Origin of the sequence: Bacteroides sp. AM16-24 (assembly GCF_003471885.1) — a bacterium.
Taxonomy (GTDB): Bacteria; Bacteroidota; Bacteroidia; order Bacteroidales; family Bacteroidaceae; genus Bacteroides.
In genome coordinates, this window is record NZ_QRKI01000005.1 from 57,672 (window position 1) to 173,014 (window position 115,343).

General features: G+C 42.1%; 85 protein-coding genes, 2 tRNA genes and 2 pseudogenes (2 of these 89 cut by a window edge). 54 read left to right on the forward strand and 35 right to left on the reverse strand.

Going from position 1 to position 115,343, the window contains the following annotated elements:
- On the reverse strand, positions 1-1,685 hold the start of the coding sequence (locus tag DW182_RS07750) for a hypothetical protein (RefSeq protein ID WP_118295204.1). The gene continues 2,122 nt to the left of window position 1, outside the view; the window shows 1,685 of its 3,807 coding nt (coding positions 1-1,685); its start codon is at positions 1,683-1,685; its stop codon lies beyond the left edge, outside the window.
- A gap of 212 nt (positions 1,686-1,897) precedes the next feature.
- Between DW182_RS07750 and DW182_RS07755 the strand changes: the two genes are divergently transcribed.
- The 5 genes from DW182_RS07755 (at position 1,898) to DW182_RS07775 (ending at position 13,150) form a co-directional block, all read left to right on the forward strand.
- Positions 1,898-5,269 carry a family 43 glycosylhydrolase gene (locus tag DW182_RS07755; RefSeq protein ID WP_118295283.1) on the forward strand — a complete coding sequence of 1,124 codons (3,372 nt, stop codon included), beginning with the start codon at positions 1,898-1,900 and terminating at the stop codon, positions 5,267-5,269.
- An 11-nt stretch (positions 5,270-5,280) separates the two neighbouring features.
- Complete coding sequence (locus tag DW182_RS07760; protein WP_118295205.1) at positions 5,281-8,403, forward strand: glycoside hydrolase family 2 TIM barrel-domain containing protein; 3,123 nt, start codon at positions 5,281-5,283, stop codon at positions 8,401-8,403.
- A gap of 100 nt (positions 8,404-8,503) precedes the next feature.
- Positions 8,504-9,889 (forward strand): glycosyl hydrolase family 28 protein, encoded by a 1,386-nt coding sequence (locus tag DW182_RS07765; protein WP_118295206.1) that lies wholly within the window; start codon positions 8,504-8,506, stop codon positions 9,887-9,889.
- A gap of 93 nt (positions 9,890-9,982) precedes the next feature.
- Entirely contained in the window at positions 9,983-11,425 is a 1,443-nt protein-coding gene (locus DW182_RS07770; protein ID WP_118295207.1) for a TlpA family protein disulfide reductase, read from the forward strand.
- Between the two features lie 111 nt (positions 11,426-11,536).
- Positions 11,537-13,150, forward strand: a complete 1,614-nt coding sequence (locus DW182_RS07775; RefSeq protein WP_118295208.1) for a hypothetical protein — start codon at positions 11,537-11,539, stop codon at positions 13,148-13,150.
- Positions 13,151-13,200: 50 nt separating this feature from the next.
- Here DW182_RS07775 and DW182_RS07780 read toward each other — a convergent pair whose 3' ends face one another.
- Complete coding sequence (locus tag DW182_RS07780) at positions 13,201-15,132, reverse strand: glycoside hydrolase family 97 protein (protein ID WP_118295209.1); 1,932 nt, start codon at positions 15,130-15,132, stop codon at positions 13,201-13,203.
- Between the two features lie 351 nt (positions 15,133-15,483).
- Here DW182_RS07780 and DW182_RS07785 point away from each other — a divergent pair, with 351 nt between their 5' ends.
- The 6 genes and pseudogenes from DW182_RS07785 to DW182_RS07810 all read left to right on the forward strand — a co-directional run bounded on the left by DW182_RS07785 (position 15,484) and on the right by DW182_RS07810 (position 27,931).
- Complete coding sequence (locus tag DW182_RS07785) at positions 15,484-17,082, forward strand: alginate lyase family protein (RefSeq protein WP_118295210.1); 1,599 nt, start codon at positions 15,484-15,486, stop codon at positions 17,080-17,082.
- A 55-nt stretch (positions 17,083-17,137) separates the two neighbouring features.
- Positions 17,138-19,282 (forward strand): heparinase II/III family protein, encoded by a 2,145-nt coding sequence (locus DW182_RS07790; protein WP_118295211.1) that lies wholly within the window; start codon positions 17,138-17,140, stop codon positions 19,280-19,282.
- 651 nt (positions 19,283-19,933) lie between these two features.
- Positions 19,934-22,879 (forward strand): annotated as a pseudogene (locus DW182_RS22770) (beta-L-arabinofuranosidase domain-containing protein); the annotation flags it as partial.
- 76 nt (positions 22,880-22,955) lie between these two features.
- Positions 22,956-24,899, forward strand: a complete 1,944-nt coding sequence (locus DW182_RS07800) for a glycoside hydrolase family 97 protein (protein WP_118295213.1) — start codon at positions 22,956-22,958, stop codon at positions 24,897-24,899.
- Positions 24,900-25,044: 145 nt separating this feature from the next.
- Positions 25,045-26,694 carry a glycoside hydrolase 43 family protein gene (locus DW182_RS07805; RefSeq protein ID WP_118295214.1) on the forward strand — a complete coding sequence of 550 codons (1,650 nt, stop codon included), beginning with the start codon at positions 25,045-25,047 and terminating at the stop codon, positions 26,692-26,694.
- A 13-nt stretch (positions 26,695-26,707) separates the two neighbouring features.
- Positions 26,708-27,931 carry a glycoside hydrolase family 88 protein gene (locus tag DW182_RS07810; protein ID WP_118295215.1) on the forward strand — a complete coding sequence of 408 codons (1,224 nt, stop codon included), beginning with the start codon at positions 26,708-26,710 and terminating at the stop codon, positions 27,929-27,931.
- Positions 27,932-27,949: 18 nt separating this feature from the next.
- Here DW182_RS07810 and DW182_RS07815 read toward each other — a convergent pair whose 3' ends face one another.
- Positions 27,950-30,277 (reverse strand): HAMP domain-containing sensor histidine kinase, encoded by a 2,328-nt coding sequence (locus tag DW182_RS07815; RefSeq protein ID WP_118295216.1) that lies wholly within the window; start codon positions 30,275-30,277, stop codon positions 27,950-27,952.
- Between the two features lie 139 nt (positions 30,278-30,416).
- Here DW182_RS07815 and DW182_RS07820 point away from each other — a divergent pair, with 139 nt between their 5' ends.
- Positions 30,417-30,710: a hypothetical protein gene (locus tag DW182_RS07820; RefSeq protein WP_117707200.1), complete on the forward strand. Its 294-nt coding sequence runs from the start codon at positions 30,417-30,419 to the stop codon at positions 30,708-30,710.
- Between the two features lie 47 nt (positions 30,711-30,757).
- Here DW182_RS07820 and queF read toward each other — a convergent pair whose 3' ends face one another.
- From queF to DW182_RS07835, 3 genes are read right to left on the reverse strand one after another with little or no spacing between them, the layout of a single operon-like run.
- On the reverse strand, positions 30,758-31,213 hold the full coding sequence (gene queF / locus DW182_RS07825) for a preQ(1) synthase (protein WP_117707201.1): 456 nt from the start codon (positions 31,211-31,213) through the stop codon (positions 30,758-30,760).
- Between the two features lie 11 nt (positions 31,214-31,224).
- Positions 31,225-31,881, reverse strand: a complete 657-nt coding sequence (gene queC, locus DW182_RS07830) for a 7-cyano-7-deazaguanine synthase QueC (protein WP_117707184.1) — start codon at positions 31,879-31,881, stop codon at positions 31,225-31,227.
- Positions 31,882-31,887: 6 nt separating this feature from the next.
- Positions 31,888-32,568, reverse strand: coding sequence for a queuosine precursor transporter (locus DW182_RS07835; RefSeq protein ID WP_117707185.1), 681 nt, complete (start codon positions 32,566-32,568; stop codon positions 31,888-31,890).
- 752 nt (positions 32,569-33,320) lie between these two features.
- On the opposite strand from DW182_RS07835, the gene DW182_RS07840 reads away from it, so the two are divergent.
- From DW182_RS07840 to DW182_RS07870, 7 genes are all read left to right on the forward strand, one after another.
- The gene (locus tag DW182_RS07840; RefSeq protein ID WP_117707186.1) at positions 33,321-36,539 is read left to right on the forward strand and encodes a TonB-dependent receptor; all 3,219 of its coding nucleotides are present in this window, start codon (positions 33,321-33,323) and stop codon (positions 36,537-36,539) included.
- A 12-nt stretch (positions 36,540-36,551) separates the two neighbouring features.
- Positions 36,552-38,357, forward strand: coding sequence for a RagB/SusD family nutrient uptake outer membrane protein (locus DW182_RS07845; protein WP_117707187.1), 1,806 nt, complete (start codon positions 36,552-36,554; stop codon positions 38,355-38,357).
- Between the two features lie 22 nt (positions 38,358-38,379).
- Positions 38,380-39,285 carry a hypothetical protein gene (locus tag DW182_RS07850; RefSeq protein WP_118295217.1) on the forward strand — a complete coding sequence of 302 codons (906 nt, stop codon included), beginning with the start codon at positions 38,380-38,382 and terminating at the stop codon, positions 39,283-39,285.
- 6 nt (positions 39,286-39,291) lie between these two features.
- On the forward strand, positions 39,292-41,163 hold the full coding sequence (locus tag DW182_RS07855; protein ID WP_118295218.1) for a glycosyl hydrolase family 18 protein: 1,872 nt from the start codon (positions 39,292-39,294) through the stop codon (positions 41,161-41,163).
- A 131-nt stretch (positions 41,164-41,294) separates the two neighbouring features.
- The gene (locus tag DW182_RS07860) at positions 41,295-41,924 is read left to right on the forward strand and encodes a DUF4369 domain-containing protein (RefSeq protein ID WP_118295219.1); all 630 of its coding nucleotides are present in this window, start codon (positions 41,295-41,297) and stop codon (positions 41,922-41,924) included.
- Positions 41,921-43,651 (forward strand): DUF6057 family protein, encoded by a 1,731-nt coding sequence (locus DW182_RS07865; protein WP_118295220.1) that lies wholly within the window; start codon positions 41,921-41,923, stop codon positions 43,649-43,651. Before DW182_RS07860 ends, DW182_RS07865 begins: the two co-directional genes overlap by 4 nt.
- On the forward strand, positions 43,648-45,111 hold the full coding sequence (locus DW182_RS07870) for a hypothetical protein (protein ID WP_118295221.1): 1,464 nt from the start codon (positions 43,648-43,650) through the stop codon (positions 45,109-45,111). The genes DW182_RS07865 and DW182_RS07870 overlap by 4 nt, the downstream gene beginning before the upstream one ends.
- On the opposite strand, the gene DW182_RS07875 is transcribed toward DW182_RS07870, so the two are convergent.
- Complete coding sequence (locus tag DW182_RS07875; protein ID WP_118295222.1) at positions 45,101-46,246, reverse strand: Rid family hydrolase; 1,146 nt, start codon at positions 46,244-46,246, stop codon at positions 45,101-45,103. The genes DW182_RS07870 and DW182_RS07875 overlap by 11 nt on opposite strands.
- Before the next feature lie 176 nt (positions 46,247-46,422).
- Here DW182_RS07875 and DW182_RS07880 point away from each other — a divergent pair, with 176 nt between their 5' ends.
- Positions 46,423-47,703, forward strand: coding sequence for a DcaP family trimeric outer membrane transporter (locus DW182_RS07880; protein ID WP_118295223.1), 1,281 nt, complete (start codon positions 46,423-46,425; stop codon positions 47,701-47,703).
- Positions 47,704-47,782: 79 nt separating this feature from the next.
- Here DW182_RS07880 and DW182_RS07885 read toward each other — a convergent pair whose 3' ends face one another.
- Positions 47,783-49,114 (reverse strand): OmpP1/FadL family transporter, encoded by a 1,332-nt coding sequence (locus tag DW182_RS07885; RefSeq protein ID WP_118295224.1) that lies wholly within the window; start codon positions 49,112-49,114, stop codon positions 47,783-47,785.
- A gap of 488 nt (positions 49,115-49,602) precedes the next feature.
- Here DW182_RS07885 and DW182_RS07890 point away from each other — a divergent pair, with 488 nt between their 5' ends.
- From DW182_RS07890 to DW182_RS07910, 5 genes are all read left to right on the forward strand, one after another.
- Positions 49,603-50,610, forward strand: coding sequence for a 2-hydroxyacid dehydrogenase (locus tag DW182_RS07890; RefSeq protein WP_118216141.1), 1,008 nt, complete (start codon positions 49,603-49,605; stop codon positions 50,608-50,610).
- A 103-nt stretch (positions 50,611-50,713) separates the two neighbouring features.
- Positions 50,714-51,418, forward strand: coding sequence for a pirin family protein (locus DW182_RS07895; protein WP_115502878.1), 705 nt, complete (start codon positions 50,714-50,716; stop codon positions 51,416-51,418).
- Between the two features lie 81 nt (positions 51,419-51,499).
- Entirely contained in the window at positions 51,500-52,231 is a 732-nt protein-coding gene (locus tag DW182_RS07900) for an MBL fold metallo-hydrolase (protein WP_115502879.1), read from the forward strand.
- 12 nt (positions 52,232-52,243) lie between these two features.
- On the forward strand, positions 52,244-53,374 hold the full coding sequence (locus DW182_RS07905) for a DUF4468 domain-containing protein (protein ID WP_115502880.1): 1,131 nt from the start codon (positions 52,244-52,246) through the stop codon (positions 53,372-53,374).
- Positions 53,375-53,393: 19 nt separating this feature from the next.
- Positions 53,394-53,771: a VOC family protein gene (locus DW182_RS07910; RefSeq protein WP_117694197.1), complete on the forward strand. Its 378-nt coding sequence runs from the start codon at positions 53,394-53,396 to the stop codon at positions 53,769-53,771.
- Positions 53,772-53,872: 101 nt separating this feature from the next.
- Here the strand turns inward: DW182_RS07910 and DW182_RS07915 are convergent, their stop codons facing one another.
- Positions 53,873-54,055, reverse strand: coding sequence for a hypothetical protein (locus DW182_RS07915; protein ID WP_044155084.1), 183 nt, complete (start codon positions 54,053-54,055; stop codon positions 53,873-53,875).
- A 111-nt stretch (positions 54,056-54,166) separates the two neighbouring features.
- On the opposite strand from DW182_RS07915, the gene DW182_RS07920 reads away from it, so the two are divergent.
- A complete protein-coding gene (locus DW182_RS07920) occupies positions 54,167-54,898 on the forward strand; it encodes a bifunctional 2-polyprenyl-6-hydroxyphenol methylase/3-demethylubiquinol 3-O-methyltransferase UbiG (protein WP_118295225.1) in 732 nt (243 codons plus the stop codon).
- Between the two features lie 23 nt (positions 54,899-54,921).
- Here the strand turns inward: DW182_RS07920 and DW182_RS07925 are convergent, their stop codons facing one another.
- Both DW182_RS07925 and DW182_RS07930 read right to left on the reverse strand, forming a co-directional pair.
- Positions 54,922-55,461 carry a TlpA disulfide reductase family protein gene (locus DW182_RS07925; protein WP_118295226.1) on the reverse strand — a complete coding sequence of 180 codons (540 nt, stop codon included), beginning with the start codon at positions 55,459-55,461 and terminating at the stop codon, positions 54,922-54,924.
- Positions 55,462-55,485: 24 nt separating this feature from the next.
- Positions 55,486-57,351 (reverse strand): SLC13 family permease, encoded by a 1,866-nt coding sequence (locus tag DW182_RS07930; protein WP_118295227.1) that lies wholly within the window; start codon positions 57,349-57,351, stop codon positions 55,486-55,488.
- 241 nt (positions 57,352-57,592) lie between these two features.
- Here DW182_RS07930 and DW182_RS07935 point away from each other — a divergent pair, with 241 nt between their 5' ends.
- Entirely contained in the window at positions 57,593-63,385 is a 5,793-nt protein-coding gene (locus tag DW182_RS07935; protein ID WP_233564109.1) for a DUF3320 domain-containing protein, read from the forward strand.
- Between the two features lie 60 nt (positions 63,386-63,445).
- Here DW182_RS07935 and DW182_RS07940 read toward each other — a convergent pair.
- From DW182_RS07940 to DW182_RS07955, 4 genes and pseudogenes are all read right to left on the reverse strand, one after another.
- Positions 63,446-63,673: pseudogene (locus DW182_RS07940) on the reverse strand (hypothetical protein); the annotation flags it as partial.
- Positions 63,674-64,244: 571 nt separating this feature from the next.
- On the reverse strand, positions 64,245-65,006 hold the full coding sequence (locus DW182_RS07945) for a Fic family protein (protein WP_049702421.1): 762 nt from the start codon (positions 65,004-65,006) through the stop codon (positions 64,245-64,247).
- 2 nt (positions 65,007-65,008) lie between these two features.
- Positions 65,009-65,749 (reverse strand): Fic family protein, encoded by a 741-nt coding sequence (locus DW182_RS07950; protein WP_049702420.1) that lies wholly within the window; start codon positions 65,747-65,749, stop codon positions 65,009-65,011.
- A 9-nt stretch (positions 65,750-65,758) separates the two neighbouring features.
- Positions 65,759-66,421, reverse strand: coding sequence for a helix-turn-helix transcriptional regulator (locus tag DW182_RS07955; RefSeq protein WP_049702419.1), 663 nt, complete (start codon positions 66,419-66,421; stop codon positions 65,759-65,761).
- A 139-nt stretch (positions 66,422-66,560) separates the two neighbouring features.
- Between DW182_RS07955 and DW182_RS07960 the strand changes: the two genes are divergently transcribed.
- The 6 genes from DW182_RS07960 (at position 66,561) to DW182_RS07985 (ending at position 71,596) form a co-directional block, all read left to right on the forward strand.
- Positions 66,561-66,803: a hypothetical protein gene (locus DW182_RS07960; RefSeq protein ID WP_049702418.1), complete on the forward strand. Its 243-nt coding sequence runs from the start codon at positions 66,561-66,563 to the stop codon at positions 66,801-66,803.
- Between the two features lie 106 nt (positions 66,804-66,909).
- Entirely contained in the window at positions 66,910-68,265 is a 1,356-nt protein-coding gene (locus tag DW182_RS07965) for a DUF3987 domain-containing protein (RefSeq protein ID WP_049702417.1), read from the forward strand.
- 133 nt (positions 68,266-68,398) lie between these two features.
- Positions 68,399-69,439 carry a toprim domain-containing protein gene (locus DW182_RS07970; RefSeq protein WP_049703312.1) on the forward strand — a complete coding sequence of 347 codons (1,041 nt, stop codon included), beginning with the start codon at positions 68,399-68,401 and terminating at the stop codon, positions 69,437-69,439.
- A 157-nt stretch (positions 69,440-69,596) separates the two neighbouring features.
- Positions 69,597-69,980, forward strand: coding sequence for a MobC family plasmid mobilization relaxosome protein (locus DW182_RS07975; protein ID WP_049702416.1), 384 nt, complete (start codon positions 69,597-69,599; stop codon positions 69,978-69,980).
- The gene (locus tag DW182_RS07980) at positions 69,946-70,866 is read left to right on the forward strand and encodes a relaxase/mobilization nuclease domain-containing protein (RefSeq protein ID WP_049702415.1); all 921 of its coding nucleotides are present in this window, start codon (positions 69,946-69,948) and stop codon (positions 70,864-70,866) included. The genes DW182_RS07975 and DW182_RS07980 overlap by 35 nt, the downstream gene beginning before the upstream one ends.
- Before the next feature lie 4 nt (positions 70,867-70,870).
- Positions 70,871-71,596, forward strand: a complete 726-nt coding sequence (locus DW182_RS07985; protein ID WP_049702414.1) for a hypothetical protein — start codon at positions 70,871-70,873, stop codon at positions 71,594-71,596.
- Positions 71,597-71,645: 49 nt separating this feature from the next.
- Here the strand turns inward: DW182_RS07985 and DW182_RS07990 are convergent, their stop codons facing one another.
- The 7 genes from DW182_RS07990 to DW182_RS08025 form a co-directional block, all read right to left on the reverse strand.
- Positions 71,646-71,972: a helix-turn-helix domain-containing protein gene (locus DW182_RS07990; protein WP_049702413.1), complete on the reverse strand. Its 327-nt coding sequence runs from the start codon at positions 71,970-71,972 to the stop codon at positions 71,646-71,648.
- Positions 71,973-72,102: 130 nt separating this feature from the next.
- On the reverse strand, positions 72,103-72,522 hold the full coding sequence (locus DW182_RS07995) for an RteC domain-containing protein (protein WP_049702412.1): 420 nt from the start codon (positions 72,520-72,522) through the stop codon (positions 72,103-72,105).
- Positions 72,476-72,715 carry a hypothetical protein gene (locus tag DW182_RS22455; protein ID WP_083444191.1) on the reverse strand — a complete coding sequence of 80 codons (240 nt, stop codon included), beginning with the start codon at positions 72,713-72,715 and terminating at the stop codon, positions 72,476-72,478. The genes DW182_RS07995 and DW182_RS22455 overlap by 47 nt, the downstream gene beginning before the upstream one ends.
- Before the next feature lie 344 nt (positions 72,716-73,059).
- A complete protein-coding gene (locus tag DW182_RS08010; RefSeq protein WP_118295228.1) occupies positions 73,060-73,782 on the reverse strand; it encodes an SDR family oxidoreductase in 723 nt (240 codons plus the stop codon).
- A gap of 76 nt (positions 73,783-73,858) precedes the next feature.
- Complete coding sequence (locus tag DW182_RS08015; protein WP_049703311.1) at positions 73,859-74,281, reverse strand: DUF4377 domain-containing protein; 423 nt, start codon at positions 74,279-74,281, stop codon at positions 73,859-73,861.
- 95 nt (positions 74,282-74,376) lie between these two features.
- Entirely contained in the window at positions 74,377-74,961 is a 585-nt protein-coding gene (locus DW182_RS08020; RefSeq protein WP_049702409.1) for a Crp/Fnr family transcriptional regulator, read from the reverse strand.
- Positions 74,962-75,222: 261 nt separating this feature from the next.
- Positions 75,223-75,627, reverse strand: a complete 405-nt coding sequence (locus DW182_RS08025) for a tyrosine-type recombinase/integrase (protein WP_199678564.1) — start codon at positions 75,625-75,627, stop codon at positions 75,223-75,225.
- Between the two features lie 53 nt (positions 75,628-75,680).
- Between DW182_RS08025 and DW182_RS08030 the strand changes: the two genes are divergently transcribed.
- The 4 genes from DW182_RS08030 to DW182_RS08045 are packed head-to-tail and all read left to right on the forward strand — an operon-like array spanning position 75,681 to position 78,977.
- On the forward strand, positions 75,681-76,910 hold the full coding sequence (locus DW182_RS08030; RefSeq protein WP_118295229.1) for a site-specific integrase: 1,230 nt from the start codon (positions 75,681-75,683) through the stop codon (positions 76,908-76,910).
- 21 nt (positions 76,911-76,931) lie between these two features.
- A complete protein-coding gene (locus DW182_RS08035; protein ID WP_118295230.1) occupies positions 76,932-78,170 on the forward strand; it encodes a site-specific integrase in 1,239 nt (412 codons plus the stop codon).
- Position 78,171: 1 nt separating this feature from the next.
- Entirely contained in the window at positions 78,172-78,546 is a 375-nt protein-coding gene (locus tag DW182_RS08040; RefSeq protein ID WP_118295231.1) for a hypothetical protein, read from the forward strand.
- Positions 78,543-78,977, forward strand: coding sequence for a hypothetical protein (locus DW182_RS08045; RefSeq protein ID WP_118295232.1), 435 nt, complete (start codon positions 78,543-78,545; stop codon positions 78,975-78,977). Before DW182_RS08040 ends, DW182_RS08045 begins: the two co-directional genes overlap by 4 nt.
- On the opposite strand, the gene DW182_RS08050 is transcribed toward DW182_RS08045, so the two are convergent.
- Both DW182_RS08050 and DW182_RS08055 read right to left on the reverse strand, forming a co-directional pair.
- On the reverse strand, positions 78,888-79,193 hold the full coding sequence (locus DW182_RS08050; protein ID WP_118295233.1) for a helix-turn-helix domain-containing protein: 306 nt from the start codon (positions 79,191-79,193) through the stop codon (positions 78,888-78,890). The genes DW182_RS08045 and DW182_RS08050 overlap by 90 nt on opposite strands.
- A gap of 52 nt (positions 79,194-79,245) precedes the next feature.
- Positions 79,246-79,557 (reverse strand): helix-turn-helix domain-containing protein, encoded by a 312-nt coding sequence (locus DW182_RS08055; protein WP_118295286.1) that lies wholly within the window; start codon positions 79,555-79,557, stop codon positions 79,246-79,248.
- 477 nt (positions 79,558-80,034) lie between these two features.
- On the opposite strand from DW182_RS08055, the gene DW182_RS08060 reads away from it, so the two are divergent.
- The 8 genes from DW182_RS08060 to DW182_RS08095 all read left to right on the forward strand — a co-directional run bounded on the left by DW182_RS08060 (position 80,035) and on the right by DW182_RS08095 (position 89,268).
- A complete protein-coding gene (locus DW182_RS08060; RefSeq protein WP_118295234.1) occupies positions 80,035-80,544 on the forward strand; it encodes a DUF3408 domain-containing protein in 510 nt (169 codons plus the stop codon).
- Positions 80,529-80,780, forward strand: coding sequence for a hypothetical protein (locus DW182_RS08065; protein WP_118295235.1), 252 nt, complete (start codon positions 80,529-80,531; stop codon positions 80,778-80,780). The genes DW182_RS08060 and DW182_RS08065 overlap by 16 nt, the downstream gene beginning before the upstream one ends.
- 18 nt (positions 80,781-80,798) lie before the next feature.
- Positions 80,799-81,188, forward strand: a complete 390-nt coding sequence (mobC, locus tag DW182_RS08070) for a plasmid mobilization relaxosome protein MobC (protein ID WP_118295236.1) — start codon at positions 80,799-80,801, stop codon at positions 81,186-81,188.
- On the forward strand, positions 81,185-82,108 hold the full coding sequence (locus DW182_RS08075; protein WP_118295237.1) for a relaxase/mobilization nuclease domain-containing protein: 924 nt from the start codon (positions 81,185-81,187) through the stop codon (positions 82,106-82,108). The genes mobC and DW182_RS08075 overlap by 4 nt, the downstream gene beginning before the upstream one ends.
- Before the next feature lie 2 nt (positions 82,109-82,110).
- Positions 82,111-82,755: a hypothetical protein gene (locus tag DW182_RS08080; protein ID WP_118295238.1), complete on the forward strand. Its 645-nt coding sequence runs from the start codon at positions 82,111-82,113 to the stop codon at positions 82,753-82,755.
- 1 nt (position 82,756) lies between these two features.
- A complete protein-coding gene (locus tag DW182_RS08085; protein ID WP_118295239.1) occupies positions 82,757-83,965 on the forward strand; it encodes a site-specific integrase in 1,209 nt (402 codons plus the stop codon).
- A gap of 281 nt (positions 83,966-84,246) precedes the next feature.
- Positions 84,247-85,263 (forward strand): restriction endonuclease subunit M, encoded by a 1,017-nt coding sequence (locus DW182_RS08090; protein WP_118295240.1) that lies wholly within the window; start codon positions 84,247-84,249, stop codon positions 85,261-85,263.
- Between the two features lie 6 nt (positions 85,264-85,269).
- The gene (locus DW182_RS08095; protein ID WP_118295241.1) at positions 85,270-89,268 is read left to right on the forward strand and encodes an Eco57I restriction-modification methylase domain-containing protein; all 3,999 of its coding nucleotides are present in this window, start codon (positions 85,270-85,272) and stop codon (positions 89,266-89,268) included.
- 95 nt (positions 89,269-89,363) lie between these two features.
- Here the strand turns inward: DW182_RS08095 and DW182_RS08100 are convergent, their stop codons facing one another.
- The 7 genes from DW182_RS08100 to feoB form a co-directional block, all read right to left on the reverse strand.
- Entirely contained in the window at positions 89,364-90,929 is a 1,566-nt protein-coding gene (locus DW182_RS08100; protein ID WP_118295242.1) for an AAA family ATPase, read from the reverse strand.
- Positions 90,926-91,786 (reverse strand): DNA adenine methylase, encoded by an 861-nt coding sequence (locus DW182_RS08105; RefSeq protein WP_118295243.1) that lies wholly within the window; start codon positions 91,784-91,786, stop codon positions 90,926-90,928. Before DW182_RS08105 ends, DW182_RS08100 begins: the two co-directional genes overlap by 4 nt.
- A 4-nt stretch (positions 91,787-91,790) precedes the next feature.
- Positions 91,791-93,179 (reverse strand): hypothetical protein, encoded by a 1,389-nt coding sequence (locus DW182_RS08110; RefSeq protein ID WP_032952316.1) that lies wholly within the window; start codon positions 93,177-93,179, stop codon positions 91,791-91,793.
- Between the two features lie 228 nt (positions 93,180-93,407).
- Positions 93,408-94,481: a site-specific integrase gene (locus DW182_RS22130; RefSeq protein ID WP_158580794.1), complete on the reverse strand. Its 1,074-nt coding sequence runs from the start codon at positions 94,479-94,481 to the stop codon at positions 93,408-93,410.
- A 149-nt stretch (positions 94,482-94,630) separates the two neighbouring features.
- Positions 94,631-94,705: transfer RNA gene (locus tag DW182_RS08120), tRNA-Cys, on the reverse strand.
- A gap of 52 nt (positions 94,706-94,757) precedes the next feature.
- Positions 94,758-94,973, reverse strand: a complete 216-nt coding sequence (locus DW182_RS08125) for a hypothetical protein (RefSeq protein WP_118295244.1) — start codon at positions 94,971-94,973, stop codon at positions 94,758-94,760.
- Complete coding sequence (gene feoB, locus DW182_RS08130) at positions 94,970-97,441, reverse strand: ferrous iron transport protein B (RefSeq protein ID WP_118295245.1); 2,472 nt, start codon at positions 97,439-97,441, stop codon at positions 94,970-94,972. Before feoB ends, DW182_RS08125 begins: the two co-directional genes overlap by 4 nt.
- 155 nt (positions 97,442-97,596) lie before the next feature.
- Here feoB and tilS point away from each other — a divergent pair, with 155 nt between their 5' ends.
- Positions 97,597-98,907: a tRNA lysidine(34) synthetase TilS gene (gene tilS, locus DW182_RS08135; RefSeq protein WP_118295246.1), complete on the forward strand. Its 1,311-nt coding sequence runs from the start codon at positions 97,597-97,599 to the stop codon at positions 98,905-98,907.
- A gap of 866 nt (positions 98,908-99,773) precedes the next feature.
- Here the strand turns inward: tilS and DW182_RS08140 are convergent.
- Complete coding sequence (locus DW182_RS08140) at positions 99,774-100,604, reverse strand: 4Fe-4S binding protein (protein ID WP_118295247.1); 831 nt, start codon at positions 100,602-100,604, stop codon at positions 99,774-99,776.
- A gap of 290 nt (positions 100,605-100,894) precedes the next feature.
- Between DW182_RS08140 and rho the strand changes: the two genes are divergently transcribed.
- The 8 genes from rho to DW182_RS08180 all read left to right on the forward strand — a co-directional run bounded on the left by rho (position 100,895) and on the right by DW182_RS08180 (position 112,243).
- Positions 100,895-102,958, forward strand: a complete 2,064-nt coding sequence (gene rho / locus DW182_RS08145; protein ID WP_118295248.1) for a transcription termination factor Rho — start codon at positions 100,895-100,897, stop codon at positions 102,956-102,958.
- Between the two features lie 177 nt (positions 102,959-103,135).
- On the forward strand, positions 103,136-104,947 hold the full coding sequence (locus tag DW182_RS08150; protein ID WP_118295249.1) for an ATP-binding protein: 1,812 nt from the start codon (positions 103,136-103,138) through the stop codon (positions 104,945-104,947).
- Positions 104,944-106,908: a histidine kinase dimerization/phospho-acceptor domain-containing protein gene (locus DW182_RS08155; RefSeq protein ID WP_118295250.1), complete on the forward strand. Its 1,965-nt coding sequence runs from the start codon at positions 104,944-104,946 to the stop codon at positions 106,906-106,908. The genes DW182_RS08150 and DW182_RS08155 overlap by 4 nt, the downstream gene beginning before the upstream one ends.
- A 96-nt stretch (positions 106,909-107,004) precedes the next feature.
- Positions 107,005-108,324 (forward strand): signal recognition particle protein, encoded by a 1,320-nt coding sequence (gene ffh, locus DW182_RS08160; protein WP_118221036.1) that lies wholly within the window; start codon positions 107,005-107,007, stop codon positions 108,322-108,324.
- A gap of 13 nt (positions 108,325-108,337) precedes the next feature.
- Entirely contained in the window at positions 108,338-109,219 is an 882-nt protein-coding gene (folD, locus tag DW182_RS08165; RefSeq protein ID WP_118295251.1) for a bifunctional methylenetetrahydrofolate dehydrogenase/methenyltetrahydrofolate cyclohydrolase FolD, read from the forward strand.
- A gap of 71 nt (positions 109,220-109,290) precedes the next feature.
- Positions 109,291-110,934, forward strand: a complete 1,644-nt coding sequence (locus DW182_RS08170) for a TlpA disulfide reductase family protein (protein ID WP_118295252.1) — start codon at positions 109,291-109,293, stop codon at positions 110,932-110,934.
- Positions 110,935-110,940: 6 nt separating this feature from the next.
- Positions 110,941-112,077: a CapA family protein gene (locus DW182_RS08175; RefSeq protein ID WP_118295253.1), complete on the forward strand. Its 1,137-nt coding sequence runs from the start codon at positions 110,941-110,943 to the stop codon at positions 112,075-112,077.
- A 92-nt stretch (positions 112,078-112,169) separates the two neighbouring features.
- Positions 112,170-112,243, forward strand: a tRNA-His gene (locus DW182_RS08180).
- A 73-nt stretch (positions 112,244-112,316) separates the two neighbouring features.
- On the opposite strand, the gene DW182_RS08185 is transcribed toward DW182_RS08180, so the two are convergent.
- The 3 genes in view from DW182_RS08185 to DW182_RS08195 are tightly spaced (at most 29 nt apart) and all read right to left on the reverse strand, a layout consistent with a single transcriptional unit that may run on beyond the window.
- Entirely contained in the window at positions 112,317-113,183 is an 867-nt protein-coding gene (locus DW182_RS08185) for an AraC family transcriptional regulator (protein ID WP_118295254.1), read from the reverse strand.
- A gap of 29 nt (positions 113,184-113,212) precedes the next feature.
- A complete protein-coding gene (locus DW182_RS08190) occupies positions 113,213-114,853 on the reverse strand; it encodes an MFS transporter (RefSeq protein ID WP_118295255.1) in 1,641 nt (546 codons plus the stop codon).
- A gap of 4 nt (positions 114,854-114,857) precedes the next feature.
- A protein-coding gene (locus DW182_RS08195) for an HlyD family secretion protein (protein WP_118295256.1) crosses the window boundary here: on the reverse strand, positions 114,858-115,343 show its end. 606 nt of this gene lie beyond the right edge of the window; 486 of the gene's 1,092 nt are visible here — the last part of the coding sequence; its start codon lies beyond the right edge, outside the window — the gene reads right to left on this strand; the stop codon is at positions 114,858-114,860.

Consider the following 115,343-nt stretch of genomic DNA (forward strand, 5'->3'; position numbering starts at 1 on the left):
AGCTGGAAGTCCTGAATGGCGAGGGCGCAGAAGAAAACACCCGTCAGTTGGGACACAGCCCAGTTGGCGCCCCCGGTACTTTTATAGCGGAGAAACAAGTCTATATAGAGCCGGAACGTATATTCAATTTGCGTACATTCCGCATCAGTCAGTATTCCGGCATCCTGAATCAAATCGTATGCCTGCGCCAAATGCTGGAAAAAGTGCCCCTCTTGAACAGACGACTGGTGGGAAGCTTTCCGAGTAAGCGGAAAACCGTTCTGATAATCGCTTATCATCAACAAGAACTGCTTCACTTTGCGGGCATATTCCGGACTACGGGTCAGTTGCCAGGCTATGGCGTTATTCATCAAACCATGTTCGTGGGTGGTGGCACAAAGATAAGGAATACCGTCTCCATTAGCCACATAAGGAGGACGCAGGGGGACAATCCATGCTTTGGCATCCTGTACATAACGCTCTTTGCGGTCTTTCGCCCAGTCGTAATTTTCAGCTTTCCTTCGCACTTCATCCCATCCTTCAGCCGTATGGATGGTAAACGGATGCGGCATGCTACGCAGGGTGGTAAACGTTAATGTTTGGACTGCGGCCGGATTGGCAGAAGGAAGAATCTGCAAAGTTTGTTTTTCCCTCCCTCCGGCAGGGATACCCGGTGGAACTATCACGCATACATTCACTTTCCGGGTTTCACCGGAGGCTAATTCCAACTGTGCAGGTTCAACGGTGGCAGGAAAAGCCTCCCAACCATATTTCTGAATGGAAAAGTAAACAGACTGCGATGTCGGTTCGCAATTGGTGACGGTCACCGGATAAATAATGGTATCGCCGGGTTCACCGGGTCTTGAATAACAGTCGGCTGTTGTTTTCACAGAATTTCCTTCCAGCAATCGGGTGGAAAGTACTTTAACTTTGCCCCCACCTTCACCGGACAGGCGGAAGGCGATGGACTTTATACGCCGGATGGTGTTCTGTGACGCTTTGGGAGTATCAAAAACGGAAAAAGGAATAAGTAACCTGCACTCTCCATTCTTCTGCCTTTGCAGAGTGAAACGGGCACGCCGGGTATCGTATCTATTTTCCTTGTCCAGGTCCGTTCCTGCTTTCAGATTCTTGGCGGAAGCAAAAACTTCCACAGGAATATTGTCCACACCAGTCAGTTTCAGATTAACTTCCAGAGCGTAATAAGACATCAGATCAATGACGGACTGATTGACATAAGGATGTTGAGGCCCATCCGGTTCCGTATAAATAAAAGTGCCATCAGAAGAACACGTCCAGTCTTTAGCCAAGCCCTGCCAGTTCTTTCTGTCGGTAAAGATTCCGGTTTCCAACTTTTGACGAACTATGGAAACATCATAAATCTTGCCCACGGATGCCGTCTCGTCATATGCTTCAAAACGAACAAGTGCGGAAGACTTGCCCTGCAAAACAGAATCCGGAATGGGATATACTACCTCAAACAGTCCGTGACGGTTTCGGTTTAATCCTTCCGTATAAAGAAGAGTACCGTTTACGGAAATATTAAATAAGAACTTCTTTCCTTTTTCGGGTTTGTCCTCACCGGAATATTGAACCACCAATAATTGCGGATCTGTGCCCGAAGTCTTCAACTGAAAGGTATTTTGGGCGGACGCACATAAAGCAACAAAGGTACATACCAACGTTAATAATGTCTTTTTCATCATGAAGTATCTATTGATTATTTCAATAAACTACGAATGAAAGCGATTTGCCACTCATTCCAATTGCTATCAAAGATACATTTTCCACTGGAAAAACAAATGATAACCATATTATTTTGATTGGCAGTAAGTGCAATTCATTCTCAATTCGTATTAACAAAAGGAACCGAAAACAGATAATAACTTTAAATATAATTTTAGTACAGATGTATATCATGAAACAACTCTTACTACTTATTTTACTTGCCTTAACGGCAATGCCGACAGATGCACAGGAATATCCGAAAGTGATTTTGCCGGGTGATTATCCCGACCCTTCCATCATGCGCGAGGGGGAAGATTATTACATGACTCACTCCCCTTTCTTCTATGCACCGGGATTTTTAATCTGGCATTCAAAAGACCTGGTGAACTGGAAACCTGTGTGTCGTGCATGCCCCGAATACGAAGGTTCGGCCATGGCTCCCGATTTGCTGAAATATAAAGATAAGTATTACATCTACTACCCTACTTCCAAAGGCGAAAATTACGTCATTTATGCCGACAACATCCGCGGTCCGTGGAGTAAGCCTGTAAAGCTGGATGTCAGGGGAATTGACCCGGGACATGTAGTGGGTGAAGACGGACACCGTTATCTTTTTACCAATAATGGTTGGGTGGCACCACTGAGCGATGACGGGCTGAAAATAACAGGTGAAAACAAGAAGGTTTATGACGGATGGGTATATCCCAAAAACTGGGAAACAGAAGGAGATGATATGTATCTGGAATCTCCCAAACTTCTATTCAAGAATGGCTATTATTATATGACTTCCGCCGAAGGAGGTACAGCCGGACCTGCCACCAGCCACATGTGTGTAATGGCGCGTTCCAAAAGCATCTTCGGTCCTTGGGAGAATTCTCCTTACAATCCGGTGGTACATACGTACAGTACCGCCGACAACTGGTGGTCGAAAGGTCATGGCACACTGATAGATGACATTAACGGTAATTGGTGGATGGTGTATCATGCTTATGCGAAAGGCTATCACACACTGGGACGGCAAACTTTGATTGAGCCTATGGAATATAGTTCGGATGGATGGTTTCGACCCACCAAGACTGCCACTTCCCTACCTGCCAATCCGGACATCAAACACGGACTAAACCTGAATGATGATTTTACGAAAACAAGTCTAGGCATGCAGTGGACTTTCTGGAAAGAGTATGCTCCCGGTCAGCTCTCTTTCAAGAATAACACACTCCGAATGAACGCTAAGGGCAGTTCTCCGGCTGACGGGCGTTTGTTGCTCATTACACCCGAAGATAAATGCTATGAAACCCAGGTCGACGTACAGGTTGGCAAAGGCAATAAAGCCGGATTAGTGCTTTTCTACAATGAAAAGGCTTTTGCAGGCGTGGTATCTGACGGAAAAAACTTCACAGTATATAAAAACGCTGAACAGACAGAAACCATTCCCAATAAGATAGGACGAAACTTTAAGGTAAAATTGAAGAACCAAGGGAATAAAGTGAAAATGATGGTCAGCAAAGACGGCAATGCTTGGACTGTATTGGCAGAAGATGTAGACGTCTCGTATATGCATCATAATAACTACAAAGGGTTCTTTGCTTTGCGTGTCGGTTTACTTTCCTGCGGAAAAGGAGATGCCGGGTTCAGCCAATTCCGTTACCGGAATGCTGTTCCGCAGGAGAAAAACATGAGTGCGTATCTGATGGTTTTCCATAAAGATGAAACTCACGGCCTGTACATGGCTGTCAGTCATGACGGATATACTTTTACAGCCTTGAACGACGGCGAACCGGTGATTGCCGGAGATACGATTGCTTATCAACGAGGAATACGCGACCCGCATATTTATCGCGGACCGGACGGAGCTTTCTATCTTGCAATGACAGATTTACACGTCTTTGCACAAAGAGACGGCTACCGGACCACCCAATGGGAACGGGACAGCAAATATGGTTGGGGAAATAACCGCGGACTGGTACTAATGAAATCCTGGGATCTGATAAACTGGAAACGCACAAACATCCGTTTCGATAAGATGTCGGCAGGCATGAGTGAAATAGGTTGTGCCTGGGCACCCGAAGTGACTTACGATGCACAAAAAGGCAAACTGATGATTTACTTCACCATGCGTTTCCGTAATGAGGCAAACAAACTATACTATGTTTATGTGAATGACGAATTCGATACCATCGAAACACTGCCCCAGATTCTATTCGAATATCCAAACGAAAAGACTTCGGCCATTGACGGAGACATAACAAAAGCAGGTGACAAATATCATCTGTTCTATGTTGCCCATGATGGTCCGGCGGGTATCAAACATGCTGTTTCGGACAGGGCGAACGGAAATTATGAGTTCGACCCGCGATGGTATGATTTTGAGCCCAAAGCATGTGAAGCCCCCAACGTATGGAAACGTATCGGTGAAGACAAATGGGTATTGATGTATGACGTATATAGTGTTACTCCACATAATTTCGCTTTCATTGAAACGCCCGATTTCGTAAACTTTAAAAACCTGGGACGCTTTAACGAAGGAGTGATGAAAACCACCAACTTTACAGCTCCCAAGCATGGAGCAGTCATCCACCTGACAATGGAAGAAGCAGAAAGGTTGGAAAGCTACTGGCAGAAGAATAAAAGAAAGTATGTATCTACGGCTTCTATCCGAAAGAATCCGATACTCCCGGGATTCTACGCCGATCCGGAAGTGATGTATTCTGAAAAAACAGGAAGGTATTATATTTATCCTACAACTGACGGAATACCGAACTGGGGAAGTACAGCTTTCAAGGCGTTCTCCTCGGACGACCTTATGAACTGGAAAGAAGAAGGGATTATCCTGGATTTAAAGGATGTATCCTGGGCTAAGAAGAATGCATGGGCTCCCTGCATCATTGAGAAGAAACAGGCGGATGGCAGTTATAAGTATTATTACTATTATACGGCAGAACAACAAATCGGAGTAGCCGTTGCCGATAGCCCGACAGGTCCTTTCATTGATTCGGGCAAACCCTTGATCGACAAGACACGTCCCGGAGGTATGAGTAAAGGACAGAACATTGACCCGGATGTCTTTACGGACCCTATAAGCGGTAAGACGTATTTGTACTGGGGAAACTATTATATGGCTGTATGTGAACTGAATGAGGATATGGTGTCCATCAAACCGAATACGACACGGATTTTGATAGACAATGATACTTACTACAGCGAAGCGGCCCATGTGTTTTACAGAAACGGTTACTATTACTTTACCTGGTCTAAAAATGACACCCGCAGTCCCGAATATCAGGTACGCTGTGTACGTACCAAGTCTCCGGTTGGTCCTATTGAAGCCTCCAAAAGTGAAGTTATTCTATGCAAAAAACCTGAACAGGGGATCTTCGGCACAGGGCATCATTCTATTCTGTCACTTCCAGATAAGGATGAATGGCGCATAATCTACCACCGTTTCAAATTTCCGGATGCTGTGACCATGGGAAGAAACGCCGGATTCCATAGGGAAGTATGCATTGACAAACTGGAATTTGATGAAAACGATTCTATTATAGAAGTAATACCGACATTGTAAATTATAACAAAATGAAAAAACATCTTTTATCAGGACTTTTATGTGTATGTATGCTTTCGGGAAATGCACAGACTTTCCGCGAATGGCAAGACCCGGAAATCAATGCAGTGAACCGTGCCCCAATGCACACCCACTTCTTTGCTTACGAAAACACAGAAGCAGCCACCGAGGCTGTGAAAGAAAAATCAGTCAATTATATGACTTTGAATGGTATTTGGAAATTCCGTTGGACGAAAGATTCGGATGCCCGCCCCACGGACTTCTGGAAAACTGATTTCAACGACAAAGGGTGGGATAATCTGGCAGTTCCCGCGATGTGGGAACTGAATGGATATGACGTTCCTCTCTATTCCGGTGTAGGGTTCGACTGGAAACTGCGGAAAGGCTGGTGCAAGAACAATCCGCCGGAACTTCCTGTTGAAGATAATCACGTCGGCTCATATCGCCGGGAAATAACGGTTCCTGCCAACTGGAAAGGTAAAGATATCGTCGCCCACTTCGGCTCCGTCTATTCGAATATCTATTTATGGGTAAATGGAAAGTTTGTCGGCTATAGTGAAGACAGCAAACTGGAAGCAGAGTTTGATCTGACTCCCTACTTGAAAGCGGGACAAAAAAATCTCATCGCATTCCAGGTGTTCCGTTGGTGCGACGGCAGCTATTTGGAAGACCAGGACTTCTTACGCTATCATGGAGTTGCACGTGATTGCTATCTCTACACCCGCAACAAAAAACGCATTGAGGATATCCGCGTAACTCCCGATTTGGACAGTCAGTACCAAAACGGTTCTTTAGCAATCAACCTGAATCTGAAAGGCAATAATCAGGTTACACTGGAATTGCTCGATGCTCAGAACCGGACGGTCGTAACCACGGAGCTCAGAGGTTCCGGTAATGTATCTACCTCCATAGAAGTGGAAAATCCGCATAAATGGAGTGCGGAGACTCCTTATTTATACACCCTCCGTGCCACAGTAAAAGAAGGTGGCAAGGTTAGTGAAGTGATTCCTTTGAAAGTAGGTTTCCGTAAAATAGAAATGAAAAATGCACAACTCCTCGTAAACGGTCAGCCGATACTAATTAAGGGAGCCAATCGCCACGAAATGGACCCGGACGGTGGTTATGTCATTTCACGCGAACGTATGATTCAGGACATTCAATTGATGAAGATGTTCAATATCAATGCCGTTCGCACCTGCCATTATCCGGATGACAGTTTCTGGTATGAACTTTGTGACAAATATGGCCTCTATGTAGTAGCAGAAGCTAATCTGGAATCTCATGGAATGGGATTCAAAGAAACGACTCTGGCTAAGGTTGACGCTTATAAGAAAGCCCACTTAGAACGTAATCAACGGAATGTACAACGTAACTTCAACCACCCCAGCATCATCCTCTGGTCAATGGGAAATGAGTGCGGCAACGGGGCAAACTTTGAGGCTTGCTACCAATGGATAAAGTTGGAAGATCCAAGCCGTTTCATACACTTTGAGCAAGCCTATGATACGGGTTCCACTACGGATGTTTATTGCCCGATGTACCCGGTTTACTCCAAATGTATCAGTTATAATGAAGACGACAGTAAACAGAAACCGATGATTATGTGTGAGTACGCACATGCCATGGGCAATGCTCTGGGAGACTTTAAGATATATTGGGATCTCATTCGTAAATATCCCAAATTCCAGGGAGGATTCATTTGGGACCTGATAGACCAATCTCCCCGCTGGACCGGCAAAGATGGCAAGATGATTTATGGATATGATGGCGATTTCGATAACTTCAGAACCGGAGACCTTAATTACAGTGACAATGGTCTGTTGAATCCGGACCGCATCCCCAATCCTCACATTTATGAAGTAAGTTATTTCTATCAGAATATCCGAACCACTGCGGGCGATCTTTCCAAAGGCGAAATTAAAATTTATAATGAGAATTTCTTCCGTAATCTTTCAGCTTATTATCTGGAATGGGAACTATTAAAGAATGGCACTCCTGTGCGTGGCGGTCGTATAGAAAACCTGAATGTGCCACCCACACAAACCGCTTCACTAAAACTCGACTGGGACAGAACGGATGAAAACAATGAATGGTTACTGAATGTCCGCTATATCCAGAAAAATCGTGAGGGTTTGATCCCTATGGGGCATGTGGTTGCCAAAGACCAGTTGGTGGTGAATGCATATAAAGTTCCTACAATGAACTTAGAAAATGTCGTTGATAATTATACACCGGCAGTTGTCCCGCAAGTCAATGACCAAAATATCAGTAACCTTTTTGTGGAAGGAGAAAATTTTCTTATCCGGTTCAGCAGATCTACCGGATATATGGATCGCTACATCGTTAACGGCATGAATCTGATTAAAAAAGGTGGCGCACTGACTCCAAACTTCTGGCGTGCTCCAACTGACAATGATTATGGTGCAAAATTACAGCAAAAGTATATAGCCTGGAAGAATCCGGATATCCGACTTGTCTCTCTGAAGAACGAAACGATAGACGAACAGGTAATTATTTCCGCTGAATATGACATGAAGAATGTTTCTGCCAAATTGTATCTCACTTATACTATCAATAATAAAGGTAGCATAAAAGTGAATCAGAAAATGGTAGCCGATAAGAATGCGAAAGTATCTAATATGTTCCGTTTCGGTATGCAACTGGTTATGCCGAAATCTTATGAGAACATCTCTTATTACGGCCGCGGTCCCATAGAAAATTACAGTAACCGCAATCATTGCACTGACCTGGGAATCTACAATCAAACAGTAGATGAACAGTTCTACCCTTACATTCGTCCACAGGAAAACGGTACTAAAACAGATATCCGCTGGTGGAAACAATTGAACATCAGTGGTAATGGTCTGCAATTTATAGCCGAGGCTCCGTTCTCAGCTTCTGCCCTGCATTATACTATCGAGTCACTGGATGAAGGTTGGGAGAAACAACAAGGACATTCGCATGAGATTGAAAAAGCTGATTTAACGAATGTACTGATTGATAAAGCACAAATGGGATTAGCATGCATCGATAGTTGGAGCGCACTGCCGGAACCGGAATTCATGTTGCCTTACGGAGATTATGAATTTACGTTTATCATGACTCCTGTAAAAAACAGCATATTGACTAAATAAACAGTTCACTAAGAAGATGGTAGAAAAGAATAGAGATTATATTGAGTAATATCTCACCTTAATTCGTATTTTTACGTATAAACCTAAAAATACTTATATCATGAGGTATATATCAATACTTTTCTCTATTCTTTTCTGCTTGTCCATACAGGCACAGTTAGTGACATATCCCGAAAGTTTAAATCCGGGCATGCCTCATAATGATGATTACACGGTACGTGTACGTATCCCCGGTGGTGAATGGAAAGACTTGTTCGAATACAAAGTGCAAGTGGACATGGACAATGTACAGGATGCTTCCATGGTACAATTTGATATGGGCAGTCCTGTAGAAATCATGGTGAAAAAGAATAATGGCACAGTGCATGACGTAGCAATCCGCCCTTCGAATAAAGGTATTGAATACAAGCAGATACAAAACACCATTCTCTTCACTTTACGGCAACCTCAATATCTCTCCATCGAATTTAATGGTGACCGACTGCATAATCTGCATCTCTTTGCCAATCCTTTGGAAACAGAAAAATATGATAAAGAAGAAAAAGGCATTATGTACTTCGGTCCGGGAATACACCGCCCCAAAGACTTACCTAATAATCAAATCCGTATTTCCGGTAATACAACCGTATATCTGGCACCAGGAGCAGTAGTAAAAGCAAAACTTCTGGTAGATAAAGCAGAAAATGTTCGGATCATCGGACGAGGTATCTTAGATCATCCGATACGGGGTATAGAGATAACCGACTCAAAAAATGTACTGATAGACGGAATTACTGTAGTGAACCCTGACCATTATACGGTATTCGGCGGCGGGTCTACAGGAATCACTATCAAAAACCTGAAATCATTCAGTTGCAAAGGTTGGAGCGATGGCATAGATATGATGTGTTGCCGCCAGGTACTTATTGACAATGTCTTTATGCGCAATTCGGACGATTGCATTGCTTTGTACAATCACCGTTGGAACTGGTGGGGAGGTTCATCGGATATCACAGTGCAGAACTCTATTCTTTGGGCAGATGTGGCACATCCCATTAATATAGGTGGTCATGGCGATCCGGACTCACCGACAGGAGAAGTAATAGAGAATCTGACTTTCCGTAACATCGACATTCTGGAACATGACGAGGATGATCCGATTTATCAGGGTTGCATGACAGTGGATTGTGGTGATAAGAATCAGGTTCGTAATGTTCTTTTCGAAGATATCCGGGTAGAGAATATTCAGGAAGGACGGCTGTTTTATGTAAAAGTACGTTTCAACGAGAAATATGATAAACAGCCGGGAAGCGGTATTGAAGGCATTACTTTCAGGAATATTACATATACAGGTGTGGGAGAAAATACATCGTTAATTCAAGGATTGGACAAAGAACGAACCGTGCAAAACGTGACGTTTGAAAATGTAGTAATCAATGAAGAACGGATGAAGGACTTGAAAGGGGTAGTAACCAATAACTTTATAAAAGGCATTAAGATAAAATAAGTAATCATCGAGAAATAACAGAAAATAATTGTCCTGGTGTAACCTTATTACTATTTTAGCGTCTCAGATTATGAACTAAATGAAAAACAAATAATGGAATTCATCAAATCTTTATGCCTTGGCGGCATAGCAACCACTATGCTCCTAAGCGGATGTACCCAGAAGAGTATTACTTTAGAAGGCAAAGTAACGAATACATCCGGCACTCCCATTGTATATAACATCACTACAGATGGCATTTACTTACCGAACAAGATTGATACTTTACGCTTAAATGCCGACAGCACGTATCAGATTACCTTACCTGTAAATGGTAACGAAAAGCTGACTCTTCTTCTATATGGTGAGCGAAACTTAGGCAGTATCTATCTTACTCCGGGAAAACAGACGCTTGATATCGACGCTTCTAAATCTAATGAACTAAACCCGGTTGACGGCTTGACGAAAGAAAATGAAATACTCAAGAAGTTGGCTGATCTGAATGAAAATGTCTTTAATCTGCGTGCACGCAAGGGAGATGTCTTTAACGTCAGTAAGGACACGATTGCCTCATCCGTATATCAAAAGCTGACAGACTACGCTACTACATTAGAAAAAGAAGTGGCAGGAGTGGACGATCAGTTCAGGCAGAGAGCCGTACAAGATATACGTATACAGGCTTTGATGGCATATATGAATCAATATTTCGGTAACTACCGGAGAGGTTCCGAAACGGTCAGGAAGGAATGGGACGACACTTACGCCCAGATGTTGGATTTTGCAAACGTCGGTCAGGCTGAAAGTGCATTCTCACCCGCATTTGCAGATGTCATATCGAATATGGCAGGCATAGATATTTTTATGAAACATGAAAGGCGCACGAATGATGACAATGAACGCAATCAGCTGTTATTCGATTGGTATAAAGCAAATCTACAAGGCCGGGTACAAGAAGCTGCAATGGGACTTCTCATTCTAGAAGATGAAAGCCGCGAATATTTTGCAAACGGTATTCCTGCACTGTATGAGGAGTTCAAGACATTATATCCCCAAAGCGTACTGATGCCGAAATTAGAAACAGCGATACAGAAGAACAAAGCGTTCAATGAAACCGAACTTCCGAAAGACATTCATATATTGAATACGGACAGTGTACGCACCTTTAAGGAAATTACTGACTTATACCCGGGTAAAGTGATCTTCATCGACGTATGGGCTACCTGGTGCGGTCCTTGCCGTGCTTCGTTTGCACACATCAAACCTTTGCAGAAATATGCTGCTGAAAATGATATCGTGTTATTGTATGTTTCCATCGATACTCCCCAGAAAGCTGAACTCTGGAAAAAGATGACAGGGCACTATAACTTAAAAGGAGAGCATGTCATCATCAATGAGGCTTTCAAAATGGAAATTTATGAGAAGTTCGGGCGGAACGGCATACTGTCAATCCCGCATTATGCCATTGTCAATAAAGAAGGGGAATTGCAATTCCCATCGGCAGCCAGCCCGGAAAATATGGATAAGCTAACGGAACAACTGAAAGAAGCCTCTAAATAAACAATTGTTAACGAGTACCAAAACACACCAAAATACAGTAAAAACAGGTTCCTTTATCTTTGAGTGAAGCTTATTCTTCGTTCGTATTATATAACATAAAAACAAAGAACAATGAATAGATATAGACTGCTTTTTTCAATGATCCTTTTGCTTTTCCTCTCTCCCTGTTTGCGAGCAGGGGAATGGCAATGGTCTGTGACTCTTGACGGATTTATTTCCAACGAAACGAACCGGAATCCTACAGCTTTCTTGTGGATACCCGCTGACTGTATGCAGGTAAAAGCAATTATTGTAGGACAACACAATATGAGCGAAGAAACTCTTTTTGATAATCCACTTTTCCGCGAAAAGATGCAGAAGCTGGGAATCGGCTTTGTATGGATAACTCCCGGTATCGATCAGCAATGGGATGTATCGAAAGGCACACAACAGATATTTGAGAAAATGATGGTCGACCTGGCAGACGTCAGCGGATATAGCGAACTGAAAAATGTCCCCATCGTTCCCATAGGCCATTCGGCTATGGCTACTTATCCCTGGAATTTCGCAGCATGGAATCCGGAACGTACCTTGGCTATCATTTCCTTGCATGGCGATGCTCCGCGCACAAATCTTACCGGCTACGGGCGTGAGAACTTGGAATGGGGACGTACCCGTAATATCGATGGAATACCCGGACTGATGATTGAAGGAGAATATGAATGGTGGGAAGCCCGGGTAAATCCGGCACTAGCTTTCCGCATGATGTATCCTGAAAGTTGCATCTCGTTTCTGTGTGACGCAGGACGGGGACATTTCGATGTAGCAGATGAAACAGCCGCATACATTGCTCTATTTCTGGAAAAAGCTATCAATCAACGACTGACTGATGAAGTAACGAAAGACGGTAAAGTAAAACTGAATCCGGTAAACCCAACCAAAGGCTGGCTGGCAGAACGCTGGCATCCCGATCAAAAGAAGCGAGTCAAAGCCGCCCCCTATTCACAATATAAAGGTGATCCTCATGATGCTTTCTGGTATTTTGACCGTGAAATAGCGGAAGCGACTGAAGCACGGTATACGCAAAGCCGCGGAAAGAAAGAACAGTATCTGGGTTTTGAGCAAAACGGCAGTTTACTGACATACGACAAGAAGCAGCATGTACGTGTACAGCCCCGCTTCAATCCGGAAGCCGATGGAATCACTTTCCATCTGAAAGCCGTATGTACGGATTCCCTGAGAACCAAACTATCTGATGAGCATACAGATGCAACACCGGTAATCAGCCGCATCTGTGGACCAGTAGAAAAGGTAAATGACACCACATTCATGGTATCTTTCTATCGGATGGGTATGAATAATCCGCGCCGTACCGGTGATATATGTCTGTTGGCAAGCCAGGCAGGAGACCGGAAGTATAAAAGTACTGTTCAGGAAGTCAGTATCCGCATCCCTTACCGGAATACGGAAGGACAAAGGCAATACATATTATTTCCAGGATTACCCGATGTGAAAGCGGGAAGCAGTCCTTTATCTTTAAAAGCCACAAGTGATTGTGGACTGCCCGTCTCTTACTACATCAAAGAAGGTCCGGCTGAAATAGAAGGAGACCAAATTGTATTCACTCCTATCCCACCCCGCAGTAAATTCCCGGTAAAAGTAACGGTAGTTGCCTGGCAATACGGTATTGCAGGCAAAGTACAAACGGCCGAGCCGGTGGAACGCAGTTTTTATATCCTGAAATAACTGCAACTACCAAGTAACTTTTATTCTATCTGTCACTTTTACATATTTCATCACAACTTCTGTTGTTTATAGGTTTTCAAAGATTTATCCTTAGTCAGCTCAGGTACTAAACGAATGGCAGAACCTCCCGAAGCCCTCAAATTAAAATGCAACACAGTCTTGGCATTGACACGGAATTTTGAGACTCTGACTTTCGTTCGTGTAGGAATAGATTTGTCGCCATCCGTATAGATTTCAGCCACATAATCTTTTCCGGCAGGCAGAAAACTCAAATCAACCGGTAACGTCCGTGCATCATTATTTGTAATTGAACCTATGAACCATTCCTCTCCTTTCCGGCGAGCCACAGTAATAAACTCACCGACTTCACCTTGTAAAACCTTCGTATCATCCCAGGTGGTGTACACATCATCAAAGAACTTTAATTCCGGTTCGTCCTGCGAATCCGAAGGCTTATCATACCAATACATATATTGCAGGGGACTGTAATAGACAGCTGCTAATGCCAGTTGATGCGCCGGTGTAGTCTGGATGGACTTAGAACGAGGAACACCATAATTATCTTTTTCAACGTTCAGCCTGCCAAAGTCCTGGCGATAGTAACATATTGTATAATCGGCTGCTCCGGCTACAAAGCGGGTAAAAGGCAACGTAACATTGTGAGTGGCATCCGGAAATTCTTCATTGCCGCGAATACCTTCCTGAGTCATCAGATTAGGATAAGTACGACTAAAGCCTGTCGGACGGTATTCATCATGAATGTCCACCATCAGTCCATAATCAGCACACTTCTTTACGGCTTCGTGCATCCACTTAGTCCACACCTGCGAACCCACCTGTACGAACCCAAACTTAATCCCCGAAATTCCCCATGATTTATACAAAGGGAGTATCTCATCCAACTGTTGCTGCAAAGCCCGTTGATTGACATAGAGTATAACTCCGATACCATGCTGCTTTGCATAAGCAACCACTTCTTTCAGATTCAGGGCATCTATTTTCGGATTTCTACGCGGATCGAGTGTTACGGTAGTAGCGTCAGAAGCCTTATCATACTCAAAACCATACCACCCGGCATCAAAATGAATATATTGCAGATTCCGTTTTACAGCAAAGTCTACCAAAGCTTTTCCACCTTCTGTGGTCAAGGTTACTTCACGCATCACCTTTCCCGGTTTAATCCAGGAAGTATCCTTAATCCGACATGGCGGATTAAGATTTAACAGAATATCGTTGTGTTCCAAAATCTCACCCGGCTTGTCAGCACACATGATTACACGCCACGGAGTAGAATAAGGAGCAATATCTTCTACCGGACCATACATAGCCGATATAACCGTATTCTTTTTAGTCGGTGACACATTGAACTTCGTACGTACATAATCCACCACTTGCGCTTCAGCCAGGCAGACATATCCTCCATCTGCCAGTGTCAGCAGCAACGGACGGTCCGATTCGCCCGGCCAGTTTTCAAGAGGCAGATAAGAATACGGGGTCTGGGCTTTGGGAGTAAAATAGGCTTTAGTACCTTCGGGCATGGTATATTCTGTATACTCATCTGTAATCTTCAGATATTGTCCACCCGGAAAATGGTAACGGAAGGCAATTCCCTCATCATAGGCTCGGACATCAAGAATAAGCTTATCACGTCCGTTCTGACGGTTGACAACTATTTTCCATGCATGATAGCAGTCTTTAATTTCACTTCTTTCACCATAAACCGGATGCCAGATCGTATCTTTCTGACTACTATCCACAGTCCCTATTTCAAGTCCATCCCGCCATTCTACATTTGCATTGATTCCCAATAAGGAAGGTTTTACTGTCTGTTTTCCGTTCCAGGTCAAAGAATAATGTAACTGTCCACCGCTATCACTCAACGTAAACTGGTATTTTCCATCCGGTGATGTCATATTCACCTCTTTGCCCTGTACACTCAAAGACAAAACTACACATAATACTCCTACAAATAATTTTTTCATTTCAGAATTCTACTTTATATTATTACTTTACATATCAATAAACCGCCTTAAAAATGCTTTCATACCATAATTCATAATTCATAATTCAAAGTTATTAAATTATAGTTCTTCCAGACCAGCATTTAAAATAAAAACGAATAGGCAAGCTCTTTTACTCAATATGGATCGTAACTAAATTCAGCTATTCCCGTCTGAAAACACATTTTAGTTTCATAATACATTATTCATAGAATGATTTTTCATAATTAAACTAAAAAGTATAATACTGCTTTAGGTAAATTCGCACATAATAGACTATATAATATATATTGACTTCTATCTAATATGTATTAACCTTATTATTTTAAGAATATGATGAAAAAGAAATTTATTCCATTATTTATTCTTCTCTTTTATATGCTGAATATAAACAGTCAAGAGTTTATTCATCCGGGCTTACTTCATTCTGAATCTTCATTAAAAAGAATCCGGGAACTTGTCAGAAATGAGATCCAACCGGCTTACGGTTCATTCAACATCATGAGAGGAATGCCTGAGGGAAAAGCTGATTATTGCATAAAAGGACCTTTCGAAACTATCAGTCGTGCCGGCAGATATGGTTATACCAAAGATCCTTGTGAACGAGATTTTAATGCAGCTTACTACAATGCCATTCTTTGGATAGTCACAGGAAAAGAGCCTCATGCAGACAAAGCAATGGAGATTATCAGAGCGTATGCAAGTACCCTAAAGAAAATAGAAGGTCCGGACGATCCGCTTTGTGCCGGCCTTCAAGGATTTATGCTGGTAAATGCAGCAGAAATCATGAGATATACATATACAGCAGATAAACATACTAACGGATGGGATGCAAAAGATACACCCAAAGTAGAAAATATGTTCCGAAATGTATTCCAGCCGATACTTACTACTTTCTACAATACCAAACCTTACACCAACGGTAACTGGGGAATTGCGGTAACTAAGGCACAAATGGCATTCGGAGTATTTCTGAACGATAAAAAGTTGTATGAAGACGCTATAGAGTTTTTTCTGAAAGGCCATGACAATGGAACTCTTCCCAACTACGTAGCAGAATCCGGCCAGATACAGGAAAGTGGACGTGACCAGCAACATGCCATGTTAGGGTTAGGATGCCTCTCAGAAATTGCCGAAATAGCCTGGACACAAGGCAGAGACCTGTATGGCGCTTTGGATAATCGCCTTATGAAAGGTTATGAATACCTGGCCAAATCTAATCTGGGCTATGAAGTACCTTTCTTTACCTGGAAAGATATAACCGGAAAATATTCAAACTGGACTACGTTAGGGGAAGAAGGGATGGGACGTTTCCGCTCATTATTTGAAATTGCCTACAATCACTATGTTGAACGCAAAGGGTTAGAAATGCCATATACCCAAATTGTATTAGGCATGATACGTCCTGAAGGACCGGGATTTACTTGTGATAACCCGGGCTTCGGCAGCCTGCTGTTCTATTTGGGAAAGGACTTAAATGAAAGAAAAGTCCCCGGACAAATAAATGAAGATCTTTCCCAACTGGAAGGATGGGCTTTCGCCAATTGCTCTTATAAACAGGTGGATAATCTAATGTCATTTGTATCATCCGGAGTAAATATGCAAAAGAAAAGGATTTCCTACCAGGCAGGAAACTATCCGTATATTGCCGTAAAGGCACCCAAGATTCCAGCATCCGCAAATAAAGACTGGTTACAATTAAGCTATAGCGTTGCCAGTGCTCCGGAATTTTGGAAGTTAGATTCGGATAAGGCAAAGAAGATAGGAAAAGATATCTATGTATTCAAGATTACAGACTATCTGTCAAATAATGGAACGCACTTCACAGAAAGACCAGCAAACATTACTCTTATTCTCAATTTTGGGAATATCGGTAATGAACCGGTAATTGTGGAATGGATTCGCTCATTTGAAAAGCTGGAAGATATTTGAGTAATATATTTCTCTCCTTCGTATATATACTAAAGAAAGAATTAACAAAGAAATTATGAGAAATAAAAGAAAACATGTACTGACGCTCATTCTGTTTTGTTCCCTGGTTTTCTCAATCCGGGCGCAGCAACAACACCCCTATCTGTTCTTTACCCCCGATCGGATAGCGACACTGAAAGAACAACTCAAATCGGATAAAGAAGTCAAAGCCAATTATACCCAGGTAGAACAAGTAGCCAGGGAAGCCTTGAAAGAAAACAATCCTTACCGCAAGTTGGAATATCTGGCATTGGCATACCAGGTGACAGGCGAAAAAAGATATGCGGATAAGATCAAAGAATCAATCCGGCAGACAGGTGGAAAAGAAACCCTCGAAGCAAAGGATATGCTGAATCGGGAACCTGCCTGGACTTCATTGCTAAGCACCGCCCATGCCAATCATCAAATGGCTATCGGTTTCGATGCTATCTATAACGAACTCTCAGATGAAGAACGGAAAGAACTGGCACAAGCCATTTACAAAATAGGAATCCGTCCGACGCTGCACGATTGGCTATCACCGGCAACACGCTTCCATGCAATCAATTCCATGGGGCACAACTATTGGGCATCCTGTATTGCCATGACCGGAATCGCTGCCATGGCCGTCAGCAACGAAATTCCCGAGGCTGCCGAATGGATTGATATGGTAAGTAGGGCAACAACAGACTGGGCTAATTTCCAAGGAGATATTTTACAAAACAAACCTGCTAACTTCGATAATGGAGCTTATTACGAAAGTGTGAGTTACGCCAATTACGGGCTCACCCAATACCTGACCTTCCGCCTTGCCATGCAGAATTTCAATCCCCGGGCAGAATGGCCGGAAAGGAAGCTATTTGAACGTTCAGCAGATTATTTTATGTATACCTGTTATCCTGCCGACGGTGATTATCTTCCTTCCCTTTATTTTGGCGACAGCAACATTGCTGCCAATGGTGAAGGAGTCTTGAAATTACTTTGGGCGTTAGGTTTTCAGAAAACGGATATGTTATGGTATCTCACACAGGTACGGAAAAACCAGGCCAAAGAAAGTATGCCGACTGATACACCCATGGGACTATTGTACACTCCAGATTTATCCGCTGCTCCGCTGCAACCTTCCCTGTCGCTATCTGCGGTATATGAAAGAATGGGTTGGAGTGTGATGCGTACTTCTTGGGAGAAAAACACAACCCTGTTAGGAGTGAAATGCGGGCATACATGGAATCACTCTCATGCAGACGCAGGTTCATTTATCCTTTTTCATAATGGACAGCAAGTAATTAAGGATGGCGGAAACTGTTGGTATCCCAATCCGTGGTATCGTGAATATTTCTTCCACAGCCAGGCCCATAATGTACTGTTGTTTAATGGACAGGCCCAGCCTCAAGAGCAACAGTACAAAGGTTCGATGCTCGATGGTTCTTTGCATCATCTTACAGACGAAGGAAATATCAAATACATCCTGGCCAACGTGACCGGGCCTACTTCCCGCTACTTTTCTAAAAACCACCGTAGTTTTTTGTGGATAGATGATGTAATACTGGTTATTGATGATGTCTGTTCGCATGAAGACGGTACATTCAGTCTGCTTTTTCACCCGGATGGAGTAAGCAGGAAAAATGGTATTGATTTGAGTGTCGTCAACCAACAGGCTGCTGTGGATATACGCCCTTTATGGCCGGACTATCTGACAGAAAGCGACTTCGAACATGATTTCCCTTATAATCTGAAACTGAAAGCTCACCAGGGTCCCAAAGCTAAGAAGACCGACGAAATGGAAACGTATTATTCGGTAACCTATCCGATAAAGGCACAAAGTGTCAAGTTTATAACGGCAATCATCTTGAAAGATTCTCCTGCAAGTAAAAATATTCCTCAGGTAACCCGCCTGAAAGGAGACGATCTGCAAGGTGTCCGTATTGCTAAAGGTGACAAAATAACAGATGTTTATTTAAACACACGGGCAGATGGGCATATTATGCACCGGAATTCCTGCACAAATGTGAACGGTTGGGATACAGATGCATATTTACTTGCCTTTTCTTATAAGAAAGGAACTGACCCCGCAGTTTCCAAAAACATATTGGAATGGTTCATCGGATATGGAAGTTATGTGCGCAATGCTAATGAATCCATTTTCGATTCTTACACTAAAAAATATAAAGTAATCCGTTGACGAGACTAGTTCATTTCTGCTGAGTTATGAATTAGTTCACCACAGAGGACACAGAGTCTCACAGAGTTTAATCTGTTTGAAATCAAAAAAAAATAGAACTCCGTGATACTCTGTGTTACTCTGTGGTGAAAACTCATTACTGCACGGTTGTGAACAAAACACAAATTACGCGAATTACACAAATAAAGGTCTGCACTGCAATCAGCTATTACTAAGTTATTTTTCTCCGGTTGGGAAAATAAATAAGAGAAAAATAGTTACACATAATACATCCGTCCCACCCTTTGCTAAAAGGGCTTCGGATTTTTACTAAATTCACGACTGAAAATTAGTAAAAATCTACCGGAAAATTAGTAAAAATCCGATAAGGTTTTAGTAAAAAACAGTCACCCCGTCCAGAAAGGCTTCTGACGGCACTTTTAGTTATGTAATCATTAAAAAACAACTTGATACATAATCTTCCTTAGGGTTATGAATTATTTCACCACAGAGTAACACAGAGTCTCGTAGAGTTTAATCGATTTGAAACCAAAAGAATAGAACTCCGTGATACTCTGTGTTACTCTGTGGTGAAATAATTCCTTTCTTTTCGGTTTTGAGTAATATATCCCTCTACTTCGTATATATAAAGAAAGAACTAACAAAAGAATTATGAGAAATAAGAGTTTGATCCTAATGACAATCTGTGCGGTTCTATCAACCGATCTTTCCGCTCAATCCATTTATCCCGGACAGCATGCCGGAAAAATGAAAAAAGTGACAACAGCGCCGATACAGGTAGAGAGTTTCGACTTAAAAGACGTGCGTTTATTACCAAGCCGCTTTCGCGACAATATGACACGTGATTCTGTTTGGATGACTTCTATAGCAACCAATCGTTTGCTACACAGTTTCCGCAACAACGCCGGAGTATTTGCCGGACGTGAAGGCGGATATATGACCGTAAAGAAACTGGGCGGCTGGGAATCACTGGACTGCGAACTGCGCGGACATACAACAGGGCATTTACTATCAGCCTATGCACTCATGTACGCATCTACCGGAAGCGAAATATTCAAGCTGAAAGGTGACAGTCTTGTTACAGGTCTGGCAGAAGTACAGGCAGCTTTGGGAAACGGGTATCTCAGTGCATATCCGGAAGAATTGATCAACCGGAACATACGTGGGACAAGTGTATGGGCACCCTGGTATACATTGCACAAACTCTTCTCCGGATTGATCGACCAATACCTCTATGCAGATAACAAACAGGCATTGGAAGTCGTTACCCGCATGGGTGACTGGGCTTATAATAAACTTAAACCGCTGGATGAATCCACCCGGAAAAGAATGATACGGAATGAATTCGGTGGTGTGAACGAATCTTTCTATAATCTCTACGCCATCACCGGTGACGAACGTTATCAATGGCTCGCAGAGTTCTTCTATCACAATGACGTTATCGATCCGCTGAAAGAACAACGCGATGATTTAGGAACCAAGCACACGAATACCTTTATCCCAAAAGTTCTTGCCGAAGCACGCAACTACGAGCTGACGCAGGATAATGACAGTCGGAAACTGACTGATTTTTTCTGGCATACCATGATAGACCATCATACCTTTGCACCGGGATGCAGCAGTGATAAAGAGCATTATTTCGATCCACAACAATTATCCAAACATCTGACCGGATATACCGGTGAGACTTGTTGTACATACAATATGCTGAAACTCAGTCGCCACCTGTTTTGCTGGACAGGAGATGCCAAAGTTGCCGACTACTACGAACGTGCACTCTATAATCATATCCTCGGGCAACAAGACCCTGAAACGGGAATGGTATCCTATTTCTTGCCTTTGCTCTCCGGCTCGCACAAAGTTTATAGTACCCGGGAGAATTCCTTCTGGTGCTGCGTAGGCAGCGGCTTCGAAAACCATGCTAAATATGGAGAAGCTATCTATTATCACAATGACCAGGGAATCTACGTAAACCTCTTTATCCCGTCAGAGGTAAACTGGAAAGCGAAAGGAATAACTCTGCGCCAGGAAACAGCTTTCCCCGCAGAAGAGAACACTGCATTGACCATCCAAACGGACAAACCTGTCACCACTACGATTTATCTGCGCTATCCATCATGGAGTAAAAATGTGAAAGTAAACGTCAACGGGAAAAAAGTATCGGTAAAACAGAAACCGGGATCATACATTCCCGTAACCCGCCAATGGAAAGACGGTGATCGCATTGAAGCCAATTATCCGATGAGCCTGCAACTGGAAACAACGCCGGACAATCCACAAAAGGGAGCCCTGCTATACGGACCGCTGGTATTGGCCGGTGAATCGGGAACAGAAGGTATGCAATCTCCGGCACCATTCTCTGATCCGGCATTATATAATGATTACTATACTTACAATTATCATATTCCGGCTGAGCTGAATACCACCTTACAAATAGACCGGAAACACCCCGGACACAGTTTACAGCGTACAGGCGAGGAACTGATATTTAAGACATCACAGGGCAATGTTTTAAGGCCACTGTATGACTTACATCACCAACGTTACGTTGTATACTGGGATCTGTCATTCACATCATGCCGTCCTGCTGATAACCGGCAGGCGGCTTATGATTTTACGCCACTTGACTCCATTGTCACCTCATGGATGAATAAAGGATACTATCCGGGAGCCTCAATCTGTGTAGTCAGAGACGATAGCGTTATCTTTCAGAAAAACTACAAAAACTTTACCCCTGACACCAAAGTCTATGTAGCCTCTGCCGGAAAATGGGTAGCCGCCGCAGTAATCGGAGCAGTGGTAGACTGCACCGAACTGGACTGGAATGACAGTGTAAAGAAATGGATTCCTGAATTTAAAAACGACATAAAAGGAATGATTACTTTACGTCAGTTGCTTTCGCACACATCGGGCGTCCGCCCTTATCTGCCGGAACCACGCGTAGACAATTACAATCATCTGGATTCTGCAGTCATGGAGATTCTTCCGCTTGACACGGTTTTCACTCCCGGTACCCGCTTTGAATATGGTGGACTTGCCATGCAGATAGCCGGCCGGATGGCAGAAAAAGCAATGAATAAAGAATTCGAGGAATTATTCCAGGAATTAATAGCCCGACCTTTAAGAATGAAAAACTCCCACTTCACGCCCGTGAATACAGATGGCGGACACGCTCCCATGTTGGGTGGAGGTCTCTGTACCACTTTGCACGACTACATGCGTTTTCTTGATATGATCTACCACAATGGCGTATTTGAAGAAAAGCAAATACTGAAACCCGAAACCATACATGAAATGCAAGCAGACCAAGTGGGAAATGCAGAAGTTCACCCGGGTGAATATGTGGAACGTGCGCTGAAAAAACATCATACTGGCATATATGGTTTGGGAGAATGGCGGGAACTTATTGATAAAGCAACAGGAGAAGCCTATCAGATCAGTTCACCGGGTTGGGCCGGCGCCTATCCATGGATCAATAAACAGGACCGGGTATATGGATTCTTCATAGCCCATGTACAGGGAAGTTCACAAAAGGAAGATGGCTTCTCGTCATTTTTTGGAAGTCCTGTCATTTCACAAACTGTCTCGAACATTATTTCCCTAAAAAGATAGAACACATTGAGTATCCTCATATCTCAAATCGTATTTATATAAAAACAATAAATACGAAGATATGAAGACTATCGGCTCAACAATTATTATGTTAGCTCTCGTTCCTTCCCTCTTTGCGGACAATAGCAGAGAACTGAAGCTGGCATCTCCTGACGGAACACATGAAATAGCATTTTACCAGAAGCAGGTTTCACCTGCGGTAAACGAACTTTGTTATCGGGTAGATTACAAATCACAACCTGTAGTCAATGAATCGCGTGCCGGACTGGAACTGGACAACCGGATATGGGAAATGGCTCTGGGAGCACGAAACCTGAAACAACCTGCCTGCTGGATGGACAATCTGGAAGTGGACTCTGTGACCTACCAACCCGAAACAGACATCACCTGGCAGCCGCTTTACGGTGAACGTAGCAGTGTACGCGATCATTACCGGGCTGGCACCCTTTATCTCTCCAAGAAAGATAACTCCGGCTACCGGCTCAACATTGAGGTGCGTGCCTATAATGAAGGAGTAGCTTTCCGCTATTTCTTCCCGGAACACCCAAAGGCTATCTTTCATAAAGTAGTAGGTGATCTCACAGAATACGCCTTACCGGCAGGTACAAAAGCATGGACCGAACAATGGGCACAGGCTTTCTTTGAGTACCTGAACATTGATGATATCAAACATCCGGTAGAACGTGCCCTTACGCTGGAACTCCCGAATGGCAAATGGGCCGCACTGGCAGATGCTGATGTAGACGACTGGTGTCTGACCAAATACCTTGCCTCCACAGACAAGAAGAATACACTTACTTCTGTAATGTATAGCCCCGTGGATGTAGTGACTTATTATGCCACTCCCTGGAAGATAGTCATGGCAGCCGACAAACCGGGTGAATTGCTTGAACACAATGATATCATCCAGAATCTGAATCCGCCATGTGAAATTGCCGATGCCGCCGCATGGGTAAAACCAGGCAAGATTATGCGCGAAACAACTATCACCACCGAAGGAGCTATTGCAACCATCGACTTCTGTGCAGCACATAATATCCCGTATATGCTTTTCGACTGGCAATGGTATATGCCCTGTACTTCACATGACGGGGATGCCACAAAAGTGGTTGCCAAACTGGATATGCCCCGTGTTATAGCTTATGGTAAGGAAAAAGGAGTTGGTATCTGGGTGTACGTAAACCAGCATGCACTCATGAAGCAAATGCGTGAACTTTTCCCATTGCTCCGCGAATGGGGAATTGTCGGAGTGAAATCCGGTTTCGTACAATACGCCAGCCATCGCTGGGCAACTTGGATGCACGACATGGTTCGCTTGGCGGCAGAGAATCATCTGCTGATGAATATCCATGATGAATATCGCCCTTCAGGCTTCAGCCGTACTTATCCGAATTTATTAACTCAGGAAGGCATTTGTGGAAACGAAGAATTTCCCGATGCAACTCATAATGTCACGCTCCCCTTCACTCGTATGATAAACGGTGCAGCCGACTATACGATCTGTTATTTCGACAAACGGCTGAAAACGACTCATGCTCACCAACTGGCAGCATCACTCGTGTTCTACAGCCCTCTGCAAACTATCTTCTGGTATGACAAACCATCGTTCTATCACGGAGAACCGGAAATGGAATGGTTTGAGAACTTGCAAACTGTATTCGACGATACGAAAGTATTGGATGGCGCTCCCGGCAAAAACATAACAATGGCACGCCGGAAAGGTCAGGAATGGTTTGTTGCAGCAATGACCAACAATGAAGGTTCTGAAGAAGAAATACCTCTCACGTTCCTCGATAAAGAAAAGAATTACCTCGCCTGCATCTATACGGATGGGGGAGAAAAGATAAAAACAAGTACACAGGTGAAATGTACTTATCTGCTTGTCAACGCTTCACAAACTATGAAGTTCCAGCTGAAACCCAGTGGTGGAGCTGCCATAAGACTGGTACCTATAGACAGGCAGGAAATGAAGAAATATAAAAAGTACAAAGGAGAAAGATTATAAAATATGATATGCCATTGAGTGAATAAACAGATTCGCTCGTATTAATAGGCAAATAACACATTAAGGTTATTTTCAGTAGATAAAGGTAAGAGTTTGTTTAGGTAAAATCTTTGTTTTCAGGATATTTTTAAAGGTAAATAAAAAGATGAAAAAGATATTTCTGCTTACTACATTGCTATGCACTGCCTGTTGGCAGGCGGAAGCCCAATATGTATCCAAAGCCTGGGTATCTGACCAGAAGGATGGCACATACATCAATCCGGTGCTGCATGCCGATTATTCCGATCCGGATGTCTGTGCGGTAGGAGAAGATTTTTATATGACGGCTTCCAGCTTCGGATGTGCTCCCGGTTTGCCCATTCTCCATTCCAAAGATCTGGTTAACTGGAAATATGCAGGCTATGCGCTGAAGCAAATAGAACCCATCGAGTTCTTCAATGCTCCCCAGCATGGAAAAGGTGTCTGGGCACCATCCATCCGCCATCATAATGGAGAGTTTTATATCTATTGGGGAGATCCGGATCATGGCATCTTCATGGTAAAGACCAAAGACCCGGCCGGAGAATGGGAGAAACCGATATTGGTAAAAGCCGGCCGTGGTATGATAGACCCAGCTCCACTATGGGATGAAGATGGAAAAGTATACCTGGTACACGCATGGGCAGGAAGTCGTGCCGCACTGAACAGTGTTATCACAATTTGTGAGATGAATGCAGAAGGAACAAAAGTGATCAGTGATCCGGTACTGGTCTTTGATGGTAATGATGGAATCAACCATACGGTTGAAGGCCCCAAACTCTATAAGCGGAACGGCTACTACTACATTTTTGCCCCGGCAGGAGGAGTAGTAACCGGATGGCAGTTAGTATTGCGTTCACGGAATATATACGGCCCTTATGAAAAGAAGATTGTCATGGCACAAGGTTCTACCGACATCAATGGTCCCCACCAAGGCGCATGGGTTGATACGCAGACAGGGGAATCCTGGTTCGTTCACTTTCAGGATAAAGCCATATATGGGCGTGTCGTTCACCTGAACCCGATGAAGTGGGTAAACAACTGGCCTGTAATTGGAGAAGATAAGGACGGCGATGGTTGTGGCGAACCAGTAACCCGTTATAAAAAGCCCAATGTAGGCAAGAATTACCCGGTAGAAACACCTGCGGACAGTGACGAGTTCAATACCCGTCAATTGGGAATGCAATGGGAATGGCATGCCAATTATCAGGATACATTCGGATATACTTCTGACTTGGGATTCATCCGTATTTACGGACATATTCTCTCCGAGAACTTTGTGAATTTCTGGGAAGTTCCTAACCTTTTATTGCAGAAGTTCATGGCAGAAGAGTTCACAGCAACTACCAAACTAAAAGTTTCCGCCAAAATGGACGGACAGCAATCCGGATTGATTGTGATGGGCTGGGACTATTGCTACCTGGGAGTAGAGAAAGAAGGTGATAAATTTATATTGAAACAAGTGACCTGCAAGGATGCAGAGCAAAAGACACCCGAAACAGTCAATCGCCTGGCAGAATTACCTGCCAGCAGAAAGTACGAAGCAGGTTTGTTTCCCAACTACGAAAGAGATATCTATCTACAGGTAAAAATAGAGAAAGGCGGTATCTGCCACTTCTATTACAGCCTGGATGGTAAGAAATATAAAGCAATAGGTATGCCTTTCACAGCTCGTCAGGGAAAATGGATAGGTGCCAAAGTAGGGCTATTCAGTACCACTCCTTATGGTAAGGAACGGGGATGGGTAGATGCCGACTGGTTTCGCATAGATAAATAAAAAGACTGATTATATGAAAACAAAAGAACTACTGTTCGGTGCATGCTTGTGCATGTTTACAGCTTGCAACATGCCCGAGAAAGGAATGGATGTAGATGTATATGAGGCGCTGGATTACTGTGACGCCCAGGTACAACGCACTTTAACAGAACTAAAAGCGGCAGAAGGTACTATCGATTACTCGATGATGCCGCGTAATATCATGGACAGCCTCAACACCTGGCATTGCCGAAAAGCAACAAAGGATGAATGGTGCAGTGGTTTCTGGCCAGGAGTTTTATGGTATGATTACGAATATACCGGTAAAGCAACCATAAAGGAAGAAGCTGAGAAATTCACCGAACCGTTGAAGTTCCTGTCACAAATTCCGGCATACGACCATGACTTGGGTTTTCTGATCTTTTGTAGCTATGGCAACGGATATCGGTTAACACATAACCCGGAATACAAACAAGTGATTCTGGATACAGCAGATTCACTGGCAACTTTGTTCAGACCTCGTGTAGGCACCATACTTTCATGGCCACGCAATGTAGAAATGTTCGGTGGACACAATACGATCATGGATAATATGATAAACCTGGAAATGCTTTTCTGGGCTGCCAAGAACGGAGGAAACCCATATCTGGCAGATATAGCCGTGTCGCACGCCGATAAGACTATGAAATATCAGTTCCGTCCCGACTACACTTCCTATCACGTAGCGGTTTATGATACTTTGACGGGCGACTTCATAAAAGGAGTTACACATCAGGGATATGCAGACAATACCATGTGGGCACGCGGACAGGCGTGGGCTATCTATGGATATACAGTAGTCTACAGGGAAACATTAGATCCACGATATCTGGATTTTGTACAGAAAGTAACAGATGTATATTTGGAAAGATTGCCGGAAGACTATGTGCCTTACTGGGATTTTGATGACCCCAATATCCCGAATGTCCCACGTGATGCCTCCGCTGCAAGTGTAACCGCATCGGCTTTACTGGAACTCTCCACTTACCTGCCCGGCAAAAAAGGAGAAGAATATAAGAATGCAGCTATAAAAATGTTGGCAAGCCTGAGTTCGGATAAGTATCAATGCGGCAAAAGCAAGCCGGCATTCCTCCTCCACTCCACCGGACACTTGCCGAATAATTCAGAAATAGATGCCGCCATCATTTATGCAGACTATTATTATATCGAAGCCTTGGTTCGATTGAAGAACTTAATTGAAAATAAAGCTGTCATATAGAAGCAACGCTATCCCCTCTTACTGTTTTGGTTTGAGGGGAAGCGTAAACCAAAACGTAGAACCGTCTCCCAATTTAGAATTCACTCCGATTTCTCCTCCCATATTCTGAATAATAAGCTGACAAATAGGCAAACCTAAACCGGTGCCTTGCTTGAAACTATCCAACTTGATGAAACGTTCGAATATGAGATGAAGCTTATCTTCCGGAATGCCAGTTCCCGTATCAGTTACATAATAATAGATGGCTTTTTCACGTACTTCATAGCCATAACGAATGCTGCCGGTTGATGTGAATTTACAGGCATTAGTCAGAAAATTCAAGACCAATTGCTGAAGCCTGTTTTTCTCTGAATAAACAACGTAATCATCCGGCATCCCCGGCTCAAAAATAAACTCAACACTACTCTGTAAACGTGGCTCAACAACTCCTTTCAAAGTTGTTAGCACCCCATTTAGGGCAAATTCCGAGTAATACAAATCAAGAACTCCGGCTTCTATCTTAGACAAGTCCAGAACATCATTGATAAGTTGCAGCAAAATGCCATTATTCTTCTCTATGATGCTGACATACTCCTTCTTCTCTTTTTCATCTTCAGTCATAGCCAATATACTGGAGAAGCCAATAATTGCATTCAACGGAGTGCGGATTTCATGACTGATATTAGCAAGGAAGGCGGATTTAAGACGATTAGATTCTTCTGCACGTTCTTTAGCAGCAATCAGTTCACGTTCCACCGCTTTACGTTCTGTTATAAATAATGATGAGCCCACCACTACCAAAGGTTTTCCCTCTTCATCATATTGTTCTACAAAGGCACGCACTTCCATCCAGTCCTCTGAGCCATCTGATTTATCAGGCCGATGAACACGGTACTCTTCTTTTATTTTATCAATTTTATTAGTATGCACATCCTCAAAAGCCTGCTGGATACGCTCTCTATCCTCTTCACAAACAAAGGTAAGATAGTCGTCTATATTGGTGGTATAAGTCATTTCTGAAACTTCTTCTTTACCCGGCTCTATCGGCTTATAAGAGCTATATGTAATTTCATCTGTCCGTAAATCCCATTGCCACGGCAACAAATCAACTACCTCTAATGCCATAGCCATCTTAGAATGGGTAAAACGCTGATTCTGTTCTACCTGCCGAAGCCGTTCCAGAATTTTATTCCTACGAAGCTGGAAAAAGAGAACAACCAACAATAAAACAATGCTTCCTACTACCAAAGCAGACTGATATTTTCCAAAGAAAGTAGGAGGTGCATTCAAATAAACAGTTCCCGGAGGGCAATTTTTAGGAGACAGGCCAAAATCCACTATATAAGGATAGTTAAAAAGAACTATAGGCTCCGGATCATAAGACGGTATATCCCGTGCCTGTTTTCCATCGGCTACGGCATTAATTATCTTCACAATAGCCTCACAGTACAGGTTCATATCATATACACACCCTCCTATTATAGTTCCATCCTCTTCAATACTTGAAATAGACGAAGATAATGCAAAAAACGGACAAGGCAATGTAGAGTTGGCAATCACCTTATAAGAGTTCGCCATCATAAGCGTATTACCGGCAAACATACGTTTGTGAAACCATGAAGCGAATAAAATACCGGTTTCCTCTGGAACCACCCTCCGCAATGTATCCAGTAACTGATCTGGACTCCATGTACCAGCTGACAGAAACTTGTAATCAAGATCCGGGTGCTCTATCTTAATCAGTTCAGAGAGTTGCTGGTCATAATCAATATCCCGGTCAGTCTGGTCGCCAATTAACAGTAAACTCTTCATCTCCGGGATCATACGACGCATCAGCTGAACACTTTCGGGGATAAAAGCACGTGCACTCAGAAAAGTCATATTGTACTCGTCACGCAATTTATTCAAGTAAATACGATCCTCTTGTGGAACAACCTGATTATACATATAGGTGGAATCAGGTCCTATATAGCTACTCTCAGCACATACGATCAAAGGTATATCCCCCCAATGTTTACGCATTTCATCCCGTAATATCAGAGGAGCATTACCCAACATCAGCACTGCTTTAGGCGGATTATTACCACATGTTGAAAAAAGATTATCTTTATATAGATTCAGTATTTCAGGAGTCTCTATCGTCAGAATATTCATATATTCTACTTTCATGCTCACATCTTTCCGTTCATATTCCTTCTGCATGATATGCGAAATAATTGTCTGACTCCATGGAGCACCTGATACATAACTGCTGATAATCAACAAATCCGTACCGGAATTTTCTTTCCTGTCTTCAGCCGATACCGGAGAAGAAAAATATAATAAGAAGAAACACAAAAGACACTTTGTATACAGAAGTATTCTCATGATTGCATAATTAGTCTTTTAGACTAACAAGTCAAGCCCCACCTTTGTTCAGAAATGGCATTTTTTTCCTTAGGAAATCAATTTTATGTAAGAAAAACATTTATATTTGTATTCTATAACAATCACAAAATTATATATTATGAAAAGGTTAACCTACTTAATTGTTTGCTCACTTGCAATAGGAAGCATTGCCGCCTGTAAACAAGAATCTAAATTCCAAGTTATCAACGGAATAGTATATGACGCTACTATGAATAACATTACCTTGATAACCTGCAAAGGAGATACAGTCAATATTAGTACAATGGATGCCAATAGAGATAAAGTATGCGGAGTATTGTTGGAAGACAGTGTAGAAGTGGTTTGTATTAAAGAAAAGATTGAAGGAAAAGAAATCTTAAAAGTTGCTGAACTGACAATCATCAAAAAATAATCCAATAAACAGCAATGGGAGTGTTTCTTATCACTCCCATTGCTGTTTTATTCTCTATTCATCAACCGATGTTCCGCCATGTTTTCATACTTTGTATCCGGACGCCCGTAGTTAGCATAAGGGTAAATAGAAATACCACCGCGTGGAGTAAAAATACCTGTAACCTCAATATATTTAGGATTCGTCAGGCGAATCAAGTCTTTCATTATAATATTCACACAATCTTCGTGAAAAGCACCATGATTACGAAAACTGAAAAGGTATAGTTTCAGGCTCTTGCTTTCCACCATTTTAATATCAGGAATATAACTGATACGGATTTCTGCAAAATCCGGCTGCCCTGTTATAGGACACAAACTGGTGAACTCCGGACAATTGAAACGTACCCAGTAATCATTTTCCGGATGCTTATTATCAAAAGCCTCCAGTACTTCAGGAGCATAATCCTGTTTATATTCAGTCTTTCTTCCCAAAAGGGATAGTTGGTCCTTTAATTCACTCATAATATAAAGTTTTAGCATTTACGACTTAAATACTTCTCCAATCCTTCACGGCGTAATTTACATGCCGGACAATGCCCGCAGCCATCCCCCGGAATACCATTATAACAAGTCAGGGTCTTATTGCGTATCAAATCAAGTACTCCCAATTTATCTGCCAGCGCCCAGGTTTCAGCTTTATCAATCCACATCAGCGGAGTATGAATGACAAACTGTTCATCCATAGCCAGGTTCAAGGTTACGTTGAGCGATTTGATAAAGGCATCCCGGCAATCGGGATATCCACTGAAGTCTGTTTGTGACACTCCTGTCACAATATGATTGATACCATGCTCACGAGCATACACGGCGGCAATACTCAAGAAGAATAAATTACGTCCCGGCACAAAAGTATTAGGATAACTGTCTGCCGGTTTTTCCTGATCCATTACCATGGCAGTATCTGTCAATGAATTATGCCCTAATTTACCAATGAACGACACATCCATTACTTCAAACTGCACATCGGCCTCACGAGCTATCTTTCGTGCCAACTCCACTTCTTTCCTATGTTTCTGCCCATATAAAAAACTCAGGGCAACCACTTTTTTGAACTTACGTTTCGCCCAAAACAGACAAGTGGTAGAATCTTGTCCACCACTAAAAACAACTAATGCAACTCCTTTATTCACGTTATCTTAAATATCTTTGATTTTCAATATATTATAAGAAATATCCTGATCGTACACATCACTGCCGTCTATACGTTTAATGGCTGCTACTACACGGATAGTGACCGGAAGAATCAGAACTTCATACAAGGATTTCAATACGATTTGAATACACATCATCACAAGCAATTCACGCCAAGCAATAATACCGCCAAAAGCTACTGGGAAAAATATAAGAGAATCCGCCGTCTCTCCTACTATTGTCGACCAAATGGCACGGACAGAAAAGTTTCGTCCACCACTTGCCACTTTCATACGACTCATGACATAAGCGTTGAGAAATGAACCTACCAAAAACGCAGTCAGGCTTGCTACAACAATACGCGGTGCCATCCCAAAAACAAAATTAAAATGGGCTTCTCCTTCCCAAAACGGTGCAGCCGGCAGTGCCACAGCTATCAAGCCAAGCATTACCACGAAGAAATTCATGGCAAAACCACTCCAGATAATGAGACGCGCTTTACGAAAGCCCCACACCTCAGCAATACAATCGTTTATAATATAAGAAATAGGGAAAACTAGCAACCCGGCTGTAACGGTTACACCAAAAACTTGAATAACCTTAGTTTCAAGAAGATTAGCCGCAATCAGGCAAACATTAAATAAAATACCCAGCAGCATAAAAGGTACAGATACTTTTTGCTTCATAATTCCTGTTTTTTACGTGGTGTTCTAGAATACACGACCGCTATTCACGGTATCCTACATTTTTAATTCGGGTGCAAAGATACAATAAGTTTCTAAAACAGACAAACATTCCCCATTTCCGGAATAAATACGTTCACTTTAGTATCCATTATATTCGGATAGGACTGTAACACCCAAAAGAATTAAGCTAAGAAAATCACTGATCCGCCAATTCCACCAATGAGTAAACATTATACTTTTTAACTAAAAGTAGAGAAAAGCATAACCCATTCATCTCATCATTCACTTCTATTTGAAGAGCCAAAACAGTTAACGAACTTTAAATACAAAGCTAAAACAAAGAAATATACGAACATAAAATCGCAAAACAAACAATACAATAGACTAATTACCAGATATATAACATTAAAATAACACATTTTTCAAATATGCAAGCAAGTTGTATCTAAATCAATATTTTATTCACACAAGTTTCTTAAGCAAATAAAACGACATATAACAGTTATTAATATAGTTCACCGTTTATTTTAAATAATGAAAATACGAATTATATTTGGAGTAGCAAGATCAGATAAGACATAAAATAACTTCTGATTCAAAATGCTGCAACACCTTAATTTATAATATCAACCTAAGAAAAACAAATGCTTATGAAAAAGAAAACAATGCACTCAGACATTCTATTGTCCATCTCATTTTCTATCTAGTTTATTTTATATTCCAATTTAGCTTTAAACAAAAATCATCAAATCATGAATGAAAATCGCGAACGAGGAACACTACATTACAAATTCCTCACCACTATTGCCATTGTAGCTTTACTAATAGGAAGCAATACCGCCCTGGCAATCGGTACTAATTCAGAAGGCTTATCTGAAGTTGCAGAACAGCTACAATCACAAGTCGTCAATGGCACGGTAACAGATCAGACAGGCGAGCCTGTTATCGGAGCAAGTGTTCTGGAAAAAGGAACAAACAATGGTATTATTACCAATATAGATGGTAAATTCTCTCTTACCGTAAAAAGAGGTGCTACTTTGATAATCTCTTTCGTCGGATATAAGACACTGGAAGTAAAAGCAACACCCAAAATGGAGATCACGCTAGCAGAAGATTCCGAATTACTGGAAGAGGTAGTAGTAGTTGGCTATGGAGTTCAAAAAAAGAAACTAGTAACCGGAGCTACAGTGCAAGTGAAAGGTACTGATATCGCAAAGCTAAATACAACGGATGTTCTGGGCGGTCTGCAAAGCCAGGCACCTGGTATAAATATCACATCAAACGGTGGTTTCCTCGGACAGGGATTTAAAGTCAATATTCGTGGCCTCGGAACCAATGGTAATTTTTCTCCTTTATATGTAGTAGACGGAGTGGTCAACGGCAGTATAGATGGGCTAAGCCCTGCTGACGTGGAATCCATCGATGTACTTAAAGATGCTGCATCTGCCGCTATCTATGGTTCACGTGCCGCCAATGGCGTTATTCTCATCACTACCAAGCAAGGCAAAACAGGTAACTTTGAAGTTACTTACGATGGTTACTATGGTATTCAAAATCTTCCTAAAATCGCCACCCTATTGAATGCTAAGGAATATATGATGATAGAAGATGAAATGCACATGATGGATGGTACTTCACTTCTAAACTGGGAAAAATGGTTACCGGCAGCTGATTATAAAGCTATTCAGGAAGGAACATGGAATGGTACCAACTGGATAAAAGAGATCTTAAATAATGATGCGCCCATCCAAAGCCATTCATTGAACTTCACTGGAGGTACAGAACGTTCCAACTTCTCCGTCGGTTTTACCTACTTCAATCAAGAAGCTACCATGGGAGCTCCTGGTCGCATTGCCAGTATGGACAGATACAATGCACGCATCAACTCCAATCACATTGTCAAAAAGATAGGAAATCTCGATGTCCTCAAAATTGGTCAGACTCTTAATTATAAGTATCAGCAGACTGCAGGTTCTTTTGCTACCAGCGACATTTATTGGAATGGTACTCGTGATATGTTAACCACTCCCCCATTGATGCATGCCTATAACAGTAAAGGAGAGTACTATTTATATGACGATGCACAAGAAGAAGGATATGGGGAAAATACCACAAATCCAATAGCGTATATGGATTACTACACAAGTCATGCCTTAAGCAAAAGCCATTACTTACAATCCAGTTTTTATGCAGAGCTGCAACCCATCAAGAATTTACGAATCAAATCACAATTCGGATACATCTTGTCAGCTTCAAGTTATCGTTCTTATATCCCCAGCTATCGTCAACTAAGTCAAAGCCTGACGACACAAGAAGACAGGGTAACTCAGTCCATGTCACTCAACCACCGCTGGTCCTGGGAAAACACAGCCAGTTATAATTTCACCATAAAAGACCATCATTTTGACGCAGTAATCGGGCAGAGTCTTGAAAAATACGGAATGGGGGACTCCATGAGTGCCAATGCAGAAGGTTCTGAATTCTCAGACTTTAAACATGCATATCTGAGTAACATAAAGTACGATGATAAAAATAAAATTAAAACTTTAACAGGAGCTCCCGGTGCAGCAGGGCAAATGGCTTCCTTCTTTGGTCGTATAAACTACAACTATAAAGAAAAGTACATGGCAACTGCCATTATGCGTGCGGATGGTTCCTCTATTTTTGCCCGTGGTCATCGATGGGGATATTTCCCGTCTTTCTCGGCAGGCTGGGTCATTACAAACGAAAGTTTCATGCCAGATCTCAATTGGCTGGATTTCTTAAAACTACGTGCATCCTGGGGACAGAATGGTAATAACGCCGTGAACACCTTCGAATATATATCACGTATCACTGCCAACAACGGCAATGGAGGTTATTCATTCGGAGACTCCATGGATCAGGTCTCGATTGGTTCCTACGCATATAAGCTGACAAATCCGGACCTTTCATGGGAAACTCAAGAACAACTCAATATAGGTCTTGATGCACGATTCTTCAATGGACGTCTGGCGCTCGAATTCGACTGGTATAGAAGGTTAACCAAAGACTGGCTTATTACCCCACCCGTACTCTATTCATTCGGTTCAAGTCCGGCTGCCATCAATGGCGGAGTTATTCGGAATACCGGATTTGAAATCGGCCTCCACTGGAACGACAACATAGGTAAAGACTGGAATTATGGTATCAATCTGGCTCCTGCATTCAATAAAAATAGAATTACCGAACTTCCCAATGAAGATGGTATTCTCCATGGGCCGTCGGGTAATTTATGGAATGCATCCGATGAATGTGCACGCGGAGAAATTGGAAAACCTTTAGGATATTTCTATGGCTACAAGAGTCTCGGTATTTTCCAGAACCAAAAACAGATAGACGAATACAAAGGTGCCAAAGAAAATGGTGCTCAAACACAACCGGGAGATGTAATCTGGGCAGATGTCGATAAGAATGGAGTCATTGACTCGAATGACCGTACAGAAATTGGTAATCCCCACCCAGATATGACACTTGGATTCTCTTTCAATGTCAGCTGGAAAATGATTGACCTATCAGTTACTACTTATGGAGCCTTCGGCCAGCAAATACTTAAATGCTACAGAGATTATGCTAGTTCTCCATTACAGAACTTTACCACAGACATCCTAGAACGTTGGCACGGAGAAGGAACTTCCAACAAGTTACCACGCCTGGCAAGCACTGGTGGAAGCAACTGGTCTAAAGTTTCCGATATTTATGTAGAGAATGGAGATTATCTCAAAATCAAGAATATTACTATTGGAGTTGATATCAAGAAGATTTTCAAGAAAATCCCTCTGCAGCAGCTCAGACTTTATGCTACAGTCCAGAACTTATACACCTTTACCGGATATTCAGGTATGGACCCCGAAATCGGTTATGGTAGTGATTTTGGCTGGGTACAAGGCATAGATTTAGGATACTATCCGGAAGCCCGCACATGTATGCTTGGTTTAAATGTCAAATTCTAATTATATGAAAATATGAAAAAACTAATATATATACTATCTGCACTTTTCATACTCACGTCATGTGAAAGTTTCCTTGACACTGAGTTGCTTACAGATAAAACAACAGAGAACTTTCCGGAAACGGAGAAAGATGCCAACCAAATGTTGACGTCTATCTATGCAAAGTTATTGTTTGAAGATCCTGAAACATCTTCAGAATACTATACAGCCCAATTAGCCAGTGATGATTGCTTAGGCGGCAACCTCTCTTATTCCGGCAATTGCGCCACGAACTTCTTGCTTTATCAAGGAAACTTGAACAGCAGACTTGGCATCTGGGATCGTTGTTATCAACTCATAAATCGTGCCAACAATACGATTAACACGCTCGATAACGTAAAAAGCTGGTCAAGTGAATCTGAACGTTTACGTCACTTCGGCGAAGCTTATTTCCTCCGGGCATGGACCTACTATGAATTAGTAAAGATATTCGGCGGCGTTCCCCTTCGTACCACGATTGAAGCTGTAAACCTCCCGCGGGCATCCGTTGATGAAGTATATGCCTTGATTGCCTCTGATATAAAGAATGCAATTGAGATGATGCCTAACCAGATATATCCGGCCGGAAATGCCATGGCAGGCCATGCTACCAAGTATGCAGCCGAAGCACTTGCAGCACGAGTATTTCTATTCTATACCGGACGTTATGACAAGAAGACTTTACCTCTGACACCTGAAGGCGAAATTACAAAAGAACAAGTCATCAGTTGGCTGGAAGACTGTATAGATCATTCCGGACACAACCTCATTTCTGACCAACGTAACCTATGGGGATACACGAACTCTGCCACTAACAGCACCAGTTCCAAGAAGCAATATGCATACGCAGTGAAACATAAACTCGCCTGGGATGGCAATTCTTCCATTGAAACACTCTTTGCCAATAAGCACAATCTGACCTCTACATGGACCTACACATGGTTTGCCAATACTTGTGCAATGTTCTACTCCCCTTCCGGTGATGATGCCGACTGGAAAGAAGAAAGTTATCCGTTCAACTTTGGCTGGGGCGCAGGCCCGGTATCTCCCAGTATGGTTCAAGACTGGAAAGAGTGGTCTAAACAACAAACATTCCTAGATGGGTACACTGAAGACCCGCGTATTTCCGGTTCTATTTGGTCATACAAGGCTATGGACCCCAACAATGAAGGAAATGTTTTGGGAGACTTCCGTTTAGATGATTCGGAACCCGCATATACCGTTTCTTACCGCTATTACGAGCAGACCGGATATTTCAACAAGAAATACATCAATATCAATGCATATAATAGTAACGGAGTACTTGAAGCTTTTGGAAAAACATTACATCCGGGCATATCCAGCCAAACCTCCCCACAGTTACTGAATATTACCGACCTTATTCATATCCGCTTTGCCGATGTACTGCTGATGCATTCCGAACTAAAAGGAGATGCAACCGGTTTGAACAGAGTACGCCAACGTTCCCACTTAGCCCCTATCTCATACACATTGGATGCACTTAAACAGGAACGCCGTTGGGAGTTTGCTTTCGAATCCATCCGTTGGTGGGATCTGCTCCGCTGGTCTGGCCCAAGTCTGGAAGAGGCAGGAAATGCACTAAACCGCCAGACAGGCTTTGAAGTTATCAATGCCGCTGCTCTTACGCCTATGGTCAAGTACGATTATAAAAAACGTCTACAGCAAACCCAGGGTTACTGGCCTATACCTCAAATAGAAATAGACCGTTCCAATGGTGTACTCGAGCAAAATCCGGGTTGGGGACCTGATGCACAATTCAGTGATTGGACAAAAATGTAATGCCATTTAAAATCTCAATGATATGAAAACATTAAAAGCAATACTATTATTATTCGCGGCAATGGCTATAGTCACAGCCTGCGACCCTATGGAAGATGAATCCTTACGCGATAAATACATTACTAATGCCGGAGACCCTATCAGCAAGGAAGAACTGAACAACATGTTATCCGTTACCCAGCCTATTCCCAACCAGGATGACGCTGTAGAAGGAGATCAATATGTAGTACTCAAAAACAACCGTCCTGAATTAGGAGGTATCTGGCACTATGGAGTCGGCACAAAGATTACCGGCAGCGATAATGATACGATCATATATGGTGCCAACGGAACTTATGAGATATATTATGAAGCTATTTCTAATGGTAAAATTGTAACCAGTGATATCTTTACCGTGACAGTCACCAATGTGTTTGATGAATGGATGGGGCTATTTACCGGAGCCAAAGACAAAGCTGATGCCGATGCAACCAAAGCATGGGGATTCCGCGAAGTAAAATGGGGATCGGTCTGCAACATGGGAGCACATGGTGGATGGAAATATACCAGTTCAGGATATACTCCGGAATCTAATTTTGCATGGTGGGGATCAGTAAACCTTGCACAGGCAGGAGATCAGAAGATAGTATTCGAAATTCAGGGAACCAAAGTGAAGACTTATGACAAGAGCGGCAATCTGATGAATGAAGGAACTTTCGGATTCGACCGTGACCAACCGGAAGACTTGGTTCAGGGCAGACTGACTACCAATATTCCTGTTATCGGCAGCAATTATGATGACCTCGGCCAGAGCAAAGGAAAAGACAATGTTTTCTGGATACTTACATTGACTGATGAATATATCACTCTGTATCACCCACAAAAATACACAGGTGGGGGCGACTGGGACGACTATGGTTGGTATGTATATTATGAATCCAAAGAATAATGCCTTATGAAAAAGATTATATTTATTGTAATAGCTATTATATTAGGACTGAGTTCCTGTCACGATGACGACTACATCACCGGTGTACCCAGTTTCGGGCCTCCGGAAGTGAACAACATGGCAGAGAGAGTTAACGGACGCGTCGCATTAGGTTATGTGACCTACTATGGCAAAATGCTTCCCGACCCCACTTACATGACGCATATCAATTATGCTTTCGCCGAACTTTATGTTAAGAACAATGTCTATCAGAAGTTTGACTTGCAAGGTGACAAGGAACGTTTCAATCAAGTGAAGAAGTTAAAAGAAAGAAATAGCAATTTAAAGATATTACTCTCTTTTACAAATAGTGTCTCTAATACCGGTAATTCCCAAGACGGTGGTTTCTCCGCCCTGGCAAAAAGTCCCGAGATGCGTAAACAGTTCGCACAAGATTGCAAAAAGTTCGTTCAGCAGGAAGGCATAGACGGCATTGATATCGACTGGGAATTTCCCGGCATGACTTTCGGCAGTAACGCCTACGACCCGTTGGTTGACGTAGAGAATTTTACTCTGTTAATGAAAGATTTACGCGAAACACTATCAAGTTCCACTTTACTGACCTACGCCGGATATTGCAAGAACAAGCAACCGCAAGGAGCAGGATGGAAGTATATCGATGTGAAAGCTGTAGACCCCTATGTGGATTTCGTCAACATTATGACGTACGACTTGGTGGGTGCCCCCGGCCACCAATCACCATTAAGCAAACCAAGTGCCACCTGGGATTGCCAGCGTTCTGTCAACGAATATCTGAGTGCCGGTGTACCTGCCAATAAATTAGTCCTAGGTATTCCATTCTATGGAAGAGCACATTTCAACTCCGGTGGTTCTATCAATTACAGAGACATTGTCGACTTAAGCGCAGGCGAAGGCTATGTCATTGATAATTGGGATGAAGAGGGCAGCGTTCCGTACGTTACCAAGAACGGAGTATTCTATTGTGGTTATGACAATCCCCGAAGCATTGCCGCAAAAGGTACATGGCTTTTAGGATTAGGCATGAAAGGTATGATGTTCTGGGATTACGATGGTGATGATAACCAGGGAACACTACGCAATGCACTCTGGAATGCCGTAATGCAGGAAGACAAAGACGCCCAATTACATGACTTCATAAACAATTCGGATGGTTACAAAGCACTCGTCACCAGTTGCGACAAGATAATCAGCACCGGTCAATACATGGCGGGAACACTGATAGAGGAAACGACCACCTATCCTAATTATGAAGGATACCCGGTTAAGCTTTACGAATATTCAACCGGCAAGGACGTGCAAACCGGCGTTCAGAAAAAAGGCAAGGTATACATGCTCAATCCTACAGCCGAAAAACTTGCAACCTGGATTGCAACTGCCGTATGGAAAGCAAAAGGTGATACCGATACGGATGCGATGGCAGCTGTATTGAAGCATATACAATTGCAATCGGGAGCTCAGTTCCCGGTATGCGGCATTGTATATGAAGACATGGATAACTCAGGATATTATCCTTATCTCTTCAAGGACGGAGTCACCGTGTATGCAGCAGACCGTTCCAAGTGGGCTACCGAAGATTCTGCCCATCCGGGAAATTACAGTTGCACGGACGATCAACTCAACTACGATGTTAAGATAACCAACAATGACCTGAACACATATACCGGGACCTATGCCCGCATTTGCGGTACCCTGCGTGAAGATTATAAAGCATACGGCGGCACCATTGATGTAGGAACAAGTGATTCTAAAGAGACCCGCAGCATTAAGTGGCTCGATGTAGTACGCGACCTTTATAAGGAAGCTTGGAACTCCAATGAAAACAAACTGATTACAGCATGGGCCAAAGCAAACTTGTAATACTCTAACTTAACACGGATACAGGAGGTTGTTCCACCCACCGGATGATTTTGCGATCTTCATTCATGAGTGAAAAATATATAAATGGAGCAACCTCCTTTTTCTAAAGATAACAGAAAAGGCAAACCGATATGAATAAACATTTCTTTTATCTTATCTTACTATTTTGCATCAGCAGTTGTCAGCCGATAACGAAGAAAATGATGAATATCGAAGGAGTGGTATCTTCGGAATACAACGGGCAAATCATATATTTGGTCCCACGTCCCCATCCCACTCCGGAAACTGTAGATTCTGCCTATATTGTAAACGGAACTTTCTCCTTTTCCATTCCGGCAGATTCCGCTATTTACGATATTGTTATCAGCAGGCGGGCAAATGCACCTATACAACGTCTACTCATTGTGGCAGAAGAAGGAACGCTGCATACCACCATAGGGATGAATAGTTCCAGCACCGGCACCCCACTCAATAACCAACTGCAACACTGGAAAGAACAAATGGAATCTGCTGGTGAGAAAGCAGCCTTACTATCGCAGAAAATCAATAAAAATAAGAAAGATAATACCATTACAGCAATCCTGAGAAGACAAAGAGACAGCATCTACGAAAGTTTTGGTGACTCTACGTTCTGTTTCATTAAACAGAATTTGAATCCATTAGGAGGATACTTATTCATGACGCTTGAGCACATGTTCAATGAGCAGCAAGCCAATGATTTAAAAAGACTTGGAATAGAAAAATGGAAACCCGAACCATGAGAAAACAAATAGACAGTATCTTCGTCTCCCTGTTCTTTATAGCCTGTTGGATATTCTTCTTTTACTTCTATCCATATCATCTGCACTATAAAGAACAGATAACACTATGCGTACTCCAACCGGACTTTCTACAAACGTACTTACAGAAACCGGCATTCCTGACCGAAATCTGTGGCGATTATCTTACTCAGTTTTTCCTGTGGACAGGTGGTGGAAGCAGTATATTAACCCTCACTTTTATGCTCACCTGGCTGGGGTTTCGGATAGCATTACTTAAGACCGGTATCAGCAGCCATACATCCCTCTGGGCATTACTGCCCATAGTTGCCGAATGGGCATTATCCTGCCATTTGGAATATCCCCTGTCCATGTCACTTGGACTAATGTGCAGCGTCTGGGCATTCTTACTGTCGATATTGAGCACATCAACACGGATGAGGGAAATACTCCACGTAATTATGCTTACCATTCTCTATTGCGCCATAGGAGCACACTTCTTTGCATATGTCATTTTAGTCGTAGTTTATGAGTACAAGCACTTCAACAATTACAAGTTATCCTTCTTTTTGCTACTCATCTCCCTCCTCATACCTATTGGAGGCAGTTATTTCTATTTTTTAACTCCTCGCCAATCATACTTCTATCCATTGATAAGCGGATACATGCTGCGTCAGCCTTTTGTCTTTCTCCTGACAGAAGGTTTTCTGCTACTCTCCCTCCTGCCGGCCCTTATTTTCCGGCAGTGTAAGCAATGGATTGCATTATTTGCAGTCCTTGCCCTGGGTACAATTACCATAACCAAAGCATACAACGCCCCCGAAGAAAAGACACTCGCCTTTTCATCCGAAGCCTACTTCGGACACTGGAATAAGGTGATCCGGCTCAACGAGGATAATCCCTACCCGACCTATCTCAGTGCCTATTATACCAATCTCGCCTATGCCCGTCAAGACAAACTTTGCGATGAACTCATGCTACATTATCAGCCGGCTTTTCATGGGCTTTTACTACAAATCAACGAATCAACAGGCTATATATACGCCATGGCAAGCCCCGATGCCCTTATGGAATGCGGTGATATGGCACAAGCCCAGCACTCTGCCATGCTTGCTATGACATTTACCCCGCATCAGCGCTCTTCTCGCATGGTACGGAAACTGGCGGAAATTGCCATAATCAACGAAGATTATTCAGTTGCCCAAAAGTATCTGCGCATATTGTCCCATACTTCCTTGCACCGGAGCTGGGCAAAGGAACGATTGGAACTTATTAAATCCAGCCAATGTGATTCCATCCCTTACTGGAGCCATAAACGCCGGATGCTTCCACAACAAGATACGTTGTTCTCCGCCAATCAATGGCGTACCTCACTGGCTAATTTAATCGAAAGCAATCCTCAAAATAAGATGGCTGCCGACTACCTCTTATGCTTCCACCTATTGAATAAAGATCTGCAGCTTTTCAAGAAGGATTATGACCGTTACTATTATCCGACATTCGGTTCGTTTCCATCCCGTCTCTATCAGGAAGCATTGATACCATGTATGAATGAGAAAGAAAACCCGCAGAAACAACTGAAGCATTATCGCATCTCTGCTAAAGTTTACAAAGATTGCCTGCAATACCTCTCCATATACGAAGATGCCAAAGGAGACGGGCGGGCTTTGGAAAAGTTATTCGGAAAAACATATTGGTTCTATTACTATTATGCACAACTGAAACCATGAAAAGAACTATCATCCTGTTCATTACAACCCTGACGCTTTTCTCCTGTGGAAAACGTTCACTTCAGGATTACACCGACTGTCCTGAACAGCCGCTCCTGTTTCCTGACTATACAGATATCACCGTACCCTGCAACATCGCCCCGCTGAACTTCCAACTGGAAGGCGCGGCAAACCTCTCCGTTATTATCCGGGGAAAGAAAGAGTATCAATTCGACAGCCAGTCCTACAGGCTCCAGTTCCCCATAAAGAAATGGAAAAAGATGCTTGCGGATGAAAAAGGGGATACACTGTCTGTGTCTGTCTATGCCCATATCTCGCAGCAAAAGATACATTACAAAGACTTCCACTGGTACATCTCACCTGACAGCATAGACCGATACCTCAGCTACCGCTTGATAGAACCAGCTTATGAGATATGGAACATGCTGCAAATTTGCGAACGTAACCTTGAGAATTTCGATACCCGCCTTCTGGCCGATAACAATATTACAGATCATAGCTGTATCAATTGCCATACATCCAATCGTGCAGCCAATCCCACTACATTTATGCATGTGCGTGGCAGTAAGGGAGGTACAATTTATAGTCGTGACGAGCAATTACGAAAAATCAACACCAAAACAGATCATACAGCCGGTGCTGTCTATGGGGAGATTTCCCAAGACGGGCGTTTCGGTATATTCACCACAGCCGAAATTATCCCCATTCTGCATAGCTATCGCACCGAACGTCTGGAGGTTTTCGATAAATGCAGTGATCTTATCCTAATAGATTTTGAACAGGGAACGGTTACCGATAACCCCGATATCAGCGGAACGGAATATCAGGAAACCTTCCCTTGTTTCTCTGCGGATAACTATACCATCTATTTCTGTCGGGCACCCTATATCCCTCAGCCGGACAGTACCCGTCGTATGCGCTATGATCTCTACTCCATCTCCTTTAATCCTCAAACTGGACAATTGGGTGATAGTATTCACGAAGTCTTCAGAGCTTCATCCGAAGAGAAATCCGTAAGTTTTCCTAAATGCTCACCGGACGGTAAATACCTGCTGTTCTCCGTATCCGATTATGGTACTTTCCCCATCTGGCATCCGGAAACGGATCTCTGGATGCTGGAGCTTTCTACCGGAAAGATTGATAAAATGGAAGAAACAAACGGACGGTACTCTGATTCCTATCATTCCTGGAACAGTAATTCCCAATGGATAGCTTTCGCCTCCAAACGAGACGACCGGGTATATGGGCGTCCTTACTTTGCCCATGTATCCCAAGATGGAAGCGTTAGTAAAGCGTTTCTTCTTCCACAAGAAAATCCGGAAACTTATTTGAATACGTTCAAGTCTTATAATATACCAGAACTTTACAATACAGCCGAAACGTATGATGCCCATGAATTGCAAAAAGCCTATTTCGGTAAAGAAGCGGAGAACCTCCGCTACAAGTCAATCAAAAAATAGCATATCCGTCATTCTCCTGCGTCTTCACTGCTATACATTCCATTTCCACCAACCAGTGGGGACGGCATACCGATCCATGTACAATGACCTTTGGTATATCGGGAAACTGTTGGTCATGCATTTCCCTGACCACTGCATAGTCAGCCGTATCACGCAGGTAAATAATCATTTGACCTACCTCTTCAAAACCACATCCAGCTTCCTCTAACAGAGTTTCTACATTCTCCCACATTCGTTCGGTCTGTTTTCTGACATCTCCGCAATGAACGATTTCCCCTTTATTGTTGATACTTGCAGTACCCGAGATAAAGACATGCCGGCGGTCACCATAATCAATAGAAGTACCTCGTTCGAAGCTAACGCCATATTCGTAAGTAGGATTCAAATGGGTAGGTGCATAAAGATGATGAATCTGCCCGGGTGTTAACCCTTCTACTGCATATGTATCCATTTGTACCAATACTTTCGGATCGGCATGGCGTCCTTCTATCCCCGTACTTGCAATATAGTGAGTTTGAGGAGTCAGACTCTGCTCTGTAAAAACTTCGTTCCGAGCCTTTACCAGTCCGGCATAATTGACATCTACATTTTGCACGAAGAACCAGGTACGGATACAGTCATCCGCCAGCTTGCAACCTTGTTCCACAAGTTGCCGGATATACTCATCCAGTAATTGTCTCGTTTGAGATTCGGAATCAGCGGAGCGCTTGAACGCTCCCCCGCCCCATAAATGGCGGTATACGCTATGTTTCACTTCAAAAAGCCCGTCAGGCAACCTTCGGGTTTCCACTCCTTTTTGCAGATAAACCCACAGAGCTATTTTTGTTCCATTCAATGGGGCTTGTTGTACAATAGACAAAGCACAATCAGGCTCTTCAGCAGAAATCGCCGACAGCATATCGACCTGATTGGCAGCATCACTCAGGAAATAACGCTTGAAGACAGCAACTGCTCCTTGCAGTTCTGTTTCCAACAAAGCACGATAGGCATCCGATACTGCCTCCAACTGTTCTTTGTAAGTTTGCATAGGGACAGTGGCATGTATCATCACATGATATTCTGAAACACTATTCTCTACATCATATCCGGAGACTTCAACTAAAGCGTTTTTAAATACTCTCTGTTGTTTATTCATAGTTATTTTCTCTCTTTTAAGGACATAGCACAAAAATAAGAAACATTCCCCCTCCTGCCAAATTTATTCCACAAAAGGATTCTCTAAATCTGAAACGAGCCTGTATTTTCGACTTTCCGCTCAACCTTTTTTCATTTAGGTTGTTCAATGGGCATTCACCAAAACCTAACTTAATAATGAAGACAATCTTTAAAGTAATGTTTCTGTTGTGCGCTATCGGGCTCGTTCCGTCTATGGCCAACGCACAAGAAAAAGCGATTATTGACGACGAGGCATCTAACGGCATCGTCATGGTTACCATCGACAAAGCAGGCGACGAGATCGTCCGTATCATGAACGAATCACAGTTCAGGTACATCCACGATCCACAGGCCCCCCGCTTCCTGTTGATGGATAAAAAAGGAAAATTCGCCCTTGGTATCGGAGGATATGTACGTGCCACTGCCGAGTATGACTTCGGTGGCATTGTAGATAACATGGATTTCATCCCGGCCTACATTCCGAATGCCAGTAAAGTAAAGAACCAGTTCCAGATGGATGCAAGTACTTCCACCATCTTCCTGAAACTGGTAGGACACACAAAACTACTGGGTGATTTCGTAGTGTACACTGCCGGTAACTTCCGTGGCGGAGACAAAGTATTCCAGTTGCGAAATGCGTATATGTCATTCCGCAATGTGACAGTAGGTTATACCTATGGCGGTTTCATGGATTTGGCAGCATTGCCTTCCACTATCGACTTCCAAGGCCCTAACGGTGCCACTTTCTATCGTGCCACTCAACTGGCTTACACTTACAAAGGCCTGAAGAACTGGCGTTTCAATGCATCTATAGAGGTACCTAGTGTAGATGGTACAACAAACGATCAACTCAGCGTAGCCCAACAACGCATGCCGGACTTCACCGCTTACGCCCAATATGGTTGGGGAGCCAACAGTCATCTTCGTGTAGGTGGCCTCGTTCGCAGCATGACATACACCAGCACGCTCAGCGATCATGCATCCGACGTTACCGGATGGGGTATACAGGCATCTACCTCATTCAATCTCAGTAAGAAATGGGAAATCTTCGGACAAGCTACTTATGGAAAAGGTATCGGACAATATCTGAATGACATAAGCAATCTGAATGTGGATATCGTTCCCAATCCCGAAAAAGAAGGAAAGATGCAAGCATTGCCTATGCTGGGCTGGTTTGCCGGGGCACAGTATAACATCTGCCCGAAAGTGTTTGTGTCCACTACTTACAGTATGTCCAGATTGTATTCGGAGAACGGTTATCCCAACGATCAACCCAGCAGTTACCGTTACGGACAATATCTCGTAGCCAATGTATTCTGGAATGTTACTCCGAATATGCAGGTAGGTGCTGAATACCTTCGCGGCTGGCGTACAGATTTCAATAAATCAACGCATCATGCAAACCGGATGAATTTGTTGGTACAATATTCTTTCTAAATCAGATACATAAATCAAGGAAGCCGCCTCAAAACAATGTTTCAAGACGGCTTCTGCTATATATAAAGTAATTATGAAATCAGAATCTGTAGTTGATACTAGCACCAAATACCTTGTTTGTACGGCTATAGATATTTGTACCGCTCAATCCGGTATTATTATAGTTCTGAGATTTTTTAGTATAATCTTCGTAGGTAGTCCACATGTAACCAACGTTCAGGGCAGCTCTTGCTGTTAAATTCAACTTGGCACCAAAACCCAGAGTATAAGAATCACAAGAGAAACTGGTGTCACTCTGGTAATTGTCAGACAATCCATAGTCTGTGATCTGACCTCCACAACTCAAAGTCAAATGCTTGGTTACATCCCACTCAATACCGGCCAGATACTCGTTTGTTCCCTTTGTCAGAAACTTCTGCTTGCCACCAGCCATTCCTGCACTTTTATCATCAAAGAAGTGGTATTCTACAGATGCACGCAATACCGGAAGAAACTCATAAGAAGCAGCTATAGAAAGCATGGAAGGGATATCATTCGGAGTATTCACACCATGCTTGTAATCCGCCAATTCACTTTCAGCAGCACCAATCATACGAAGCGAGTTAGCTTTAGTGGAATTTTCAATATTCAGGTTAGTCATGAACTCATACTTTGCACCAATATTCAACTTGCCCCACTTGGCATCCAAGCCGATAACCGGGGTAAATCCCCATCCGGTCTGACTGCAATCCAAGTCGATGCCGATAAGTTCTGTGCCGGCAGGTATCGTTCCCCCGGTAGGCAAAGGCAAATTAGTGGCGGCACTAGCATTCAATGCACCTTGATAACCACCAGTAAAGTAGTTCATACGACCACCCGCAAAGGCAGAAAGCCAGTCCGTTACCTTATAAGTCAAGCCCAATTGTACTGAGTAGATGTACTGTTTGCCATCCATATAGCTTTTCAGCGAATAAGCCTTGCTCGGAATATTTTGAGCACCCAATCCGCCTATTACCATAGCATCGAACATGGGAAGACCGTCGTCAAATGAAGCCTTTCCTCCGCCACCGGTAATTCCGAAAAAGCCGGAAAGTGTCCAGTCACCCATCTTATAAGCAGCAAACAAACTGGGAATAACAGGCGCAGATGCCTTACCCTCATAATACTTATTCAGCCCCAGACCTTCGCACGAGGCATCGATATTCCTTGTTTGGAAAGCACTCTGAATACTCAAAGACATGTGAAAACCGTCATTCGGCAAAAATGCCAGACCTGCCGGATTAGACAAAGCAGCGTCTATTTCAGTGGTAGCACCGCGGGATAGCATACGAAGAAAAGCGGCATGCTGATTTGTATTCGTAAGGAGACCTCCTGCAAAAGTTGAAATTGAAACGATTAGCAACATAAGACTAATCAACGAAAATTTTCTCATCTAAATCTTTTTTAATTGTTAGCGGGCGCAAAGTTACAATAATATTGCACGCTGAAAAGTCTTTTGTGCAAAAATATCAGATTAAGCCCATAATTAATTGAAAACAAAAACTGTTTCGAATGAAACTGATATAAATAAAACGCACCACCTATCAACGAAAAGAACCATATCCCTACCCTTCCGCTAATACCCATAAAGCAGTACCTATGTTTCTGAACCTTATTATCTATATGCGTGTTATATTAATAAAATAACCCGTTGGCGGAGTTAGAGACTGTCCAACATCCTGTCAGAGCCATATCAAAAAGGGCTCAACAACCTATTTGCTCCGTATCATCTCCGGATAGAGGTACCTCTAACCGAATTTGCTACGGAGTTGGTACGGACCGGCTACTGCACAAACCCGGTCTTGGTCTCTATTCGGACACGTGGAGAAGGCCATTAATTCCACCAACGGGCTAAAATAAATTCTAAAAACTTCAGAAGTTATGGCATATACAATTGCTTTTTTCGGCACCAAACCTTATGACGAGGCTTCGTTCAATGAGAAGAATAAAGAGTACGATTTTGAACTTCGTTATTATAAAGGTCATCTGAACAAACACAATGTGATACTGACACAGGGCGTAGACGCTGTCTGTATATTTGTAAACGACACCGCAGATGCGGAAGTGCTTCGCATGATGGCTGATAATGGTGTTAAACTATTGGCACTGCGTTGTGCCGGATATAATAATGTAGACCTGAAAGCTGCCGCAGAATGTGGCATAACAGTAGTACGCGTACCTGCCTACTCTCCGTATGCCGTAGCAGAATACACCGTTGCCCTTATGCTATCGCTGAACCGGAAAATACCCCGTGCTACCTGGCGTACCCGTGACGGTAATTTCTCTCTCCACGGATTGCTCGGCTTTGACATGTATGGAAAGACAGCCGGCATTATCGGTACCGGAAAGATTGCCAAGAAACTGATTATGATTTTGCGAGGTTTCGGTATGAACATACTGGCATATGACCTATATCCTGACTATAACTTTGCCCGCGAACACCAGGTGGTATATACCACACTCGATGAGCTCTACCATAGTTCAGATATCATTTCGCTGCACTGTCCGCTTACGGAACAAACTAAATACCTCATTAACGACTACTCCATCAGTAAGATGAAAGACGGTGTAATGATTATCAATACCGGACGCGGCCAACTGATACATACCAATGCATTGATAGAAGGACTGAAGAACAAGAAAATCGGTTCCGCCGGACTGGATGTATACGAAGAAGAAAGCGAATATTTCTATGAAGATCAATCCGACCGCATCATTGATGATGATGTACTGGCACGCCTGCTCTCTTTCAACAACGTGATTGTAACTTCGCACCAAGCTTTCTTCACCCGCGAAGCACTGGAGAACATTGCCACCACCACCCTGCAGAACATCAAAGACTTCAAAAGTGGAAAGGTATCGGAGAATGAAGTAAAAATTCAGAATTAGCAATAAAGATATTCAATAAATAAATGCTAACATTCGACTATAAACATTTTCATAGTCAGTTTGTTATTTATGTATATCAAACATTTAAAGAAAGGAATAAATTATGAAAAAAGTAATAGACAAAGCGGAAAGCCGTGGACGTGCTCTATATGATTGGCTCGACAGCCACCATACATTCAGTTTCGATACATATTACAATCCCCGCCGCATGAATTTCGGTGCATTGCGCGTATTGAACGACGACCGTGTAGAAGCAGGTAAAGGCTTCGGTATCCACCCACATAAAAACATGGAAATTATCTCCATCCCCCTGAAAGGAAAGCTGAAACATGGTGACAGTAATAAAAACAGTCGCACCATCACCATAGGAGACATACAAACCATGAGTGCCGGTACCGGTATTTATCACAGTGAAATGAACGGCAGCGATACCGAACCGGTAGAATTCCTGCAAATCTGGGTAATGCCGGAGAAGCTGAATACACCACCCGCCTATCAGGATTACGACATCCGTCCGTTCTTGCGGAAGAATGAACTGGCACTGATCGTTTCGCCGGATGGCGATGCCCCTGCCAAGATGTTGCAACAGACATGGTTCTCCATCGGAGAAATAGAGGCGGGAAAGAAGATCGGCTATCACATGCACCAATCCCACGCAGGTGTGTATATCTTCGTGATTGAAGGTGAGGTAAAGGTGGATGATACCGTACTTTCACGCCGTGACGGCATGGGCGTATACGATACCCACAGCTTTGAGCTGGAAACCCTGAAAGACTCGCACATTCTGCTGATGGAAGTGCCGATGTAAGTCTTTTAGATAAAAATAACAGCAAAAACCAAAGGTTTGTGTAGCGTTTTTCGTAATATTGCGCTATAAATTAACCCGTGCATGAAACTTGATTACATTTACCATAGCGGCTTCGCGATTGAAGCGGACGGAGTGACGGTCATTATCGATTACTACAAAGATTCCTCTGAAACGGAATATAATAAAGGTATCGTTCATGACTATCTATTGGGAAGACCCGGAGAACTATATGTGCTCTCTTCCCATTTTCACCCCGACCACTTTAATCGCGAAGTCCTTTTATGGAAAGCCGAGCGCCCGGATATTCACTATATCTTCTCCAAGGACATCCTGAAACATCGTCGTGCCACGCGCGAGGATGCCACCTATATTAATAAAGGGGATGTGTACGAAGACCCGAATATCCGTATCGAAGCATTCGGTTCCACGGATGTAGGTATCTCTTTTCTCATTGACCTGCAAGGTGTCCGGCTCTTCCATGCCGGAGACTTGAATAACTGGCATTGGAGCGAAGAATCCACTCCGCAGGAAATCCGGAAAGCGGAAGGTGACTTCCTTGCCGAAGTGAAATGCCTTCAGCAAACTGCCCCATCGGTAGATGTAGCCATGTTTCCAGTGGACAACCGCATCGGAAAAGATTATATGAGAGGTGCGGAACAATTCGTGGAACGGATAAAAACTACTATCTTTGTACCTATGCACTTCAGCGAGGAATACAAAGGCGGAAATGCTTTCCGGGAGTTTGCCGAAAGCAAAGGTTGCCGTTTCTTGTCCATAACCCACCGGGGTGAAAGTTTTGATATTAATCAATAAAACATACGCATTATGAAAAATTTGACACACCTCCTTTTTGTACTCTTATGTATTTGCCTGCCTGTTGCAGTACATGCTCAAAAAGACAAGGACAAAGACGATGACGACAGCAAGTACCTGGCGGGCGCAGTACCCGAAGTAGATGGAAAAGTTGTATTTACCAAAGAATTCAGTATTCCCGGCATGTCTCAAGAAGAGATCTTCAACCGCATGCAGAAATGGATGGAAGCACGGCTGAAAAAGAATGGGAATAACAGCCGCGTAGTCTATACGAACCCGGAAGAAGGGCAAATAGTAGGTACGGGAGAAGAATGGATTGTATTCAGCTCAAGTGCACTCTCACTGGACCGTACAAAGATACTCTACCAACTGTCCGTGGTTTGTGCACCCGAGAAGTGTACAATGGAAGTTGAAAAGATTCGTTTCAATTACCGTGAAGGAAAAGAGAAGTATACAGCAGAGGAATGGATCGTAGACAAATATGCACTGAATAAGGCTCAAACCAAATTGGTGCGCGGACTTGCTAAATGGCGCAGAAAAACAGTCAACTTTGTAGATGACCTCGCTCTTGGAGCAGCAGAAGCCCTTAGTGCAAGTACTGCCAAGAAAGCAGCCGAAACAGAACAACCGGAAGCTAAGAAAGAGGAAAAGAGTGCTGTTAGCTCAGGTCCGATAGTGATTACTCCTAAAGCTGAAGTGGAAGTGAAAACCCCGGCTGAAACAGCCAAAGCAACCGTTGTACCTGCTACTCCGCTTACTCCGGCCACTCCTGTTGCTTCTGGTACAATGCCCGGCTATAAAGAAGTAGCTCCGGATCAACTGCCGACAAATGCTATCCAAATGGGTGCAGGCAAATTAGTACTTGTAATTGGTACAGATGCTTTCAATATGACCATGATGACAGCTAATGCAGGTGGGTCATTGGGCAAATCCTCAGGTAAGCCTGTTATCTTCAGTTTCCTTTCACCTGATCAACCTTACGAACAGATGGAAGCTGCTGAAACTTACACCGTTCGCTTCTATCCGGCAAACCAGACAGAACCTTCAGTTGTTCTGGAATGTAAGAAGATGCCTTCACAGGCTCCTATGGAAGGTCAGCCACGCATGTATGTAGGCGAAATTCTAAAGGCATTCGTAAAATAATAACTAATTACTTAATTACGTGGAAATAAAAGCTAAATTCGATCATTTTAATATCAACGTCACCGATCTGGAACGTAGTATTGCTTTCTATGAAAAAGCATTGGGATTGAAAGAACATCACCGCAAAGAAGCCTCGAACGGCTCTTTCACGCTGGTTTACCTGACAGACAACAGTACAGGTTTCCTTCTGGAACTGACTTGTCTGAAAGATCATCCTCAAGCTTATGAACTTGGAGAGAACGAAAGCCATTTATGCTTCCGTGTTGCCGGTGATTATGAGGCTATTCACCAATACCATAAAGAAATGGGTTGGGTATGCTTTGAAAATACAGCTATGGGATTATACTTCATCCATGATCCGGACGATTACTGGATAGAAGTACTTCCAGCAAAATAGAGTATAAAATGATAGGGTGATAAGGTGATAGGGTGATAAAGTGATGAGCATACATTCCCCTATCATCTTATCACTTTATTACCCTATCACCTTATCACTTTCTATTTATGACGATTCGCCCTTTTCTTCCGTATATCCGCCTTCATCTTGGCAGCACCGGAACCATGTTTCCCGGTAATATACGATTTCTTCTTGGCTTTAGTCTTTACCTTTCCATCTTCCTTGGGCTTGTCTTTCTTTCCTTTAAAGACGATACCGCCCATTATTGCATCTTCTATACTCATATTCGGTTTCTATTACTATATATATTTATAAGCCGACACAAAGATAGTTTTTTTCTACCAATAGACTGCATTTTTCGTATCTTTGCGGACAACTTTTAGAGATTGAATAGAATGAACACTACGCTGCTTTCTGCTGACAAGGACCCGATGGGTACTGCTATTGCCGATTATTATAAACGACACAAGGCCGAACGGCTACGGGTTTTCTCCTCACAGTTCGATGAGGATGAAATTCCGGTAAAGGAACTTTTTCGTACGGAAAAGCAGATGCCTCTTCTGGAACGTACCGCCCTGCAACTGGCTACGGGAAAGATTCTGGATGTGGGAGCCGGAAGCGGTTGCCACAGCCTTGCCTTGCAGGAAGCAGGCAAAGAGGTACATGCCATTGATATTTCGCCGCTTTCAGTAGAAGTTATGCAACAACGCGGCGTACGGCATGCCACATTGCTCAATCTGTTCGATGAGCATTTCCGTGAGACATACGACACGATATTAATGTTGATGAACGGTTCGGGAATCATCGGCAAACTGGAAAATCTGCCTGCCTTCTTCAAAAGGATGAAGCAATTGCTACAACCCGGTGGCTGTATCTTTATGGATTCCAGTGATCTGCGCTATCTGTTTGAGGAAGAAGACGGAAGTTTTGTGATCGACCTGGCAGGTGACTATTATGGAGAAGTAGACTTCCAGATGCAATATAAGGATATCTTGGGAGAGTCATTCGACTGGCTTTACATTGATTTCCAGACACTCAGTCTTTATGCAGCCGAAAATGGTTTTCAAGCGGAGTTGGTAAAAGAAGGAAAGCACTACGATTATTTAGCCAAGTTGACCTTAAAATAAGGTCAACCCGGACTTTCTGTTTGTTATTTCTTTGCCAACATTTCATCAATCTTCTTCGTTAATGCAGCAAATTCCTTCTCATTGTACAGGCGGGTCAGCATTACGATGCGTCCGTCTTTATCAATCAGTACATTGCGGGTAATTCCGGCATTGCGAAGCGCATATTTGGCAAAAATATCTGCACCTGGATCTAAGCCCAAGGGATAAGTAATGCCAGTCGACTTACCGAATGCAATCACTTTGTCCAACGGTTCATCACGGTCTATGCCGATAAGGGCAAATGCAGAATTATCTTTGTGCTTCAACCAGATATCCTTTTCTATAAAAGGCATTTCTTTGCGGCATACACCACACCAACTGGCAGTGAATTGTAACATCACCACTTTTCCACGGAGTTCGGAAAGGGTAACTTTCTTACCGTCAGTCAGGGTAATGGTAAAGTTGGGAGCCATCTCCCCTACTCTTACAATGTAACCGGTGCTATCGGCAGCTACTTCCTGCGCTTTGCCCGATAAACTGCAAAGGACAAACAGGATAAACATCAAACTCTTTACTACTTTCATCAATCTTATACTTTTAAGTTATTCTTAAAACGGGAACAATAACGGAAGCACAAAGATCATCACAATTCCCATAATTATCTGTAAAGGCAAACCAACTTTAACATAATCCATGAATGTATAACGTCCCGCAGGCATCACCAACGCGTTGGGCGGAGTAGAAAACGGAGAAGCAAAACACATGCTGGCTGCCACGGTTACGGCAAACAGGAATGGATATGGACTCAAATCCAACTGTATGGCGGCCTGGAGGGCAATCGGTGCCAAAAGTACTGCCGTAGCCGTATTACTAATAAACATAGTCATCAGCGAAGTGGTGAAATAGATACCCGCCAACAATATATAAGGTCCGTAACTACCTAATCCGTTGACTAATGATTGAGATACCAAATTGGATGCTCCGGTCTTTTCCAATGCCAGTGACATGGGCATCATTGCGGCAATCAATACGATACTTTCCCAATTAATGGTTTTATATGCTGCTTCTACATTCCGGAAGCAGCCGGTGAGCACCATCAGCAGACCTGCAATCATTACTGCCGTTACCGGAGCAATAGGGATGAAGTCGAACATCATCATTACCACCATTCCCAACATGATTATGGCAGCAACAGGTGCTTTATGATTCAATGTTACTTTAGCAGCCTCAGCAAGCGGTTGTCCAAGTACTACCCAATCGGAGGGATCTTCACTCAAACGCGCTATATTCTCCCATGTTCCCTGCACCAACAGCACATCTCCCGAATGCATCTTTTCATCTTTTAGATTCTTCAGAATATACTGGCGCTTGCGTTGGATACCCAAGATATTCACACCATATTTTTCCCTGAAACCTGAATCTTTTACCGGCTTATTTACCAGATTGGAGGCAGGCATCAATACAATTTCAGCAATACCGATTTCTGTAAATTCCAGTTCTTCACTTTTTGCTTCTACCGTACCTTCCGCTGCATGGGTATCCAACAACTTTAATGTATTTTCTTCGGCAAAATGTTCTACATTCGTAAAATCACCCAATACATACAGAATATCATTCTCTTGAATAACTGTATCAGCAGCAGCCATTTCCTGGCTCATCGTCTTAAAAAAGTGACGACGAGAAGAGGATAACTGACGCCGAACTTCCATTATACCTACATTATAGCGTTGTGGAATACTTAATTCTTGTATGGCCTTTCCAGTTAAAGGCGATTTACTTTCGACCTGCACCCGACACAAATTCTGAAATAGTTGGTACTCTCCCGCCAGTTCTTTCAGCGATTTGTTCTTTTTACCCTTACGGTCTTTGTCACCTTTCTTAGTCAGGAAAATTTTACTCAATGGAATTAAGATTATCAATCCGACAGCCACACAAACCAATCCTACAGGAGTAAACGAAAAAAATGTAAGAGGTGTATATCCTGCAGAGGTCAATGCTTCTTGAATTACAAGGTTCGGCGGTGTGCCGATAAGCGTCATCATACCTCCCATGCTACTGGCAAACGCAAGCGGCATCAACAGGCGACTGACATTGATCTGCGTCCCCATAGCCATACTGACTACAATGGGAAGCATCAAAGCTACCGTTCCGGTATTGCTGACAAAAGCACCGATGAAGGCAGTCACCAATACAATAAGAACGAAAAGTTTCAACTCACTGTCACCAGCCAACTTCAGGATACGACTACTTATCATCTTTGCCAATCCCGTCTGAAAGATAGCACCGCCCACAACGAACAATCCTATCATCATTATAACAACGGAGTTAGAGAAGCCTGTCAATGCTTCTTCCGGGGTCAGAATACCGAATATAATTAGTAACACCAGAGCACAAAGCGCAACTAAATCCGAACGCACTTTGCCACTCATAAAGAATATCGCAGATAGGAATAAAATAATGAGAGTAATATACATAAAGATATAAAATTTATCAGTTATTAAACAATTCAACAGTGATTTTTGTTCTAAGGCGTTGCAAATATCACAAAAATCAGCACGATGGACAATAGGGTAAATCCTTTTTGAACTAAATAAGCGACAAATATCTCACTAAATTATAAATAAAGTATAGATTATTAGCATTATATTTATAACTTTGAATCCGGGAATGATAGTATGGGATCCCCCCTTTTATCAGTTAAATTCTATAACAGCAATGGGAAACGACAACACAATTACAGGCACCTTCAATGGAACAGTCCATCTGGAATACCTACCATGTATTAATTATGCAATGATACACAATCATGTGCCTTCATGCAATTTCTGCGAACTCATGAATAGTGATGAAGTCGACTGGAATAACATCAAAGTATCCATAGACGGAGAACTTATTAAATACTCAGAAAGCATTCTTGAAATAATTCCACCCGGACAGAACATACAAATCAACAATCTGGAAATATCACCTGAAAGTGAAAAGCTAATCGAACTCACAGAAGGTATCGAAACTAATTTTCATCTGACTATTACGATTTCCGGTGAGATAGCCCATCAGCAAACATTTCCCATCAAACTGATGACATACGATCAGTGGACTGGTTCCAGGATCATGCCCGAACTCTTAGCGACATTTGTGACTCCCAATCACCCTATACTTTCAAGAATTAGTGTAAAAGCCTCACAATTCCTTGAAAAGTGGACCGGAAACTCTGCCTTAGACGAGTATCAGACACAGGATCCCAACCGAGTGCGTGCACAGGTAGCTGCTATTTATGAAGCTCTCCGGTCTGAGTCTTTAATATATTCTACGGTTCCGGCCAGCTTTGAAACTTCGGGGCAGCGTGTCCGCTTGGTAGATAATGTACTCACCAGTAAGCTGGGTACATGTATAGACCTGACTTTACTCTATGCTTCCTGTCTGGAAGCAAATGGCATTCATCCTCTTTTAATCTTATTGAAAGGACATATATTGGTAGGTGCATGGCTTACAGAAGATATTTATCATCAAACCGTAGGCGATGATGCCTCCTTTCTACTCAAAGGAAGTGCAAATGGTATCAGCGACATTGTATTAGTAGAGACAACCGCACTGGCATCTTCACAGAATATTTCATTTGAAGAAGCCGCTACAATGGCTCAGAGAGAAATCAAAGAAGAAAACAGATTCGAGCTGTTTATCGATGTATATAGGTGCAGACTAGATAAAATCCGCCCATTGCCGCAACGCATAAACCATAACGGTGAATGGCAAATAGAAAACAGCGGAATAGAGCATGAGAATGTAACCCAAAGAATACACCAACTGGACCGGTATGAAATAAAGCTGGAGGACGGCAAGGATGAAATAACCAAGCAGATTATTTGGGAAAGAAAATTACTGGACTTTTCTTTACGCAATAATCTGATCAACATCCGGCTTGGCAGAAGAGTTATACCATTCATATCTTTCGAAATTGACCATCTGGAAGATCATCTGCAAGCCGGAGAAAACTACCAGATATTACCCAGTCCCGCTAAAAGTAAAATAGAACCTGGTGAGACTGGTCTCTATGATTCTTCTTTATGGAAAGAGAATTTGGAAGAATTAGTAATCAGCGAGTTGAGAAACAAAAAACTTCGTTCTTATCTGACCGAAAGCGAACTACAGAATTCACTCAAATTTGTATACCGTACATCGCGAACTGCCATCGAAGAAAATGGTGCCAATTCACTGTTCCTCGTTTTAGGAATCCTGAAATGGTACGAGTCTCCTAAGAGTGTAAAACCACGCTTTGCTCCTATTTTACTGTTACCGGTAGACATTGTGCGCCGTGGAGGCTCAAGCGGATATATCATCCGCACCAGAGACGAAGAAATTATATTGAACATAACGCTCGTCGAACTATTGAAACAACAGTTCAGTGTTAATCTTTCCGGGTTGAATCCGTTGCCAAAAGATGATAGTGGCGTAGACGTGAAAAAGATATTCGCAACGATTCGTACCTGCATTCGTAATATGAAAGGTTGGGATGTAGTGGAAGAATCCATGTTGGGGTTATTCTCATTCAACAAGTTTGTCATGTGGAATGACATTCATACCAATGCAGACAAATTGAAAAAGAACGCCATTATAGCCAGTCTGATGGAAAATCGTATTCAATGGCAGGATACGACTCCGGAAATTGACGCCAGAGAAATAGATAGAAATCTTGAACCTATCCATTTTGCCATTCCCGTTGATGTCGATTCTTCGCAGTTGGAAGCCGTTATTGAATCAGGAGAAGGAAAGAGTTTCATATTGCATGGTCCTCCGGGAACCGGTAAATCACAGACCATTACCAATATGATAGCCAATGCCCTGTACAAAGGAAAACGTGTGCTGTTTGTAGCAGAAAAGATGGCAGCACTTTCCGTAGTACAAAACCGTCTGACTAAGATAGGATTAGATCCGTTCTGTCTGGAACTACATTCCAATAAAGTTACTAAATCCCATTTCTTAGCCCAGCTTCAGAAAGCTATAGAAGTCATTCACATTCAGTCTCCAGCTGAGTTTGAAAGTACTTCAAAGCAATTATTCGAGCGTAGAAAGAAATTAATCAATTATATGGAAGCGTTGCATCATCCCCATGCTTCCGGCTTCTCTCTGTACGATTGTATAACAAATTATTTGTCGATACAGGGAGATGAATTGTCCATCGACTTTTCTCTATTACCCTCCATCACTAAGAATCAACTGACAGATTTTTGCGAAAAGATCCAGGAACTGGATACAGTTTTTCAGATAACAGGGCATCCGCAAGACCACCCATTAAAAGGGCTGGAACCATACGACACTTCCATAGAAAGCTCTCAGAAATTACAAGCTGGCATCAGGAGCATTATTAATTTATTCAGCTCGATTACCGCTAACAGAAAGTTGCTTTCAAATAGTCTGGGAATCTCGATACCTGATAATTGGAATGGGATCAGTTGGATGGGAAAGATATGTAACCAACTTCTATCCATCCCATATCTGAATAAAACGTTATTGGAAATGGGTGGTAATACCGACTTGATAGAAGAATGGAAAGATATTATCCTGTCCGGTCGTAAGCGAGATCATTTACAAGCTGAACTGGGTAAAGACTATGCACCCCAAATTCTGGAAGAAAATGCATTTGCCCTCCAGCAAGAATGGAAAACTATCGAATTGAAATGGTTCTTACCTAAATTCTTTGCCAAACGTTCTTATCTGAAAAAGCTCAGGCTTTACAATACGAGTTTGCAGGCAGCACAAATACCAAGCCTGTTAGAAAAGTTAAATGCTTATCAAAAGAATAATAAGATCATTCAGGAGCAAGCTTCCGAATTATCATCTTCTTTCGGCTTCTTAGGAAGGAAAAATAAAGAGAAATGGGATGATATTGATTCTATACTTAAGAATCTTCCGATAATTTACAACACTTTATCGGAATACGCAGCAATCGTTCAACAGCCATTTGCAGAAGTTCTGAATCAATTTGCAAATAAAATCAGTATTGACTGGAACGCATTCCAGCAGTCTAATGAAAATACATTCAGGCAATTAATCGATACATCCAACGAGTTGAATACGGTTCTCAATGAAATAAAAGGTTCATGCTACATACAACTGCCGGATAATAATCTTGAAATGAAACTACCGGTTCTACTGAATACCTGGTTAACTCACTTCAATAAGATTAAAGATTGGGGACAATGGTGCATCCGTAAGAGAGAATTGGAATCCCTGCATTTAACCGTAATTATCAACTATATAACAGATAAGCATAAAAGCGGATCGGAAGCTTCTGATGCGTATATGAAGGGCGTTTATCACCAATTAGCTCTAAAAACCGTTGATGCAGACGAAACTTTACGTCTTTTCAACGGATTGCTATTTGAGGAAATGATCAGCAAATACAAACAGTTGACTGTAGATTTTCAAGAGTTGAGTAAAAAGGAACTATACTGTAGATTAGCAGCCAAAATACCATCACTGACAATGGAAGCCGCCTCCAGTTCCGAAATAGGAATTCTAAAAAGGAACATTTCAAATGGAGGACGCGGCACATCTATCCGGAGAATTATAGACCAGATACCAACTCTGTTGCCCAAGCTATGTCCATGCATGTTGATGAGTCCGATATCAGTGGCTCAGTATATCGATCTGGATGCAGAGAAGTTCGATCTTGTTATTTTCGACGAAGCATCACAGATGCCTACCAGCGAGGCAGTCGGTGCAATAGCCCGCGGCAACGCATTAGTGGTAGTAGGTGATCCCAAGCAAATGCCTCCAACAAGTTTCTTCTCCTCTTCACAAGTAGACGAGGAAGAAGCTGAATTTGACGATATGGAGAGCATTCTGGATGATTGCATCTCGTTATCCATTCCATCCCGTTATCTGACTTGGCACTATCGGAGCAAACACGAAAGTCTGATTGCTTTCAGTAATTCTCAGTATTACAATGGAAAGTTATATACTTTTCCTTCTGTGGATGACAGAATTTCAAAAGTACGTTTAGTTCAGGTAGATGGTACGTATGATAAAGGACGTACACGCAGCAATCATGCCGAAGCGGAAGCCATTGTGAAAGAAATACTGAACCGGCTACGTACATCTGAAGTTCCTGAAAAAAGCATAGGTGTCGTGTCTTTCAGCCAGGTACAGCAAAACCTGATAGAAGATATGCTCATTGAGGAGCTGAACAAATATCCTGAATTGGAAGAAAAAGCTTTCCAAAGTAATGAACCTATTTTCATCAAGAATCTGGAGAATGTGCAAGGTGATGAGCGGGATATTATTCTTTTCTCTATAGGATACGGTCCGGACAGGAATGGCAATGTATCCATGAATTTCGGACCATTGAATAATCAAGGCGGCGAGCGTCGTCTGAATGTAGCCGTATCGCGTGCACGTTATGAAATGATTATCTTCTCAACCTTACGCTCCGAACAAATAGATTTGAAACGTACAAAGTCCAAAGGTGTGGAAGGCTTAAAGAGATTTCTTGAATTTGCAGAACGCGGTACCTCACCTATTCCGGCCATCCAACTACAGAACCTGCAACAAAGTAATCTTATTACTTTAATTGCACAGGAACTTACTCAGCATGGTTATAAAGTGGATACTCTGGTAGGGCGGTCAAACTTTAAGGTGGATTTAGCGATTGTCAATCCATTGCAACCGGATACATATATTTTGGGAATATTGTGTGACGGCAGAAACTATTATGAAACGAAAACCACCAGAGACCGTGAAATAGTACAACCGAATGTTTTGCAGATGCTCCACTGGAATGTAATGCGTGTATGGTCCGTCGACTGGTTTGAACATAAAGAGAACGTCATGGAGCGCATTATCAAAAAGCTGGAATATTTAAAAAACACAAAAGCAGAAGAACAGCCTCCTCTTCCGACAGAGAATAATGTTCTGAAAACATTCAGTATAGAAAACGAACCTGTTGTAGAGTTAGTGAACAATAGAGAAAGAGAGTATATATTCGCTGACTTGCCTGATATAGGCTACAGTACAGATATCGATACCGTAATGGCTTCCTCCTATCAGGTTAAAAAACAACTTCAACAAATAGTCAGGATTGAACAACCCATAACAAATACTCTGCTGTATAAAAGGATATTACGAATTTGGAATTTGACAAGAGTTACCACCCGTTTGCAGGTATTTATAGACAGCCTTCTTGAAGATGCATATAAAGACCCCCTATCGGGAGATACCATAATTTACTGGGAGAATAAAGAGAAGGCTAAAGACTGTGACTTTTACCGCATCAATTCTAAACGCGATATTCTGGATATTCCAATCCTAGAAGTTATGAGTGCCGCCCGTTATGCCATAGAGCAACAGATATCCATGCCAATAGAAGACCTGAAACGGTTGACTTCCCAACTTCTTGGTTTTAGCAGGAAAGGAAACAATCTAGATATGGTAACGGAACAGACCATACAATTGCTGATTAATAAAGGAATATTCAGCCATGCGAACGGAATGGTATCCATGAATAATTAGGGTTCATGGATACTTTCTTCCGAAAGGAAAAACAGAATGAAAAATAATATCTACCTAATAGTCTTCGATAGTAGAATTTCCGAATATATCTTTTTTGATTGTAATCTTATTACCATTATCATCTTCAATAATCGTATTGCCTAAAATGTCTTTTTTGACTGTCTTCTTTTCTTGATTGACTATCGAATATTCGTAACTATCCTCGATAAAATTAACACTATAGCTCTTCGTTATATGGGGAGCTAAAACAAACTGAACTGCAAATAGGATAAATAGAACCTTTTTCATGGCGTATTTTTTAGGTTTGTAACAAAAGTAATATGGGAAAATAATAACAACTGGTGAATTCTATAATTATTGATAGGAAAAAACCTAAAATTAATATTTTTCATGTGCTACAATCGTATCGTTTTAGAAGGCTCGGGCTACATGCGGTCTACACTTGCACGATTTTCCACCCAAATGGTATGGTAGCTAAATTACTGAAGGTCAATAAACAACAAGAGGTTGTGTCGAAACTCTGACAAGCGTATCATTTTGTCATCCTGAGCGTAGTCGAAGGATCTCTTCTCTGTGCATTCAGGGGAGTAGATCCTTCACTACGTTCAGGATGACAGAGCGAAATGATAGTGATTCTTACTTTTGACACAACCTCTTTGTTTATTTAGAGGTTCCTGGCGGATTTTAAACTGCCAAGATAATCCTTTTATTTCCAGTTGATTAGAATATCTTTAGCTTCGCTACTGTAAAACAATTGTAAAACAAATATTCTGTTTAAATCGTTTATTAACAATCACAAAGATAAACTGATAATTTTGATTTGCAAAGAAAAAATGGAAAGATTTACTCCATTTCTTCATTAAGCCATGATAGACAAGTATTTTTGCAAAGCAGCTATCTCCGCTTCAACAACCAACTTTTGAAAGTCTTCCGGCAAATGTTCTGTATGCGATTTCTCTAATGCCATGTAATAGCTTACCTTTGCATCATTACTACCTTTCAAAGTAATAATAACGTAACCATTACGAAGAAGGTATAAGTTCATCAACAAACGAGAAGTACGCCCATTGCCATCTATAAACGGATGAATCCGCACCAGTTCGTCATGCAGGTAGGCAGCAATAAGAACAGGATGTACCTTTTCTTTTTCCATTTGCTTGAAACGGAGAATAAAATCTTCCATTTGCTTCTCTATCAGATACGGTTGTGGTGGCATATGTGTACTACCTGAAATCATAACAGGAACGGTGCGGTATCTCCCGGCATTTCCCCGGTCTATTCCATGGAGAATAAGGGCGTGTATTTCTTTGATGGTACGTTCGCTTATCTCTATATCTTGTTTGGCTATATCTTTAATATAGCTGATAGCTTCCGTATGATTGATTGCTTCCAAATGTTCACGCATGGATTTTCCGGAAATGGTAACGCCTTCGTTTACTACAAGGGCTGTTTCCTGCAAAGTGAGTGTATTGCCTTCTATACGATTACTTTCGTAGGTGTATTCAATATCCAAAGCATCCTGAATCTTTTTCAAAGCTTCTTCGGGCAATGGACGCAAAGCCGATAGCTGTTCTTTAAGAACATCTACCTTTTTCAGCATAACATTCATATTTTCATTCATGGTTACTCTATTTCTTTAATTCGTTCCACTTGTTTATTCAGGAAGTAATCGGCATACGGAGAATAATTTCCTGTTTCATAAAAGCCAATCAGCCCTTTCCTGTAGTTCAGTATATCGGCATCCCTTGAAGAATAAACTGGGATAATATCAGCGTTCATCAATGCAATACTTTCCATCATTCGGGAGGTACGTTTGTTCCCGTCTATAAAAGGTTGTAGTTTGGCAATGTTGCAATGAATATAAACGGCTCGCTCCAATGGATTTGTATATTGTTCTTGTTGATAAAGTATTTCATTCAACTTTGCCCGAATATCATGCAAATCCTTTGGCGGTATATATTCCGTGCCGCTAATACGGACAGCCCTTGTTCTTAAAAAGCCTGATTCTTCATCAGAAACCAACCCGGTAGATATAGATTGATGCACCCTGAACAAAGTGCGCTCATCTATCACTTCCTGATTTTTCCCTTTATTGATATACTCCAGTTCAGAGATGAAAGTATTATATAAATTCTTCAACATCTTGGCATCCTCATACTTCTTTTCGGAAGTAATGCCATCTTTGAGCAATGCTTCTGTTTCCACATAAGTATAGGTATTACCTTCTATCTTACCGGAATAGTAGCACCATACCACAGCCAAATCCTTTATTTCATTTGAGCGCAAATCCGATAGCTTTGCCAAAGGATGATTCAAAATGAATTGCGCCTTTTCCTGCTGCTCTTTATTAAATATCTGTTCCATAGTTTATGGTCAAATCTTGTTATTTCCTATAATACTCTTGCTTTCATAATACTTAATCCTGCCTTTAAGTTCATCAATATCTTTCTTAATGGAATCAGAGATAGGAATATTATGCTTATCCAAAAAGGCTGTGAGCTTTTGAAGTTCTTCCTGTACTTCCATTTTTCGGATGCCGTAATAATAGGTAGAAGTGAAATCAAATTCATCTTTGGTCATCAATACCCGTGCCACATCTTTAGGAGTTGTCTTGTCGGTGATATGAACATCTGTTTCCAGTAAAGAGGAAATGTACTTTAAATCCGAAGCATCAGGACTATACTGTTTTTTTAGTACATCAAAATAAGAATTAAACTTTTGTTCTTTAGCATCCCATTCAAGTTTCACCATTCCAAAACCGTGAATTGAGTAAGCTATCACCTTCTTAATAAGTCCTTCCAGTTCTTCCTTACTGATACAAACCCCATCTGATGCACCGGCAGAATAGTTATCGAAAAAATAGGCTGGTTCTACATTAAAATATTGAGCCATACTTAATAATGTATCTATTTTAGTAGAGTTAGCCTTGATAATTTTATGCAAACTCTGCTCCGTCATACCTAATTCGATGGCAGCCTGTTTCATTGTTACGTTTTTCTTTTCGCACAACTCCTTTATTCTTTCAAGATGAACCATATAAGTGTATTTAAAAGTTAAATACTAAACTATTAGTTTAGCCTTAAATATATTATTTCTATATTTGCAGCATCAAAGATAAGAAATAAAATTTAGTGTTCAAATAATAAACAGATTTTCTAACTAAAAAAGTAGAAGTATGGAAACAGTAATTGTAACTACAGAATCCGCTATCGAAAAGATAATGGAAAGAGTATTGGATAAGAAGTTGCCAAAGCCTCCTGAATCGGATGTAGAGAAGACTTATAGTATTAATCAAGTAGCCAGAATGATGGGACGCTCACACAAGAAAATTTCAGACCTTGTGGCATCAGGCGTGCTAAAGACTACTGTTGATAACCGTATTTTTGAGAGTTCTATTAAAGAGTACAATAACAAGTAAAGCCATTTACTAAACTAAAAGTTGAATTAAAGATTCTTTTTCATCCACCACTTGAAAGAGCAAGGTAGCGTTTCTGCAAAGGGACGCTACCCAACAAGGAACTAACATGACAATACCCAAAGAAACAAATATCTGCATATCAGAGCTAAAAGAGGAAGATAGCTTTCCTGTTTCTGTATTTCCTAAATTGATAAGGGAAATTATAAACGAAACGAAATCCACTCTGAACTATCCTATAGACTTTATTGCTTCCGCTATATGCTTTACCTTATCCGTAGGTATCGGCAACAATTTTGTAGCGAAGGTAAAGGAAGGTTGGAATGAACGTGCCATCTTGTACATGGCAATCATCGGACGTTCAGGAGTAAACAAGAGCCATCCGCTTAGTTTTGCCATGCAGCCATTATTTGAACTGGATATTAAATCATCCGTAAAATATCAGAAAGAGCGAAGAGAATATGAAAAATACATTCTTGCTTGTAAAAAAGAGAAAGAAGATAAGGAGCAAACAGCAGAACCGATATTGAAAAAGTTTATAGTATCGGATATTACTCCTGAACGGCTTATCACCATCCATCAGGATAACAAAAGAGGAATCTGCCTGTATGTGGACGAACTGATGTCATGGCTAAAAAATTTCAATCGCTATAATAGCGGTTCGGAAGAGCAATTTTGGCTATCCGTATTCAGTGGAAAACCTATCATACTTGACAGACAGGGAAATAAGAACTCCGCATTCATCAAACATTCTTTTATATCTGTAATTGGCACGATACAAAAAGGACTACTCAAAGAACTGGCGAAAGGGGAAAGAAGCGAGAACGGTTTTATCGACCGTATTCTGTTTGTTTTCCCACCCAATCTGAAAAAAGAGTACTGGAACGAGCTTGAATTATCCACACACATAGTCCCTCTTTGGAACTCCATTGTAAAGAAATTGACAGACATCCAATGTGTGACTGATGAAGACGGAGAACTTGTACCGACCCAACTTCCTTTTAATACGGAAGCCCGTACACTGCTTTATCATTGGCAGCATAAGAATACAGATTTATGCAATAGCGAAATGAATGAAGTGTTAGTTGGCGTATATAGCAAGCTGGATATATATGTTATCCGCTTTAGTTTGATATTACAGCTCTCACGATGGGCTTGTGATGAAAGCGATAAAAAGGAAATAGACAGTACAAGTGTTGAAGGTGCAATATCAATCGTTGAATATTTCCGCATTACAGCCAAAAGGGTACAAGGTATAACAAACTCATCCGCTATGTTAGAACAGTTACCGACAGATAAACTTTCGTTATATAATGCTTTACCTGTGGAGTTCACTACAAGCGAAGGCATTACAGTTGCTCAAAAGCAAAATATCTCGGTAGATTCATTCAAACGCTTTTTAGCAGACAAAAAAGGAAAACTATTTGAAAATGTCAAGCATGGAAGATATAAGAAGCTGATTTAATAAAGTCCGCATTTCTCACACTTTCCACATTTTGACTTATTGTCAATTGATTATCAATAATGTATATGTGCGCATAAAAGTAGAAATCGCCACACTTTATGCCACTGTTAAAATAAAGGCGAAGATAAAGATTATGACTTATCAGGAAGCTAACAACATAAGTATCAAGGACTATTTAGAATCATTGGGCATCTTGCCCGTAGTGGATAAACTTTATTACGGTATGTACCACAGCCCGTTACGGCAGGATGATACACCCAGTTTCAAGGTGGATTACGGTGTAAACCTTTGGTGTGACTTTGGAACGGGCGAAGGCGGCTCACTTATCGACCTTGTGATGAAACTGTACGAATGCAACGCTTACGGGGCTATCAGCCGACTGGAACAGGGTTATTACTCTGCCAATACTTTTTCTTTTCAAGGGAAAAGTATTTCAGAAAGGAATGCGGCAAAGGAAGAAAAGAAACAGCTTGCCAGCCCGATAGAAATCCGTAAAATCCAGCCGTTACAGAATCCGGCACTCATTAACTATCTGAAAAGCCGGAACATTGCGCCCGAAGTAGTGTCAGACTATGTGCAGGAAATGTATTACTGTGTAAACGGAAAACCGCTTTTTGCGCTCGCTTTCAAGAACGATGCAGGAGGGTACGAACTACGCAATCCCGGCTACAAGGGCTGCACCTCTCCCAAAGACATTACACGCATACAGTTTGCAGGAAAAAGGAACAATGCCTGTTTCGTGTTCGAGGGATTTATGGACTATCTTTCTTTCCTGACTATCCGCCATAAGAATAGCCCGACTTATCCCTGTATCGACTGGCAGGATTATATTATCCTGAACTCGACCGCCAATGTGGATAAAGCATTATACCCGTTAGGCGAGTACGAAAGGATACACTGCCTTTTGGATAATGACGAAGCCGGACGTAAAGCCACCCAAGCCATACAAAAGGAATACGACTGGCGTGTGCGTGATGCTTCACACTTGTACAGCGGACACAAAGACTTGAACGACTACCTATGTCAAAAGTCCAGCCAGCCAACGGAGAGGATGCAGCAGCGGAGCAAACCAGTACAGCCAGAGAAGCAAACACAGTCTACCAAGCAGCTGAATCAAGAAGAGAAAAACAGACAGATTCCCGGTGAAAAAAGAAAAAGGGGCAGACGCCTGTAGTCAAGAGAACAGGTAAGGCATACCAACGACAAACAATGTGATTTAGGAGAGCAAGGTTATGTTTCGGTAGACCGAAACCCCTTGCTTTGCTCATCGCAAAGAGAAATTTCTCCCGTTGGTCGCAATTTCTAAGATACCACCTAAAAAGCAAAAACGTATGACAGAGATAAGAAACAAGTCAGGAGGTCGCCCGGCAAAGAACCGGATAGACAAGCAAAAACGGGTAGTAAGTACGAAGCTGACAGAGTTACAGTACTACGCCATCAAGAAGCGAGCCGGAGAATCCGGTCTGCCTATTAGCGAATACGTCCGGCAAGCGGTTGTTTCGGCAGAGGTAATACCCCGGCTAAATAAACAGGATGCCGACACTATCCGCAAGTTAGCCGGAGAAGCCAACAACCTCAACCAGCTTGCACATCGTGCCAATGCAGGAGGTTTTGCGCTCGTGGCTGTGGAGCTTGTGAAACTGAAAAATAGGATTATTGAAATCATAAACCTGTTATCGGATGATTGGAAAAATAAAAAAGGGAAGCGGATTTAAAGGCTGTGTGAACTATGTACTTGGCAAGGAACAGGCAGCTTTGCTTCATGCGGAGGGAGTGTTAGCCGAAAGCAAGCAGGACATTATCCGTAGTTTCTGTATGCAAACAGAAATGAATCCCGGTTTGAAAAAGCCAGTCGGACATATTGCGCTAAGTTATTCGGTAGTGGATGCTCCCAAACTGACAGACGAGAAAATGGTACAGTTGGCGCAGGAGTACATGCGTGAAATGAAAATCACCGATACGCAGTACATCATCGTACGGCATCAAGACCGGGAGCATCCGCATGTGCATATTGTATTCAACCGGATAGATAATAACGGTAAAACCATTTCAGACAGTAACGATATGTACCGGAACGAGCAAGTTTGCAAAAAGCTGAAAGAAAAACACGGACTGTATTTTGCCAAAGGAAAAGAGCATGTGAAACAGTATCGTCTAAGAGAGCCGGACAAAACGAAATACGAGATTTACACGGCTATAAAGACTGAAATCGGAAAATCAAGGAACTGGCAGCAGCTACAAAAGCAATTAGCGGAAAAGGGTATCGGCATCCAGTTCAAATACAAGGGGCAGACGGATGATATACAGGGCGTTTCCTTTTTCAAAGGTGAATACACGTTCAAAGGCTCGGAGATTGACCGCAATTTCAGTTTTTCAAAATTGGATAAATATTTTGGGGATGCAGGGCTAACGGTAGCCGGAAGCAACAAACAGATGATTACCGCACAAGTACAGGAGCGAGTAATAAACAAAAGTGATAATTCGCTACTGGCAGGTTTAGGCGGTCTGTTTTCCGTTTCATCCTCTCCGGTTGACGAAACACCCGACAACCCCGATTTGAGAAAGAAGAAGAAAAAGAAGAAACGACAATTTAAGTTATAAGCGTATGGAAGAAAATTTGATTTTAGAGGGGCTTCTCTCTATGGTTACTGAACTGAAAGAGAAACAGGAACAACAGGTAATACCAGCCAGCCGGGAAGAAACGGTTAATCGGTTGGAGGTTATCGAGCAACGCATCTTAGAGGTGCAGGACAAATCCGGCATACCTGAAAATACGGTGCGGAATATTCTAAGCCAAATCGCCAGTATCAAGAAAGGGCAGTCCGAGAATCAGAAACAAGACCTTGAAGATATAAAGGGGCTTATTGTGGCTTCACATAGGTATTTCAAGGAGAAACTAAAGATATTGTTTCCGGCTGACACACACCTACCGGAAAAGACAGAATCCAGTTCTTTGTACGACAAACTCCTAAATGGGGTTACTCTCTACCTGAAACCGAAGTTCTTTCTTTTTTCAGCAGGAATACTCATTTGCCTTGTGTCGTTAGTCCTGAATATCCGCTTTGCGGAACGGATGCAGCAGTTACAAGATAATGATATAAAATACCGTTATCTCCTGATGAAAGGAAAGGCAGACGGAAGCAGTTTAGATTTGCTGGAAATGAATTTCAGCTGGAAACGGGATAATGCTTTTATTCAAAGCATAACAGATATGGTTATAGATTTTGAATACCGTAGCCGTAAGCAAGCGGAAGCGTTGGAACGTGCAAGGCTGTTGGACGAGCAAGCCAAACAGTTAAAAAAGGAAGCGGATAAGTTAAGGAAGCCATAGAAAAGAGAGAGCCGGAGCAAGTGATACCTACTACTCCGGCTTATTTGTCTTACTTCTTTTCCCCGAACTGTTTTTCAAAGTTACGGAGCATAACCGCATTAAACCGTTCCTTAATGAATGCCCGGACATCCGAAGCCCGGTAATAGACTTTTCCGCTAATCAACATATAGGGAAGTTTGTTTTTGCTTCGTAGTCGTTGCAAAGTTCTGATACTCACTTTGAATAGTAGAGATAAATCCTGATTATCCAGCAGGTTATCATCTTCAGGTAGCACCTTATCAGCATTACACAGTATCCGTACATCCTTGCAAAGCTCATCCAATTTATCAAATAGCTTTTGCATCCATTCCTTGAAATCATAGTTTTCTATATACATATTTGCTTCATTTTTCAGATTATACTTTAGTGGTTGTCAATCGATTGATGAAGCAAAGTTCAGAAAACCAGCGCAAAGAATTTACGAGGTAACACATGGAGTCCCCTATAAATAAGTCATAAGTCACTGATTATCTATATCCTTTTTTGTTATGTTCGTTTCGGATAAGGTCAGCCAGTCCATTAAGAAATTCGGTCAGCTTACCCGGCTTTCGCTTTATTACGTCCTCATGCTTTTGATGATAGTCTTTCAGTTGAATGTTAAACACCCACTCAAAAGCTTTAGACAAGTCGGAGAGGAAAGCAGGTTTGCCATTTTGATAGACGATACGTTTGGAGAGGAACAGACCGCTGATGATTTCCATTATATCAATCAGATTTGTTTTGTCTGCCAAATAGAGAGGGGGAAAAGGTTGTTTGTTAAAGTGTGGTTTGAATTGTTCCGGGTACTTGATACGCCATTCAACAAGGTGTATTTCATTGTTCAGTAATCCTATCACTTCATCAATGAGATACAAATAAGGCATTTTTTTCTTGCTCAAACCGCACACGGTACGATTTAAGTCTATGCAATCCGAAAGAAAGGTAACGTAGTAAAACGCTGTTATCCTGTTCGTTAGTACTGAAATCGGCTAAATAGTTAGCTAATTCTTCAATAGCTTCTGTAAACTCTGTTACAGATACTTTACGTTGGGAGCATTCCGATAGTAATCGGAAGAAACTTTGCTCTAACATAGTTCTCATAATAATTGAATGTTGATTTATTTGATATTCATTTATTGTTTGTGATGTAGAATGCGAGTATTATTATTGCTAAAAGGCTAATAGTGATATAGTTCCAAATCTTATTGGACGGAATTAGTCCAATACATATAGATGCAATAGCAAATGAAATGCTTTTTAGCATTAATGTATCTGCAATGAATAATCCGACTATAAGATTTCCTAATGATACATTTAGTAAGCCTATATTCAACTTTGTTTTTTCTTTCATAAATCGAATGTTTTATAGTAAAAGCTTCAACATAAATCAGACTTGATTTTTTTGTTGAAGCTTTCTAATCTTTTAGATGCTATTTTTTGAAAAATTATATGATACTCTTTTTCATTTCAAAAACAATATCCTTAATACATACATTTGGTGATAAGTTTAGTAAATAACGAATGGCGTTTAAAATATCATCAGGCTGTACCATTTCATCATTTTTGAAAGGAGTTCCGGCTTTCTTCGCCATTTCTGTATTAACCCAACCGGGACATAAAGAGGTTACATGTATTCCTAACGGAGCTAATTCACGATATAAAGACTCTGCTAAACCCAAAAAGGCAAATTTAGTAGAACCATAAATACCACCGTCAGGAAACCCATATTTGGCAGCACGAGATACTATATTAAAAATATAGCCTTTCCCTTGTGCCTTCATAATGTCAGTTACAATTTTTAAAACACTATATTGGGCTATTACGTTAATTTCCATAATCTTCCTATAGTCATCAACGGACTCATTTAAAGAACCGTCCATGAACATAGCGGCAGCATTTACAAGAATATCAATATCTCCATATTTTTGATGAATGTTCCTAAGTTCACAATCTACTTTTGTACTATCTGTTAAATCTAAAGGTAGTATAATTGGGGACTGTATACACTTTCCCAATAGCATAATTTCATTACATACTTTGTTTAAATTTTCTTCGTTTCGAGCTATCAATACAACCTGATAACCATCATTAGCTAAACCTTTAGCAACTACAGCGCCTATTCCTTGACTGGCTCCTGTAATAATTGCTATTCCTTTATAAGTTTCCATAATCTATATATTTATAAGTTTTTCTTTATCTATGAATGTGTGTCAAACAAAAAAGCCCTGAAACAATTCAAGACTTTCAATTAGTGTGCCACCAATTTGGTATGAAATTTTCAGGAAGCCCTTGAGAGCCTTTTTTCTCCTTGGAAATAATTTCAATAAGCTTATATTCACTCCATACAGGAGTGCCACGCCTATAATCTAAATAGTTTGTTTCACTTATCTTGATTACATATTCATAACCATTCTTATAATCAAAATCTTGTATGTCTGCAAACTGCTTCCATTCTTGTGATTTATCCTTTTTTACAGCATACACATCTGTTAAAACATTGACGCCAATACCCACAATACCTTGTAGCTTTTGTGATGCAACAGTTAAAATATACTCTTGATAGCCAGTTTCTTTTGACTCATTCTCATCTTCATTTTTTTCGCAGCTAACAAAGCTGACGAGACAGATAAAGAACAAAAGTGTTTTTAATGAGTTCTTTGCTTTCATGTTTTTAATATTTTCGGCAAAGAAAAGCAGTATAAAATGAAAAAGCCTTGAATTATTTCAAGGCTCGTATGATATGAAAACGTTACTAAGTTTTTTTAACAGATATGTTTCTTGTTTATGCTATTTCGAATATGGCTAATTGTTTCGGGTGTGACCTGTAGGAATGAAGCCATTTCTTTTAATGTTATATAATCTTGAAAATCAGGGCATCTTTCAGTTAAGTCCATGTATAGTTCTTCTGTGTTTTTACAATAAAAATCTAATAAACGTGTGTATGCCACCATGAATAACTCTTCCGCAAGAACACGTCCTGCAATTTGTGCATCTTCATTCGTATTGAAAAACTTTCTAACTTCTTCTAATGGTACATAGTATATTTTACAATCAGTTACTGCCTGAACTGTAACCAAAGAAGTTATATCTTTCTTTATAAGAGAAGCATAGTCACCAACATATTCACCTTTAAAGACATAACCTACAATATGCTCATTTCCCCTATTATCTATTCGTGTATATCTGAAAAAGCCCTCTACGACATATGCTACATATTTAGCTACAGAACTTTGTTCTACCAAATATTCTTTCTTCTTTATCTCTTTATACTTTCCATGTGATAAAAAAAACTCTTTAAAGACAGAGAGTTCTGGATGTTCCGCATATTTTTGATTAAAGTTTTTCATAAACTAATCTTTTCTACAAAAGTACTAAGAAAATTTCAATCGCTTATAAGCTTTGTTCTATGATTTTTTATCTTTATATCCAAAACGGACTAAACCTATTTAGATTGACAGAGAGATAAATACTGGCGAAAAGAAAAAAAGTAATTGGTATTTTCTTCCTTCGTCAACTTTATCTCATCCGCATTTTACTCGCATTATCAAATCATTAATTTACATACTGTTAATCCTAAAAATGCGGAAAGTGCGGAAAATGCGCCAGTCCTATATTATCCACTTATCTCTCATTTCTTTCACAATATCTTCATCATGCAAGTGTGTGTAAATATCCTTGATGTCATTACCTTCTGCATGTCCCATAATTCGCTCTGCTATTCCGTCACGAATGCCTTTTTTGGCAGCAATCGTCCGGAAAGAGTGACGTGCCCGATGGAAAGTAATAGGCTCTGCAAGAAAAAGCGAGAATGTGAAGTAAAAACGTAAGTCGTTTGAAATGAGCAAGATTTCTGTATTCTGCCAAATAGAGAAAATGCAAAAGGGGACGGATTGTTGAGGTTGTTCAGTAACCAAAACGTTAGCCGCCCTGTTACCGAAACGGACAGTGGTAACGGAATGAAGTAAAATGAAGTCCGCACCGTTCCGTTTGCACTCATACACAGTGTTTTGCATATCAAGGAACGCTTATATGGCAAGTAATTTTGCACAACTAAAATATAAGCGTTATGAAAGTAGAAAAATTCAAGGTATTGCTCTACCTCAAAAAGAGCGGACTGGACAAGTCGGGCAAAGCCCCAATAATGGGAAGGATTACGGTGAACCGCACAATGGCGCAGTTCGGATGCAAGCTGTCATGCACACCCGAATTGTGGAATCCACGTGAAAGTCGTCTGAACGGCAAGAGCCGTGAGGCAGTGGAAACCAATGCCAAGATTGACAAGCTGCTGTTGGCAGTGAACACGGCATTCGACAATCTTGTAGAGCGCAAGGTTGATTTCGATGCCACCGATGTGAAAGACCTTTTCCAAGGCAGCATGGAAACGCAGATGACCCTCATGAAAATGACGGACATTGTATGTGACGACATCAAGGCTCGTATTGGCATAGACCGGGCAAAGGGTACTTATCCGGGGTATCACTATATGCGGCTGGCACTCCAAGAGTTCATCGAAACCAAATACAAGGTCAAGGATTTGGCTTTCGGACAGCTGACGGAGCAGTTCATCCACGACTATCAGGCTTTCGCAATGGGAGAAAAAGGGTACGCGATTGATACCGTCCGGCATTACCTCGCCATCCTGAAGAAGATTTGCCGCCTTGCCTACAAGGAAGGGTATTCCGAGAAATGCCATTTCCAACATTTCACATTGCCCAAACAGTCGGAAAGAACCCCACGGGCATTGAGCCGCGAATCGTTCGAGAAAATCCGTGACGTGGAGATTCCCTCGTACAGGAAAACGCACATGCTGGCACGCGACCTTTTCCTGTTCGCCTGCTATACGGGCGTATCATACGCCGATGTGATTTCCATCACGGAAGAAAACCTATACACGGACGACAACGGGGCATTGTGGCTGAAATACCGCAGGAAGAAGAACGAACATAGGGCGAGCGTCAAACTACTGCCCGAAGCGTTGGCACTGCTTGAGAAATACAAGGACGATACACGGGAGACACTCTTTCCGATAATCCACCACCCGAATATGAAGCGGCACATGAAGGCATTGGCGGCACTGGCAGGCATCAAGGATAATTTGTGCTACCATCAGGCGCGGCATAGTTTCGCTTCGCTGATAACGCTTGAAGCGGGCGTGCCGATTGAGACCATCAGCCGAATGTTGGGACATTCAGATATTTCCACCACTCAGGTCTATGCCCGTGTCAGCCCGAAGAAACTTTTCGAGGACATGGACAAGTTTATCGAAGCGACCAAGGATTTTCAATTAGTTCTTTAATCTTTTAATACATAAAACGATATGCGAAGTACATTCTCATTGTTGCCCTACATTAACCGCAGCAGGGTGAAGGCGGACGGAACGACAGGTATCCTTTGCCGCATCACCATTGACGGAAAGCAGACCGTCGTCAGTACAGGAATCTATTGCCGCCCGGAGGACTGGAACGGCAGGAAGAATGAGATAAAGTCGGTAAGGGAGAATAATCGCTTGCAAGAATACCTCCGGATTGTTTCAGAAGCATACGAGGAAATACTGAAATCGCAGGGCGTGATCAGTGCGGAGATATTGAAGAACCACATCACTTTGAACAATGTCCATCCGACCACCATCCTGCAAATGGGCGAATGGGAAAGGGAGCGGTTGAGGAAACATTCCGAAGAAATAGATTCAATTTCCACTTACCGAAGTTCAATGTACTATCAGAAGTATCTGACGGATTATCTCGCGTCTTTCGGGAAGAAGGACATCGCCCTTGAGGAAGTGACGGAGGATTTCGGCAAGTCCTACAAGGCATATTTGAAGAAGTGCAAGAATTTCGGGGCTTCCCAGACCAACAAATGTATGTGCTGGCTGAACCGTCTGTTATACCTTGCCGTGGACAGGGATATTATCCGTGTGAATCCCTGTGAGGATTTGGAATACGAGCCAAAGCCGGAGGCAAGGCACAAGTACATCAGCCGTGAGGAGTTCAAAAGAATCCTTTCCACCCCGATGTATGACAAACGTCAGGAGCTTGCAAGGCGGGCTTTCATTTTTTCCACGCTGACGGGATTGGCGTATGTGGATATAAAATTGCTACATCCGCACCACATTGGACGTAACGCAGAGGGCAAGCAGTATATCCGCATCAACCGCAAGAAGACGAATGTGGAGGCATTCGTGCCACTGCATCCCATAGCGGAGCAGATATTTTCACTATACAACACAACTGACGATGAGCAGCCCGTGTTCCCGCTTCCGAGCCGTGACGCCCTGTGGTTTGAGATTCATGAGATAGGCGTAATCATTGGCAAAGAGGATAACTTGTCCTATCATCAAAGTCGGCACAGTTTCGGAACGTTTCTGATTTCGGCGGATATATCTGTCGAAAGTATTGCTAAGATGATGGGACACTCCAATATCCGCACTACACAAGGATATGCACGGATAACCGATGATAAAATCTCAAAGGACATGGACAAGTTGATGGAACGGAGGAAGAAAGTGTCGGCTGGCGAAAAGACAAACAATAACAAACAACATCAAAATAAGGGGTAGTATGAATAGAGGAATCATTACAATCAGTGAAACGGGTATGGTCACTATGCCGACCGAACCCGTGTGGATGACGCAACAGGAGATTGCCGACCTGTTCGGCGTGTTCTCCTTCCACGTTCGCAAGGCAATCCGTTCTATTTACAAGAACAAGGAAATGAGTGAACTTGACACAATGAAGTACGTCAGGCAAGCGGATGGAATCAGCTATGACGTTTACAGCCTTGAAATGGTTATAGCCATTGCATTCAGGATACGCAGTAAAGAAAGTATCTTGTTCAGACAGCTTATAATCAGTAAAGTGATTGCCAAAACGAAAAAAACTCCGGTTACATTGTTTGTTTCTTGTGGCAGGAGAAGCAACCTATGGTATAGTTGAGGCTCATTCCGTCAGTCACCTGTTCCCGATGCACGGATGCAAAGGTAGCGCATGGATCTGATGGTAGCGGCAAGGTCAGGCGACAGAGCCGTTTCGGACAGAATCTTCCTCAAACAGGTTTGAGCGTATTCAGCCCGAAAACCTTGCCCCTGCCAGCCATACGCATGAAAGGCATCCGGCAACGGAAACAAGCGACTGACGGAAAATCAGAAAAGAGGAACGGCTTACAGGCGCAGCGGGATTTTGATGCTCCGTCCGTAAGCCGTTCCTTTCTTTTTTGCCGGAAGTCCATTGCTGCCGCAATCATGAGGCAGACGGCAAACTGCGCTCCTTCAAGAAAGTCATGTGCCTGTCAGCCGATAGGCGGAACGGTAGCCGTCAGCAAGCATCCGTTCGATGTCGGATTCACGATAGAGGATTTTACCGCCTAACTGGATGTAGGGGATGCGTCCCTCATTACGATAGTCTTGAAGTGTCCGGCGGCTCACTTTCAGCCGTGCCGAAACCTCCTTGTCGGTAAAGAAACGCTCGCCGCCCAGTGTCGGGCGGTAGTTGGCGGTCATACGCTCGAAACTGTCAAGCAGACGGTCGATGCTGCCCATGAAGTGGATTATCCACTCGTTGTTTTTGGTCATTAACTCATTCATATACTTTGGATTTAGTGGGTATTATTATTTTACTTTGTTCATTGCGTCAAGTTCATATTGTCCTTCCCTTGAACTTGGCGTCCTTACGTCTGTCTTCCACAACAGAGACGATACGCTGCACGTCTTCGGAACGGTAGTACGTCTTGTGATTTATCTGCGAATAGGCAAGCGTGCCGTTGTCCCGCAGGGTCTGCAACGTGCGCGGACTGATGTTCAACATCCGGCACACGTCCTGATTGTCCATCCACTCTGCCATTTTCTTCTCTCCGTGCCGCTGGCAGATGGTATCCATGCGGCGGACGAAATGGTCGAACTTGGCGACCATCGCCTCAAAGGTCTTTCTTTCGATTGATACTATTTCCATATACTTCATTTTTTGTTGTTTTTGCTTCTTTTCGCTGCAAAGAAAAGGGTAATCCTTTATAAAACAATGGATTTTTCAAAACTGGCAGCTTGTGGCACAACGATGTAGCGGTTGTCCGGGGTGGCAATGTCTATGCCTCCGTAAAATCTGCTCTCTTCATCGGCTGCTGTTCCTTTTAGTTCTAATAGGTAAGGGGTAAGACTTCCCTTGCCGTATTCTTAACAAGGCGGAACAAGTCATTGGCAAGATTGGAAATAAGCCCTTATTCCATTTTCACATCGCATCCCGTCTAATTCAAGCATTCCGGCAAATCGGTGAAGTTTGCACCAATGTCCGAACAGGCATTAAGCAAAGCCACACAAAATTGCCGAATAGAATCCAAACGCTTGACTGACTGCATTAAAACACCTTATTTCGCTGGCGATAATCGGTCGAGGTACAGACCAAGACCACAGTAATAACTAACCAATTTATTTTATGGCAACAAGAAAAGAAGCAACCATCAGTGAGCAGCAAGCTCAGGAAATCGTGGAAAGAATGAGCCGCAGGGAATCCCGTGACAGGACTTTCATGAACGACTTCTACAAACGTATCGGTTTGGAGCCGGACAAGCCGGAACCTCCCGATGCTCCCGACACCCCGAAAGCGGAAACCGCCATGCCAGAAGAAACAGCGGAAGAGGTGGCGAATGAAATGCTGGAAGAAAACGCAAGCGACATGCCCGGAAAGGCGGCAGTGCCGCAGAAACGCATCAGCAGCAAGCAGCGCAGGCTGTCGCTGGACGAGTACCGCACCACTTACCTGCAAGTCCCCAAGATTGCCGACCGCAAGCCCGTCTTCGTCAGCGGCGAGGTGCGCGACAGTCTGGACAGGATAGTCCGCTACTTCGGTGGCAGGGGCATGAGCGCATCGGGGATGGTCGAGAACCTCGTCCGCCAGCACCTCGAAACCTATCGGGATGACATCGAGCAATGGCGCAAGCTCTGATCGGATTGCGATGGAACCAGTCAAGCCGGTGGATGCACTCCATCGGTTTGACCGACATTCCAAATGAGTTATTGCACTCGCAAACCAATCCGACAGGCGGAGGATTCGTGTGTCCTCAAAGACACAGCAAGTTTATGTTTCGGGCAGCCCGAAACCACTTGCCCCGCTCCAAACCTCGCAGGGAAGGCACATCCCGTTGGTCTATCTTATGCACAATTATTACAATCAGTGATTAAACTAAAGAATAGAAAATCATGGACAACGAAAAAAGAAAGAATAATATAAAAGGTAACAGACGGGAACAAGCCAACAAGGGAGGTCGTCCCGTCAAAGGAGCCACCGAGAAACTGAAATACCGTATCACGGTGAAGATGGCAACGGAAGACTACTACCTGTTGAAGTCAAAATCGAAGTCAGCAGGTGTTTCCACCAGCGAGTTCATTCGTGGTTGTATCAAAGAGGGCGGTGTAAAGGAACGGCTCTCGAAAGAGCATGGCGACCTTATCCGTAAACTATGTGGCATGGCTAACAACCTGAACCAACTGGCACGAAAGGCGAATGCCGAGGGGTATGCTTCCGTATTTGTTACTTGCCGCACACTGATGATAGAGATAGACAATCTTGTAAACCGGATACGCCTATGATAGCAAAAATCATGAAAGGTTCGGACTTCAAGGGTGTGGTTTATTACATTCTGAACGATGAGAAAGGTGCTCAAATCATAGATTCTGACGGCTTATTTCTGGAAAATAACGATACGATAGTACAAGGATTTATCGGGCAAGCACAAATGAATCCGAGGCTGGCAAAAGCTGTCGGTCATATCGCTTTGAGTTTTTCTAAGGAAGATGCACCACGACTGAACAATACGGTCATGGCACAGATAGCCCGTGAGTATATGGAACGGATGGGTTTCAAGAACACACAGTACATCATCGGGCGGCACTTTGACAAGGAGCATCCGCATGTGCATATTGCGTTCAACCGTATCGACAATAATGGCAAGACCATATCCGACAGGAACGACCGCTTCCGCAGCGAGCGTATCTGTAAGGAACTTACCAAGATGTACGGGCTTCATTTTGCCAATGGCAAGGAGCAAGTGAAGACAGACCGATTGCGTGAGCCGGATAAGACGAGGTATGAGTTGTACCAAATCTTGAAGACGGAGGTCAGCAGATGCAAGGTTTGGAATACCCTGCTTGAAAGATTAGAACGGCAAGGCGTAGATGTGCAGTTCAAATATAAGGGACAGACGACTGAAATTCAAGGTGTCATCTTTACGATGAACAGCTATCGCTTCAACGGTTCAAAGGTGGACAGGCAATTCAGCTACTCCAAGATTGATGCGGCATTGAACCGCAACAATTACGGGGAGTGGAAGATGCAAACTCAATCGCAGACTAATCGGGAAGAAATAGGCCCGACTTCAAGTGTCGGCGGCGAACTTATCAATGGCTCATTAGGCTTGTTCACACCAACCAATATGCCGGAGGAGCAACAACCTTACGACCCGTATCTGAAAAACAAGAAAAAGAAGAAACAACGTAAAATCAACTGGTAATCATGGCAGACAACAATGTATTCATCCTCTTTGAGGAAATCAAGACCGCCTTAAAAGGCATAAATGGCAAGCTGGAAGCATTGCCCAAGGTGGCAGGACAACAATCACAAATAGAAAATAATGAACCGGATTTATCTCCAATTAAGGAGGCTATTGTGGAAACAGCAAAAGCTCAATCTGGAGAAATTAAGGGCTTGTTGGATAAGCACTGGAAGGCTTACGCACAGATTTCCACCCTGATACTGCATCACCTTGATACAATCAAGAAGTCGCAGGATGAACAAGGTGTGCAACAAGAGCCACAACCGCAGGAGCATATCCACCGGCATAATTTTGACATCAAGTCAAGCAAGGTTTTTTCTTTCGTTGTGGGATTGGGTGTGGCATGTGCCTTATCCCTGTGGGGCAATATCTCGCAATGGCAGTCCAATAGGAAGTATTCCGATGATGCGTTGAGGTTCCGTGCTATCCGCTCTTGGGGTGGATGTGATGCCAATGATTTGCTTTGGTTGAACAAGGTGTTTGACATCCACCGAGACGAGAAGGCCATTGAGTGGATACGGAAGCAGGCTGATGGGTATGAAACATCCCTGAAAGCGGTTTCCGACAGCCTGATGCAGGAGAGTATCAAATTAAAATCCGATTGATATGGCATCGGTAAAGGTCAAGTTTCGTCCCTCCACCGTGAACGGCAGGGAGGGTACACTCTACTATCAGGTCATCCACAACCGTGTGGTCAGACAGATAAACACCGAGTATAAACTTTTCGTTTCGGAATGGGACCGCTATTCCGAAACGGTTGTCTTACATCATATATCAACAGGACAAGAGCGGAACAACTATCTACTTTCAATCGGTTCACGCATCAAGTGGGACAAGGACAGGCTGAACAAGATTATACATGCGTTATCCCAGTCCGGCACATTTGTGACGGATGATATAGTCATGCGCTTTCACGACAACAGGCAAGAATTATCGTTCAACGCTTACATCAGCCAGCAGATAGCAAGGCTGAAACGCTTGGGGAAGATACGTACTTCGGAAACCTACACTGCCGCTCTCAGGCGTTTCAGCGGTTTTATGAATGACAAGGAGGTCTTGTTTGACCAGCTTAACGCAGATTTGTTTGCTGAGTACGAGGCTTATTTGAAAGGCAGGGGAAATACGCCCAATACCATATCCTTTTATATGCGTATCCTGAAAGCGGTTTATAACCGTGCGGTGGAAGACGGATTGACCGAGCAACGGCATCCGTTCAAGTCCGTTTATACAGGAGTGGAGAAAACCATGAAGCGAGCCATATCGCTCAACGACCTTAAACGCATCAAAGGATTAGACTTGTCGTTGAAGCCCAATCTTGATTATGCGCGTGATATGTTCCTGTTCTGTTTCTATACAAGAGGAATGTCGTTCATTGATATGGCTTATTTGAAGAAGAAGGATTTGCAGAACGGGATTCTTTCTTATCGCAGACGCAAAACAGGACAACAACTATTCATTAAATGGGAAAAGTGTATGCAAGGGATTCTTGACAAATATCCGATAAACGAAACAGAGTATCTTTTACCCATTATTACACAACGGGACACAGATTATCGGAAACAATATACCAACGAACTTCATCTGGTGAACCATTTGCTGAAGAAAATCGGGAAGCAGCTGGATTTGCCGATACCCTTGACAATGTATGTCGGACGACATTCATGGGCAAGTGTTGCCAAGAGCCGTAATGTGCCTATCTCTGTCATCAGTGAAGGAATGGGGCATGATTCCGAGAACACCACGCAGATTTATCTTGCATCATTAGATACTACAGTGGTGGATAAAGCCAATAAGAAGATACTGGATTTGCTGTAAAGTCGTGAATGTTTTGCGAATCAGTCCAACGCTTACCAAGAGACGGATATTACAATGCAAAATTACGCAAAATAATGATTTTTAGGATATAAAACGCTGAAAATCTTACTTATTGCCATGCTTTTGTTTTGCGAGGAATATCGAATGTTTTGCGAAATTATCCATAAAGAGGGAAAAATACAACTCAATATCAATGGAATAAGGCAACTCATCCGTCTCTTGGTAAGAGAAAAACCTTTTTCCCTTATTTCTATAAGAGACGGGCGTAAACTTGAAATAAAATGCCCGTTGAAGTTGACATATTGGAAGATAGTATCTTTAGGCTTTCGCCCGACTTGCTGAACACCCTGCTCAAAGATCATACCATGAGCAAGGAGGGTATTCAGCGCAATATCTTTTGGGCGACTTCTGATTATGAAAGCCTGGGTGAAGAGTATGAATACGATGCTCCTATTTTCTCGCATCTCATCACCGGGGACAACGGCCATATCATCATGCCGCGTGTTCTGAAAAGCCGTGACACACAGGCTGCACGTTCCCGTGATATGGCGGAGGTGTTCACTCCGTCATGGATATGCAATGCACAGAACAACCTGATTGATGAAGCATGGTTCGGACGAAAGGATGTGCTCAATACGGAATATACGGATGAAGATGGCAACCATCGCTGGCATACCAATTCGAATCCGATAACCTTTCCCGAAGGTAAGAGTTGGAAAGATTATGTGCGTGATACTCGTTTAGAAATCACTTGTGGAGAAGCTCCCTATATCGTCAGCCGATACGACACCACCACCGGAGAGATGATTCCATTGGAACAACGCATTGGTTTGCTTGACCGTAAGTTGCGGGTAGTTGGCGAAAACACGGAAACTTCCGGCGAATGGTTGGAGTGGGCGCAGGAAGCGTACAAAAGTATATACGCTTACGAATGGCAAGGTGACAATTTGCTGATTGCCCGTGAATCCATGCTTATCTCCTTTATCGAATACTATCAACAAAAGTTCGGCAAGCGCCCCTTGTTGAAATCCATCAATTATATCGCCTACATCATTTCATGGAACGTTTGGCAGATGGACGGGCTTAAAGGTGTCGTGCCGAATAGTTGCGGTGAACGCCGGACTGTTGTAGCCGACTTGTTCGGGACAAGGGAAGAAGTCTGTCAATGCGAAGGCTGTCAGAAAGATGACATCCGCAGGCACAACGGTGTCTATTGCCAAATCAAGGACTGGCGGGCCAAAGACCCTAAAACGGGAAAGATGGGAAAACGAATCCGATTTATCGACCTCATAAAATAGTGCAGTATGAAATTCACATCTTCACTAAAATTAAAACTGATATATGTGTTCCGCATCAATGATGCTGCACATAGGGGATGCCTGAAAGTGGGCGAGGCCACTTGTGACCATGACAATGTCTTCGGTCTTGCTCCGAACAGCAAGGCTCTCAACGAGTCCGCGAAGAAACGCATCAACCAATATACGCAGACGGCTGGTATCGCATACGACCTCTTATATACGGAACTGACGATATGCAACAGCAAAAAGGGCTTGTGCTCTTTCAACGACAAGGAAGTGCATAGCGTTCTGGAACGTTCCGGCATCAGAAAAAAGATATTCGATACCGAGAACAAAGCCAACGAGTGGTTCATCACCGACCTTGAGACTGTCAAACGGGCAATAGTTGCCGTAAAGGAGGGACGGGAATCGCTCTCTTCCGCCGAAGTTTCATACGACCAGACTCCGATTGTATTCCGCCCGGAACAACGGGAAGCCATTGAAAAGACCAAGAAACAATTCAAGAAGGGTAATCAGATGCTTTGGAACGCCAAGATGCGTTTCGGCAAGACGTTGTCAGCCTTGCAGGTGGTGAAAGACATGGATTTCAGCCGCACACTGATTCTTACCCATCGCCCCGTGGTGGATAGCGGCTGGTTCGAGGATTTCGGCAAGATATTCTATGACTGTCCCTGTTTTGCATACGGCTCAAAGAACAATGGTGACAGCCATGCTTCACTTGAAGCGAGAGCGAAGCAGGGTAAATGTCAATATGTCTATTTCGCTTCCATGCAGGATTTGCGCGGTTCTGAACTTGTGGGCGGCAATTTTGACAAGAACAATGAAGTGTTTGCCACCGCTTGGGATTGCATCATCGTGGACGAGGCGCACGAAGGGACACAGACGGAACTCGGCAAGGCTGTCATGCAGGAACTGACAAAAGCAAATACCAAGATATTGCGACTTTCCGGCACTCCGTTCAACCTGTTGGATGACTTCAAGGAGGACGAGATTTACACTTGGGACTATGTGATGGAGCAACGGGCAAAGGCTTCATGGGATTTGACCCATTTCGGTGATCCGAATCCATACGCCTCCCTGCCCACGATGAACATCTATACATACGACCTCGGACGGTTGCTCCATGAGTTCGTGGATGAAGATGTGGCTTTTAACTTCCGTGAGTTTTTCCGGGTAAATGAAGCCGGAAACTTTATCCATGAAAAAGATGTGAAGGCATTTTTGAATCTTATCTCCAAGGAGGACAAGGACAGTTGCTATCCGTTTGCCAACGGGGAATATCGCAACATCTTCCGTCATACGCTATGGATGTTGCCGGGTGTGAAGGAGGCTCGTGCCATGAGTGCTTTACTACAATCACATCCTGTATTCCAGCATTTCAAGGTGGTGAATGTGGCAGGAGACGGTGACGAGGACGAAGAGAGCAAGGATGCGCTTGCTGCGGTGGAAGAAGCCATCGGCAAAGACCCTGATGCCACTCGTACCATTACCTTGTCTTGCGGACGATTGACCACGGGTGTCAGTGTCAAGGCGTGGACGGGCGTATTCATGTTGTCCGGCTCTTATAATACCGCTGCATCAAGTTATATGCAGACTATCTTCCGTGTGCAGACGCCTGCCACCATCAACGGACGCGTCAAGGAACAGTGTTATGTGTTTGATTTTGCGCCGGACAGAACACTGAAAGTTATTGCCGAGACAGCGAAGATTTCCTCTAAGGCAGGAAAGACCAGCGGGAACGACCGCAAGATTATGGGTGAGTTCCTGAACTTCTGTCCGATTATCTCCATCGAAGGCTCCAAGATGAGCCAGTTCGATGTACCCAAGATGTTGGAGCAGCTTAAACGTGTTTATGTGGAAAGGGTTGTCCGCAACGGTTTCGAGGACAAGAGTCTGTATGATGATGAGTTGATGAAACTCAACGACTTGGAATTGCAGGAGTTTGACGACCTGAAAAAGATTATCGGCCAGACCAAGGCAATGCCAAAGACCAATCAGGTGGACATCAACAACCAAGGACTGACCGATGAGCAATACGAGGAACTTGAAGACCTTGAAAAGAAATCCAAGAAGAGAGGCAAGGACAAGCAACCTTTGACGGAAGAGGAGAAGAAACGTCTTGAAGAATTGAAAAAGAAAAAGAACAACCGCGAGGCTGCCATTTCCATTCTTCGGGGTATCTCCATCCGTATGCCATTGCTTATCTACGGTGCAGAGTTACAAGATGAATCACAAGAGATAACCATTGACAACTTCGCTTCGCTCATCGACCCGCAGTCGTGGGAGGAGTTCATGCCCAAGGGCGTAACCAAACAGAAGTTCAACAGCATCAAGAAATACTATGACCCGGAGATATTCTGTGCGGCAGGCAAACGCATCCGTGCTATGACCCGTGCCGCAGACAAACTTAGTGTGGAGGAACGCATCGAGCGTATAACGGATATATTCAGCACATTCCGCAATCCCGACAAGGAAACGGTGCTCACGCCTTGGCGTGTCGTCAATATGCACCTTGGCGATTGTCTGGGAGGATATAACTTCTTTGAAAAGGGTTATGAAACCACTTTGTCCGAGCCTCGTTTCATTGACCGTGGCGAAGTGACAGCTAATGTGTTCGCCCCGGATTCCCAGATTCTTGAAATCAACTCCAAATCCGGATTATATCCTCTATACATGGCATACAGCATTTACCGTGCAAGGCTCAAGGACTCCCTATTTTCGGTGTCTAGTATTGAGGATGAACAGCGCATTTGGGACAAGGTGGTGGCTGAAAATATCTTCGTCATCTGTAAAACTCCGATGGCAAAGAGCATCACCAAACGCACCCTTATAGGTTTCCGTAAAGCGAAGGTAAACACCCGATATTTCGAGGACTTAATCAATCAAATCAAAAACAAACCGGAACATTTTATCAAGCAGGTAGATAAATTCATCACAGAAAGAACAGAAATAAAGAATATGAAAATCAATGCGATAGTGGGTAATCCGCCATATCAAGAGGTTGTTGCACAAAAGGAAACTGCAAATGGGCAAAAAGTTAGTGTTAGTATATTCCAATACTTTCAAACAATAAGCGACCGATTAGGTAGATACACTTCTCTTATCTATCCCGGAGCAAGATGGATTCATCGTTCCGGAAAAGGACTGGAGCAGTTTGGTATGTCACAAATAAACGATCCACATTTGTGCTTTCTGAAATTCTTCCCTGATTCAACAGATGTATTCAAAGAAGTTGGAATCGCTGATGGTTTGTCTATAGTGATGAAAGATACGCAAAAGAAGAGTAATGGATTTAGATACGTTTATTCTAAAAAAGGTAAGGAGGTGACGATTGAAGCCAATAATCCGAAAGAAGAATTATTCTCTTTGAATCCTCTTGATAATGAAATCACAGATTCTTTGAATTGCGCTATTATAAAATATGGATGTTTACATGATGCCATATTACCTCGTAGTCTGTTTTCTATCGAAAGTGATTTCGTTGAAAAGAATCCTATGCTAGTGAGAGACTATCACGAAGGTGACAATTATGACCCTGAATCAGAAATAAAACTCTTCACAAATGACAAAGCAGGTAAGAGTGGCAGAGCCAGATGGTATATTGCAAACAAAGAGGTTCTCACTACAGGGCTTGAACACTTAAGCAAATGGAAAGTCATCGTTTCAAGTGCCAATGCCGGAGGACAAAAGCGTAGCAACCAAATTGCCATCGTAGATAATCACAGTGCATTTGGTCGCTCTCGCGTAGCATTGAAAACATTCGCTACAGAACAAGAGGCCAAGAACTTTTTCAAATATGCCACCAGCGAGATAATCCGCTTTGCTTTCCTGCTTACCGATGAATCTTTAACCTCTTTGGCAAAGAAGGTTCCAGACTTATTGGATTACACTGACGCTAACGGTATCATTGATTACAATGGAGATGTGAATGCTCAACTTTATAAATTGTTGGGTATTGATGATAGGAATCAACAGCATATAAAAGAATTACTCTCACAAAAATGAGATTTTTGTCGTACATAAAATGTACATAGATTTTATATCAAGCAATTCCATGACTAAACTTTCGGTATCCACAATGAAGTGTGGACACCGAAAGTTTAGTCATGGATATACTGTTTAATCATATTGTCAAAATTTGTTCTAAACTCTTGTGCCTCCTCAGAAATTGAACTTAAAAAAGGATTAAGGACTTTACAACCGTTTCGCCCCCAATATTTTAATTGGCTATTAAACCATTTTTTTGCGTTTTGGCGTCCCAGTTCACCTCCTGCATTTATTTGTTCCATGGAATACTCTCGGAAACAGAATTGTTTTGTGTACCCATCTGCAATCTTAGACCATAATGGGTCTGCATCAGATAGATTATACAAATAAGAGGCCAATAGTCTTTCTGGAGATTTATTTCCCGGTAAAATCAAAATGTTATCTGCATTGTTGATTTTCCTGAGATCATTTTTATTCATTCTAACATCCCCATCTAATATAACAATAGAATATGGATATATAAAAGCAGGCACTCTTTTGGTTACAAGTTCCATTAATGTTGAACATGGTAATGTTACATCCACAAAATCCAACACAAAAGTCTTGCTCTTTAAAATAGCTTTTACAAATAATATATTTTCCTTGTCTTCCGTATATGCTGTAATTCTGTTTTTCTTGCGATTATTTCCTTCTGCAACAACATTTAAATCCAATTGAATGCCTTTGAAGTTCACGCCCTGTTTAATTGCAATCTTATCATCAACCTTCTTAAGGTAAAGGATCTTTGCTTGATTGGCTGTTTCTTCTTTTTTAGTTACTTCTTGAACTAAATCATCCATTGCCTTAAGAAGAGACATTGAATGAGTTGTAAATAAAATTTGCAAATTCAACTTAGATGCATATTTGCGCAAAACCTTTAACAACTCTACTTGGGATGCGGGATACATTGTTGCATCCATCTCATCAATGGCCAAAATACCGCCTTTGTATTGTTGGGGATATTTGTCATGTAATCTTTTAAAAGAAAATAACGCCAAGATAATTTTACCTAAATTATCTTGCCCCATAGAGTTTTGATTCCAATCGTATAGTTCTGTGGATACACCTATAGATTGCTTGTTTTTTGATGTGATTGTTGTTGCGGAAGAAATGGGAGTTTGTGCTATTAGAATTTTATTATGCAATTGCTTAAACTCATTTAGTTCTTCTTGCGTTAATAATGTATCATCTGTAATGATTTTAGCTTCCTCTGCCACTGGAACTAATCGCTTTAGACTTAAAAAGATTGTGGGGAAGGAAATGTATCCATCTCCTTCTTGCCTAGCTCCTTTTTTCCAAAAACGGACATTAGGATCTCCTGTTCGTTTGATACTTTCAACAGTAAAATCATCCATTCCTGCATCAAAGGAAATAGTCCATTCATGACCTTTTGGTTTATCAAAAGTAGGTGATAACCTAAACTTATCTTTGAATGCGGAAATATAACTACCACCACACAAGGGCTTTTCAACTCTCATAGGATCTTCTGTCTTAAGAGTGAAAGTTTGTGTTATAATACCAAGTAATGTTGACTTTTGAGTTCCGTTTTGCCCTGCAATTGCTGTTAACAAAGAGCCTACTTCAAAATCTTCATTTTGAAATCCTCGGAATCTTTCGATATGAATGTGCGTTATTTTCACTTTGTAGAATGGTTAAATAGTTTGTGTTTGGGGATAACTATGCCATCGCAAAATACCATTATCTCTTTACCTTTCCCGGAATTACTCGCACTATAATTCAATTCAAAACATTGCTGTCTATATTTTGAATATAGGCTGGTTATGAATGGTACATTATCATAAGAGACAATCCACTTACAATTTGCAATCTCACTTATAGTGTTAGCTATATTTTGATGATCTGTATCATTATAGTAATTCAGATAAAGTCCTTTACCTTTTACATAGTATGGTGGGTCTAAATAAAATAACGTATTATACGGTAATTCATTTTTTAACCGTTGTACTAAAGAAACAGCATCTTCATTTGTTAAATGGATTCTATCTGCATAATCTGCTATACGTTGAATCCTTTTTATCAAATCTTCTTTGTTGAATCTTGCATCAATCTTATAATTTCCAGTTTGGTCATAACCGCCAATGACTCCTGCTTTCAAGATTCCTGAGCGATTAGTCCTATTCAAGAAGAATGTAGAAAAGCCTAATTCTAACAAGTTAGAATTCTCTTTATTGGATTGAATTTCTTTTTGTTTAAACCAAGTTTCAACATTTAAAGGGGTATCCTTTATCATCTTGCAGAGAGCATCCACGTTATTTAAGGCACTATACCAAAAGGCATAAATAGATATATCCTTATCATTTATATGTATGTCGCTGACATATTCATTAAAGAGCAAAGATAATGCAACGGAACCACCTCCAACATATGGTTCAACATAAGTGCCATCGAGCAATGCGTTTTCTTTGATTAAGCATTGTACGAAATCAGCAACTTTAGCCTTACCGCCAGGGTATCTTAAAGGTGATAGAAATTCCATAATATTATTCTTTATTCTTTATTGATTCCCACAATTGGATAAAAAAACTTTCTATGTTGTCCCATCCAGTAATCAAATTATCTGCTTTAGGGTAGAAAAACTCGTTATGAACATATGCATTCAATGATTCGATTGAAAGAACTGAATTTTTATCATTTATTTCAGACCTTATGCCCTTTGATAAGTCATTACTCATTGTTCCTAATTGGGTCATATGATTTAAGACTTTACCAACTTTCCCTTGCAAACTTTCACCAGAAGAACAAGCTGTAATAGCATTGTTTCTTACTAAATCAAATTTCTCCAAATAGGCATCAACAGATAGTTCTAAAAATACTCTTAAAAGGACTGAAGATGCATTGGGGCATGTCTTGACCTGAACATGTTTTAGCTCCTCGAAAATTTTATTAATTTTCGGGTTGCTGATATGTAAATTCAAAGACTTGGGCACTAAAGCTCCTCTATTTCTTGTTTTCCTGTTTTTATCCCCTTTTATTTCTTGTTTCTCGCTATTTCTTGATGCTTGTTCTTTATTGTTTTCAATATCTTGAACACTCCATTGTTCAGATGCTTCATTAGACAAATCTGGCTTTTGACTCTTGTCAAAATTATCAATATATTGCTTTCTTTTTTCTCTGTTATAGATATCAGAAACTTTGAATTCCGGATTCAGAATGTCTGTAACAACTTTTAAAAGCCCCTTAATGACTTCGGACACTTTAACCTTTGAAACTAAAATTCCATTGTTAATTTCCAAGCCAAGGTGTTCTCTAACATATGGATCCGACATCAAACGTTGCAAGTTGGTAATGTTTAATTTAGATAATGAATCCTTAATCGTATCAGAAACCTCTTCTTGTGATTTCAGCAAAGTGATAATTTGCAATGGAATTGATGATTTCCCTTCTGTCTTCTCCTCGAATCTTTGCTTTTGTTGAGCGTTCCAAGTGACAGTTCCGATACCATTAAGTTCTCCAGAGTGTTTACGTTTTATCCATATATCAGCTTCAGTAGGGGTTTCAAAAACAGCACAAGCAATATTCTTCAATTCAGAAATAGCATTAGGTTTTTCTTTTTGTAATTTCTGAAATTTCTTCCTTAAAGGAGAGTATTTGTCATCTATTAGTGTCGGATTATTTAATAGTTTTAATGACGTTATTCGCCTATTTCCTTCAAGTACAACATACTTATTGCTATCTTCGTTGGGTGTTACAATAATCAAATCGACGGGGCTAAGACCATTGGTTACAATATCGTCCACAAGAGAATATAATTTATCCCCTTGATCCTCTATCATCTTATCTATTGCTTCTTTTTGTGATGATAAAGGCTCAAATCTATAATTTTCCGTATTGACAAATAGTGATGTCAATTTTATCGTTCTTATAACCATGGCAAAACCAATACTTGTTAGTTTGCAAAGTTACTCATTTTTAGTGAAGTTAGCAGTATTTGAACAATAAAAATGCACAGGAATCTGCGATTTTGCACGATTTTACAGGATGAAGTTTATTGTAAATCAATTCTAATCACTATCTTTGCATTGCAAAAAGGCGTTCTTTTGATTTAATGCAAGACGAGGTAAAATACAGAACTTCACTCGTTTCCAAATCGTTACCTATCAAGAAACGAATCTTTGCAATCTATTCAAATTCAGCGATAAAGGCAATTCAATATGCCTTAACCCGTGAAATGTCATTGTTTTGTCTATTTTCAAATCAGCCATTATATCTTTCAAATAACGGTTTGTCGGCTGATTGGATATAGGTAGGAAAATCTTTTGGCATGGTTCACCATTCCCAAGCAAAGCTACTACTACAGGCGAAACAATAGGAATCTTGTAGGTTACACTGGTCTTTGTACGTTCATTACACAATATAAGGTAAGTTTCACCAGTATCAACTTTAATCGGCTTGATGTCCGAATAGGTAAGGATGGAGAACTCGGCAAATGACAAGCTGGTATAACAGCTAAACAAGAACTCTCTTAATACCTCTTGCTTTCCTTTACTATATTCTTTCTTATCGTATGCACTTTGTAGCCTTTTAAGTTCTTCTTCTGTCAGTACATCATTATTCTGTGCCTTGATATTTTTTTTAATTTCAAATTTTTCATAGGGGTTCTTTGCCAGCTTCTCCTTATCGACAGCGATACCAATCAGGAATTTCAAGTTAGAGTGCTTCTTATAAACAGTGGAAAGAATATTGCCAACTTCCAGTTCGTGATTATGGAACTGCTGGATAAAGTCCAAAGTAATCTCACCAAAAGAAAGGGTAGGTTTCCATTCTTTCATGGTATTGATTAACTTGTAATAGTTAGAAATCGTTCCGGCTGCCCGGGATTGCTTTAGCTGCTCTATCTCATTCTCTATGAAAACATAGAAATCCGTATTGCCGTGATGCTTATCTTTAAGGCGTTCTAAGAATTGGGGCAGAGGCAACGGAGCAAAGAAATTCTCCATAACAATCGTGTCTGCCTTCTGATAAACTTCACTGATGGCTTTGTTGTAGTAGTAACAACGAGGTTCGGAACCACGAACGGTATTCGACACCTTATTCCAATGCTTAGGGTAGACTACTATGTTCATACTGATAAGAGTAGAACGACGGTAAGCAGTGTAGCGCAGACAAACCATTTGTTTGCCTTCTTTGGTTGCGTAATCTTTGCGCAACTCAATCTTAATCGTAGCTTTCATTACAATTCTTCGCTGTTTTACTGTAAAACAATTGTAAAACAAAAGCTGAAAACTATGAAATTTCTTCTTCCAGTCCTTCCACCACAGAGGACATAAGTAGTTGAAAAACAAAAGGATTAGAAATTTTCATTCTAATCCTTTCTTGCTTTTGGAGGTTCCTGGCGGATTCGAACCGCCGTACACGGTTTTGCAGACCGCTGACTAAGCCACTCATCCAAGGAACCAGTCTTTTCTCATTTGCGGTTGCAAAGGTAGCACATTTTTTGAAAATACCAACTATCCGCAGCATTTTTTCTTCTTTTCTTTTTTCGTGGCACTACACTCTGCATGCTTCTCATCCATCAATCGCTTTAAGTCACAACCGGTTACGCAATTTGCACATGGATTACCATTTTCTTTTGTCCGGTGGAAAAAAGCATAAATTCCCCATCCGATCCGGACAATACACAACAGTAACAGGATTACAACCGCCCATTGTTGCCAATTCATCATACAAATAATCCTCCTATTCTATAAATAGCAAATGCCATTATCCAAGCGAGCAGCGTGGTATACACTGCCGTAAATAACGCCCATTTCCAGCCACCGGATTCTTGCTTGATTGCTACAATCGTAGCTATACATGGGAAATAGATCAATACAAACACCATATAGCAGAAAGCTACCAACGGTGTAATCGGAATACGTTCGGCAAGACTTACGGCATCTGCTTCAGCGTCATTCGTATAAAGCACACCCAGTGTACTTACCACTAATTCCTTAGCGCCCACACCTGAAAGTATACCGATACCAAGTTTCCAGTCAAAACCCAAAGGTTCAATCACTGGCTCCATAGCCTTTCCTATCTGTCCGATGTAGGAATTCTCCTGCTGTTCAGCAACCGTTTCATACGCATCATGGTCAGGATAATATCCCAATGCCCATATCACGATGGAAGCTATCATGATAATACCTCCCATTTTACGCAGATATTGTGCACCTTTCTCCCACGTATGTCGGAAAATGACTTTTGCCGTCGGTAAACGGTAAGGTGGAAGTTCCATAACGAACGGAGTATCATCTCCCTTCACCAAAAAACGGCTGAACAAACGCGCCATCAACACCGCCAATAGGATACCTATTGAATATATTAATAACAGTATCAAGCTACCATTGTTCGGGAAAAATGCACCTACCAGCAACAAATAAATAGGCAGACGGGCACTACATGACATCAACGGATTGACGAGCATGGTAATAAGTCGGCTTTTACGATTCTCAATAGTGCGCGAAGCCATAATAGCAGGTACATTACATCCGAAACCCATAATCAGAGGAATGAAGGATTTACCATGCAACCCCATCTTATGCATAATCTTATCCATGATAAACGCAGCACGTGCCATGTAACCGGAATCTTCCATCAGTGATATGCAGAAATAAAGAATAAGGATGTTCGGCAAGAAAACAATCACACCACCAACTCCGCCTACAATACCGTCTACTAACAAATCTTTCAACGGTCCATCCGCCATATTGGCATGTATAAAGTTACCGAGAGTTTCTACCAGCCATTCGATACCCATCATCGGATATTCACCGAGCACAAACGTACCTTCGAACATGAGATACATGAACAGGAAGAAAATGGGGAATCCCCACACACGATGCGTTACAATGGAGTCTATCACACGGGTAGTATGTTCCTTATCCAGATGATTATCCACAAAGGTTTCTTTTAGTGCACCGGATATAAAACCGTATTTTGCATCAGTAATTGCCTGATCACAATCCTCATTCAGCACATCTCGGATGCGGCGACTTTCCTGATCACGGACAGCAATGATTTCTTTACCATTGGGTAAAGTTTTAGTCAACGTTTCCAAATCCGGATCATTCTCCAGAAGTTTGATGGCAAGAAAGCGAGTGGAGTACTTATGACGGATATCCTCATTCTCACTAATCACCCTCTTCACCTCTTCAATACTGCGTTCCAGTTCAGGACCGTGATTAATGTGAATATGACGATAGAATCCATGATGACGCACTTCTTCCTCTTTATGCCCCCCACCGGTATAGCCGGGCACATACTCGCGATGCCATTCGCGCAGGTCATTTAACACTTCGGTACGTACCTTGCCTTTCTTATCGAGGAAGTCGGCACCTTCGTAAATGCTGATAACAACGTGAAAAAGATCTTCGATGCCTTTGCCCGTACGTGAAACGGTAGGAACCATAGGGACACCAAAGAGTTCACTCAGTTTCATGTAATCCAGCGTGTTACCACTGGCTTCCAATTCATCGTACATATTGAGAGCCATCACCATACGTACGTTCATGTCAATCAATTGGGTGGTGAGGTATAGATTACGTTCCAGATTAGATGAATCTACCACATTGATAACAATGTCCGGAGTTTCATCAATAATATGATGACGGACATACATTTCTTCAGGACTATATGCCGATAGCGAATATGTACCCGGCAAATCGACTATACGGAAATGATAACCTTGAAAATTAAAATGACCTTCCTTAGCATCCACTGTAACGCCGCTATAGTTACCAACATGTTCGTGTGAACCGGAAGCAATGTTAAACAGAGAGGTTTTCCCACAGTTCGGATTACCCACTAATGCAACATTAATGGTGCGGCGTTTACCGAGGGCGATACGTTTCAGTTCCTCTTCACCCGGATAAATGTCTTCACTCATTCCCGGATGAAAATTCGGTTTTGTCACTTGTTCTTTCGCCTCATATTCGCTGAGTACTTCAATCATTCCTGCCTCCTGACGACGCAAAGAGATTTCATACCCCATTACTTTGTATTTTATCGGGTCTTTCAGCGGAGCATTCAGCAAAACTTCGACAGTCTTGCCTTTAACAAAGCCCATTTCTACAATCCGTTTGCGGAAACCGCCATGCCCCAGAACTTTAACAATTACACCTTTTTCTCCAGTTTTTAATTCGGATAAACGCATAGCCTACTCTCTTTCTTTTATTTGGATGCAAAGATAAATGATTTGTATTTAGCCTACAAATTATTTAGATTGTTTTTAAATAAGGAGAAATATACTACACTTTGTTCCGAAGAATTAGAAAGAATTCAATTCGTTAATATTATCTTTGCACCATTATGAATAAAAAGAAAATAGCGCAATACATTGATCAGGAGAAGCTTTTCACACAAGAAGACAAAATACTGGTAACACTGAGCGGTGGAGCGGACTCAGTTGCTTTGTTGCGTCTACTTCTTGATATGGAGTACACCTGCGAGGCGGCACATTGCAATTTCCATCTGCGGGGAGACGAGTCTGTTCGAGATGAAATGTTTGTCCGCGAACTATGCTTGCAACTGGAAGTTCCGTTATATGTCCAACATTTCCAAACTACAGAAGAAGCGGAAAAACGCCACATATCCATTGAAATGGCAGCGCGGGAATTACGTTATGCCTGGTTTGAACAGCTCCGTTTACAACAAGGTGCCGACGTTATCGCCGTGGCCCATCATAAAGATGACAGCGTAGAAACTCTCCTGCTCAACCTTATCCGTGGAACAGGCATCAACGGGCTATTGGGTATCCGCCCCAAAAACGGAAACATTGTCCGTCCCTTGTTATGCCTCGACCGGAAAGAAATAACCGAGTACCTACAAGAAATCGGGCAATCTTACGTAACGGACAGCACCAACCTGCAAGACGAATATACACGCAACAAGATACGCCTCAGTCTATTGCCTCTAATGCAGGAAATCAATCCCTCCATAAAAGAAAGCCTTCTCCGCACCTCAGAACATCTGAATGATGCAGCTCTCTTATATAAGAAAGGTATAGAAGAAGGTAAACAGAAAGTGCAAACCGAACAAGGTATCCTAATCAGTGCTTTGCTCCGGGAGCCTGCACCGGAAACTTTATTATTTGAGATCTTATCTCCATTAGGATTTAACAGTGCACAGATCAAAGATATTTTCACCTCCCTGAACGGACAACCGGGGAAGATATTCCTTAGCGGAGAATGGCGTGTAATTAAAGATCGGGAGCTTCTGCTGATAGAACCAGTCTGTTCAGAAGATGCTTCAACTGTCTTCTCTCCGGATGACCCTACCCTACCCTTCCGTCTGACAATGGAAGAATTAGAAGTCACGGATGATTTCATCATTCCCCGCGACCGAAGCACTGCTTGCTTCGATGCAGACAAACTAAAACAACCTCTCACAGTCAGACACTGCCGACAAGGCGACACATTCGTTCCCTTTGGTATGACCGGACGAAAAAAGATCAGCGATTACCTTACTGATCGGAAATTCTCCCTTTCCCGCAAAGAACAACAATGGGTGCTTTGCAGTGGTTCCCATATCATTTGGTTGATAGGCGAACGTACTGATAATCGTTTCAAAATAGACACCCAAACACGGAAAGTTGTTATTCTGAAGTTTATTCCTTATTGAATCAGATATGAACAAAGTGCGATAATGTGGTAGGGTGATAAAGTGATAGCGGGATAACGCTCTGTGATATATAGCGCAGCTACTTTATCACTCTATCATCTTACCGCCTTATCACTCTTTCATCCATTTCTGCACGGTTATGAACAAAACACAAATTACGCGAATTACACAAATAAAGGTCTGCACTGCAATCAGCTATTACTAAGTTATTTTTCTCCGGTTGGGAAAATAAATAAGAGAAAAATAGTTACACATAATACATCCGTCCCACCCTTTGCTAAAAGGGCTTCGGATTTTTACTAAATTCACGACTGAAAATTAGTAAAAATCTACCGGAAAATTAGTAAAAATCCGATAAGGTTTTAGTAAAAAACAGTCACCCCGTTCAGAAAGGCTTCTGACGGCACTTTTAGTTATGTAATCATTAAAAAACAACTTGGTACATAATTTTTCTCAGGATTATGAATTATTTCAACACATGGTATCACGGAGTTTTATCGATTTGAAATCAAAAGAATAGAATTCCGTGATACTCCGTGTTACTCTGTGGTGAAATAATTCCTTTCTTCTCAGATATGAACAAAACATTATAATAGAACACAAATTACGCGAATAAAGGGTTACGCTACAATCAGCTATTACTAAGCTATTTTTCTCCAGTTAGGAAAAAACATCTTTCCAGTTGGGAAAAAACTTTTCTCCAGTTGGGAAAATAAAACGCCCATTTATACCGTATGTATTGTCTTTTAAGCGTTACTGACGAGTTTTGAGGTACCGCCTTAATAATATAAATACAGACACAAATGTATCGGAGAATTCTATAGAAATTCTGAATGATAAGGAGTTTATTGCATGTAGGATTAAAGCTATAAAATAATCCGGTCCTCTTTCTGCCGCACAAAGCAGTCTGAAAGCAATGAAGCAAACGGAGTATCATACGTCCGCGCCTTGAACGAACATCCTTTGACGCATGCGCAACACTTGATACACTTTTCGGCAATCGTATTACATTCGTCACCTTTCAGAATAGCTCCCGAAGGACAATGTACAGCGCAAACGCCACAATGCGTGCAAAGTTCCGCATTCACTTCCGGTACACGCGGCAAAGGAACACCACTTTTACGCAACTTTATTACCCGGCGCAGAAATTTGAATAAAGGCAGAAAAGGCTGGCGCGGGCGCTGAATACGGTTCACATCCACCGGATACAAGTGCTCCATATCAACGGCGGCATTTATTTTCGTCCGTATCTTCGCACCAAATTCCTCCGCATATTGCAAATCATTTGTATCCGGACGCCCTGGGGCTATTGGATTTTGTTCCGTACTATACGAATGTTCTCCCACAAAAGTAGCCCCGGCAATAACTTTGAAGCCCTGGGCAGAAGCAAATGCATCCAATTCTATCAAAGCCTTTTCATACGCGCGGTTACCATAAACTACTACCAGCACAACCGGAGATCCCGATCCACGAATACCCTGCAACCGCTCCATAGCCAAAGGAGCTACCTTGCCGCCATACACCGGCACAGCAATAACAGTCAGTATATTCTCCGGAATATCTACCTCAGCAGCATGTAGTGTTAAATTCGTAATAACAACATTTGTTAGTCCTGTTCCGCGAACAATTGCCTCACCAACTTGTTTAGAAGTACGAGTAGGCGAAAAATAGATGAAATGAACTTCGTTTATATCCATAAATATATGCGCTTTTTCTTGGTTTATCAAGCAAAGATAAAGTTTTAAAATTAAAAAAAAGACGAATTGTTTATGAAACCAAAAATATTTATTACCTTTGCACCGTTGAAACATTCTGTAAACTCCTAAGTGCGGGTAGCTAACAGTTTTCCGGTTCAATAATAAATATCCCATAATCATTATATTAAATAAAGGTATATTTGCCATGTTGCTTGTGACGACAACCGCAACCGTGTGAACATATCTGTCCAATAACAAAAGAAATTTTAAACCATTCACATATATACTGTATGTATAATATCATTCAATTGAACGACAAAAATTTGTCGGAACTTCAATCTATTGCCCAAGAACTGGGTATTAAAAAGACAGACTCACTAAAAAAAGAAGAACTTGTTTACAAGATACTTGATGAACAAGCCATCGCAGGTGCTACCAAAAAAGTTGCTGCTGAAAAGCTGAAAGAAGAGCGTAAAGTGGACAGACAACAGAAACGTACCCGCGTAACCGTAAAAAAAGAGAGTACTGACAAAGTCTTTACCGCCAACAAAAACGGCGATCTCACTAAGGCAAAAGCTGAAGCTTCAGTAGCAGTCGCTAAAGTACAACCGGTAGCAGAAGCAGTAAAAACACCGGTAGCAGAGGCACCTAAAGCGCCGGTAGCGGAAAAAGAAGTAGCTGTAGCAGCTACAGCAGCTCCTGAAAATACTGAAACGCCTAACTCAACAAAGCGTAAACCAGGACGTCCGCGTAAAGCTAAGGTAGAAGAAAAAACTCCCATACCCGCACCCGTACCTGTTGCAAAGAAGGAAGAACCTAAGAAAGCTGAGCCCGAATTGAATTTTGAAACAGAAGTGCCTAAAGTTATCAAGAAAGTCGTAGTGGAAGACAGCCCTATCCTGGCTGAACCCGAAGATGACTTCATCCCTATCGAAGACCTTCCGACCGAAAAAGTAGAACTGCCTTCTGAACTTCTCGGTAAGTTTGAAGCAACTAAAGCTGAAACACCCGCAGTTCCTGTAGTTGAATCTATTCCTGCTAATCAACGTCCACGCCTTCGTCCCCGAGACAATAATAATACTCCTTACAATAATAACAACAATAATAATAACCGGAACAACAACCCACGTCCCGTACAACAGCAGCGTCCGGCACAACCGAATGCCAACAATGAGAATTATTCTCCTGTCCCCGAACGCAGACCTGTAATTGAACGTGAAAAAGTATACGAATTCGACGATATCCTGACCGGTACAGGCGTACTGGAAATCATGCAGGATGGTTACGGATTCCTTCGTTCTTCCGACTATAATTACCTTTCTTCACCAGATGATATTTATGTATCGCAATCTCAAATCAAACTGTTTGGCCTGAAAACCGGTGATGTTGTAGAAGGTGTAATCCGTCCTCCTAAAGAAGGTGAGAAATATTTCCCACTAGTAAAAGTGGAAAAAATCAATGGACGTGACCCGGCTTTCGTACGTGACCGCGTACCATTTGAGCATCTCACACCATTATTCCCCGACGAAAAATTCAGATTGTGCAAAGGTGGCTATTCAGACTCTATGTCAGCTCGTGTAGTAGACCTTTTCGCTCCTATCGGTAAAGGCCAGCGTGCATTGATCGTGGCACAACCTAAAACCGGTAAGACCATCTTGATGAAAGATATAGCCAATGCCATCGCAGCAAATCATCCGGAAGTCTACATGATTATGTTACTTATCGACGAACGCCCGGAAGAAGTAACTGACATGGCACGCACCGTAAATGCTGAAGTCATTGCTTCTACTTTTGACGAACCTGCCGAACGCCATGTGAAAATCGCCGGTATTGTGCTGGAAAAGGCCAAGAGACTGGTAGAATGCGGTCATGACGTAGTGATCTTCCTGGACTCAATTACACGTTTGGCACGTGCTTACAATACAGTATCTCCGGCTTCCGGTAAAGTACTTTCCGGTGGTGTGGACGCAAATGCACTTCATAAGCCCAAACGTTTCTTCGGAGCTGCCCGTAATATTGAAAACGGTGGTTCGCTCACTATTCTTGCTACTGCCTTGATTGATACAGGTTCCAAGATGGATGAAGTTATCTTCGAAGAATTCAAGGGTACAGGTAACATGGAATTGCAGCTCGACCGCAACCTGTCTAACAAACGTATCTTCCCAGCTGTCAATATTGTTGCTTCCAGCACCCGTCGTGACGACTTGCTGCAAGACAAGCAAACTTTGGATCGTATGTGGATACTCCGCAAATATCTGGCTGACATGAATCCGATTGAAGCTATGGATTTTGTGAAAGACCGCATGGAAAAAACCAAAGATAACGATGAGTTCCTAATGAGCATGAATAGCTAAAACCATAGCTAAAAAGACAAAATCAACAATAAATAGGATTATATATACAAAAATGGCGGGACATTTTCGGATATCTCGCCCTTTTTATTTATTTTTGTCGCAAGTAATCAGATTTCATTATATAAACATTTAATTAATCAGGTGAGGCTCAGTAAAACGATCATACTATTTTTGTTGATGCTATTTTACAGTACTTCCTACATCCAATCGACAAATCTGGATTTGGTAGATGAGCGTATACACCTGATGGAGTACCTGATGGATAACAATCTGGCCTATTCTCAAGAAGTCAGATTACATGATATCGCCCAGTGGGAAGATGAGCTTGTTGACGCATTTCGTAACAAGAAGGATTATAAACACATGTTCCTCATGCAGCAAATGGCTGCTTATGCACTTGTATCTGATGGACACATCAATGAAGCATTGGAAAAAGCAAATGCCATGCTACAGCAAGCTACCTTAATGAGATATGATATAGGAATAGCCATATCACACTATGCCATTGGCGATACTTACCTCAATGCCAACATGACTAATGAAGCTATCGAGGAATATGAAATAGCCATGCAGAAGCTATATAAAATTGCAGACTCCGAAAAATTACAGGAAAAAGTACTTATCCAATTAATCCCCACACTTATCAGACTGGGACGATTAAATGAAGCTAAAGACTATTTGGAACAGATAGAACAAGTAAAAGACTATCGACATAGCCGCTTCATAGAAAATATCTTTCAAGCCTACTATTATCTTCATACTAATAACCTGGAACAAGCCCGGGAATATATTCAGGAAGCAGAAGAATGGTATGAGTATTATCCTTTCTTTTTTCACAGTTCTATTTTGAAATATATCCAAGCCGAATATGCCAAGCAAGTCGAAGATGACGAGCAAGCCATAAAATTATATAATGAACTGACCGTTAGCACCAGTAGCGCCAATGTCTACAATAGATATCTGAAAATGAAGAATTCATTGGCACGGCTGTATACCAAACGTGGAAGAGCCAAAGAGGCATGCGAAATATTTCAAGATATCAATGCTGCACGAGATTCTATCAATGCACGCAACTACTCCTCGCAAATTAATCTGCTGCGAACCATATATCAGGTAGACCGCCTTGAAATGGATAATCAAAATGAACGTAACCGATTATTGTTTTATTCTATCATGGGGTGCATCCTTATTTTAAGCATATCCATTGCATCGGTACTCTATATCCGTAAGATCAATAAACGACTGATAGCATCCAGGCTAAAACTGGAAAAAGCACGGCAAATTGCAGAAAATTCCATCCGTACCAAGAGCATTTTTCTATCGAATATGAGTCATGAAATACGCACGCCTCTAAATGCCTTGTCCGGTTTCTCTGCTATTCTGACGGATGCAAATATTGATATCAGCACCCGGCAACAATGCAATGAAATCATTCAGCAGAATTCAGATTTACTGTTGAAACTCATAGATGATGTCGTAGATCTTTCTAGTCTGGAAATCGGCAAAATGCAATTTCTTTTCGCTAACAATAATGCTGTGGCTATATGCCGGAATGTAGTGGATACGGTAGAAAAGATAAAACAAACATCCGCTTCTGTACTGTTCCAAACTTCTTTAGAGAACTTGGAAATCTATACAGATGAAGCACGTCTTCAACAATTACTAATTAACTTACTGATTAATGCCACTAAATTTACCACAGAAGGAAGTATTACTCTTTCATTAGAAAAACAGCCAGAAGGAGTTGCTCTGTTTGCTGTATCAGATACAGGTTGTGGCATAGCCCCAGAAAAGCAGGGTGCAATATTCAATCGTTTCGAAAAGCTGAATGAAAATGCACAAGGTAGTGGATTGGGACTTTCCATTTGCCAACTGATTGTGGAACGTTTCGGTGGAAAAATATGGATTGACCCCGAATACAAGAATGGTTCCCGTTTCCTGTTTACCCATCCTATTGTCTCAACTAGCAGAAAGGAGGTATCAGAATGAAACGTCTCTTATTTATAGTAGTTCTTTTACTTCAAATCTTTTTCATATTTGCAAACAGACCCATCAAACGGTCACCTGTTACCGATAGTCTTATAACAGAGTTGCAAACACTTCCACATGACACCACCAGACTAAAACTACTCGAAAAGCTTGTGCTTACGGAGCAGAATTCTCCGCATTACATAGAATATGCAGAAGAAATGTTCAACGAAGCTCAGCGTCAAAAAAATGCTAAATACATCTGCAGCAGTACCTATTTTAAAATTCTATATTACTATAATAAAGAAAAAATAGACAGCGTCAGTAAATTGGTCGATTATGTAAAACCCATTGCTGAACGCATGAAATACTACCGTTTGTACTTCAACGTACAAAAACTGCTCATATATACCTATATTTATAGCGAAAAATATGAATATGCCATCAATGAAGCATTGGAAATGCTCAAGATAGCAGAAGAGTTGGATAATGTAGATGGATGCATAGCTGCATATTCATGCCTGGCAAGTGCCTATCATGAAACCAATCGCAAGAAAGAAGAAGGAGAAGCGCTACGTAAGGCCCATGAATATGCTTCCGAGCAAAAGACAAGCAGTACGCAAGTCAATGTTTTGGAACAACTGATTATGTTCAGCAATGACCAAAATGATTATAAAAACTTGAAAGTATATTTAGATGAAAATAAGCAGCTGATGGAAGAAATGTTAGCCTGGGATCCTGACATGTATGAGTCTTATTTCAACCTCTACCTATTTTCAACAGTATTCCAGTCCTACTACTATACAGGTATAGGAAAAACCGACTCTGCACAATATTATATAGAGAAGGCACAAGATTTCATAACTCCGCAAAGTTATCTCCCTTACATCACCATGTATCATGATGCCTATGCCAAATACTATCACCACACAAAAAATTATCAGAATGCATTAGTACACATGGATTCCGCCCTGATATATATGCAACAATCTAAGTCAGCATTAACGGAGTACGCCAAACAATTATCCCGCAAAGCTGACATCCTGCTGGAAATTGGTCAATATGCAGAAGCATTACCACTATACGAAAAATCTAATCACATTCAAGATTCATTGACTGCTGCCATATCAGCCAAGCAATTGGAAGAAATCAAAGAAATATACCATCTTAACCAGCTAGTATGGGAACGCGGGAAACTCAGGAATCGTGTACAAACCAGTATTCTCCTGAGCCTTGGAATCATACTAGTGCTATGTATCACTTATATGCTTCGCATCAACCGGATACGAAAAGCATTGAAAATTTCAAAAAAAGAGACCCAGAAAGCTACTCGTCAAACAGAGCGGGCCAATGAAATGAAAAACCGTTTCTTGTCCAACATGAGTCATGCCATCCGGGTTCCTCTGAACGGAGTATTAGGTTTCTCACAAATCATAGCAAACGAAGTGGAAATTGACGAACCTACTCGCAAAGAGTATGCGGACATCATTCAACAAAACACTGAACAATTAATGCGCCTGGTAAACAATGTTCTTGATCTATCCCGTCTGGAGGCTGGTATGATGAAGTTCCAATTAAGTGACTATGACATTGTACAACTTTGCAAGGATTCCGTAGGAATGGCACAAATGCAGAATCCAACTTTGCATATTCATTTCTACAGTGACATTGACGAGTATATTGTTTATACTGATACAAACCGGATGATGCAACTCATCGTCAGTATTCTTACTTGCCCCTCTCCATCTTTCAAAGAAGAACGCGATCTCCAATTCACTTTAGATAAAAATGGAGAAATATTATGCTTCAAAGTTACGAACTCTCCATTGGCAGACCTCAATTATGCCAATCAGGACTCTGCTTTGCGTAACGATGTCAACCTTTTATTACTGAAACACTTCGGCGGTACTTATCAGGTAATTCATGACGGTAAGGAAGGACCGACTATTCTTTTCACTTATCCTGCTACCTCAACTGAATAATATTCTTGCCTCAAAAGAAGGTAGATACAGGGATTTTTTGTACTTTTGCGCCTCAATAAGAGTAATTTGTAATTTATAAATAGTAATTATATCATCATGTTCGATAATTTAAGCGAAAGACTGGAAAGGTCGTTTAAAATTCTGAAAGGTGAAGGAAAAATCACCGAGATCAATGTTGCGGAAACCCTGAAAGATGTGCGCAAAGCACTGTTAGACGCCGACGTTAACTACAAAGTAGCCAAAACTTTTACAGATACGGTTAAGGAAAAGGCATTGGGACAAAACGTATTGACAGCCGTAAAGCCCAGCCAATTAATGGTGAAGATCGTGCACGACGAGCTAACTCAATTAATGGGTGGCGAAACTGCAGAAATTGATTTGGAAGGAAAACCTGCTGTCATCTTAATGTCTGGTCTGCAAGGTTCCGGTAAGACTACTTTCTCCGGTAAGTTGGCACGAATGCTAAAAACGAAAAAGAACAAGAAACCGTTGTTGGTGGCTTGTGATGTATACCGCCCTGCCGCTATCGAACAGTTGCGCGTATTAGCAGAGCAAATAGGAGTTCCAATGTACTCTGAACCGGATAGTAAGAATCCGGTGAAAATTGCAGAAAATGCAATTCAGGAAGCAAAAGCCAAAGGATATGATGTTGTAATCGTCGATACCGCCGGACGTCTGGCTGTGGATGAAGAGATGATGAATGAGATTGCTGCTATTAAAAAAGCAATCAATCCGAATGAGATTCTTTTCGTTGTAGACTCTATGACCGGTCAGGATGCTGTAAACACAGCAAAAGAGTTTAACGAACGTCTTGACTTTAATGGTGTTGTACTGACTAAGTTGGATGGTGATACCCGGGGTGGTGCCGCTCTTTCTATCCGTTCAGTAGTAAACAAACCGATCAAATTTGTGGGTACAGGTGAGAAACTGGATGCCATCGACCAATTCCACCCGTCGCGTATGTCAGACCGTATCCTCGGTATGGGTGATATTGTTTCATTGGTGGAACGTGCCCAAGAGCAATATGACGAAGAAGAGGCCAAACGCCTGCAAAAGAAGATTGCCAAGAACCAGTTCGACTTCAACGACTTCTTGAGTCAGATAGCGCAAATCAAAAAGATGGGTAACCTGAAAGACCTGGCTTCTATGATTCCAGGTGTAGGTAAGGCTATAAAAGACATCGATATTGACGACAATGCTTTCAAGAGTATTGAAGCTATTATTTATTCTATGACCCCTGCAGAACGTAGTAATCCTGCCCTTCTGAACGGTTCACGCAGACAACGTATTGCTAAAGGTAGTGGTACGAATATTCAGGAAGTAAACCGCTTGTTAAAACAATTCGATCAAACTCGTAAGATGATGAAGATGGTAACAGGTAGCAAGATGGGTAAAATGATGCCTAAGATGAAATAATAAAAATACTGATATGACACTAATTGACGGAAAAGCAATTTCGGAACAAGTAAAACAGGAAATTGCTGCAGAAGTAGCAGAAATTGTGGCGAAAGGTGGTAAACGTCCTCATCTTGCAGCAATTCTCGTAGGCCACGATGGTGGTAGTGAAACGTATGTTGCTGCAAAAGTAAAAGCATGCGAAGTTTGCGGATTCAAATCCAGTCTCATCCGTTACGAGGCAGATGTGACGGAAGAAGAACTTCTTGCTAAAGTACGTGAACTAAACGAAGATGCAGACGTAGACGGGTTCATAGTACAACTTCCATTACCCAAGCACATCTCCGAACAGAAAGTGATCGAGACCATTGATTATCGCAAAGATGTAGATGGTTTCCATCCCATCAACGTAGGACGCATGTCCATAGGATTGCCTTGCTATGTATCAGCAACTCCCAACGGAATTCTAGAACTGTTAAAACGCTACCAAATAGAGACTTCTGGTAAGAAGTGCGTAGTATTGGGACGTAGTAACATTGTCGGCAAACCAATGGCTGCTTTAATGATGCAAAAAGCCTATCCGGGAGATGCAACTGTAACTGTATGTCATAGCCGCAGTAAAGATCTCGTAAAAGAGTGCCAAGAAGCTGACATCATCATCGCTGCACTGGGACAACCTAACTTTGTTAAAGCCGAGATGGTGAAAGAAGGTGCCGTAGTTATTGATGTAGGTACTACTCGCGTACCGGATGCCACTAAGAAATCAGGATTTAAACTGACCGGTGACGTAAAGTTCGACGAAGTGGCTCTTAAGTGTTCATTCATCACTCCCGTACCGGGTGGCGTAGGACCGATGACTATCGTTTCTTTAATGAAGAATACATTACTGGCTGGTAAGAAAGCAATTTACCAATAATCCCGAATACCGGAAGAAGACAATTATCTCCATTAGGCTTCTTCCGGTATTTAGTTTAATCTATAATACTCATGAACACACAGCTAAAAACAATTTTTGTTTTTGTTTTCCTTTTTCTTGTCTGTACCATACGGGGAACTGCGCAGAACTTTTCAATCGACTATCCATCCTATCAATACAGAAATAGCGATGCACTTGAAATCAGCCGGATCGTCCGTAATGATACAGCCACTATTTTATATATGGATGCCTATTCGCGCCCTAACTATTGGATACGTCTGGCTTCGGGTCTATCACTCCATGGAAATCAAACCGGAAAGAACTATCCTATCATCCGTTCACAAGGTTTCGAGTTGGACAAAGAAGTCTATATGCCTGCCTCGGGAAATGTAACTTTCAGCCTTCAATTTGCTCCTCTTGCCCCCCAAGAAAAGATGATTGATTTCATAGAGGGAGCCAATAAAGGAGATTTTCAAATTAAAAGCATAAGCCTCAACGAGCAAGAAAAGAAAGGAAAGATTCATTGTCACATTTCAGGCAAAGTAATCGATAGTCCGCAATCCAGCCGACTCGTATTGATGAAAGCCCATAAGAATCCCAGTAGCAGCCCATGGCTATCAATACCTATACGCAATGGAGAATTTCAATATGATTTCTACGCTGATCATGAAGAAGTATACGAAGTCTTTATCTGGAATGATATGCTTACCGGTAGCTGGCTCCCTTCTCTCTTCTTTGCAGAAAATGGTCCTGTTTCTTTCACCCTATACCCGGCTAGTACCAGAAAACCGGGACTAGTGAGCACAAGTAATCCATTAACCTGTGAGTTACAACAATTGGAGAGTGAAAGAAAAGCCAAATTCAATTTTGACTCTTTATACGCTCAAATGAATAAATTATACGAAGAAAACCGTTTCGAAAGTGAAGCACTGCAAACTCTTTGGAAAAAAATCGAGCAGGTTAAGGACAACAATGAAGAGCGAAATAATATCTACAGAGAAAGAGACCGTCTTGAGGAGAGCGGAGAAGCATACACAGAAGAAGGAAAAGCTCTTTTGGCGAAAATTAAGCAATTAAACGAAGAAATGAATCAATGGACTATAAAGCATATAAAACAGAACCCTTCCTTACCCGGACTATATGTTCTGACAAGTAAGACAGAAATGGCACGCAAAGGTGAAGACGTTACTCCATTTCTGAATGCCTATCAGGAAACTTTTGCCTCTCTCTATCCGGAACACCCTTATGGTCAGCAAATGCAAATGCTCATTAAAAACGGGCAACCGGAAATTGGAAAACCATATGTTGATTTTTCAGCTCCTGACCTAAATGGGAACAAAGTACAAATATCAAAATATATTCAGGGAAAGGTAGCGTTAATTGATTTATGGGCTTCTTGGTGCGGTCCATGTCGTGTAAACTCCAAACAAGTTATTCCCATATATGAAAAATATAAGAATAAGGGATTCACTGTCATCGGTGTGGCACGTGAGCAAGGAAGTGATGCCCGCATGAAAGAAGCTATCAAAAAAGACGGCTATCCTTGGTTAAACCTCATTGAGCTCAATGACACCAATCAGATATGGACGAAATACCGGATACCGAATGCTGCCGGAGGTACTTTTCTTGTTAATGCTGAGGGAATTATTCTTGCTATAAATCCCACAGTTGAAGAAATAGAAAGTATTCTCCAAAAGGAACTTTTAACTCCTTAAACATTTATGAGAAGAATATCTCCCCTCACACTACTTTTTTTTCTTGTATCATGCAACAGTGCGGCACAAGAACAAGTAGTAGCTGAAGCATCTGACACTGTTCCTTCTGCTAAAGTCACATTATTATTTGTCGGTGACTTGATGCAACACAAGGCACAACTTGAAGCTGCGCGTACAAGTCAGGGGACTCATGATTACTCTCCTTGTTTCTCTCTTGTGAAAGAGCAAATAAGTAGAGCAGACATCGCTATTGGAAATCTTGAAGTCACCCTCGGCGGAAAACCATATACAGGTTATCCTGCATTCTCAGCCCCAGATGAGTTCTTATATGCTATTCAAGATGCTGGATTCGACATACTATTAACAGCAAACAACCATTGTCTTGACCGCGGAAAGAAAGGTCTGGAACGCACCATCCTTATGCTGGATTCTCTACATATTCCGTACACAGGCACCTATCGGAACAAAGAAGAGCGCTCCCAGCGTTATCCTTTACTTATTGATAAGAACGGATTTCGTATCGCCCTTCTCAACTATACCTATGATACTAACGGAGTCAAGCCCACCTCTCCCAACATAGTGAACTATATAGATAAAAAAATCATACAACAGGATATTGACACTGCCCGAACATGGCAACCCGATGCTATCATAGCCTGTATGCATTGGGGAAATGAGTACCAGTCTCTTCCCAGCCGGGAACAGCGGCAATTAGTAGATTGGTTATTAAAACAAGGGGTAACGCATATCGTCGGTTCACATCCACATGTCATACAGCCAATGGAATTACGCACTGATACTCTGACCGGAATGCAGCATGCCGTAGTTTATTCTTTAGGGAATTTTATATCCAATATGAGTAAGGTAAATACTGATGGTGGCCTTATTTTCACGTTAGAGTTGGAAAAAGATACAGTTATTTCCTCCACACCAAGTGTCCATATTAGTCATTGCGGATATAATCTGGTATGGACAGCACGGCCTACCCTTACCAAAGAAAAAAATTATGTCCTTTATCCGACCGATTCCACATCCGTTTCAAAGCTGCCGGAAGTAGCACGTAACCATCTGAATATCTTTACTAAAAACTCTCGAAAGCTCCTTCAGCAACACAATGTAGGCATCAAAGAGAATAAAAAATAATGCAGATTCTCACAAAAATATTCCTCCAAACATTTGCAGTATCAAAGATTATATCTATCTTTGCACCGCGTTTGAGAAATGACGCAAACATGGTGACTGTAGTTCAGTTGGTTAGAGCGTCAGATTGTGGTTCTGAATGTCGAGGGTTCGAGTCCCTTCAGTCACCCTAAAAGAAAGAGGAATTTCAGTAATGATTTTCCTCTTTCTTTGTTATATTATATATCAGACTTTTGGCAAGATTATTTTCTCCGATATTGCTGTGGAGATACTCCTGTTTGTTTCCTGAAAAACGTACCAAAATAGGAAGCATTAGGAAAGTTGAAGTAATCAGATATTTCCTGTATGCTCTTCTGCGTGTTCTTAAGCAACGAAATGCTCTTACGGATAATGGCTTTGAACACCAGCTCCTGCACCGTATATCCACAAATCGACTTGGACAGTACAGAGAGATACTTAGGCGACAAACAAAGTTTATCTGCATAAAACTCCACGCCACGCTGCTCCATATAATGCATTTCAATCAACTGAATCAACCGTATGAAAATATCGTGCTTATGTCCTACCGAGGCTCTTTGAGTGATAAGTTTACGATTATAAATGGAGCAAAGCCGATACGTCAGTCCCAACAATAACAACTTCTGTTCATAGTGATTGAATGTATTTTCCTCTATCCGTAAAGTATTGTCCAGAAGAGACATATATTTCAGGACTTCATTCTCTTCACCTGTGCTCCATACGTAGCATGGCTCCGTGGCAAGCTGCGAATAGAGATGCATAGAAGTCACACAATTACCTATAATGTCACGTATCGGATCTGTCTGGTAGACAAGAATAAAAACTTCCGCATCTTCCGACTGACGGGCAACCTGAAAGACAGAACCACCGGGAATAAAGAGAGTCTCATTCGCTTTGGCCGAAAAATCCTTCTGATTCAGAGTAAACATAAAACTTCCCTGACGGCAAACCACCAGCCCTACTCCATTTACTTGAAACGGTTTCTTCAATGACTCAGGAAAATCATGAAGCATACCTTCCGAACTACAAACATCCTCTCCACTTAACAATGCATGGTTAAGACGAGACAAACGTTCCTGCTGAGTATCCATAATATCACGGGTTATATTGAAAAACAGCGCTAAGTTAGCAATTTCCGTTTAGGATAAGGAATAATCAATACAAATATCATGCAAATAAGGCAACCGTATATAGTCCAGCCAGCCATTTCCTTTACAGCCGACAGGGTGGCCTGCACCTGAATCCGCCCTTTGGTAGACATTGCCGCCATATTGACTGCATCCTGCTTGCTCTTTCCCTGATATTGCATGCCTTGAACAGTCTGAGTAAACGAAGCGGAAGCCTCGGGATGAAGCATATCCACATTTTGTGCATAGCGGGTGACATAATGCTGCTGACGCTCCTGCAATATATTCGAGTAAAGAGCGCCTCCGATGCCGGGTCCCAACACCATACGCACGGTAAGCATGACGCAAATCCAGGTAGAAAGGTACTTATAGGGCATGCGTTGCGTAGCATAGGCAGCAGTCAAGGCATAAAGGAACATCATGCCGGTGGCACGGATAATGACCGGATACTTCATCCGCTCGTATAATCCGGCACTCTGCACTTCGAAATACATGAATACTGCCGACAATCCGAGAAACAGGAAACCGGCTGCAAACAGATACTTGAAATGCACTCCCTTGGAACCCAATATCATAGAAGAGATAGCACCAATCGCATAACCTGCCATACACCAGTTGCCCAATGTCGCATTCTGGTAATTATCCAGTTTCATCCCGATGCCCGTAAATACATTGACAAACATGGCACTTGAATTGAATATCATCAGTAACAGATAAAGCAAAATGCCCATACGAATGGTACGTAACTTAAAGACATCCAACAGGAAGTAATGTGAATGGCGGTTCTTCTCCATATAGAAAAAGATACAGGCAGATATAGCCGCAACCAATGTGGCAGTGCGGATGGACGCATCATCATACCAATCCAGGACCTTGCCATAAACCAGCACATAAGTGATGCACACCAATGTAATGCAGAACACCGCCACATTGCCGAACTGCCTGAAGTTGATAGGAAAACGGCGCGTAGCAAACTTATGATAAGGCATTGTGATAAAGATAACCAAAATGGAAAGCAACACAGTACCCATCATAAAATAATACACATACTGCCATTCATACTCAAAAGCCAGCCATGCCGTTAGTGATGTGCCCAATTGCCCTAAAATCATAAAGAACAAGTAAATACCCGGTTGGCTGACGCATCGGTCAATATCCAGTTTGTTCCAACCCTTATCATCATCAGGTTCCAGTCCCGGAGTGATGTTACGGGTAGCTTCCATTCCGGCAGCGTACTTGATAAGCGTAAACAGATTGACCATCATCAACACCATCCGCAGGAAGCCCATGAGCAGACTGCAAAGCGCCAGAATAAATATACTGTCCGTCTCCGCACAGATATAGCTAAAGACATACATGAGCGAGAACCCCGCCAGACACATCATCTTCTCCCGGCGGATACACATCAAGCGATACAGGAAAGGAGCGAAAGCCGCCATTCCGATGGAAGTGACGAAATTAGTGAACTGAATATGCTCGGAGATGATGCCCAGTCCACTCATCATCTCAGTGCTGTTGACAGAGTAAACGCCACCCACCGTAAGGATAGGGATAAAGAGCAACAACATGATGATGATGCCTACCGGTTTAGGCACCCAGTTGTAGAAGGGATAGTTTTTAGGGTACGAGGGCATGGCGTCAGAGTTTAGCTTTCACAACTACCATCATACCTGCCGCCAGTTTCCCATTATCTTCTTTGGAGAGATTGGTGAAATCGATACGAACCGGTATGCGCTGTTGTATCTTCACAAAGTTTCCGGCAGAATTATCAGTGGGAACCAACGAATATTTAGAACCCGTAGCCCCCGAAATAGCCGTAACAGTTCCTGTGAATTCTCTATCGCTGATGGCATCCACCGTGATAGCCACCTCCTGCCCAAGATGCAGATTCTCAATCTGGGTTTCTTTATAATTGGCAACAATCCACTTCTGCGTATCGGGCAAGATGTAAGTGATGGTCTGCCCTGCCGAGATGAATTGACCTTCCTCCAAGGCACGGCGTCCCAACTTTCCGTCGCAAGGGGCTACGACCACTGTATAAGACAGGTTCAGCTTAGCCATTTCCAAGGCAGCCGTTGCCCGTTGGATAGCAGCCTCGGTACTCTCACGGCGATGAGACACTTC

What these genes read in the sequence shown, in the direction of transcription:
- DW182_RS08105 (WP_118295243.1), bottom strand. Translation starts at nt 91,786, where the DNA reads ATGGAATTTCTATCACCTTTAAGATACCCTGGCGGTAAGGCTAAAGTT.
- DW182_RS07810 (WP_118295215.1), top strand. Translation starts at nt 26,708, where the DNA reads ATGAAAACAAAAGAACTACTGTTCGGTGCATGCTTGTGCATGTTTACA.
- DW182_RS07885 (WP_118295224.1), bottom strand. Translation starts at nt 49,114, where the DNA reads ATGAGAAAATTTTCGTTGATTAGTCTTATGTTGCTAATCGTTTCAATT.
- DW182_RS08090 (WP_118295240.1), top strand. Translation starts at nt 84,247, where the DNA reads ATGCCCGTTGAAGTTGACATATTGGAAGATAGTATCTTTAGGCTTTCG.
- DW182_RS07765 (WP_118295206.1), top strand. Translation starts at nt 8,504, where the DNA reads ATGAGGTATATATCAATACTTTTCTCTATTCTTTTCTGCTTGTCCATA.
- DW182_RS07920 (WP_118295225.1), top strand. Translation starts at nt 54,167, where the DNA reads ATGAACACTACGCTGCTTTCTGCTGACAAGGACCCGATGGGTACTGCT.
- queF (WP_117707201.1), bottom strand. Translation starts at nt 31,213, where the DNA reads ATGAGTGAATTAAAGGACCAACTATCCCTTTTGGGAAGAAAGACTGAA.
- DW182_RS07960 (WP_049702418.1), top strand. Translation starts at nt 66,561, where the DNA reads ATGGAAACAGTAATTGTAACTACAGAATCCGCTATCGAAAAGATAATG.
- DW182_RS08085 (WP_118295239.1), top strand. Translation starts at nt 82,757, where the DNA reads ATGGCATCGGTAAAGGTCAAGTTTCGTCCCTCCACCGTGAACGGCAGG.
- DW182_RS08065 (WP_118295235.1), top strand. Translation starts at nt 80,529, where the DNA reads ATGGCGCAAGCTCTGATCGGATTGCGATGGAACCAGTCAAGCCGGTGG.
- DW182_RS07855 (WP_118295218.1), top strand. Translation starts at nt 39,292, where the DNA reads ATGAAAAAGATTATATTTATTGTAATAGCTATTATATTAGGACTGAGT.
- DW182_RS07760 (WP_118295205.1), top strand. Translation starts at nt 5,281, where the DNA reads ATGAAAAAACATCTTTTATCAGGACTTTTATGTGTATGTATGCTTTCG.
- DW182_RS07850 (WP_118295217.1), top strand. Translation starts at nt 38,380, where the DNA reads ATGAAAACATTAAAAGCAATACTATTATTATTCGCGGCAATGGCTATA.
- DW182_RS07800 (WP_118295213.1), top strand. Translation starts at nt 22,956, where the DNA reads ATGAAGACTATCGGCTCAACAATTATTATGTTAGCTCTCGTTCCTTCC.
- DW182_RS07985 (WP_049702414.1), top strand. Translation starts at nt 70,871, where the DNA reads ATGGAAGAAAATTTGATTTTAGAGGGGCTTCTCTCTATGGTTACTGAA.
- DW182_RS08155 (WP_118295250.1), top strand. Translation starts at nt 104,944, where the DNA reads ATGAAACGTCTCTTATTTATAGTAGTTCTTTTACTTCAAATCTTTTTC.
- DW182_RS07945 (WP_049702421.1), bottom strand. Translation starts at nt 65,006, where the DNA reads ATGAATGAAAATATGAATGTTATGCTGAAAAAGGTAGATGTTCTTAAA.
- DW182_RS07840 (WP_117707186.1), top strand. Translation starts at nt 33,321, where the DNA reads ATGAATGAAAATCGCGAACGAGGAACACTACATTACAAATTCCTCACC.
- DW182_RS07775 (WP_118295208.1), top strand. Translation starts at nt 11,537, where the DNA reads ATGAATAGATATAGACTGCTTTTTTCAATGATCCTTTTGCTTTTCCTC.
- DW182_RS08075 (WP_118295237.1), top strand. Translation starts at nt 81,185, where the DNA reads ATGATAGCAAAAATCATGAAAGGTTCGGACTTCAAGGGTGTGGTTTAT.
- DW182_RS07955 (WP_049702419.1), bottom strand. Translation starts at nt 66,421, where the DNA reads ATGGTTCATCTTGAAAGAATAAAGGAGTTGTGCGAAAAGAAAAACGTA.
- DW182_RS07895 (WP_115502878.1), top strand. Translation starts at nt 50,714, where the DNA reads ATGAAAAAAGTAATAGACAAAGCGGAAAGCCGTGGACGTGCTCTATAT.
- DW182_RS08190 (WP_118295255.1), bottom strand. Translation starts at nt 114,853, where the DNA reads ATGCCCTCGTACCCTAAAAACTATCCCTTCTACAACTGGGTGCCTAAA.
- DW182_RS07925 (WP_118295226.1), bottom strand. Translation starts at nt 55,461, where the DNA reads ATGAAAGTAGTAAAGAGTTTGATGTTTATCCTGTTTGTCCTTTGCAGT.
- DW182_RS07935 (WP_233564109.1), top strand. Translation starts at nt 57,593, where the DNA reads ATGGGAAACGACAACACAATTACAGGCACCTTCAATGGAACAGTCCAT.
- DW182_RS07780 (WP_118295209.1), bottom strand. Translation starts at nt 15,132, where the DNA reads ATGAAAAAATTATTTGTAGGAGTATTATGTGTAGTTTTGTCTTTGAGT.
- DW182_RS07950 (WP_049702420.1), bottom strand. Translation starts at nt 65,749, where the DNA reads ATGGAACAGATATTTAATAAAGAGCAGCAGGAAAAGGCGCAATTCATT.
- DW182_RS08010 (WP_118295228.1), bottom strand. Translation starts at nt 73,782, where the DNA reads ATGGAAACTTATAAAGGAATAGCAATTATTACAGGAGCCAGTCAAGGA.
- rho (WP_118295248.1), top strand. Translation starts at nt 100,895, where the DNA reads ATGTATAATATCATTCAATTGAACGACAAAAATTTGTCGGAACTTCAA.
- DW182_RS07890 (WP_118216141.1), top strand. Translation starts at nt 49,603, where the DNA reads ATGGCATATACAATTGCTTTTTTCGGCACCAAACCTTATGACGAGGCT.
- DW182_RS07880 (WP_118295223.1), top strand. Translation starts at nt 46,423, where the DNA reads ATGAAGACAATCTTTAAAGTAATGTTTCTGTTGTGCGCTATCGGGCTC.
- DW182_RS07805 (WP_118295214.1), top strand. Translation starts at nt 25,045, where the DNA reads ATGAAAAAGATATTTCTGCTTACTACATTGCTATGCACTGCCTGTTGG.
- DW182_RS07785 (WP_118295210.1), top strand. Translation starts at nt 15,484, where the DNA reads ATGATGAAAAAGAAATTTATTCCATTATTTATTCTTCTCTTTTATATG.
- DW182_RS22455 (WP_083444191.1), bottom strand. Translation starts at nt 72,715, where the DNA reads ATGAGAACTATGTTAGAGCAAAGTTTCTTCCGATTACTATCGGAATGC.
- DW182_RS07900 (WP_115502879.1), top strand. Translation starts at nt 51,500, where the DNA reads ATGAAACTTGATTACATTTACCATAGCGGCTTCGCGATTGAAGCGGAC.
- DW182_RS08025 (WP_199678564.1), bottom strand. Translation starts at nt 75,627, where the DNA reads ATGCAAAACACTGTGTATGAGTGCAAACGGAACGGTGCGGACTTCATT.
- DW182_RS07990 (WP_049702413.1), bottom strand. Translation starts at nt 71,972, where the DNA reads ATGTATATAGAAAACTATGATTTCAAGGAATGGATGCAAAAGCTATTT.
- DW182_RS07860 (WP_118295219.1), top strand. Translation starts at nt 41,295, where the DNA reads ATGAATAAACATTTCTTTTATCTTATCTTACTATTTTGCATCAGCAGT.
- DW182_RS08080 (WP_118295238.1), top strand. Translation starts at nt 82,111, where the DNA reads ATGGCAGACAACAATGTATTCATCCTCTTTGAGGAAATCAAGACCGCC.
- DW182_RS08095 (WP_118295241.1), top strand. Translation starts at nt 85,270, where the DNA reads ATGAAATTCACATCTTCACTAAAATTAAAACTGATATATGTGTTCCGC.
- DW182_RS07870 (WP_118295221.1), top strand. Translation starts at nt 43,648, where the DNA reads ATGAAAAGAACTATCATCCTGTTCATTACAACCCTGACGCTTTTCTCC.
- DW182_RS08140 (WP_118295247.1), bottom strand. Translation starts at nt 100,604, where the DNA reads ATGGATATAAACGAAGTTCATTTCATCTATTTTTCGCCTACTCGTACT.
- DW182_RS07790 (WP_118295211.1), top strand. Translation starts at nt 17,138, where the DNA reads ATGAGAAATAAAAGAAAACATGTACTGACGCTCATTCTGTTTTGTTCC.
- tilS (WP_118295246.1), top strand. Translation starts at nt 97,597, where the DNA reads ATGAATAAAAAGAAAATAGCGCAATACATTGATCAGGAGAAGCTTTTC.
- DW182_RS07770 (WP_118295207.1), top strand. Translation starts at nt 9,983, where the DNA reads ATGGAATTCATCAAATCTTTATGCCTTGGCGGCATAGCAACCACTATG.
- DW182_RS07755 (WP_118295283.1), top strand. Translation starts at nt 1,898, where the DNA reads ATGAAACAACTCTTACTACTTATTTTACTTGCCTTAACGGCAATGCCG.
- DW182_RS07875 (WP_118295222.1), bottom strand. Translation starts at nt 46,246, where the DNA reads ATGAATAAACAACAGAGAGTATTTAAAAACGCTTTAGTTGAAGTCTCC.
- ffh (WP_118221036.1), top strand. Translation starts at nt 107,005, where the DNA reads ATGTTCGATAATTTAAGCGAAAGACTGGAAAGGTCGTTTAAAATTCTG.
- feoB (WP_118295245.1), bottom strand. Translation starts at nt 97,441, where the DNA reads ATGCGTTTATCCGAATTAAAAACTGGAGAAAAAGGTGTAATTGTTAAA.
- DW182_RS07845 (WP_117707187.1), top strand. Translation starts at nt 36,552, where the DNA reads ATGAAAAAACTAATATATATACTATCTGCACTTTTCATACTCACGTCA.
- DW182_RS08125 (WP_118295244.1), bottom strand. Translation starts at nt 94,973, where the DNA reads ATGATGAATTGGCAACAATGGGCGGTTGTAATCCTGTTACTGTTGTGT.
- DW182_RS07980 (WP_049702415.1), top strand. Translation starts at nt 69,946, where the DNA reads ATGATTGGAAAAATAAAAAAGGGAAGCGGATTTAAAGGCTGTGTGAAC.
- DW182_RS08050 (WP_118295233.1), bottom strand. Translation starts at nt 79,193, where the DNA reads ATGAATGAGTTAATGACCAAAAACAACGAGTGGATAATCCACTTCATG.
- DW182_RS08175 (WP_118295253.1), top strand. Translation starts at nt 110,941, where the DNA reads ATGAGAAGAATATCTCCCCTCACACTACTTTTTTTTCTTGTATCATGC.
- DW182_RS07915 (WP_044155084.1), bottom strand. Translation starts at nt 54,055, where the DNA reads ATGAGTATAGAAGATGCAATAATGGGCGGTATCGTCTTTAAAGGAAAG.
- DW182_RS07865 (WP_118295220.1), top strand. Translation starts at nt 41,921, where the DNA reads ATGAGAAAACAAATAGACAGTATCTTCGTCTCCCTGTTCTTTATAGCC.
- mobC (WP_118295236.1), top strand. Translation starts at nt 80,799, where the DNA reads ATGGACAACGAAAAAAGAAAGAATAATATAAAAGGTAACAGACGGGAA.
- DW182_RS08170 (WP_118295252.1), top strand. Translation starts at nt 109,291, where the DNA reads ATGAACACACAGCTAAAAACAATTTTTGTTTTTGTTTTCCTTTTTCTT.
- DW182_RS07965 (WP_049702417.1), top strand. Translation starts at nt 66,910, where the DNA reads ATGACAATACCCAAAGAAACAAATATCTGCATATCAGAGCTAAAAGAG.
- folD (WP_118295251.1), top strand. Translation starts at nt 108,338, where the DNA reads ATGACACTAATTGACGGAAAAGCAATTTCGGAACAAGTAAAACAGGAA.
- DW182_RS07820 (WP_117707200.1), top strand. Translation starts at nt 30,417, where the DNA reads ATGAAAAGGTTAACCTACTTAATTGTTTGCTCACTTGCAATAGGAAGC.
- DW182_RS07835 (WP_117707185.1), bottom strand. Translation starts at nt 32,568, where the DNA reads ATGAAGCAAAAAGTATCTGTACCTTTTATGCTGCTGGGTATTTTATTT.
- DW182_RS08035 (WP_118295230.1), top strand. Translation starts at nt 76,932, where the DNA reads ATGCGAAGTACATTCTCATTGTTGCCCTACATTAACCGCAGCAGGGTG.
- DW182_RS08030 (WP_118295229.1), top strand. Translation starts at nt 75,681, where the DNA reads ATGAAAGTAGAAAAATTCAAGGTATTGCTCTACCTCAAAAAGAGCGGA.
- DW182_RS08110 (WP_032952316.1), bottom strand. Translation starts at nt 93,179, where the DNA reads ATGGTTATAAGAACGATAAAATTGACATCACTATTTGTCAATACGGAA.
- DW182_RS22130 (WP_158580794.1), bottom strand. Translation starts at nt 94,481, where the DNA reads ATGAAAGCTACGATTAAGATTGAGTTGCGCAAAGATTACGCAACCAAA.
- DW182_RS08150 (WP_118295249.1), top strand. Translation starts at nt 103,136, where the DNA reads ATGCTATTTTACAGTACTTCCTACATCCAATCGACAAATCTGGATTTG.
- DW182_RS08060 (WP_118295234.1), top strand. Translation starts at nt 80,035, where the DNA reads ATGGCAACAAGAAAAGAAGCAACCATCAGTGAGCAGCAAGCTCAGGAA.
- DW182_RS08020 (WP_049702409.1), bottom strand. Translation starts at nt 74,961, where the DNA reads ATGAAAAACTTTAATCAAAAATATGCGGAACATCCAGAACTCTCTGTC.
- DW182_RS08015 (WP_049703311.1), bottom strand. Translation starts at nt 74,281, where the DNA reads ATGAAAGCAAAGAACTCATTAAAAACACTTTTGTTCTTTATCTGTCTC.
- DW182_RS08040 (WP_118295231.1), top strand. Translation starts at nt 78,172, where the DNA reads ATGAATAGAGGAATCATTACAATCAGTGAAACGGGTATGGTCACTATG.
- DW182_RS07930 (WP_118295227.1), bottom strand. Translation starts at nt 57,351, where the DNA reads ATGTATATTACTCTCATTATTTTATTCCTATCTGCGATATTCTTTATG.
- DW182_RS07975 (WP_049702416.1), top strand. Translation starts at nt 69,597, where the DNA reads ATGACAGAGATAAGAAACAAGTCAGGAGGTCGCCCGGCAAAGAACCGG.
- DW182_RS07905 (WP_115502880.1), top strand. Translation starts at nt 52,244, where the DNA reads ATGAAAAATTTGACACACCTCCTTTTTGTACTCTTATGTATTTGCCTG.
- DW182_RS07815 (WP_118295216.1), bottom strand. Translation starts at nt 30,277, where the DNA reads ATGAGAATACTTCTGTATACAAAGTGTCTTTTGTGTTTCTTCTTATTA.
- DW182_RS08185 (WP_118295254.1), bottom strand. Translation starts at nt 113,183, where the DNA reads ATGGATACTCAGCAGGAACGTTTGTCTCGTCTTAACCATGCATTGTTA.
- DW182_RS07970 (WP_049703312.1), top strand. Translation starts at nt 68,399, where the DNA reads ATGACTTATCAGGAAGCTAACAACATAAGTATCAAGGACTATTTAGAA.
- DW182_RS08055 (WP_118295286.1), bottom strand. Translation starts at nt 79,557, where the DNA reads ATGGAAATAGTATCAATCGAAAGAAAGACCTTTGAGGCGATGGTCGCC.